Origin of the sequence: Nitrosococcus wardiae (assembly GCF_004421105.1) — a bacterium.
GTDB classification, from domain to species: Bacteria; Pseudomonadota; Gammaproteobacteria; order Nitrosococcales; family Nitrosococcaceae; genus Nitrosococcus; species Nitrosococcus wardiae.
In genome coordinates this window covers 399,127-514,038 of sequence record NZ_CP038033.1, presented here as the reverse complement: position 1 = coordinate 514,038, position 114,912 = coordinate 399,127, and the positions used below count along the sequence as shown (strand labels likewise).

The 114,912-nt window shown below is 51.3% G+C and carries 109 protein-coding genes, 1 other RNA gene and 1 pseudogene (2 of these 111 cut by a window edge); 65 read left to right on the top strand and 46 right to left on the bottom strand.

Going from position 1 to position 114,912, the window contains the following annotated elements:
* From flhB to E3U44_RS02510, 9 genes are all read left to right on the top strand, one after another.
* A protein-coding gene (gene flhB, locus E3U44_RS02550) for a flagellar biosynthesis protein FlhB (protein WP_134356519.1) crosses the window boundary here: on the top strand, positions 1-802 show its 3' portion. The gene continues 332 nt to the left of window position 1, outside the view; only the last 802 of its 1,134 coding nucleotides appear in the window; the start codon falls outside the window, past its left edge; it ends in the stop codon at positions 800-802.
* A gap of 4 nt (positions 803-806) precedes the next feature.
* The gene (flhA, locus tag E3U44_RS02545) at positions 807-2,879 is read left to right on the top strand and encodes a flagellar biosynthesis protein FlhA (protein WP_134356518.1); all 2,073 of its coding nucleotides are present in this window, start codon (positions 807-809) and stop codon (positions 2,877-2,879) included.
* A gap of 22 nt (positions 2,880-2,901) precedes the next feature.
* A complete protein-coding gene (gene flhF / locus E3U44_RS02540) occupies positions 2,902-4,071 on the top strand; it encodes a flagellar biosynthesis GTPase FlhF (RefSeq protein WP_134356517.1) in 1,170 nt (389 codons plus the stop codon).
* Positions 4,058-4,981 (top strand): MinD/ParA family protein, encoded by a 924-nt coding sequence (locus E3U44_RS02535; RefSeq protein ID WP_476703567.1) that lies wholly within the window; start codon positions 4,058-4,060, stop codon positions 4,979-4,981. Before flhF ends, E3U44_RS02535 begins: the two co-directional genes overlap by 14 nt.
* A complete protein-coding gene (locus E3U44_RS02530) occupies positions 4,978-5,703 on the top strand; it encodes an RNA polymerase sigma factor FliA (RefSeq protein WP_134356516.1) in 726 nt (241 codons plus the stop codon). The genes E3U44_RS02535 and E3U44_RS02530 overlap by 4 nt, the downstream gene beginning before the upstream one ends.
* A 188-nt stretch (positions 5,704-5,891) precedes the next feature.
* Positions 5,892-6,632, top strand: a complete 741-nt coding sequence (locus E3U44_RS02525) for a flagellar motor protein (protein WP_134356515.1) — start codon at positions 5,892-5,894, stop codon at positions 6,630-6,632.
* Positions 6,633-6,639: 7 nt separating this feature from the next.
* A complete protein-coding gene (gene motD, locus E3U44_RS02520; protein WP_134356514.1) occupies positions 6,640-7,494 on the top strand; it encodes a flagellar motor protein MotD in 855 nt (284 codons plus the stop codon).
* A 67-nt stretch (positions 7,495-7,561) separates the two neighbouring features.
* Positions 7,562-8,014, top strand: a complete 453-nt coding sequence (locus tag E3U44_RS02515; RefSeq protein WP_134356513.1) for a DUF2802 domain-containing protein — start codon at positions 7,562-7,564, stop codon at positions 8,012-8,014.
* A 47-nt stretch (positions 8,015-8,061) separates the two neighbouring features.
* Positions 8,062-8,796 (top strand): pentapeptide repeat-containing protein, encoded by a 735-nt coding sequence (locus E3U44_RS02510; RefSeq protein WP_134356512.1) that lies wholly within the window; start codon positions 8,062-8,064, stop codon positions 8,794-8,796.
* 11 nt (positions 8,797-8,807) lie between these two features.
* Here E3U44_RS02510 and amrA read toward each other — a convergent pair whose 3' ends face one another.
* Positions 8,808-9,332: an AmmeMemoRadiSam system protein A gene (gene amrA, locus E3U44_RS02505; protein WP_240761700.1), complete on the bottom strand. Its 525-nt coding sequence runs from the start codon at positions 9,330-9,332 to the stop codon at positions 8,808-8,810.
* A 34-nt stretch (positions 9,333-9,366) separates the two neighbouring features.
* The gene (gene amrB / locus E3U44_RS02500; RefSeq protein ID WP_134356510.1) at positions 9,367-10,152 is read right to left on the bottom strand and encodes an AmmeMemoRadiSam system protein B; all 786 of its coding nucleotides are present in this window, start codon (positions 10,150-10,152) and stop codon (positions 9,367-9,369) included.
* A gap of 134 nt (positions 10,153-10,286) precedes the next feature.
* Between amrB and amrS the strand changes: the two genes are divergently transcribed.
* The 3 genes from amrS (at position 10,287) to E3U44_RS02485 (ending at position 16,567) form a co-directional block, all read left to right on the top strand.
* Positions 10,287-11,381 (top strand): AmmeMemoRadiSam system radical SAM enzyme, encoded by a 1,095-nt coding sequence (amrS, locus tag E3U44_RS02495; RefSeq protein WP_134356509.1) that lies wholly within the window; start codon positions 10,287-10,289, stop codon positions 11,379-11,381.
* Positions 11,382-11,793: 412 nt separating this feature from the next.
* Positions 11,794-13,011 carry a TerC/Alx family metal homeostasis membrane protein gene (locus E3U44_RS02490; protein ID WP_134356508.1) on the top strand — a complete coding sequence of 406 codons (1,218 nt, stop codon included), beginning with the start codon at positions 11,794-11,796 and terminating at the stop codon, positions 13,009-13,011.
* Between the two features lie 34 nt (positions 13,012-13,045).
* Positions 13,046-16,567: a mechanosensitive ion channel domain-containing protein gene (locus E3U44_RS02485; protein WP_206054873.1), complete on the top strand. Its 3,522-nt coding sequence runs from the start codon at positions 13,046-13,048 to the stop codon at positions 16,565-16,567.
* A 140-nt stretch (positions 16,568-16,707) separates the two neighbouring features.
* On the opposite strand, the gene E3U44_RS02480 is transcribed toward E3U44_RS02485, so the two are convergent.
* Both E3U44_RS02480 and E3U44_RS02475 read right to left on the bottom strand, forming a co-directional pair.
* Positions 16,708-17,442, bottom strand: a complete 735-nt coding sequence (locus E3U44_RS02480; protein ID WP_134356507.1) for a TerC family protein — start codon at positions 17,440-17,442, stop codon at positions 16,708-16,710.
* A 276-nt stretch (positions 17,443-17,718) separates the two neighbouring features.
* The gene (locus E3U44_RS02475; RefSeq protein WP_134356506.1) at positions 17,719-17,991 is read right to left on the bottom strand and encodes a hypothetical protein; all 273 of its coding nucleotides are present in this window, start codon (positions 17,989-17,991) and stop codon (positions 17,719-17,721) included.
* A gap of 174 nt (positions 17,992-18,165) precedes the next feature.
* Here E3U44_RS02475 and E3U44_RS02470 point away from each other — a divergent pair, with 174 nt between their 5' ends.
* Positions 18,166-18,861 carry a class I SAM-dependent methyltransferase gene (locus tag E3U44_RS02470; RefSeq protein WP_134356505.1) on the top strand — a complete coding sequence of 232 codons (696 nt, stop codon included), beginning with the start codon at positions 18,166-18,168 and terminating at the stop codon, positions 18,859-18,861.
* A gap of 9 nt (positions 18,862-18,870) precedes the next feature.
* Here E3U44_RS02470 and E3U44_RS02465 read toward each other — a convergent pair whose 3' ends face one another.
* Together E3U44_RS02465 and E3U44_RS02460 are read right to left on the bottom strand one after the other, a co-directional pair.
* Positions 18,871-19,860 (bottom strand): polyprenyl synthetase family protein, encoded by a 990-nt coding sequence (locus tag E3U44_RS02465; protein WP_134356504.1) that lies wholly within the window; start codon positions 19,858-19,860, stop codon positions 18,871-18,873.
* 17 nt (positions 19,861-19,877) lie between these two features.
* The gene (locus tag E3U44_RS02460) at positions 19,878-20,606 is read right to left on the bottom strand and encodes a UbiA prenyltransferase family protein (protein ID WP_134356503.1); all 729 of its coding nucleotides are present in this window, start codon (positions 20,604-20,606) and stop codon (positions 19,878-19,880) included.
* A 284-nt stretch (positions 20,607-20,890) separates the two neighbouring features.
* On the opposite strand from E3U44_RS02460, the gene E3U44_RS02455 reads away from it, so the two are divergent.
* Positions 20,891-24,499 carry a DUF1631 family protein gene (locus tag E3U44_RS02455; protein WP_134356502.1) on the top strand — a complete coding sequence of 1,203 codons (3,609 nt, stop codon included), beginning with the start codon at positions 20,891-20,893 and terminating at the stop codon, positions 24,497-24,499.
* 62 nt (positions 24,500-24,561) lie between these two features.
* Here the strand turns inward: E3U44_RS02455 and E3U44_RS02450 are convergent, their stop codons facing one another.
* On the bottom strand, positions 24,562-25,356 hold the full coding sequence (locus tag E3U44_RS02450) for a DUF1499 domain-containing protein (protein WP_134356501.1): 795 nt from the start codon (positions 25,354-25,356) through the stop codon (positions 24,562-24,564).
* Between the two features lie 17 nt (positions 25,357-25,373).
* Between E3U44_RS02450 and E3U44_RS02445 the strand changes: the two genes are divergently transcribed.
* The gene (locus tag E3U44_RS02445) at positions 25,374-26,105 is read left to right on the top strand and encodes a metal-dependent hydrolase (RefSeq protein WP_134356500.1); all 732 of its coding nucleotides are present in this window, start codon (positions 25,374-25,376) and stop codon (positions 26,103-26,105) included.
* On the opposite strand, the gene E3U44_RS02440 is transcribed toward E3U44_RS02445, so the two are convergent.
* On the bottom strand, positions 26,077-26,418 hold the full coding sequence (locus E3U44_RS02440) for a 4a-hydroxytetrahydrobiopterin dehydratase (RefSeq protein ID WP_134356499.1): 342 nt from the start codon (positions 26,416-26,418) through the stop codon (positions 26,077-26,079). The two genes, E3U44_RS02445 and E3U44_RS02440, sit on opposite strands and share 29 nt — an antisense overlap.
* Before the next feature lie 209 nt (positions 26,419-26,627).
* On the opposite strand from E3U44_RS02440, the gene E3U44_RS02435 reads away from it, so the two are divergent.
* Complete coding sequence (locus tag E3U44_RS02435; RefSeq protein ID WP_134356498.1) at positions 26,628-28,661, top strand: monovalent cation:proton antiporter family protein; 2,034 nt, start codon at positions 26,628-26,630, stop codon at positions 28,659-28,661.
* Positions 28,662-28,669: 8 nt separating this feature from the next.
* Here the strand turns inward: E3U44_RS02435 and E3U44_RS02430 are convergent, their stop codons facing one another.
* Complete coding sequence (locus tag E3U44_RS02430; RefSeq protein WP_134356497.1) at positions 28,670-29,314, bottom strand: NfeD family protein; 645 nt, start codon at positions 29,312-29,314, stop codon at positions 28,670-28,672.
* 102 nt (positions 29,315-29,416) lie between these two features.
* Between E3U44_RS02430 and E3U44_RS02425 the strand changes: the two genes are divergently transcribed.
* On the top strand, positions 29,417-30,475 hold the full coding sequence (locus E3U44_RS02425) for a D-alanine--D-alanine ligase family protein (RefSeq protein WP_134356496.1): 1,059 nt from the start codon (positions 29,417-29,419) through the stop codon (positions 30,473-30,475).
* A gap of 199 nt (positions 30,476-30,674) precedes the next feature.
* On the opposite strand, the gene E3U44_RS02420 is transcribed toward E3U44_RS02425, so the two are convergent.
* Positions 30,675-32,708, bottom strand: a complete 2,034-nt coding sequence (locus E3U44_RS02420) for a CocE/NonD family hydrolase (protein WP_134356495.1) — start codon at positions 32,706-32,708, stop codon at positions 30,675-30,677.
* On the bottom strand, positions 32,705-33,649 hold the full coding sequence (locus E3U44_RS02415) for an ATP-grasp domain-containing protein (RefSeq protein WP_134356494.1): 945 nt from the start codon (positions 33,647-33,649) through the stop codon (positions 32,705-32,707). The genes E3U44_RS02420 and E3U44_RS02415 overlap by 4 nt, the downstream gene beginning before the upstream one ends.
* Positions 33,650-33,837: 188 nt before the next feature.
* Between E3U44_RS02415 and E3U44_RS02410 the strand changes: the two genes are divergently transcribed.
* Positions 33,838-35,061 carry a threonine ammonia-lyase gene (locus tag E3U44_RS02410; RefSeq protein ID WP_134356493.1) on the top strand — a complete coding sequence of 408 codons (1,224 nt, stop codon included), beginning with the start codon at positions 33,838-33,840 and terminating at the stop codon, positions 35,059-35,061.
* On the opposite strand, the gene E3U44_RS02405 is transcribed toward E3U44_RS02410, so the two are convergent.
* Both E3U44_RS02405 and sugE read right to left on the bottom strand, forming a co-directional pair.
* The gene (locus E3U44_RS02405) at positions 35,058-35,747 is read right to left on the bottom strand and encodes a type 1 glutamine amidotransferase (RefSeq protein WP_134356492.1); all 690 of its coding nucleotides are present in this window, start codon (positions 35,745-35,747) and stop codon (positions 35,058-35,060) included. The genes E3U44_RS02410 and E3U44_RS02405 overlap by 4 nt on opposite strands.
* Positions 35,748-35,751: 4 nt before the next feature.
* Positions 35,752-36,069 carry a quaternary ammonium compound efflux SMR transporter SugE gene (sugE, locus tag E3U44_RS02400; protein ID WP_134356491.1) on the bottom strand — a complete coding sequence of 106 codons (318 nt, stop codon included), beginning with the start codon at positions 36,067-36,069 and terminating at the stop codon, positions 35,752-35,754.
* A 759-nt stretch (positions 36,070-36,828) separates the two neighbouring features.
* Between sugE and serS the strand changes: the two genes are divergently transcribed.
* From serS to rluB, 6 genes are all read left to right on the top strand, one after another.
* Positions 36,829-38,118 carry a serine--tRNA ligase gene (gene serS, locus E3U44_RS02385; RefSeq protein WP_134356490.1) on the top strand — a complete coding sequence of 430 codons (1,290 nt, stop codon included), beginning with the start codon at positions 36,829-36,831 and terminating at the stop codon, positions 38,116-38,118.
* Positions 38,119-38,185: 67 nt separating this feature from the next.
* Entirely contained in the window at positions 38,186-38,887 is a 702-nt protein-coding gene (locus E3U44_RS02380) for a site-2 protease family protein (protein WP_134356489.1), read from the top strand.
* A 22-nt stretch (positions 38,888-38,909) separates the two neighbouring features.
* Positions 38,910-40,127, top strand: coding sequence for a tryptophan--tRNA ligase (locus tag E3U44_RS02375; protein ID WP_134356488.1), 1,218 nt, complete (start codon positions 38,910-38,912; stop codon positions 40,125-40,127).
* A gap of 140 nt (positions 40,128-40,267) precedes the next feature.
* A complete protein-coding gene (locus tag E3U44_RS02370; protein WP_134356487.1) occupies positions 40,268-41,077 on the top strand; it encodes a segregation and condensation protein A in 810 nt (269 codons plus the stop codon).
* The gene (gene scpB / locus E3U44_RS02365) at positions 41,074-41,742 is read left to right on the top strand and encodes an SMC-Scp complex subunit ScpB (protein ID WP_134356486.1); all 669 of its coding nucleotides are present in this window, start codon (positions 41,074-41,076) and stop codon (positions 41,740-41,742) included. Before E3U44_RS02370 ends, scpB begins: the two co-directional genes overlap by 4 nt.
* A 25-nt stretch (positions 41,743-41,767) precedes the next feature.
* On the top strand, positions 41,768-42,553 hold the full coding sequence (rluB, locus tag E3U44_RS02360; RefSeq protein WP_134356485.1) for a 23S rRNA pseudouridine(2605) synthase RluB: 786 nt from the start codon (positions 41,768-41,770) through the stop codon (positions 42,551-42,553).
* Between the two features lie 21 nt (positions 42,554-42,574).
* Here rluB and hpnD read toward each other — a convergent pair whose 3' ends face one another.
* The 19 genes from hpnD to E3U44_RS02265 form a co-directional block, all read right to left on the bottom strand.
* A complete protein-coding gene (hpnD, locus tag E3U44_RS02355; RefSeq protein WP_134356484.1) occupies positions 42,575-43,438 on the bottom strand; it encodes a presqualene diphosphate synthase HpnD in 864 nt (287 codons plus the stop codon).
* Between the two features lie 27 nt (positions 43,439-43,465).
* Complete coding sequence (locus E3U44_RS02350) at positions 43,466-43,780, bottom strand: (2Fe-2S) ferredoxin domain-containing protein (RefSeq protein ID WP_134356483.1); 315 nt, start codon at positions 43,778-43,780, stop codon at positions 43,466-43,468.
* An 89-nt stretch (positions 43,781-43,869) separates the two neighbouring features.
* Positions 43,870-44,220, bottom strand: a complete 351-nt coding sequence (erpA, locus tag E3U44_RS02345; protein ID WP_134356482.1) for an iron-sulfur cluster insertion protein ErpA — start codon at positions 44,218-44,220, stop codon at positions 43,870-43,872.
* A gap of 61 nt (positions 44,221-44,281) precedes the next feature.
* Positions 44,282-44,731 carry a bactofilin family protein gene (locus E3U44_RS02340; protein WP_240761699.1) on the bottom strand — a complete coding sequence of 150 codons (450 nt, stop codon included), beginning with the start codon at positions 44,729-44,731 and terminating at the stop codon, positions 44,282-44,284.
* Positions 44,732-44,786: 55 nt separating this feature from the next.
* Complete coding sequence (locus E3U44_RS02335; protein ID WP_134356481.1) at positions 44,787-45,518, bottom strand: DUF6776 family protein; 732 nt, start codon at positions 45,516-45,518, stop codon at positions 44,787-44,789.
* A 37-nt stretch (positions 45,519-45,555) separates the two neighbouring features.
* Positions 45,556-46,587: an N-acetyl-gamma-glutamyl-phosphate reductase gene (argC, locus tag E3U44_RS02330; RefSeq protein WP_134356480.1), complete on the bottom strand. Its 1,032-nt coding sequence runs from the start codon at positions 46,585-46,587 to the stop codon at positions 45,556-45,558.
* A 66-nt stretch (positions 46,588-46,653) separates the two neighbouring features.
* Positions 46,654-49,485, bottom strand: coding sequence for a class I adenylate cyclase (locus E3U44_RS02325; RefSeq protein WP_134356479.1), 2,832 nt, complete (start codon positions 49,483-49,485; stop codon positions 46,654-46,656).
* Positions 49,486-49,619: 134 nt separating this feature from the next.
* Complete coding sequence (gene purH / locus E3U44_RS02320) at positions 49,620-51,188, bottom strand: bifunctional phosphoribosylaminoimidazolecarboxamide formyltransferase/IMP cyclohydrolase (RefSeq protein WP_134356478.1); 1,569 nt, start codon at positions 51,186-51,188, stop codon at positions 49,620-49,622.
* Positions 51,189-51,278: 90 nt separating this feature from the next.
* Positions 51,279-51,602 (bottom strand): DNA-binding transcriptional regulator Fis, encoded by a 324-nt coding sequence (gene fis / locus E3U44_RS02315; protein WP_134359635.1) that lies wholly within the window; start codon positions 51,600-51,602, stop codon positions 51,279-51,281.
* A gap of 129 nt (positions 51,603-51,731) precedes the next feature.
* Positions 51,732-52,610, bottom strand: a complete 879-nt coding sequence (gene prmA, locus E3U44_RS02310) for a 50S ribosomal protein L11 methyltransferase (protein WP_134356477.1) — start codon at positions 52,608-52,610, stop codon at positions 51,732-51,734.
* A gap of 17 nt (positions 52,611-52,627) precedes the next feature.
* Positions 52,628-53,968: an acetyl-CoA carboxylase biotin carboxylase subunit gene (gene accC, locus E3U44_RS02305; protein WP_134356476.1), complete on the bottom strand. Its 1,341-nt coding sequence runs from the start codon at positions 53,966-53,968 to the stop codon at positions 52,628-52,630.
* Positions 53,969-53,972: 4 nt separating this feature from the next.
* Entirely contained in the window at positions 53,973-54,419 is a 447-nt protein-coding gene (gene accB, locus E3U44_RS02300) for an acetyl-CoA carboxylase biotin carboxyl carrier protein (RefSeq protein WP_134356475.1), read from the bottom strand.
* Positions 54,420-54,473: 54 nt separating this feature from the next.
* Complete coding sequence (gene aroQ, locus E3U44_RS02295; RefSeq protein ID WP_134356474.1) at positions 54,474-54,917, bottom strand: type II 3-dehydroquinate dehydratase; 444 nt, start codon at positions 54,915-54,917, stop codon at positions 54,474-54,476.
* A gap of 245 nt (positions 54,918-55,162) precedes the next feature.
* Positions 55,163-55,690, bottom strand: a complete 528-nt coding sequence (locus E3U44_RS02290; RefSeq protein ID WP_240761698.1) for a TlpA family protein disulfide reductase — start codon at positions 55,688-55,690, stop codon at positions 55,163-55,165.
* Positions 55,687-57,564, bottom strand: coding sequence for a protein-disulfide reductase DsbD (gene dsbD / locus E3U44_RS02285; RefSeq protein ID WP_134356472.1), 1,878 nt, complete (start codon positions 57,562-57,564; stop codon positions 55,687-55,689). The genes E3U44_RS02290 and dsbD overlap by 4 nt, the downstream gene beginning before the upstream one ends.
* Positions 57,561-57,902 carry a divalent-cation tolerance protein CutA gene (gene cutA, locus E3U44_RS02280; protein WP_134356471.1) on the bottom strand — a complete coding sequence of 114 codons (342 nt, stop codon included), beginning with the start codon at positions 57,900-57,902 and terminating at the stop codon, positions 57,561-57,563. Before cutA ends, dsbD begins: the two co-directional genes overlap by 4 nt.
* A 41-nt stretch (positions 57,903-57,943) precedes the next feature.
* Positions 57,944-58,402 (bottom strand): DUF4389 domain-containing protein, encoded by a 459-nt coding sequence (locus E3U44_RS02275; RefSeq protein ID WP_134356470.1) that lies wholly within the window; start codon positions 58,400-58,402, stop codon positions 57,944-57,946.
* A gap of 113 nt (positions 58,403-58,515) precedes the next feature.
* Positions 58,516-59,283, bottom strand: a complete 768-nt coding sequence (locus tag E3U44_RS02270) for a class I SAM-dependent methyltransferase (RefSeq protein ID WP_166805141.1) — start codon at positions 59,281-59,283, stop codon at positions 58,516-58,518.
* Between the two features lie 102 nt (positions 59,284-59,385).
* The gene (locus tag E3U44_RS02265; RefSeq protein ID WP_134356468.1) at positions 59,386-61,380 is read right to left on the bottom strand and encodes a PQQ-dependent sugar dehydrogenase; all 1,995 of its coding nucleotides are present in this window, start codon (positions 61,378-61,380) and stop codon (positions 59,386-59,388) included.
* A gap of 290 nt (positions 61,381-61,670) precedes the next feature.
* On the opposite strand from E3U44_RS02265, the gene E3U44_RS02260 reads away from it, so the two are divergent.
* From E3U44_RS02260 to E3U44_RS02235, 6 genes and pseudogenes are all read left to right on the top strand, one after another.
* The gene (locus E3U44_RS02260) at positions 61,671-62,972 is read left to right on the top strand and encodes an alginate export family protein (protein WP_134356467.1); all 1,302 of its coding nucleotides are present in this window, start codon (positions 61,671-61,673) and stop codon (positions 62,970-62,972) included.
* A 323-nt stretch (positions 62,973-63,295) separates the two neighbouring features.
* Positions 63,296-64,258, top strand: a complete 963-nt coding sequence (locus tag E3U44_RS02250) for an RNA-guided endonuclease TnpB family protein (protein WP_240761697.1) — start codon at positions 63,296-63,298, stop codon at positions 64,256-64,258.
* A gap of 165 nt (positions 64,259-64,423) precedes the next feature.
* The gene (locus E3U44_RS02245; RefSeq protein ID WP_134356466.1) at positions 64,424-64,849 is read left to right on the top strand and encodes a hypothetical protein; all 426 of its coding nucleotides are present in this window, start codon (positions 64,424-64,426) and stop codon (positions 64,847-64,849) included.
* Between the two features lie 345 nt (positions 64,850-65,194).
* Positions 65,195-65,782 carry a reverse transcriptase domain-containing protein gene (locus E3U44_RS02240; protein WP_166804984.1) on the top strand — a complete coding sequence of 196 codons (588 nt, stop codon included), beginning with the start codon at positions 65,195-65,197 and terminating at the stop codon, positions 65,780-65,782.
* A gap of 242 nt (positions 65,783-66,024) precedes the next feature.
* Positions 66,025-66,252: an HNH endonuclease gene (locus tag E3U44_RS20525; protein ID WP_420812612.1), complete on the top strand. Its 228-nt coding sequence runs from the start codon at positions 66,025-66,027 to the stop codon at positions 66,250-66,252.
* A gap of 74 nt (positions 66,253-66,326) precedes the next feature.
* Positions 66,327-66,545: pseudogene (locus E3U44_RS02235) on the top strand (zinc ribbon domain-containing protein); the annotation flags it as partial.
* Positions 66,546-66,619: 74 nt separating this feature from the next.
* On the opposite strand, the gene E3U44_RS02230 reads toward E3U44_RS02235, so the two are convergent.
* Both E3U44_RS02230 and E3U44_RS02225 read right to left on the bottom strand, forming a co-directional pair.
* Positions 66,620-67,081 carry a pentapeptide repeat-containing protein gene (locus E3U44_RS02230; RefSeq protein WP_134356464.1) on the bottom strand — a complete coding sequence of 154 codons (462 nt, stop codon included), beginning with the start codon at positions 67,079-67,081 and terminating at the stop codon, positions 66,620-66,622.
* A 179-nt stretch (positions 67,082-67,260) separates the two neighbouring features.
* Entirely contained in the window at positions 67,261-67,905 is a 645-nt protein-coding gene (locus E3U44_RS02225; protein WP_134356463.1) for a Crp/Fnr family transcriptional regulator, read from the bottom strand.
* Positions 67,906-68,227: 322 nt separating this feature from the next.
* On the opposite strand from E3U44_RS02225, the gene E3U44_RS02220 reads away from it, so the two are divergent.
* The 13 genes from E3U44_RS02220 to E3U44_RS02170 all read left to right on the top strand — a co-directional run bounded on the left by E3U44_RS02220 (position 68,228) and on the right by E3U44_RS02170 (position 81,067).
* On the top strand, positions 68,228-69,076 hold the full coding sequence (locus E3U44_RS02220) for a TIGR02587 family membrane protein (protein WP_134356462.1): 849 nt from the start codon (positions 68,228-68,230) through the stop codon (positions 69,074-69,076).
* A gap of 17 nt (positions 69,077-69,093) precedes the next feature.
* Positions 69,094-69,504: a hypothetical protein gene (locus E3U44_RS02215; RefSeq protein ID WP_134356461.1), complete on the top strand. Its 411-nt coding sequence runs from the start codon at positions 69,094-69,096 to the stop codon at positions 69,502-69,504.
* A gap of 175 nt (positions 69,505-69,679) precedes the next feature.
* Positions 69,680-70,036 carry a hypothetical protein gene (locus tag E3U44_RS19525; RefSeq protein WP_206054872.1) on the top strand — a complete coding sequence of 119 codons (357 nt, stop codon included), beginning with the start codon at positions 69,680-69,682 and terminating at the stop codon, positions 70,034-70,036.
* A complete protein-coding gene (locus E3U44_RS19520; protein WP_206054871.1) occupies positions 70,029-70,556 on the top strand; it encodes a sterol desaturase family protein in 528 nt (175 codons plus the stop codon). The genes E3U44_RS19525 and E3U44_RS19520 overlap by 8 nt, the downstream gene beginning before the upstream one ends.
* Positions 70,553-70,726, top strand: coding sequence for a hypothetical protein (locus E3U44_RS19175; RefSeq protein WP_166804983.1), 174 nt, complete (start codon positions 70,553-70,555; stop codon positions 70,724-70,726). Before E3U44_RS19520 ends, E3U44_RS19175 begins: the two co-directional genes overlap by 4 nt.
* A gap of 97 nt (positions 70,727-70,823) precedes the next feature.
* Complete coding sequence (locus E3U44_RS02205) at positions 70,824-71,099, top strand: hypothetical protein (RefSeq protein WP_134356460.1); 276 nt, start codon at positions 70,824-70,826, stop codon at positions 71,097-71,099.
* A gap of 499 nt (positions 71,100-71,598) precedes the next feature.
* Positions 71,599-73,653: a SpoIIE family protein phosphatase gene (locus E3U44_RS02200; protein WP_134356459.1), complete on the top strand. Its 2,055-nt coding sequence runs from the start codon at positions 71,599-71,601 to the stop codon at positions 73,651-73,653.
* A 135-nt stretch (positions 73,654-73,788) separates the two neighbouring features.
* Positions 73,789-75,828, top strand: a complete 2,040-nt coding sequence (gene prlC, locus E3U44_RS02195; RefSeq protein ID WP_134356458.1) for an oligopeptidase A — start codon at positions 73,789-73,791, stop codon at positions 75,826-75,828.
* 8 nt (positions 75,829-75,836) lie between these two features.
* Positions 75,837-76,601, top strand: coding sequence for an exodeoxyribonuclease III (gene xth / locus E3U44_RS02190; RefSeq protein ID WP_134359634.1), 765 nt, complete (start codon positions 75,837-75,839; stop codon positions 76,599-76,601).
* Between the two features lie 98 nt (positions 76,602-76,699).
* A complete protein-coding gene (locus E3U44_RS02185; RefSeq protein ID WP_240761696.1) occupies positions 76,700-78,463 on the top strand; it encodes a tetratricopeptide repeat protein in 1,764 nt (587 codons plus the stop codon).
* Between the two features lie 40 nt (positions 78,464-78,503).
* Entirely contained in the window at positions 78,504-79,967 is a 1,464-nt protein-coding gene (gene ubiD / locus E3U44_RS02180) for a 4-hydroxy-3-polyprenylbenzoate decarboxylase (RefSeq protein WP_134356456.1), read from the top strand.
* A 79-nt stretch (positions 79,968-80,046) separates the two neighbouring features.
* Positions 80,047-80,640 (top strand): CDP-alcohol phosphatidyltransferase family protein, encoded by a 594-nt coding sequence (locus E3U44_RS02175; protein ID WP_134356455.1) that lies wholly within the window; start codon positions 80,047-80,049, stop codon positions 80,638-80,640.
* Positions 80,641-80,782: 142 nt separating this feature from the next.
* Positions 80,783-81,067, top strand: a complete 285-nt coding sequence (locus E3U44_RS02170; RefSeq protein ID WP_134356454.1) for a PilZ domain-containing protein — start codon at positions 80,783-80,785, stop codon at positions 81,065-81,067.
* Positions 81,068-81,105: 38 nt separating this feature from the next.
* On the opposite strand, the gene E3U44_RS02165 is transcribed toward E3U44_RS02170, so the two are convergent.
* Positions 81,106-81,348 (bottom strand): hypothetical protein, encoded by a 243-nt coding sequence (locus tag E3U44_RS02165; RefSeq protein WP_134356453.1) that lies wholly within the window; start codon positions 81,346-81,348, stop codon positions 81,106-81,108.
* Positions 81,349-81,656: 308 nt separating this feature from the next.
* Between E3U44_RS02165 and E3U44_RS02155 the strand changes: the two genes are divergently transcribed.
* The gene (locus tag E3U44_RS02155) at positions 81,657-82,121 is read left to right on the top strand and encodes a hypothetical protein (protein ID WP_134356452.1); all 465 of its coding nucleotides are present in this window, start codon (positions 81,657-81,659) and stop codon (positions 82,119-82,121) included.
* Between the two features lie 30 nt (positions 82,122-82,151).
* Here E3U44_RS02155 and E3U44_RS02150 read toward each other — a convergent pair whose 3' ends face one another.
* The 11 genes from E3U44_RS02150 to E3U44_RS02100 form a co-directional block, all read right to left on the bottom strand.
* Positions 82,152-82,913 carry a TIGR01458 family HAD-type hydrolase gene (locus tag E3U44_RS02150; RefSeq protein ID WP_134356451.1) on the bottom strand — a complete coding sequence of 254 codons (762 nt, stop codon included), beginning with the start codon at positions 82,911-82,913 and terminating at the stop codon, positions 82,152-82,154.
* Between the two features lie 184 nt (positions 82,914-83,097).
* Entirely contained in the window at positions 83,098-83,673 is a 576-nt protein-coding gene (locus E3U44_RS02145; protein ID WP_166804982.1) for an ABC-type transport auxiliary lipoprotein family protein, read from the bottom strand.
* Positions 83,674-83,727: 54 nt separating this feature from the next.
* A complete protein-coding gene (locus E3U44_RS02140; RefSeq protein ID WP_134356449.1) occupies positions 83,728-84,732 on the bottom strand; it encodes an MlaD family protein in 1,005 nt (334 codons plus the stop codon).
* Complete coding sequence (locus E3U44_RS02135; protein WP_134356448.1) at positions 84,717-85,502, bottom strand: ABC transporter ATP-binding protein; 786 nt, start codon at positions 85,500-85,502, stop codon at positions 84,717-84,719. The genes E3U44_RS02140 and E3U44_RS02135 overlap by 16 nt, the downstream gene beginning before the upstream one ends.
* Positions 85,503-85,504: 2 nt before the next feature.
* Positions 85,505-86,632 carry an ABC transporter permease gene (locus tag E3U44_RS02130; RefSeq protein WP_240761695.1) on the bottom strand — a complete coding sequence of 376 codons (1,128 nt, stop codon included), beginning with the start codon at positions 86,630-86,632 and terminating at the stop codon, positions 85,505-85,507.
* Between the two features lie 67 nt (positions 86,633-86,699).
* Positions 86,700-87,014, bottom strand: coding sequence for a putative signal transducing protein (locus E3U44_RS02125; RefSeq protein WP_134356446.1), 315 nt, complete (start codon positions 87,012-87,014; stop codon positions 86,700-86,702).
* Positions 87,015-87,083: 69 nt separating this feature from the next.
* Positions 87,084-88,490: an FAD-binding oxidoreductase gene (locus tag E3U44_RS02120; RefSeq protein ID WP_420812601.1), complete on the bottom strand. Its 1,407-nt coding sequence runs from the start codon at positions 88,488-88,490 to the stop codon at positions 87,084-87,086.
* Positions 88,483-89,082, bottom strand: a complete 600-nt coding sequence (dolP, locus tag E3U44_RS02115; protein ID WP_134356445.1) for a division/outer membrane stress-associated lipid-binding lipoprotein — start codon at positions 89,080-89,082, stop codon at positions 88,483-88,485. The genes E3U44_RS02120 and dolP overlap by 8 nt, the downstream gene beginning before the upstream one ends.
* Before the next feature lie 3 nt (positions 89,083-89,085).
* The gene (locus E3U44_RS02110) at positions 89,086-89,676 is read right to left on the bottom strand and encodes a phosphoheptose isomerase (protein WP_134356444.1); all 591 of its coding nucleotides are present in this window, start codon (positions 89,674-89,676) and stop codon (positions 89,086-89,088) included.
* 128 nt (positions 89,677-89,804) lie between these two features.
* Positions 89,805-90,176: a YraN family protein gene (locus tag E3U44_RS02105; RefSeq protein ID WP_134356443.1), complete on the bottom strand. Its 372-nt coding sequence runs from the start codon at positions 90,174-90,176 to the stop codon at positions 89,805-89,807.
* Positions 90,177-90,179: 3 nt separating this feature from the next.
* The gene (locus E3U44_RS02100) at positions 90,180-92,108 is read right to left on the bottom strand and encodes a penicillin-binding protein activator (protein WP_240761694.1); all 1,929 of its coding nucleotides are present in this window, start codon (positions 92,106-92,108) and stop codon (positions 90,180-90,182) included.
* A 50-nt stretch (positions 92,109-92,158) separates the two neighbouring features.
* Here E3U44_RS02100 and rsmI point away from each other — a divergent pair, with 50 nt between their 5' ends.
* The 21 genes from rsmI to lpxC all read left to right on the top strand — a co-directional run.
* Positions 92,159-93,016, top strand: a complete 858-nt coding sequence (rsmI, locus tag E3U44_RS02095) for a 16S rRNA (cytidine(1402)-2'-O)-methyltransferase (protein WP_134356442.1) — start codon at positions 92,159-92,161, stop codon at positions 93,014-93,016.
* 467 nt (positions 93,017-93,483) lie between these two features.
* Complete coding sequence (locus E3U44_RS02085; RefSeq protein WP_134356440.1) at positions 93,484-94,641, top strand: RNA-guided endonuclease InsQ/TnpB family protein; 1,158 nt, start codon at positions 93,484-93,486, stop codon at positions 94,639-94,641.
* A 146-nt stretch (positions 94,642-94,787) separates the two neighbouring features.
* Positions 94,788-95,708: a cation diffusion facilitator family transporter gene (locus E3U44_RS02080; protein WP_240761693.1), complete on the top strand. Its 921-nt coding sequence runs from the start codon at positions 94,788-94,790 to the stop codon at positions 95,706-95,708.
* Between the two features lie 15 nt (positions 95,709-95,723).
* Positions 95,724-96,074, top strand: an RNA gene (gene rnpB / locus E3U44_RS02075) — RNase P RNA component class A.
* Between the two features lie 220 nt (positions 96,075-96,294).
* Positions 96,295-96,744 (top strand): division/cell wall cluster transcriptional repressor MraZ, encoded by a 450-nt coding sequence (mraZ, locus tag E3U44_RS02070; RefSeq protein ID WP_134359630.1) that lies wholly within the window; start codon positions 96,295-96,297, stop codon positions 96,742-96,744.
* A 9-nt stretch (positions 96,745-96,753) separates the two neighbouring features.
* Positions 96,754-97,707 (top strand): 16S rRNA (cytosine(1402)-N(4))-methyltransferase RsmH, encoded by a 954-nt coding sequence (rsmH, locus tag E3U44_RS02065; RefSeq protein WP_134356439.1) that lies wholly within the window; start codon positions 96,754-96,756, stop codon positions 97,705-97,707.
* Between the two features lie 16 nt (positions 97,708-97,723).
* Positions 97,724-97,996, top strand: a complete 273-nt coding sequence (ftsL, locus tag E3U44_RS02060) for a cell division protein FtsL (protein ID WP_134356438.1) — start codon at positions 97,724-97,726, stop codon at positions 97,994-97,996.
* A 3-nt stretch (positions 97,997-97,999) separates the two neighbouring features.
* Entirely contained in the window at positions 98,000-99,703 is a 1,704-nt protein-coding gene (locus tag E3U44_RS02055; protein WP_134356437.1) for a peptidoglycan D,D-transpeptidase FtsI family protein, read from the top strand.
* Between the two features lie 8 nt (positions 99,704-99,711).
* Complete coding sequence (locus E3U44_RS02050) at positions 99,712-101,283, top strand: UDP-N-acetylmuramoyl-L-alanyl-D-glutamate--2,6-diaminopimelate ligase (protein WP_206054870.1); 1,572 nt, start codon at positions 99,712-99,714, stop codon at positions 101,281-101,283.
* Entirely contained in the window at positions 101,283-102,647 is a 1,365-nt protein-coding gene (locus tag E3U44_RS02045) for a UDP-N-acetylmuramoyl-tripeptide--D-alanyl-D-alanine ligase (protein WP_134356436.1), read from the top strand. The genes E3U44_RS02050 and E3U44_RS02045 overlap by 1 nt, the downstream gene beginning before the upstream one ends.
* Positions 102,648-102,651: 4 nt before the next feature.
* Positions 102,652-103,728, top strand: coding sequence for a phospho-N-acetylmuramoyl-pentapeptide-transferase (gene mraY, locus E3U44_RS02040; protein ID WP_134356435.1), 1,077 nt, complete (start codon positions 102,652-102,654; stop codon positions 103,726-103,728).
* 81 nt (positions 103,729-103,809) lie between these two features.
* On the top strand, positions 103,810-105,168 hold the full coding sequence (murD, locus tag E3U44_RS02035) for a UDP-N-acetylmuramoyl-L-alanine--D-glutamate ligase (protein ID WP_134356434.1): 1,359 nt from the start codon (positions 103,810-103,812) through the stop codon (positions 105,166-105,168).
* On the top strand, positions 105,165-106,331 hold the full coding sequence (gene ftsW / locus E3U44_RS02030; protein WP_134356433.1) for a putative lipid II flippase FtsW: 1,167 nt from the start codon (positions 105,165-105,167) through the stop codon (positions 106,329-106,331). The genes murD and ftsW overlap by 4 nt, the downstream gene beginning before the upstream one ends.
* Entirely contained in the window at positions 106,331-107,410 is a 1,080-nt protein-coding gene (gene murG / locus E3U44_RS02025) for an undecaprenyldiphospho-muramoylpentapeptide beta-N-acetylglucosaminyltransferase (RefSeq protein ID WP_134356432.1), read from the top strand. Before ftsW ends, murG begins: the two co-directional genes overlap by 1 nt.
* A 28-nt stretch (positions 107,411-107,438) precedes the next feature.
* The gene (murC, locus tag E3U44_RS02020) at positions 107,439-108,833 is read left to right on the top strand and encodes a UDP-N-acetylmuramate--L-alanine ligase (protein ID WP_134359628.1); all 1,395 of its coding nucleotides are present in this window, start codon (positions 107,439-107,441) and stop codon (positions 108,831-108,833) included.
* The gene (gene murB, locus E3U44_RS02015; RefSeq protein WP_134359627.1) at positions 108,833-109,729 is read left to right on the top strand and encodes a UDP-N-acetylmuramate dehydrogenase; all 897 of its coding nucleotides are present in this window, start codon (positions 108,833-108,835) and stop codon (positions 109,727-109,729) included. The genes murC and murB overlap by 1 nt, the downstream gene beginning before the upstream one ends.
* Positions 109,726-110,676: a D-alanine--D-alanine ligase gene (locus tag E3U44_RS02010; protein WP_134356431.1), complete on the top strand. Its 951-nt coding sequence runs from the start codon at positions 109,726-109,728 to the stop codon at positions 110,674-110,676. The genes murB and E3U44_RS02010 overlap by 4 nt, the downstream gene beginning before the upstream one ends.
* Positions 110,666-111,466 (top strand): cell division protein FtsQ/DivIB, encoded by an 801-nt coding sequence (locus tag E3U44_RS02005; RefSeq protein ID WP_134356430.1) that lies wholly within the window; start codon positions 110,666-110,668, stop codon positions 111,464-111,466. Before E3U44_RS02010 ends, E3U44_RS02005 begins: the two co-directional genes overlap by 11 nt.
* Positions 111,459-112,694 (top strand): cell division protein FtsA, encoded by a 1,236-nt coding sequence (ftsA, locus tag E3U44_RS02000; protein WP_134356429.1) that lies wholly within the window; start codon positions 111,459-111,461, stop codon positions 112,692-112,694. Before E3U44_RS02005 ends, ftsA begins: the two co-directional genes overlap by 8 nt.
* Before the next feature lie 64 nt (positions 112,695-112,758).
* Positions 112,759-113,916 carry a cell division protein FtsZ gene (gene ftsZ, locus E3U44_RS01995; protein WP_134356428.1) on the top strand — a complete coding sequence of 386 codons (1,158 nt, stop codon included), beginning with the start codon at positions 112,759-112,761 and terminating at the stop codon, positions 113,914-113,916.
* Positions 113,917-114,049: 133 nt separating this feature from the next.
* A protein-coding gene (gene lpxC / locus E3U44_RS01990) for a UDP-3-O-acyl-N-acetylglucosamine deacetylase (protein ID WP_134356427.1) crosses the window boundary here: on the top strand, positions 114,050-114,912 show its 5' portion. Its footprint extends 49 nt past the window's final position; the window shows 863 of its 912 coding nt (coding positions 1-863); its start codon is at positions 114,050-114,052; the stop codon falls past the right edge of the window.

Below are 114,912 nucleotides of genomic sequence, written 5' to 3'. Positions count from 1 at the left end.
GGGAGGGTGGAGTTTCAGCCTCCAGGCGCTGGGGTTTAAGTGGGAGAAATTAGATCCTCTTAAGGGCATGAAACGAGTCTTTGGCCCCCAAGGGTGGATGGAGTTACTCAAGGCCTTAGTTAAGTTTTTGCTTTTGGGGGGAGTCGCTTGTGTGCTGTTTTGGTATTTGGGCCCCGATCTCATCGCTTTGGGGCAACAAGGGCTTATCCCCGCTCTATTCCAACTCGCCCACTTGATAGGATGGAGTTTTTTGGCTCTTTCGGCCAGCCTTGGGCTCATCGCCGCTATCGATGCCCCCTTTCAACACTGGCACCATACTCGGCAGCTGAGGATGACTCCTCAAGAGATTAAAGAGGAGCATAAAGAAACCGAGGGTAGCCCTGAACTCAAGGCAAGGATTCGTCGAGTACAGCGGGAAATAGCGGGTCGCCGGATGATGGCAGCGATTCCCCAGGCCAATGTGGTGGTGACCAATCCCACCCATTATGCGGTAGCTTTGGATTACCAGCAGGATAAGGGGGGAGCCCCGCGTGTGGTAGCTAAAGGTGCCGATCAGGTGGCCCTCAAAATTCGGGCCGTGGCAGCAGCCAATAAGGTGCCTATTCTTTCGGCGCCATCCTTAAGCCGCGCTCTTTATTACAGCACTGAATTGAATCAGGAAATTCCAGCCGGACTGTATGTGGCCGTGGCGCAAGTATTGGCCTATGTCTTCCAATTGCGTCGCTACCAGCGACAAGGGGGCGTTAAGCCTACCTTCTTTCCCGATGATCTCCCGATACCTGAAGATTTGAGGAAGGAGTAATGTGATGAATGCTGCAAGCGTGCTGGGACATTTGCGGGAACTAAGCCGTAATGGGCTAGGTGCGCCATTAATACTTCTCCTCATGCTGTCGATGATGGTGTTGCCGTTGCCGGCGGTACTGCTCGATTTACTTTTTACTTTCAATATTTCCCTGGCGCTGGTGGTATTGCTTGCAGGTGTTTACGCTCACCGGCCACTGGATTTTGCTGCTTTTCCCACAGTTTTGCTGCTTGCCACCCTAATGCGGCTGGCTTTGAATGTGGCTTCTACGCGGGCAGTGCTATTGGAGGGCCATACGGGTCCCGCTGCCGCTGGCCAGGTCATCCAGGCTTTTGGCGAGTTTGTGATTGGAGGCAACTATGCGGTGGGCCTGGTGGTGTTTCTGATTTTGGTCATCATCAATTTTGTGGTGGTGACCAAGGGGGCAACCCGCATTTCCGAGGTGAGTGCCCGCTTTACCTTGGATGCCATGCCTGGTAAGCAGATGGCTATTGATGCGGATCTCAATGCCGGTCTGATTGAGCAGGAAGAAGCCCGGCTCCGGCGCCAGGAAATCATGCAGGAAGCTGACTTTTATGGCTCCATGGATGGGGCTAGCAAGTTTGTTCGCGGCGATGCTATTGCAGGGATTTTAATTCTGCTGATCAATGTCATTGGGGGGCTCTCGGTGGGGCTCCTCCAACATGATCTTTCCTTTAGCGAGGCAGCCCGGAACTATACTCTGTTGACCATTGGCGACGGCTTGGTCGCCCAGATTCCTTCCTTGGTGCTCTCTACTGCCGCAGGCATTCTTGTCACCCGGGTTTCCCATGCCCAAGACATGGGTACCCAAATTTTGACCCAATTGTTTGAAAATCCTAAACCCTTGGGCGTTGTTGCCGCCGTCCTCGGGGGCATGGGGCTTATCCCCGGAATGCCTAACCTCGCCTTTTTAGGATTAGCCTCTCTTTGCGGCTTTGCTGCTTGGCATCTCAGCCGGCGGCAGAAAGCTGAGGCGGCACCGTCACCACCGGCGGCGGCTCCCCTAGAAACTCCGGAACTTTCTTGGGAGGATATTCCTCCCGTGGACCCCATCGGCCTGGAGATAGGCTATCGCTTGATTCCCATGGTGGATAAGGCCCAGGGAGGGCAGTTGATGGGACGCATCAAAGGGGTGCGGAAAAAATTGTCCCAGGAATGGGGATTCTTGATCCCAGCCGTTCATATCCGCGATAACTTAAACCTGGCTCCCACGGCTTATCGGATTACCCTTTTTAGTGTCACGGTGGGAGAGGCAGAAATTTTCCCCGAACGGGAGATGGCCATTAATCCCGGTCAGGTTTTCGGTAAAGTGGAAGGAACCCCCACTCAGGATCCTGCATTTGGCTTAGAAGCCCTCTGGATCGAGCCAGCCCAACGGGAGCGAGCTCAAATGCAAGGCTATACGGTGGTCGATGCCGGGACCGTCATTGCCACTCACTTGAGTCAAATCCTCCAAAGCCATGCCCATGAGTTATTGGGGCGGGAGGAAGTGCAGCAGCTCTTGGAGAATCTAGCCAAAGTCGCCCCCAAACTGGCGGAGGGAGTGGTGCCTGACACCTTGCCCCTGGGCGTTGTGCAGAAGGTGTTACAGCAACTATTAGCGGAGGGGGTGCCTATTCGCGATATGCGGACTATCGTCGAAACTTTGGCAGAGCACGCGCTGCGGAGTCAAGACCCCGCCGTATTGACGGCCATGGTTCGTATCGCCCTTGGACGTTCTATTGTTCAGCATATCAATGGTCTAACTAAAGAACTTGAGGTCATTTCTATATCTCCTGAACTGGAACAATTATTGCTACGTTCCTTACAGGCTGCCAGCGAAGGAGGGGGGCTCAATATGGAACCTGGACTAGCGGAAAAATTGCACCGCACTTTGAAGGAAAGTACGCAGCGGCAGGAGGCCGCTGGAAAGCCAGCCATACTATTGGTACAGGGAGCATTAAGGGCTTGGCTTGCACGGTTTGTTCACCACACTATTCCTGAACTTAAGGTGCTGTCCTACAACGAAATACCGGAAGATAAGCAGGTCCGCATCGTGGCCAGTGTGGGTAGTTAGGTGACTTGTTAGGAAGTAGCCGATGAAAATTAGACGGTTTACAGCTCCGGATGTGCGACAAGCTATCCGGCAGGTACGGGAGGCGATGGGGGCAGATGCCGTTATCTTGTCAAATCGTTCAGTGGGTGGAGGCATTGAAATTGTCGCTGCCACGGATTACGAGGATACCGTATTAGAGCAAGCTTCTTGCCAAGAGGCAGAGCCTCTGCCAGAAAGGAGGCCTTCTTCCAACGCCTCTAGGGATGAATCTCAAAAGCCCATTTTGCTTGAGATGCGGCAAGAGGTGAAAAATTTACGCAATCTAGTAGAGGTGCAATTATCGGACCTTGCCTGGGGTGAATTGGGCCGACGCCACCCCCTTAAGGCACAATTGCTCCGCCGGTTAATTGGACTGGATCTTGTTCCCGAACTTTGCCGGCAGCTTGCTGCCCAGGCGAGTAACAGCAATGACCCCCATCAAATTTGGCAGCAGGCGCTGCAGGTGCTGACAGACCTTATCCCCATTGCCGATGATGATACCTTGACCGCTGGTGGGATCGTCGCCCTCATCGGCCCCACGGGGGTGGGGAAAACCACCAGTGTGGCGAAAATTGCGGCGCGCTTTGCGCTTCGCCATGGGATCCATAGTGTGGCTTTGGTGACTACTGACTGTTTCCGTATCGGAGCGCAGGAACAATTGCACACCTATGGCCGCATTCTTGGTGTTCCTGTGAAGGTTGTTCAGGATCGGCAAGCATTGGAGAAAATTTTGGATGGCTTGCTGGATCGGCAGTTAGTGCTCATTGACACAGCAGGCATGAGTCAGCGGGATATGCATCTTACCAAGCAATTTGCCATGCTTGCTGGAGGTGGCCCAAAAATTAGGAATTACTTAGTCCTATCAGCGGCCACTCAATCTTCGGCGTTGGATGAGGTGGTGCAGCAATTTAATCGGGTTGAGCTCTCGGGCTGCATCCTGACTAAAATCGATGAAGCGGCGAGCCTAGGGGGGATTGTCTCCACCGTTATCCGTCGCCAGTTGCCTCTTGCCTATATCAGTGATGGACAGCGAGTACCGGAGGACTTCGGGGCAGCCCGTGCTCAGCACTTAGTCCATCTTCTCACCGAGTATGCCTGTGAGAGGGAAAAAGGGTTGGCTGATGAGGCACTGGCTCAAGCGTTTGGAAGGGCCATAAATTATGCTCATGTCTGAGGCGCGGATTGATCAGGCCAGTGGTTTGCGGCGGATGACTCGTCCTGTCCGGGTAGTGGCGGTGACTGGTGGTAAAGGGGGAGTCGGCAAAACTAATATTTCAGTGAATTTGGCGGTGGCTTTAGCAAGTCAAGGCCAGAGAGTAATGCTGTTAGATGCTGACCTTGGATTAGCTAATATCGATGTGTTGCTAGGATTACAGCCTACTCATAACCTTGCCCATGTCATTAAAGGGGAGCGTTCGCTAGGGGAAATTATTGTCCCTGGACCCGCAGGCATCAAAATCGTACCGGCGTCCTCGGGAGTGCAGGCCATGGCGCGCCTTAGTCCGGCTGAGCATGCAGGTCTTATCAATGCCTTCAGTGAAGTCAGCACGACCCTGGATGTTTTGTTAATTGATACTGCTGCCGGAATTTCTGACAGTGTAATCAGCTTTACCCGGGCAGCTCAGGAGGTACTCGTGGTGGTTTGCGATGAGCCCGCATCGATCACTGATGCTTATGCTTTGATCAAAGTATTAAGTCGGGATCATCACCTGCAACGGTTTCATCTCCTCGCCAATATGTCTCGTAGTATTCAGGAGGGCAGGGAATTGTATGACAAACTTGCCAAAGTCACCAACCAATTTCTGGATGTGACACTGGAATTTTTGGGAGTGGTACCTTACGACGATTATCTCCGTAAGGCAGTAAAGAAACAAAGCGCGGTGGTAGATAGTTACCCCAGAAGTAAATCAGCGATGGCCTTTATGCACTTAGCCCAAAAGGCAGTCCGCTGGCCGGTACGGAGAGAACCAGGCGGTCACCTTGAATTCTTTGTAGAGCGCCTAGTGCAATACAGTCTGTGCTTTGCAGATGGATCAAGCAGGGTCCATGCGGGGACGAATCATAGTAAGGGGGATTTGTTATGAATGGGGTCGTCGCTTATGCTACCCGGACCCAGGAGAAGCCCAGGAGTGACGAATTAGTCATTCAGTATGCGCCATTGGTAAAGCGTATTGCTTATCATTTGTTAACCCGGCTCCCACCTAGCGTTCAGCTGGATGACCTTATTCAGGCGGGCATGATTGGTCTATTGGAAGCAGCCCGCAATTATAATGCTTCCCAGGGTGCAAGTTTTGAAACTTATGCCGGAATCCGCATTCGAGGGGCTATTTTAGATGAGATTCGTCGCAATGATTGGGCCCCTCGTTCGGTCCATCGTAAGGCTCGGCAAGTGGCTGAAGTGATGCGGGAAATTGAGAACCGCGAAGGCCGAGACGCGCGCGATCATGAAGTTGCAAAGGAACTCGGGTTATCGCTTAATGATTATCATCGACTCTTGCAGGATGCAGGCGGTTATCGAGTATTTAGCCTTGATGAATTTAATGAGAGCGAAGAGTCAGATCCTCTGACAACCCCCCTGCAGGGGCCCTTCGACGGATTACAAGATCAGAGCTTCCGAAGTGCGTTAGTCGGTGCTATTGATGGCCTGCCTGAGCGGGAGCGATTAGTGATGTCGCTTTACTATGTTGAAGATTTAAACCTCCGGGAAATCGGCGAAGTATTGGGGGTGAGTGAGTCCCGGGTTAGCCAAATCCATAGTCAGGCTGTATTACGCCTTCGGGCTCACCTTAATGAGTGGTTGGATTGAGTATATAGCTCATGATTTGTGCTCTCTGTAGAGGGTGGAATAATACTTCCATGCCAGCAGCTTTTCCCCTCGTATTTTTTATCCTTTAGGGGGGGTGTGCGTCCTTTGTACCAAAGGCCCCTATAAGGGAGGAGCGGTTGCAGTTAGGAGTGGTCTTACTAGCGCCAGGGGAGCAACGGGTGTAAAGCATGGATATCTTGAGTATCCTTGGCGTGATCATTGGATTTGGGGCCATTCTCGTTGGCCAGTATTTAGAAGGAGGAGAGTTAAGAGCCATTCTCAATCCTGTGGCTTTGCTTATTGTCTTAGGGGGTACCCTGGGAGCGGTGATGTTACAGACTCCCCTCAAACTTTTTTGGCGAGCCTTCCAGATTTCGGGTTGGGTTTTTCGGCCACCTTCCCAGCGGGCAGAAGAACTTGTTGCCAATATCCTTGAATGGAGCAAGATTGCCCGTAAGGAAGGTTTATTAGGGCTAGAGGCTATAGCCGAGACTGAGGCTGATCGTTTTTCCCGTCGAGGTTTGCAATTATTGGTGGATGGAAACGAACCAGAGGATATCCGCAAGATCCTGGAGCTGGATATTGAACTTGCGGAGCAGCGAGATCTCCTGGCCGCCAAGGTTTTTGAGTCTATGGGCGGGTATGCCCCCACTATTGGTATTCTTGGGGCTGTAATGGGATTAATACAGGTCATGGGTAATCTGGCCGACCCCTCCTCCTTAGGTAGTGGCATTGCGGTTGCTTTTGTGGCGACGATCTATGGGGTGGGTCTTGCTAATTTATTTTTTCTCCCCTTTGCTAATAAATTAAAGGTGCTTATCCGAGGACGCTCATATATTAGTGAAATGGTAGTAGAAGGGCTTATTGGTATCGCCGAGGGGGAAAATCCCCGCAATATCGAAATCCATTTACAAAGTTACTTGGATTGAGTGCGTTATGGCCCGCCGACGCTGGCAGGAAGATCAGGAAGATCAGGAAAATCATGAGCGTTGGCTGGTGTCTTATGCGGATTTTATTACTTTATTGTTTGCTTTTTTTGTCGTCATGTATGCTGTCTCCTCTATCAATGAAGGGAAGTACCGGGTGCTCTCAGAAAGTTTGACTGCGATATTTCCTCAAGCCTCTCGCCGGATAGAGCCTCCTATTGAGGTAGGGGAGTTAATCGTTGCCTCGGGTTCTAGTCCTATTGAAATAGAGGCATTACCTGAAATCTCCTCTGTGACCCCGACTTCAGCAATATCGTTTTCTGCAACCTCTGTCCAGGAGGAGAGTTCGGTGATAGCCAGTCTTGGGGTCATTACTAAGGAGATTAGAACTGCCTTGCAGCCTTTAATCGATGAGAACTTGGTTCGCCTACGTCAAGGCCGGGAATGGTTGGAGGTTGAAATCAATGATAGGGTACTTTTTACTAGTGGAAGCGCTAAATTGGAAGCAGAAGCCGTGCCAGAGTTAAAGAAGTTAGCCAAGATCTTGCGCCGCTTTCCCAACCCCATCCAAGTTGAGGGGTTTACCGATAATGTTCCGATCAGCACACCAGTTTTTCCCTCTAACTGGGAATTGTCATCGGCACGGGCAGCGAGCGTCGTGCATCTGCTTGATCGCTTTGGCGTATCCCCCGCACGTATGGCCGCTATCGGTTATGGACAATACCGGCCGGTGGCAGCTAACAGTACAGCAGAGGGAAGGCGCCGGAACCGGCGCGTGGTACTAGTGATACTGGGGCGGCCCTTTAGCCGCCGTACGCTGGAAGCTCAAGGGTCCCCTGTTGGGGAGGGGCAAGCCAAGAACTAAGCGAAGCGGTATCTTTTACTCTTAGTCCTGTGTTCCAGATACCGTTAGTTTTAGAATTGAGGCGGTAATGGAATTGGTCTGGCTGCTTTTTGTGGTGACAGGGGTGCTGATAATCTTAGTGCTCTATTTAAATCTTACTTTGTATCGAGCCAATCGGCAGTTAGAGGAGCAAGTCCAACAGCTGCAGCAGTTACAGAAGGATTTTGGTGTGCTTTGTGCTGGTTCGGCGAGGTTAGGAAACCAAATTTTACAGTTGGAGCGGCGGGTAAAAAAACTTGATGAACGGCAAGATCAAATTGACTTGCATACGCCTGAGAATTGTGCTTATAGCCAGGCGATAAAGATGGTGCGTAACGGTGCTGATATTGACCAATTAATAGCCAGCTGTGGGCTGTCTCGAGACGAAGCGGGGTTGGTCTACTTATTGCATAATACTAATTCGACTGCAAATACCCCATTCGGCCAGGCAGGTACTAACCATGCGGATAACCAAAATAGATTGAACGAATGGCAAGAATAGTGGTATGTATTAGAAAAGCCTACCTTTAGCGATTATCTCTAATTTGGGTGCAAACAAAGCATGATAAAAGCAGGGCCGAAACTTTTCCAGGCCTAAAACAATACGAGGCGGGATACCCTTGGCGTGATCGCCGCTCTGGATTTGATCGCCGCAGGTTCAGGGATCGGCGTTTACTGTCTGAGCAACGCAGTGGAAAGGACCGGCGCTCTCCTGAGCTACCTGAAACCATCAAATACCGCAGAGCACGGACGCAGCTTAGGAGCCAACTAAAAGCGTACCAGGCCAGCTATCCCCTTAAACGTCGTTTTATTGGGGCGATTATCTTGGCAATGGTTGCCCTGTCAGGGGGATTCTTTTTCCTATCCTCTATTTGGCACATGGGAAACTGCGATATGCCTCCTAGACCAGGGGTGGACTGGAGTAATTGCCTGCTTTCGGGAAGAGTTTTGGTAGCGGCCAATCTAAATGGAGCCAATCTCCTCAATTCATCCCTTAAAGGTGCCGATCTGTCCCAAGCTTCGTTAAATTCTGCTGTTTTAACTTATGCCAATTTGGCCTTTGCCAACTTGAGGCATGTGGATCTTTCCGATGCCATGTTACGAAGTGCTAATTTATGCAATGCGGATTTGAGTCATGCTAGGCTAGATTACGCCGATCTTTCCTACGCTGATTTGTCCGGCGCTCATTTAGACGGAGCTTCTTTGCAAGGGGCGAAATTAGATTATGCCATATGGCCTGATCGGCGTGAGTGTGCGCCTAAATCGATCGGCTTTTGTCGATGAGATCGCAAAATTCAAATTTTTTCCACCGTATAGCGGAACACTCGTAAAGAATCCGACCAATACTCTGGTGGTAGGCCCGTCTTCCGTTTGAGTCCCCTGAGAAATAGCTGAGGATCGGGCAATACTTCCCAAACTGCAGGAAGAAAGGTCCCCCGAAGTGTCCCTTCTTCTAGTACTAACCCGTCAACTCCTGGACGTAACTGGAAAATCAGGTCTTGTTCGTTCTCAAAGGTCATCAAAAGTGGGGGAGTTAGGATTGAGACGGCGATAGTCAGCCGCTCAAATTCCCCGGTTGTCAACGAGGGGAATCGAGGGTCACGAAAAGCACTGGCATAAGCATTTTCCGCAACATCTAAGACCAAGGGCCGATAGGCTTCGAGGGTGCCCATACAGCCGCGCAACCGATTTTCCCATGTCAAAGTCACAAAATTAGCGCCGATGCGTTGGATTAGCGGTGGATAGTTATCGAGTTCAATAGGCAAAGGTTCCCCTGTCTCGAGTCCGTGGCGAATAGAGTCACGGGCTATTTCTCCCAATCTCTGCCTTTCTGCTGGTAAAAAAACGGGGGGATTACTGAAAGACATAGGCACCGTAGCCAACGACTTGATCTCGGGAACCTGCGGTATCACCGGAATTGCGGAGGTCAAGGGTGGTCCCGTGAAGGCCGCGTTCCCGTGCCGCCATGAGGAGCCCGCCCATTGGAATGTAACCGCAGGCCTGTTCAGGATGAATCACCTCGGGCTGTAAAACTTCTATTGCTTTGGTGGTAGCCCTATCGAGCTGTTGGGCAGTAGCGTAGTCGTGATAATGGCTTAAATCTGAACTGACGATAATTAAGGTCTCCTTGCTATCCCAAAAGAGATCGAGTACCTCCTTGACCTGTTTGGGGGAGGTCTGCCCTACAACTAGTGGAACCAGGGAAAAATCACCGAGAGTTTCCTGCAAGAAAGGCAGCTGGACTTCCAAGCTATGCTCTAGGGCATGGGACTCATCTAGTATTCTGACCTGAGGGAGGGTTAAGGCCAGTTGTAAATCATTTTCGTTTACGGGAACGATGCCAAGGGGGGTTGCGAAACCCTCTACCTGGCTGGTTGCTATCCCATAAAAGGGAATTCGATGGGAAGGACCTAGAAGAATAACCCGATGAATCCGCTCCTGGACTTTTTGTAGAGTGGCGTAAGCTGATGCCGCTACTGGGCCAGAGTAGCGATAGCCTGCATGGGGTGCAATAATGGCTTTGGGTGGGCTCCCGCCTGTTCCAATCGTCTTGAAAAAGTTCTGTATTTGGGTTTGTAGTGCCACCAAATCGGCAGGATAGAATAGGCCTGCAACAGCCGGTTGCCGTAAGGTCATCATGGTTTATCCTCAAAATGAAATAGGATAGCGGGGAACAAGCCAATAGGGAAACTTTACTGGTGAACACTATCTAACGCATAAAAGCTGAGTATTTCCCATGAGGGCGCCCAAGGAGCTGCCCAGGAGTTATTGCGTTGGTCATTGAAACCTTTTCGGATACGGTTCCCACTCGTTATTGGCATCGCTTGGATGATGGTCGGGTCCAATGTGATTTGTGCCCCCGTTATTGCAAATTACGTGAGGGCCAACAAGGGTTGTGTTTTGTCCGTGCTTGCCAGGACGGTCAAATTGTTTTAACCACTTATGGGCGTTCTAGTGGCTACTGTATCGATCCTATTGAAAAAAAGCCTCTAAATCATTTTTTACCGGGAACACCCATCCTGTCTTTTGGAACAGCGGGTTGTAATTTGGCATGTAAATTCTGTCAAAATTGGGACATCAGCAAGTCGCGAGAATTTGACACTCTTGCTGATCAGGCCAGCCCGGAGGCCATTGCTCGTGCGGCTGGAGAACTCGGGTGCCGTAGTGTGGCATATACTTACAATGACCCTGTTATCTTTATGGAGTATGCTATCGATGTTGCCCAGGCTTGCCGCGAGCGAGGTATTAAATCCGTTGCAGTAACAGCGGGTTATATTTGTGATGAGCCACGGATGGAATTTTACCGTTATATGGATGCCGCCAATGTCGATCTCAAAGCTTTCACTGAAAAATTTTACCGCAAGATCACGGGAGGACATCTACAACCGGTACTGGATACTTTGGCCTATCTAAAATATGAAACCCAAGTTTGGTTTGAGATGACGACTCTTTTAATCCCTGGTGAAAACGATTCCAATCAGGAGTTGGAAGCGATGAGTCAATGGGTTGTGGAGCATTTGGGAAGGGAGGTCCCCTGGCACTTTACTGCTTTCCACCCTGACTGGAAGATGATGGATAAATTATCCACCCCATCTGCCACTTTGATGCGGGCCCGCCAAATTGCAGTTGAAAATGGCATTCGCTATGCTTATGTGGGCAATGTTCATGATCTCAAGGGGGGGAGTACTTATTGCCACCACTGTGGCCATCTGCTGATTGGCCGGGATTGGTATAGCCTATCGGACTGGGGGTTGACCGCCAATGGCTATTGCCAGCGGTGCGACACGCCTTGTGCTGGCGTTTTTGAGTCAGTCCCTGGGACTTGGGGGGCTAGGCGCATGCCAGTACACCTAGGTCGTTTTGCCTGAGAAGCTGCTGAAGAATTCTTTTAGAAGGGTTGCGCGCGGCAAAACTCATCTTTGATTATGGATTTTCCTTTTCATTTTAATGGTCAGCGTCGCTACGTTCTGGGCACCCTATACCTATAAAACTCCCGCTCAGCATTGTTTTATAAGCATTTATTCGCGTGTATTTGCGGCTAAAAGCCGACTCTAGTTTATTTCCCTATATCTGTTTTTCTTTGCCCTTGGCGGCAGGTTCTAGTATCGAGCCTCCGGGGAGGGTGTAGTGAAGTCTACCCACTAAGGTTAATTTTTGACAATACGCTATACAATGGGTCTTTATTGTATCTTCTCTATCAAGAGGTTAAGGGAGTAATTTTGTGCAGTTATTGGTTATAGGTGATTTTTTTCGGTCAGCAGAGCAGGGAGATAATAAGCAATGACGGTCTCTATTTGGATCGGAGTTATCGCGCTTATTATCGGGTTGCTCATATTGGATCTTGCTGTCCTAAATCGTGGGACACGTATGGTTTGTGTCAAAGAGGCTCTGGTTTGGACGATGACCTGGGTAGTATTGGCACTTTGCTTTAATGTTTTTGTGTATTTTCTCTATGAGAATAACTGGCTTGGGTGGAGTGATATTGCCTCCCATGACTTTAGCGGTCAGCAAGCTGCGGTCCAGTTTTTGACAGGTTTCCTGATGGAGAAATCCCTCTCCATAGACAATATTTTTGTCATCGCCATGATATTTTCGTATTTGAAAGTGCCTGTGGTGGAGCAACATCGCCTGTTGCTTTGGGGAGTTTTGGGGGCGATTGGTTTGCGGGTCATCATGGTCACCCTCGGTACCGTGCTGATGGCTCGTTTCCACTGGAGCGTCTACTTGTTTGGGGGACTGCTCATGGCCACGGCGGTAAGGATGATGATGATACGTCAGGATAATATCAACATAGGCCACAATCCATTGTTGCCCCTGGTTAAAAAATTTTATCCTATTACGGCTAACTATAAAGACGGGGATTTCTTTAGCGCCCTAAATGGAAACCGTGCAGTAACACCTTTATTGCTTGCTCTAATTTTAGTGGTAAGCACTAATCTAATGTTCGCGTTAGACTCCATTCCTGCTATTTTAGCCGTCACTCAAGATCCCTTTTTAGTATTCACTTGCAATGTTTTCTCAGTGCTGGGTCTTCGAGCCCTGTACTTTACCATTGCCGGTTATGTGGAAAGATTCCGCTACATTAAGCTGAGTTTAGTTTTTGTCTTGGTTTATTTCGCTGTCAAAATGATGCTGATCCACTCGTATCCCATTCCAAATATTGTTTCCTTAGTGACTATCGGGAGCATTCTCGCCCTGGGAGTTCTCGCTTCATTGTTAATCCCCCCCATGGACGTTAACAGGCGGGCCGAACCGCTATTTAGCGATTTAGTTACTTTAGCGGTTCTTAGCTATCGGCAAGCGCGACGGATTGTGGTGCTCGTTCTTGGTACCTCGGTGCTTTTAGTGGGGATCGCAATGATTGTATTGCCAGGTCCTGCTGTTGTGGTGATCCCGATTGGTTTAGGTATTTTAGCCATTGAATTTGCATGGGCGAGACGGTGGTTACGAAAAATGCGTCAAACAGCTGGAGAGTTTAGGCAACGCATACGAAGTTAATTGGTTTGAAAATCAAAAAGATTAAACAGATATTATGAAGCCAACCCTAATGCTAACTGGTCTCGGTGTTTTTTTGGCCTTAAGGCCATCTCGCGCTTTGAATATTTGCCTCCTGCTGGCCATGGCGGCGATTCTTCCCTCTGTAGGGGCAGATGAGTTTGTTCATTTGAATTCTTCGGTGACTTTGGAGCAAGTCCAGAGCAAAATAAGGGAAATAGAAGAGGCTCAAGGGTTAGAGGAGGCACAGAAAAAGAAGCTACTTGATCTATATCGGTTGGCCAAGGAGCGTTTGCAAGCCGCCAATTCCTATAGGGACAGTGCTAGGGCCTATAAGCAGGCTATTGAGACAGGGCCAACTCAAATAGAGGAGATCAATGAGCATCTCGCCTCTCCCGCTACGGACAAGGCAATGATGGTTCTGGAACAGATTACCGATGGGACCCCTCTTTCTGAGTTGGAACAGCACCTAGCAAAAGAACAGGCCAGACTCGCGGCTTTAGAAAGTACCCTTATTGGGCTAGACAAGCAGTTGCAAGAGCAACAGCATCGTCCTCGGCAGGTACGGGATCAGCTAGCAGAGGCCAAGCAGCGACAAGAGCGAATAGAAAATGACCTTAAAGCATCGCCGCCGCCGACAGAGACACCCCTTATTGCCGAAGCCCGTCAGCTCGCATTGAAGGCTCAGCTAGAGGCATGCCTGAATGAAATCGACATGCTCGAGCAGGAACTATTAAGTCACAATGTCCGGCTCCAGTTATTGAGGATGCAGCGTGATCTGACAGCACAGCAGGTTTCCCAAGCCCAAGCGCGGGTTAAATATCTTCAAGAGCTAATTGATCAGCGGCGTCAAGTCGAAGTGGGAGAGGTCCAGGAAGCTGCTGCCCGTGCTGAACAGGAAGCCGCTGGTAAACATCCTGCCATCCAGGAACTAGCGGAGCAGAATGCTCGCCTGAGCAAAGGGCTTACTTCGCTGGTTGCCCATTTGGGCCGCGTGACGGCTAAACGTGAAGCCGCAGAAGCCCAACTAAAGCAGATAAAGCAGGACTTTAACAGTGCCCAGCAGAGATTAGAAATCGCTGGACTGAATAGAGCACTGCAGCAAATTTTGCGGGATCAGCGCCGTAGTCTGCCCGATCTTAGCCACTATCAGGAGGAAACTGAACAATACCAGGAGGAAATGGCCGAAGTCGGCCTTAATCAACTTCGAGTCGATGAACAACGCCGTCAGTTGAGCAAGCTTAATGAGGCGGTAACCCAGGTGATGGCAGAACAAGTGGAGCCGGGATTGCTCGCCTATCAGCGGGAAGAAATTAAAGCAGAGGTGAGTAATCTGCTGAAAGATAGGAAAAATTTGTTAGATAAGCTGAGCGCAACCCAGACCCAGTACTTACGATTAATAGGGGAATTGGATTTTGTGCAGCGCCAGCTTATGGATACGGTCAAGCAATACTCCACATTCCTAGATGAGCATCTGCTATGGATTCCTAGCGCCTCTCCTTTAGGCTTACAGGTGTGGCAAGATTTGCTTGGAGGCATAGGTTGGTTGCTGTCCCTAGATCATTGGCTGGAGACTGTTCGGGCGCTGGGCGCCATTGCAATGAATGAGCCCCTATGGGTTATTACAGCCCTGTTAATGTTTATGGGGCTGCTGCAAGTTCGCTATAACTTACGCAAGATTTTAGAAGCAACCGCGGAGCGGGTAACCAGGCCCTATGCGGATCGTTTTAGCTTTACCCTCCGGGCTCTGATCGCCACTGTGTTAGCGGCAGCGCCTTGGCCCCTGTTCATAGGATTTACAGGATGGCTTTTACAAACTTTTGAGGAGGTCCCAGATTTCGCAAAAGCGGTAGGTGCAGGGCTAACAGCAATTTCTCTGCCGCTGCTGTTTATGCATGGATTGCAGCTCTTGTGTCGCCCAAATGGCGTTGCTAAAGTCCATTTTAGTTGGCGACAGCGGGTTGTGACACTTTGGCGGCAAAATCTCGCTTGGGCAATTCCCATTGTACTGCCGGCCTTGTTCGTGACTGCAATGGCGGGGGCGGAGGCAAAAGAGAGCTACACTGAAAGTCTTGGTCGAGTAGGGTTTATGGTAAGCATGGCGGCGCTTGCGGTTTTTTCTCAACGGATGTTAAGACCTAAAGGAGGAGTTGCGGAACAGTATTTAGTCGAGCAGCCGAAAAGTTGGTTGTCCCGTTTCCGCTATATTTGGTATCCCGCTATTGTGGCTCTTCCCCTGGCTTTGCTGGGTTTAGCGGCGGCAGGGTATTTCTATACGGCGCTCCATCTTAAAAATGAAATTATTGTCACCTTGCGGCTGATCATCGCCGCCGTTCTGATTCATGATTTAGTCACCCGCTGGCTGGAAGTAACGCAACGCAAACTGGCGCTCCTCAAGATGCGGGAGAGACGAGAAGCTGAGCGGGATGCTGTAAGCCGGGTTGGTGAAGGAATGCCTACCAAGCTGAATATTCACCAGGTGGATATCCAAACGATTGATGCCCAAACCCGCCAATTACTCCATACGGTGATAGGGTTAGCCGTTGTCATTGGCGTCTGGCTTATTTGGGCACCTACTTTTCCCGCTTTGGGCATCCTTAACAATATTACCTTGTGGCACCATACTGCGGTTGTAGAAGGCCAAGAGGTGCAGAAACCTTTTACCTTAGCTAACTTGGCGCTAGCCTTGGCTTTGGCCTTGATAGCCTTTGGTGCCGCAAGAAATCTTCCCGGTGTTTTGGAGATAGTGGTGCTGCGGCGGCTTCCCTTAGAACCAGGCAGTCGTTATGCTATTACGACTTTATCCCGCTATGCCATTGCCATTGCCGGTATTATCTTAGTGGTTGATGCTATTGGGGGAAGTTGGTCCCAGATACAGTGGCTAGTTGCTGCCCTCACTGTGGGATTAGGGTTTGGATTACAGGAAATTTTTGCCAATTTTGTTTCGGGCCTGATTATTTTATTTGAGCGGCCGATCCGGGTTGGCGATGTGGTCACAGTAGGGGATATCTCTGGAACGGTTTCGCGAATTCGAATCCGGGCGACGACGGTGACAGATTTTGATCGCAAAGAATTAATTGTCCCTAATAAGTCCTTTATTACCGATAGGTTAGTCAACTGGACTCTCTCGGATCCGATCACTCGGATCACGATCAAGGTAGGGATTGCTTATGGATCGGATACCACCCTTGCCCACCAGATCATTTTAAAGGAAGTCATTGCCAACCCATTGGTGTTGGAAGAACCTCAACCTAGCGTTTATTTTGTGGGTTTTGGGGAGAGTTCACTAGAGTTTGTTGTCTGGGCCTTTGTGAGGGAGTTGGGTAACCGCTTTCCTTTGATGCACGAGTTGAATACGGCCATCAATCGCGCTCTGCGCGAGCAGGGGATTGAAATACCATTTCCCCAACGGGATATTCATGTCCGGTCCATGACCATGGCAGAATGGAGCGAATTAAGTCATTCAAGAGCAAGCCAATCGCCTATAGCCAAAGAGATTCCCCCAAATTCCCGGGAACAGGAACAATGGTCAGGCGCTATAGGTAAATCTTCTTCTTAAGGCATCCTCCGAATGTCCCGATTCGCTCCCGGCGAATCGGGGCGGGGACTTCCCTGTCCCCTGGCTCCACGCCACCGGCTTGCTCCAGGAATATCAAAACTTTTACTGAAATCCTTAAAAGGGCAGTATTCTATATTTCTTCAAAGGGGTTTATGGAGTTTGACTGGAGTTCTTGCTTTTTTTCGGAGACGCAGGTTGAGCATTTCCACCGTAACGGAAAAGGCCATAGAAAAGTAAATATATCCCTTCGGAATATGGAGATCGAAGCCTTCAGCAATTAGAGTCACCCCTACTAATACCAAAAAGCTTAAGGCAAGCATTTTTACGGTAGGATGAGCATCCACAAATTCCCCAATAGATTTTGCGGCAATCATCATGATAAGAACTGCAATGACGATGGCAATGACCATCACGGGAATCTGGTTTACCATGCCGATGGCAGTGATCACCGAATCAAGGGAGAATACAATATCTAGAATTGCGATTTGAGCAAGTATTGCCCCAAAGCTGACCACTTGCAATCCTTGAGTATGTTCTTCTGCTCCTTCGAGGCTGTTATGAATTTCCAAGGTGCTTTTTGCCAACAAAAAGAGTCCACCGCCGATAAGAATAATATCCCGTCCTGATATCTCTTCTCCCAGTAGAGAGAAGAGAGGAGTCGTCAAACGCATTACCCAAGCTAGCGATAGTAGTAAAACAATACGCATACCCATCGCCAACGACAGGCCCATTATTCTTGCTTTATGTCGTTGTTGGTCAGGTAATCGAGAGACAAGGATAGAAATAAAAATGATATTGTCTATACCAAGAACAATCTCAAGCGAGGTAAGCGTCGCCAGGGCTATCCACGCTTGAGGTTCGGCAATCCACTCCATAATAGTTTTACCGTTATTGTGTGTTTATGATGAGTTTTTCTGGAATATCTCGTCTGGCAGCAATCGCAAGAAAACCATAATGCCCAAAAATAGTAAAAGTCCTTGTTTGATGTTCAAAGTTTTTGAGAAAAACTGCAAAAAAAATTACCTATGGAATTTTTGCTTATGAAACTTTAGACGTTATTGTTCTATCAATGGGGCTGCTGTTGGCGGTTCTAGCCCGAATGCATCACTCCACATTCGAGCTAGAAAACCTTTCCTGGATAGATGAAGTCTTTACTCCAAGTCCTTTTTAATGCGCTTGTATCCGTTTTCAATTTCTTCGGCGATTGACCTTAAGGAATTGAAAATGTTCTTGGAACTTTCTAGGGTATCATCACGGACCGCATCCAGCTTAGGTTTTACTTCGTGATCCCACCTTTTTTCTATTTCTTCCCATTCTTCTTGAGCCTCAAGTTTTGCTAGATGCATTTGCACACGCAACTCATCACGTTGTTGCTTTAAACTATCTAGTAATTCTTCAAGGGCATCTTTATCATCTCTCATCATATTTTCCTCTATGCTTAGTAATGGAATTCTGACATTTAAGCTCTTTTCTATCAAGAAGGGAAATCGTCTCTGTTGTTACTAATCATAGTGTATAAGGGGGGGGGCAGATCCAAGTGAGGTCAGTAGATTGCCTGTTGCAATCGCTGGAGGTGATACATTCTCAGGAATAACTCGATGAAACAACCTGATCCAAAATTGATGTTGGTCCAGCGGTTTTTTGCTGGGACTGGCAAGAGCTATGATTTTATGGTCAATGGGGCGACCTTGGGAATTGATCGTCTCTGGAAACGCAAGATGGTGAATATGATGCCGCCGAATCCCAGGCGCATCTTAGACTTTGCTTGTGGGACAGGGATTTCCACCTTGGCTATTGCTAACCGCTATCCTGACTGCCAGGTGGTTGGCGTAGAATTGCGGGAAGAATACCTGGAGGTTGCACGTTACAAGGTTCAGAAATTAGGGGTCAATAACATTGAGCTGGTATTAAGCCGGGCAGAAGATTATCGCTCAAAGGAGCCTTTTGATTGCATTAGTTCCTCCTACTTGGCTAAATATGCTGATTTGAAGCTTCTTACCCATAGCAGCAAGACCATGCTGAAAGAGGGGGGGCTACTCTTAATGCATGACTTTACTTTTCCTCCCAAACCTTACCTTGTCCAAATCTGGCGTTTTTACTTTAAGATGCTTCAGACTATTGGCACCTTTTTTTTCCCCTCCTGGAGAGAAATCTATTATGGGCTGCCCCAGTTGATTGAGGAGAGTCCTTGGCTGTCAGAGCTGAAAGAATCGCTCCAGCAAGAGGGGTTCCGCCATATTCAAATGGAATATTTGACTCTTTATGGTTCAGCCATTGTTTCAGCCCGGAAATAGACAAACCACTCATAAAATCTGATACGCGGTCCCGGGAGGGAGGGTGGAGCAATACATCATAGTGGCGATTTTGGCCGGTGCCTTGCTTAGCATCTTTGTATAGGGGTTATCGGGAAGGTACTCAATATAAGATTCTGCTTGCTTTAAGCGTAGACTGATCTCCTGTTCCATGCAGTTGATGAAGTCTTCCCCAATGCGCTGACACCACTCATGGAGGGCCCTTTGCTGGTGGGAGGCGTGGTGGGGTAAAGCTAGCCCCATTCTATGACAGAAGTAATTGAGTGCAGGGAGTAGCGGAGAGAGTTTTTTGAACCCTTCCTGGGGATGCTCCCATAATGTGATAAAGTCTTGAAGGTCATCGGCAATTTGATAGGCTTCCCCCGTCCGGGTGCCAAAAGCGTAGGCCAAAGTTGAGATTTCTTGGGAGGCACCCGTGGCAATGGCGCCTAATTGGCATGCTGCACCGAAAAGGGCCCCCGTTTTGAGATAGATAATGCGATCATAAATGCCTGCTTCGAACAGGTTAGCTCCCCCCCCATCCGTCTGCCAAGAAAGCTCTTGGTAGGCACCATTAGCTACCGTAGCAATGGCACGTGCTACGATGGCCCCATCCTCGTTACCTAATTCCGCCATGCTCTGGATTGCGGTTGCAAACATGACATCTCCCAAAAGCACCGCCCTTCGCGGCCCTTCCACGGTCCAGGTCGCAGGACGCTGGCGGCGGGTGACGTCCTCATCTACGTAATCGTCATGGATAAGCGAGGCTGCTTGAATGCATTCGATGGCTATCGCTCTTGGCAAGGCATCTTCGGTCTTGCCTCCTAGGGCATTGTTGATAAGACAAACCAAGCAGCCTCGAATGTGTTTGCCGTCCCTGATAATTTGTTGAACGGTCTCTATCTGTAGAGGGGGAAGGGTAGAAAAAAGTATGGGTATTTGGCAGCGTAGCTCTTGATCAAGCCGGCTACGGGTCTCTCTCCAATAGCTGGGAAAATTCATCCAATTATTCCTTTTTCTTAGGCCCACCCGCGCCAGATGGCCATGCCAACGCCAAGCAAGATAACCCCTAGGCTGATACTTTTTAATATGCTTTCTAAGGTGTGAGCTTGAGCCCAATCTTTCTCACCTCTATCCAAGGTGTGAGCCCGTTTGAGCGCTTTATAGGGACGAGAGGCCTTAATTTCCACCAGGCTTAAAAAGCCCATGGCAGCGCCTACTAGCAGAGCCGCCAGGGATAGTTGGTTGGTCTGCAGAATATAGCCCCCCAGGGCGGGTAGCGTTCCCCAGGACAAGGCAAACCAGCCATCGGTATGAAACCGTCCCTTGAACCACTCTAGATTGTAGGCAAGAACAAAAAAACCTTCGGGGATAGCAATGAGCCAGAGTAGAGGGGTATGGATCAGCATATAGTAAATGCCAATCCCATAGGCGGCGATGAGAGAGAAAGTGGCGAGGGCACGAAGCTGGTTCACTGAAAAGACATGGCCCCAGGGTTTGATGTTCTTGCTGCCTAGGGCGTCCAGGGCATGGGCGCCAATGCCTAAAGCGAGAAAGTAAATGAGTAGGATAGCAGCCACCCGGTCCCAGTATATCGTCGGGGCGAGCATGGAGCCAATCACCGTATAAGCAAGAACCATGCTGGTGTATGGCAGAAACAACAGCCCTATCAGGACTCGGAACTTCAATGGGCCAAAGGAAGGAACAAACCACTCATTGGTGCGGTTGTCGCTATTCGCCTGAGCCATTTTGTTCTCCTTTTATTGGGGGCTGAATGCAGCAGGCTTGCTTAAATAATAAATATAGACAGTCAATTACCGACCACCAAGTCCTAAGTGTTTTTATAGGGAAGGTGTGCGAAACCCACAAGCCTAGCAAACCCATTGAGATGAGGCAGACTATTGGAGGTGATAAAAATCGGGTGAACTCCGGATATCGGCTCATTAAAGGAGTGGCTAGCTACGGTCGATATCCCTAGGGTATTTTAGAGTGCCTTCCTTTAGCCATAGGTATTTAAATTAAGTTAAAAAGTATGTATACACCGCAGGGGAGTAAGTTAAATCGCCGGGCCTTTCCGCGCCAGCCCATACAAATAGATGCCTATCTCAGCAGTGCACGATTTGTGCGGTGTGATGTGGAAATCCGAGATTTTTGTCTGGGCGGTTTTTTCCTCGTGCCTAGAGATCCTCAAGCCACTTATATCCAGCTACGAGAACATACGGGTGAAATAATCACCGTTCATTTTTCTTGTTCAATTTCTGTGGGCAATAAGGATTTTTCCCTCAACATGCGTATAGTCCGGGTCTCTGAAGGGGGAATTGGGGCAGCCTTTTCTGAAACGGGACCTGCGGTGCTGCAAGCCCTTCATTACCTTACCGCCCAATCGCGGCGAACACCCCCTCAACCCAAATTGGGGCCAAAACAAACCCGTTCCTCCAGTGAGAAAAAAAACAGGCAAGGGAATAATGCTCTTGTAGAAGCTTGTCGGAAGCAAATGGCAGATTATTTCCCTATAATTTTAAAGGATTTTTTTGAGCAACTGGATGAAACCCTATTTCTTTGTGCCAGGGATGCAGAAAATAATTTGGAGCAGACTTTCTATCTTGAGGCGATTGAAGAAATAAAAGGCCATCGCCAGCAGGTGGAGGAAAAATGGCAAAAAACCCTCTTAGCCCAGCTAGATGATTTAGGCGCTACTGCAAGGGACGCTTTATCTGCGCAGGAAAATCAGGCCGAATCCTCCAAGCTTGCCGTTGTCGATAAGGAGGAATTTGAAGATTGGTTGGCGATTGCTGAAGCCGTATCGAAAATGGAGGCTTGTTATGCTGATCTGTTGTTCGAGATTGAAAAGCGCTTTGCTCGTCTCATGGGGATTTCCGTTGATAAAGAGAACAACCCTGTAGGCCCAAGGGCTATTTGCCGTGCATTGCAAGGTGCAATCCGAAGCTTAGAAATAGGGCATTATATCAAGCAGTGTATCTACAAGGTATTTAAGAAGGCTGCTGAGGATAAATTGGGTGTGCTATATAATAATTTAAATGGGCTGTTAAAGGCGGAAGGTATTCTGCCATCACTAGAGCGGAAATTTACTATCCCTCAGGGCCAGAGCGCTCAAAATAGAGCATCATCATTTAGCGAACAGCCAGTTACACCTCAGGGAGATCCTTCTTCTCCGCCTAGTGGACAGAAAACTCCATCCAGGGGCAGAATTACCCCCGAGGCACCTCCATCCCCGGCTCAAAAACCAGTGCCCCAGGAAGCTTTTAGCCTTGATCGTTCCCAGGACCCTGCCCCTACTCTTGCTGCCGCCGAGGCTTACAGGGTGACTCGAGAATTACTTGGATTGTATAAACTGCATGGACAACGCAGAGGAGGCTATACTCCTGCCGGATTATTGAAAAGGGAAGAGGATTTGCTTGAGGTGCTTGCGAATTTTAGCCCTGATCACAAGGCAAATACTGGTAATGAGGATAGGGTTACTGATTGGCTAGCACAGCTATCATCAAAGATAACCCATCAGGAACGTACTGTTCGCAATGAGCCTCCCAGCAGTGAGGCCCACGATCTCATAGAAATTGTGGGTAATCTGCTGGTCTCTATTCTTGAAGACAAAGCCTTGCCGGAGAATGCCAGGACCTGGATTAGGCAGTTGGAAATCCCCCTATTGCGGCTGGCCATCCTGGACAAAGCCTTTTTAGATGAAGGAAATCATCCTGCACGGCAGATTCTTAATCTGCTGGCGCAGCTTGAAATCCCTCCTAACAAGGAGCGTGATGAAGTTGATGCCCAATTTGAGGCCAAAATCGATCATCTTGTGAATTATATTGCCCACGATTTTGAGCATAATGTTGACATTTTTTATAAAGTTTTAGAGGAGCTTAAACGGCTCTTTGGGCAGCGTACCCAGTCCATTTCCAGTAATATCGCTCAGGTCGTTCAAAGCTACCAGGCTCAGCAACAGTTAAAAAAACACAGACGGATGATCGCTGAAACACAACCGGAGGTAAAGGCAGAGATAACCCGTGGTAAAGTTTTGGGCCCTCAAGCCCCTACCATGGAAGGCAGAGATGAGGATTCCCAAAGTTGGGTGAATCGCGCCAAGCGGTTGCCCTTAAATTCTTGGGTACAGTTTACCGATCGCCAAGGTCGCCCACGACGCTTGCAGTTGGTATGGGTGGCTGAAGATTTTACTACCTTTGTTTTTGTGGATACGAAAGGTAAGAAAGCGGCCACCCTGAGTCTTAATGAAGTTGCGATGCAGCTTCGCCGCGGAACAGCGACCCTACTGGAAGATGCTAATGTGCCTCTTTTAGATCGGGCGCAGTATGCGGTTCTCCAAAAATTCCATAATCATATTGCCTATGAAGCGACCCATGATCCTCTCACCGGGTTGATTAACCGCAAAGAATTCGAAAAACGAGTCAATCATGCCTTAGCTCGGGCAAAGCACGAGCATCACCAGCATGTTTTACTCTACTTGGATCTAGATCAGTTGAAAATTATTAATAGCACCTGTGGTTATGAGGCAGGGGATGCGTTATTGAAAGAAATTGCCCAGTTGCTGGCACAATTTGTGGCGGATCGAGGCATTCTGGCTCGTTTAGGAGATAACGAATTTGGGGTGTTGTTAATCCAATGTTCCCTAGGCGAAGGCTACAAGGTTGCAGAGAAACAGCGAATTGCCATTGAAAACTATCAGCTAGCTTGGAATAACAAACGCCTTTCCGTGGGTGTCAGTATTGGTTTGGTGGCGGTCTCCGATCAGAATCGGGATGCCGCCATTTTGTTGCAACGGGTAGAGACCGCTTGTACGAAAGCAAAGGAGGCGGGAAGAAACCGGATTCGCGTTTGCGAGCTTGATGATGCAGAGTTTGTCCGTCGCCATAGCATGGTGGAGTGGGTTGCAAGAATTGGTGAAGTATTGGAAGATAACCGCTTACAGTTATGGTGTCAGCGGATTACACCTATTGCGAGTCATTCAGAAATGGAACCGCATTATGAGATCTTACTGCGCTTCCGGGGCCAAAATGGGCAATGGATTGCTGCCGGTGAATTTATTCAGACGGCAGAGTTCTATCATCGAATGGCGACTATCGATCGGTGGGTGGTTCAATCTGTACTCCAATGGATGGCTGATCACGGGGAGAGGCTAGAGCAGCTGGGGGGGGTGGCCATCAATCTCTCGGGGCAATCCCTAAGTGATGAGAAGTTAGCAGAATTTGTCAAGCGTGAATTTCATAGAACAGGTGCTCCCCCCCACAGAGTCTGCTTTGAGGCCACAGAAACTGCTGGTGTGGCAAGCCTCTCTAGCTCCGCTCGATTTATTCAGGAAATGAAAGCCCTCGGCTGCCATTTCTCGCTAGATGATTTTGGCAGTGGCTTGTCCTCCTATTCCTATCTGAAAAACCTCCCAGTGGATTATCTTAAGATCGATGGGACATTTGTGAAAGATATAGCCACTAACCCTAGTGATTATGCAGTTGTCAAATCTATTAATGAAATTGGTCACTTCATGGGTAAGAAGGTCATTGCTGAGTATGTGGAAAACAAGGCTGTTTTGGCAAAACTCCAAGAAATTGGAGTTGATTTCGCTCAGGGATACGGCATAGAGCCTCCCCAACTTCTCAGAGCAATGGAATAACCGGCCAAACCGTTGCTCTATTTAAACGGTAAGTGCTATAAATTTTAGCCGGTTCTTTTTTGTCATTTTATTGCTGCACGCTCTTTTAGTGTCGTTAAGAAAGCGCGAATTCGACGTGCATTGGTGCCTACATCACTGCGGCCTACCCGGGAAACGGAGCGCACATCAATTTTAGAACCCTGGTCAAGTGGCGTAATGCGAACGACGATGTCATCGATAAAGCCAAACCAGAATGTTGTATCGGTAGCTTCGAGGCGGATACTGCCCCCTTTCGTTTTCTGGGATTCGACTCCTATTACCTTCCACCCTAAGCTATGGGCAACAGCTAATGCCTTATCAAGTGCGGCTTGACTATTGAGTGGTAGGCGAAGAGGTTTAATTTCTGGATAGGCTTCTTGTTGCTGGGCAGCAATATTAATGCCCCCGTAATGAGAGGGGTTAGGAGCATCGGCACGGAGGGGAAGAAGCACTGAAAAAGCGGGCGGATTCTGGGTGTCAGTGGTGATATCGTGGATGGGGGGCACCGAGCGTGCAATGAACAGCCAGTAGAGGGGAATGGAGAGCACTACCAAGCTGAGTGTAAGCCCTAGCAAAGCCGGCCAAAATCCCCTCCGCTGTCGTCCTGGTCGGGTACGGAAAGCGCCCCACAAGGAGAAGACAATACCGGTTAGCGCACCGAGAGCTGTCCAACGCAGGACTGAGAAGCCAGTCGCAAAGTGCCACCAGCCTAGACGATGCCCGAATCCTGATAAGGCTGCTGCTAATGCGCTTAGAATAGCAATCGTAATCCCCAAAAAAGCAATCCGGTCCAGGGGATGTGGCGAGGAATGTTGATTTTTAACGGTATCTTTTTTCATTTTAATCATGATTCGCGATGGCAGACTTTAATACCCATATGATTGGTGCGGCGGCAGTAAGCGGCATCGGGGCTACTGTGCTTATGATGACACATACTTTCCCGGCACAGATACTGATGACCTATTTTGTCTTAGGTGTGGTTGGAGGGATGCTTCCTGACATTGATTCTGATAGTTCCATACCCGTTCGCTGGACATTTAATGTGCTTGGGGTCATAACTGGTTTTTTCTTGGTTTTATACTTGGGGGCCCATTACTCTCTTATAGAATTAGTTCTTTTATGGGGTGCTTCTTTTATTATTATCCGCTACGGGATATTTTCCCTGTTTACTCAGTTGACTGTTCACCGAGGTCTTATTCATTCTATTCCTGCGGCTTTGTTTTTTTCGTTAGGAACCGTGGTGCTTGCGGTGCAGGCACTTGAGGTACCGGTGCTCAATGCTTGGCTCTGTGGCACGTTTGTGTTTTTAGGTTTTCTGACTCACTTAGTCTTGGATGAGCTATACAGTGTAGATCTGATGGGGGTAAGCGTGAAGCGCTCTTTTGGTACCGCGCTGAACTTGGGCAGTTTCCGCGCCCCCTTAAAGACCGGGTTGCTCTATTTGCTAACAGGGGCTTTGTTTTATTTAGCCCCCCCTATAGATGATTTTTTAGCTTTTATCTTCAATTCTCGTGTACAGCAGTTATTCGTTGAGCGGCTGTTTCCCGTAGAGGGGTGGTTTAATACTGCAGCAATTGATCTGTTTTAGCTGCCATAATGAAATCATTTTTATGAAGCCCTTTAATTTTATGGGACCACCAGCTCACAGTCACTTGTCCATACTCCGTTAAAATAGCAGGGTGATGTCCTACCTTTTCTGCTAGGGCTCCAATTTTATTGGTAAAGTCCAGTGCTTCAGCAAAATTGCTAAATTTAAAAATCCGTTGCAGGCGACGGATATTATTTTCTTCAATAACTTTCCACTCAGGCACTTGCGGATGAAGTTCCCGGATTTCTGCTTCTGTCACCTGGGGCGCCCCTGCATCACAGGCCTCGCATTGCATCGTGGATAAATCTTCCATTCTGACACCTTAAATAGTTGTTAATGAGTTATATTTATAACACGTTATGAGCCATTTGCGTTAGCTTGCTGACTTAGCCCTATAAAAGATCACCAATTCCTTTTGGGCAAAAGTATAGCCGACAAATTACAATGGGGAGAATGGGTTGAAAAAGACGGAAATAAACCCATAGGCCGTCGGTCTAATATTTTGGGTTCCTTGGGCAATAGTTGGGCGGCGGTTTTGTCATTGCTTTGGGCCACTTAAATTTCTTATCACCTCTAGCGAGCAAACCGGCAAGACAATTGCTAATCGATAATATCTTAATTCTTCTGGGCACTGCTCTTGTGGTCGTTGGGTTGATCCAGCGGGCTCGCTTATCCCCTATCGTCGGCTATTTACTAGTGGGAGTCATTGTCGGGCCCCATGCACTGGGATGGGTGCAAGACCTAGAAGCGATACATCGATTGGGAGAACTAGGGGTGATTTTTTTAATGTTCACTATTGGCCTGGAGTTCTCCCTCCCTCGCTTATTGGCAGACAAAACTACGGTATTGGGTCTGGGAGGGATGCAATTGGGGCTGACGACCCTGGTAATAGGGGTGGCGGCTGGTGTCTTTGGCCTCCAGCCGGCGGCGGCATTTGCCGTGGGAGTAGCGCTTGCAATGTCTTCGACCGCTATCGTATGCCGGCAACTGGTTGAACAAACAGAAATCCACACTCGGCTGGGCCATACGGCAGTGGGCATTTTGTTGTTTCAAGATCTGGCCGCAATCGTCCTGTTGTTGATTTTGCCGATATTGGCGGAAGGAACCCCCTGGCTGCGTTTTTCGGACATGGTGGCGGTCTTGGCCCAGGGGGCTGGCGTATTTTTTATTTTGCTCTTTTTAGGGCGTTGGGGTGTACGGCCATTTTTTCGTTATATTGCCTCGCTCCATTCTCCAGAGCTGTTCATGTTGGCCGTGCTCCTGGTGAGCCTGGGGGCGGCTTGGTTTGGACAAGAGGCAGGGTTATCCCTAATGCTGGGAGGATTCATGGCGGGAATGGTATTAGGGGAGACGGAATTCAGGCATCAGGTTGAAGCGGATATTCGCCCCTTCCAAGACGTCTTATTGGGCTTATTTTTTATTACCATGGGCATGCTCGTGGATCTGAAAGTTCTAGTCCAGGTTTGGCCAGCAGCGGTCTTGTTGGCTACCGGCCTGATATTGGTAAAGGGGGGGGTGATTGCGGGGCTGGCCAAAGCAAGCCATTTACCTGCCAGTACGGCATTACGGGTAGGTATCGTCCTTGCACAAGGGGGGGAATTTAGCCTCGTCATCCTGTTTCTAGCCCTGGATGTGGGATTATTGGGGGGGGCTGTTGGGCAAGTGATATTGAGCGCTGTGCTGTTGAGCATGACCGTAGCGCCGGTGTTGATCCGATTTAATACGACGCTAGCTGAATACTTTTTTGCCGGCAGTCTCCAGCGAATGCGCACCGGTATTGCACAACAAGTGGCGGAAACGGCGAAGGGTTTAGAATCCCATATTATCCTCTGCGGTTACGGCCGTGTGGGTCAGAATATTGGGCGATTTCTGGCCGAAGAGAATTTTCCCTATATCGCCGTGGACTTGGATCCTTATCGAGTACGGGCTGCCGCTGAGGCAGGCGAGCCGGTCAGCTATGGCGATGTGACTCGTGAACATATACTGCATGCCGCGGGGCTAGAGCGGGCCCAGGCTGTGGTTGTCACCTTTAATGATACGCGCTCGGCGCTGAAGGCTCTAGGTCATATCCATGCTTCCCGGCCGGATATCTCTATTTTAGTGCGAACTATAGACGATACCCATTTAGAAGAACTTTTGAATGCTGGCGCTACAGAAGTGATCCCCGATGCTTTGGAAGCTAGTCTGACCCTAGCCGCTCATATTTTGCTGTTGCTTGGCGTTCCGATTAGAAGAGTACTCAGACGTAGCACCGAGGTTCGGTCCGACCGCTATAGTTTATTGCGGACTTTTTTTCATGGCCGCCGCTCTCCCCGTCGGCGCGAGCGGTTGCAAGTTTTTCGAGTCCCCCAAGGGGGATATGCCGTAGGGCGTACATTACAGGAACTCGCCCTGGGTCGCCATGGGGTTACCGTGACTGCCGTGCGTCGCCAGGGGATTAGAAAGGCTAATCCGACGCCGGAAATGCGTATTGAAGCTGAAGATGCCTTAATCTTGCATGGTTCCCCCGAGGCACTCCAACGCGCCGATCGGCGTTTGCTGACTGGAAAACCTTGAAAGTAACGCTATTGGGGGAGACTGTCTACATAGAGGGTGAGGCCCTCCCGGGAAATCACTTCCACATATGCTCCGGCTTCGATATTTTCGCCATTTAGAGAGACTGCATTCCATAACTCCCCATTGATCATAATTTTGCCTTTGGGGGTGAGGGGTTGGACCGCCTTTCCCCTTTGATAGAGCAGTCCTTCTCCTCCGAGCCAAGAGCGGCTATCGTATTGGTAATATAGCGTTCCATTATGGCGCTCATAGCGAATAATATTGCCTCCCAAGACCAGAGCTGCGGTAGTGCCGAAACTCCCCATGAAGATGCTCCACCAATGCCCGGAAAAGAGATCCAAGAGAAAACCTGCCAGTGCTAAAAGAGCCAGGGCAATAAGAAGATAAAGACTCCAAGTGGCAGCAGCTAATAGTAGCTCGAATAGAGACAAATAATGGACAAAGATCCGATTCCGTCCAAAGCGCCGATCTTGGCGTGTGATCCGATGGAATAAACGCCGCCAATAAAACCCTCCGTGGATAGTCCCCCCCAAAATACCCAGGACAAGGGCGTCTAAATGGGTAGGAATATTCCTCCACCGGAGCCATAATAGGCTACTGCATATTGCACCTAAAAGAATGACATTCCCTATTACACGGGCTTGCTTAACCATGATGGGAAGACCTTGAGAGATAATAATGGCTGGAGTTTGTTGCTAAACGAAGTAATCCTAGAACCGGTTAGGGTCGCACGATTAACTATTTAAGGAACCCAAATGTCTGCAATTAGGGATAATTTTTGTCCCCCTAGGGAGTTGCCTTTTCCTCATATCACGGTCATTTTAGGTGATCCACGCTTGCCGGATGAGTCCAAAATCGGTAGCTGCTTTAGTGCCGAGGATATAGAAGCGGTGGACAGAGTTAAAGAGGCCTTGGGAGAATTGCAAGGTTACCGGTTTACCTACCTGGATAACCATTCGACGTTGATGACTAATCTCATCGCCGATCCCCCGGATTTTGTCCTCAATTTTTGTGATACGGGCTATAAAAACCAAGCTCGCCAGGAACTCCACCTCCCGGCACTGCTGGAAATACTTGGAATTCCCTATAGCGGTGCAGGACCCACTTGTCTTGGGATGTGCTATGACAAGTCCCTGGTGCGGTCGGTGGCGAGAACCCATGGTATTCCTGTGCCTGCCGAAACTTTTGTTGGTTGCAATGACCCCTACGAAGCAGTATCCCAAAATTTTCCTGTTTTAATCAAACCTAACCGGGCAGATGGCAGTTTGGGGATCACCGAGGCCTCCCTGGTCCACGACGAACAGCAAGCCCGTGCCTATCTCAACAAGCTCGCCATAGAATTTCCCAACTGGGATCGGCTGATCCAAGAATTTTTGCCCGGCGAGGAATACAGCGTTGGCATACTGGGTAACCCAGCCTCTGGTTTTATGATATTGCCTATCCTGGTGGTGGACTATAGTAAGCTGGTGGCCAGCCGCTTGCCTCCTATCCTGGCCTATGCTTCTAAAATCGATCCTCAATCACCTTACTGGACCGATATTAAATATCGCGAGGCCTCCCTAGAGGAGGATCTGCGCCAGCGTTTGGTGGGTTATTGCCTGTTTTTATTCGAGCGGCTAGGCTGCCGGGATTATGCCCGGTTCGATTTCCGCACCGATGTCCAGGGTGAAATTAAATTGTTAGAGGTCAATCCTAATCCTGCCTGGTGTTGGGATGGCAAGTTGAATTTGATGGCGGGATTTGCCGGATACCATTATGCCGAGCTATTGGAAAGAATCCTCCATGCTGCCCAAGTTCGATATAAGTACCTATGAATAAAATATGAGGTGTTTTAGGAGCGAGCCGGAGGTGTTCCCCAAACCCGTTTTTCCTCCCTGAAAAAAGGGTTGGCGGGGACTTCCCTGTCCCCTGGCTCCACGCCACCGGCTCGCTCCCGGAATACTGCAAAACTTTTACTGAGATACTTAGATAAAGGCAGGTATCCACCAAACCAGCTAGGGGGTAATCCTTAGCTTAAACCCGATCCCGGGGGATGGTCTCCTCCCAGCGGCGAGAGAAAACCAATGTTTTTCCTTCATAGGCCTCTAGGTCCGCGTAGAGGTGAAAGCTATCTTGGTCTGAGGACAGGCAGGTTCGGGCTTTAATGCGGATTTCCCAATCACCGCGGCGGAGTAAGGCATTTTGCTCGTTTTCCGCACGGGCTGACAGGGGATCGGTCTCGCCGATGCGAAAACGTTTTAGAATCGTATGGCCAAGGTCTAAGTCAATGGCGTGGAGGTGGGCGACTGCCGCCCCATCGAAATCACCGCCGTCACTGAAAATGGTATACAAGGTTTCATTGGTGGAAAGATCCCGCTCAATAGTGCGCTGAAATTTTGCCGGCCGCAAGGTGAGGTGCGCGGGGGCCGGCGCCTTTTCTGGTTTTTCAAAAGGGCGGAGCGATGGGTCTTGGGGGTCGGGGGGGCGCACCGGTAAGTCCAGGTAACTATGGCCCGTGAATAGGGTCAGATGAACCGGCTCCGGCGAGGGCCATGCCACCGGCCAGTAGCTGGTAGATACCGCCAGCCGGAGGGTATGACCTGGAGGGAAAGCATGGGCGATATCATTGAGTTGGACTTGGACGGTATAGCGCTTGCCTGGCTTTAAAGGTTCAGGAGCCTCATGGCTGTGGCGATGGGTGAGATTGAGCAGACCATAAGTTACGCGGGTTGAAGCACCATCGGGAGCAATATCATTCAGGCGTACGGCGATGAGGGCGCCGGGTTGATCTAGGGCAAGCTCCAAGGTGACTAGGGGGGCTCCCAGAATTTCCAGGCGCTGGTCCAGAGGGGTAGAATCAAAGGTCAGGGATTTGCCATCATCTTCACGCTGGTCGGTAGGCATTTCGCCATCCGCACCGAAGCCACACCAGTCGCCGGCAGTGAGGCCGGTGGTCTGGGGTGATTGGAAAACCAGTTGGGTTTCGGCAACCCCTTCCTCCACTAGGCGGTTGGGGGTCAACATCAGTCGTAAGGGTGTAATCCGCGGGGAAGGCCAAAGCTTTTCTGCAACCCAGCGGCCGGGACGTTCTTCATAAAAGGGTTGGGGGGGCACGCTTTCCTGCATCCACACCCGGTATAGGGGCTCCTCCATGATTCCCTGATCAATGCCTTTGAGCCAATGGTCCCACCACCGTAGGGCTTCTTGTAAGAAGCCGATAGTGGGTCCAGGTGCGCCTTCATGGGGAAAACTGTGGGTCCAGGGGCCGATTAATCCCTTACGGGGTACTGACAATTCTTTTAGCAGCCGGGGGATGGCATTGGAATAGGCATCGGCCCAGCCGCCAATAGCGTATACAGGGCAATGGATACGGCTATAGTCCTCGCACACCGAGCCGTGTTGCCAATATCTGTCCCGTCGTGGGTGGAGTAGCCAAACTTCGGGGAACAAAACGGCATGATGTAACCGCTCCATCCACATTTCGCGCCAACGCTCACCCACCAGTTCCGGATCTGGGGGATAAGCATTAAAGGTCAATAACACTGAACCCCAAGTCAGGTTTTCGTTTAGCAAGCAGCCGCCCATGTAGTGGGCGTCATCGGCATAGCGGTCATCGGTGGAACAGAGGGTAATGATCGCCTTAAGCTCTGGGGGCTGTAAAGCCGCAACCTGCAAGGAGTTGAATCCTCCCCAGGAAATGCCCATCATGCCAATGGCACCGGAACACCAAGGTTGGGAGGCGATCCAGCGGATAACCTCGATGGCATCATCTTGTTCTTGTTGGAGATACTCGTCTAATAGCAAGCCGTCTGAGTCCCCAGAGCCGCGAACATCGACCCGTACCGCGGCATAACCGTGGCCAGCAAAGTAATGGTGCATGGGTTCGTCGCGGGGACGGGTAAAATCCCGTTTACGATAGGGGATATACTCGAAAATGGCTGGTACGGGAGATTGGGTGGCGTCCTCGGGTAGCCAGATTCGGGCGGCTAGGCGGCAACCGTCGGACATGGGGATCCAACAGTTTTCGATTTCCCGCACCCGATGGGGGAATGAGGTGACGACTTTCATAATTGCTCTATGCTTATCCTGTCCGCGCGGATCTCTTGGGTTGACCAGAAGGCTAGAGCCAATCGTTCCCGGGCGGCGAGACCGGCTTCTAGGTCCCAGCAGTTCACGATAGCCAACCGAAAGCCACCGGGGGGCATGGCGTGGACTTCCGGAGGTTTATCCGGTAGGAAGGTGATTTGGAGGCTGGAAATCCCGGGTTCGGTCAAAATTTCATCCACAGTCTTATGGTTGAGTTGGGGGTAGTGTAGTCCATGGGCGCCAAACAACACGACACTGTAGCCTGTGCGGCGCTGCTCATCCCGATAGTGCCAGCGGTGGTGGGTATAAAGCTCCACAATGGCGTCCAACCAGCCTGGGCCATAGAGATCGGGCCATTGATCGGCAAATCGCAGATGCGCCTCAATGATCTTGCCACCGATAGTTTCCAGGTTGAGGGCTCCCGTGTAATCTTTTAGATGCTGGCGTAGCCACTGCCCACAATAATCTTCAATGACGGGGCGGGGCTCGGCAAGGATCGTCCAATAATCAAAAATGCCGCCCTCCAGCGCTTTACCGATGGTATGACGCCACCATTTAGGTTCCCCCTTCACCACGATCACGTCAGTGCTCACATGCTCACCTTCCAATAGGGGCATCCACATGTGTCCTGGCGCCTGTTCACGCTCGTATTGTTCGGCAGACTCAATGATTTTGCTACCACTTCCCATGCCGCGGAGGTTATAAATTGGCTTGCTAAACACCGGAAAGGAGGGCGGCAGGATGTCGTGGGGAGCATACTCCAAGTCCTGGCTCTCGCAAATTGACATTTTGTTATAAATCCAGCGGTATTGGGGATAAAGCTGCCATGCCAATTCATCGTCTGTGGGAATGAACAAGTCTTTGGGGCAGGGAACGTTCTCGAAATACTGAGCGCGCCAGGGATCTTTTTCTACAATCGGCATATGTCAATCCTAATAGCCAGGGTAACAATAGTCCCCTAATATTATCGTAGCAATGGCAGCACCACCTTAGTGGGAAAGCTGGTCAGCGGCTAGAAGGTCAGTATTCATCATATCTTTCCTGTACTTCTTAGCGGCAACTGCCGTTTCTAGGATTATGTTGACGTGTTGATTTTGTGGGAAGTTCAATTGTGACAGTGACTTTACAAGATATCCGTGAGGCAGCGGATTTAATCACCGATAGTCTTGAGGTGACTCCTTGCGCCCACTCCTGTACCCTCTCTGAGATTACCGGCGCAGAGGTATTTCTAAAATTTGAAAACCTTCACTTTACAGGTGCCTTTAAGGAACGGGGAGCTCTGGTCAAATTGCTGTCATTGACCCCCGAAGAGCGCAAAGGGGGGGTAATTGCCATGTCCGCGGGGAATCATGCCCAGGCGGTCGCCTACCATGCTCAACGTTTAGGTATCCCAGCAACCATTGTGATGCCCCGTTTTACGCCTAATGTGAAAGTGGAACACACCCGTGCCTTTGGGGCTGAAGTTATTCTCTATGGCTCCGGCTTGAGTGAAGCCAGTACCTATGCCTTGAAGCTGGCGAGAGAACAGGATCTGACGCTGGTACATCCTTACGATGATGAAAAAATCATCGCGGGTCAGGGGACTATTGCCCTGGAAATACTTGATTCTTGTCCTAATTTAGAAGTGTTGCTCGTTCCTGTGGGAGGAGGGGGCTTAATCTCTGGTGTGGCCATTGCTGCCAAGGGGTTAAGGCCCGAGATGGAAGTGGTGGGTGTAGAAGCGGCACGTTTCCCCTCTATGTTTCAAGCCACCCAGGGAATGCCCGTTAAATGTGGCCAGGACACGATTGCAGAAGGAATCGCGGTGAAGCAACCGGGGCAGATAACCCTCGCCGCTGTCACCCAGTGGGTGGATGAGATCCTGTTGGTAGATGAACAGGCCATAGAAGCGGCAGTGCTGATGTTGCTTGAAATAGAAAAGACCGTGGTTGAAGGGGCAGGTGCGGTAGGATTGGCGGCACTGGTTCATCATCGTGATCGATTTAAGGGGCGCCAGGTAGGGCTTATCCTGTCCGGTGGCAATATTGATTTGCTTGTCCTTTCCTCCATTATCCAGCGGGGTCTAGTTCGCTCTGGCCGTTTAGTTCGAATTCGGGTTTCGGTGCCTGACCAACCGGGCGCTCTGGGAGAAATCGTTCAATTATTGGGCAGTGCAGAGGCCAATATTGTAGAGATTCGTCATCAACGGGCATTCACCAATCTATCCTTACCGTTAGCGGAAGTCGAATTTATCGTCCATACGCGAGGGTTGGAACATGTTTACCAGATAAAAAAGGCAATGGATAAGGCAGAGTACCAGGTCTATTTGCCAGATAGTGACAAGATCAGTGACTAACCCGGAAGCCTGTTTAAAATACCTTCCATAGCCTCATTAATTTTTTTGAAGTTTTCTTCCTGGGATAACATCTCTTCCGGTTTCTGGATATATTTGCCGCCGGTAAGTTCATGTTCACAGTGAGCAATGATTTGTCGCACGTTTTCTGGCCTGACTTCAAGGTGAAATTGCAAAGCCAGTACTTTGTCATTGTAAATGAAGGCTTGATTATGACATGCTTTGCTTTGGGCCAATCGGCTAGCACCGAGCGGTAATTCAAAGGTATCCCCATGCCAGTGAAAGACATTGAGTTTTTGAGGCAAGAAGTTAAATAGAGGCGAAGCCTTAGCTTCCGCTGTGAATTGGATAGGAAACCATCCAATTTCTTTATAGGGATTTGGAAATACTTTCGCGCCTAATACTGCCGCAATCAATTGGGCACCTAAACAAATACCAATCACAACTTTTTCTGCTTTGATAGCTTGCTCGATAAATTTTTTTTCTTGTAGCAACCAAGGATATTTATCTTCTTCGTCAATGTTCATTGGGCCACCCATGACCACTAGCCAATCAATTGATCCTATTTCAGGCAGCGGGTCGCCACGATGAAATTGGGTGGCTGACAGGGGATGGCCATTGGCTTTTGCCCACTTTTCAATATTGGCAGGAGTCTCAAAGGGTACGTGTTGAAGATAATGGATTTTCATTTTATTAAGGTGATGTTAATTTCAGCCCCATAATGCCGATCACAATCAGTGCGATACACCCTAGGCGGGGCAGGGCAGCCGACTCAGAGAAGAGAATAATGCCTAGAATAGTTGTGCCTGCTACCCCAATTCCTGTCCAGATAGCGTATCCTGTGCCTATAGGAATAATTTTTAGTGCCTGGGAAAGAAAATAGAAACTGGCAATCATCGCCGCAACAGTAAAAATGCTTGGCCAGAGCCTCGTAAATCCCTCGGTATATTTTAGCCCGATAGCCCAAATAATCTCTAATAAACCCGCGACTACGAGATTAACCCATGCCATTTAGCTTCCCTTTTATATTTTTAATCTTCTTGCCATCCAAAATCTGGGTTGCCAGTAGATATTGTCGAGTTTGGAGATTATTACTCCTTTTTTTGTGGAGACATGTATCTAGGTATTCAATTAGAGGTAGGCAAAATATCAATCAACGATAACCATGATATTTTTGGCATGCTGCTTTAATCACGATTACCTTTGATTTATTTTAGTTAAATTTTCCCTATTTTATACTCTCGGCTAATTTGTGCGCTACTCGCTAGGCTAAAGCTTTCTAACGATTTGCCGCGCCCTTCATGATCCCAACGCCAAACTGTGAGAGGGTAATGAAACCACAAGCGAATTGCCCGATGGCGATAAACCCCTTGGCGGGACTGGTACTCTTTTAGGGCGGTACTTGCAAGAGAGGTGAAGCAGGGGTAGCCCGAAGAGGGTAGCACTTGATTTATATTCCAATCCCCAGCCATCCCATGGGTCTTGTGCTGGGAAGGGTGCGCCGCACTGGGGACAGGAGAAGGCTTGCTCTGAAATGGGGTGTTGGCATTCTCGACAGGGTTTCATCTTTCTGCTTTAACAAAAAGGCGTTTTAAAAGAGGGCCTTACTAAAGAGAGTTTCTATCTTCTAAATGTTATTATTATCGGTAACAGCCAGTTATCTTGAAAATGGTGGTAGAGTTCTTTTATTGAAAACTCTTTCCCACATTATCCAGCCGGGCCATGTGGTTTATTGGCCCGCATGTATTATTGTGAAAGACAGACAGCAATATGCTTGATCCGAAATTACTTAGAAATGCCTTAGCAGAGACCGCCCGCCTATTAGCGCGGCGGGGATTTGAGTTGGATGTGACCGCTTTTGCTGCGCTAGAAGCCGAGCGCAAAGAGATTCAGGTCCGCACCCAAGAACTCCAGGCTGAACGAAACGCCCGCTCCAAAGCCATTGGTAAAGCCAAGGCGCAAGGGGAAGATGCTGCTCCCTTGTTGGCGGAGGTGGCCGAACTGGGGGATCGGCTCAAGGCTGCTGAGGCTCGTTTGGGGGAGATCCAGAGTCAAATCGATGAGATTCTGATGGGAATTCCCAACCTGCCTGATGCCAGTACGCCGGAGGGTCGAGACGAGAGGGACAATGTGGAAGTGCGGCATTGGGGGGAACCGCCTGCCTTAGGGTTTGCCCCCAAAGATCATGTGGACTTGGGGGGGGTGCTGGGGATGGACTTTGAAACCGCGGCAAAACTTAGCGGTGCTCGTTTTGTAACTCTTTCAGGTCGTTTAGCCCGTTTGCACCGGGCGCTTATCCAGTTTATGCTCGATGTACACACCGGCGAGCACGGCTATACTGAGGTCTATGTTCCTTATCTAGTGAATCGCCAATCTTTGGAAGGAACGGGGCAATTACCCAAGTTTGAGGAAGATCTATTTGCTATCCGTGATACCGGCTATTACCTCATTCCCACTGCTGAAGTCCCAGTGACTAATCTCGTCCGGACGGAGATTTTGCCTGCTGAGCGCTTACCCCTCAAGTATGTGGCCCATACCCCCTGCTTTCGTAGTGAAGCCGGATCCTATGGCAAGGATACCCGGGGGATGATCCGCCAGCATCAGTTTGAGAAGGTGGAGTTGGTGCAGATTGTGCCGCCGAAAGATTCCCCTCAGGCCCATGAAGATCTGACCGGCCATGCGGAGGTTATTCTGCAGCGGCTAGGGTTACCCTACCGGGTTATGAATCTCTGCACAGGTGATCTTGGTTTTGCCAGCAGCAAAACCTATGACTTGGAAGTGTGGTTGCCAGGACAGCAGGCCTATCGGGAGATCTCCTCTTGCAGCAATTTCTTGGATTTTCAGGCGCGTCGGCTTCAGGCCCGTTGGCGTGATCCGGAAACCCCAAAACCCGCATGGCTGCATACCCTCAACGGTTCTGGGCTAGCGGTGGGTCGGGCCTTGGTTGCAGTCATGGAAAATTATCAGCAGGCCGATGGCAGTATCCGCGTGCCGGAGGTATTGCACCCTTATATGGGCGGCGTTTCGGTTATCCAGCCCCCCTCAGAAGCGACCCGATGAGGGCCCAGCTCATTGCTTTTATTCTTGAAGCGCCTGATGTTATCTCAATTGTAGGTATAATGGGGTTATGGAAGAGTTATCAGTAGTACAGCGCATTGCCATTTGGGTGTTGCCTATACTGTTCGCCATTACTGTCCATGAGGTGGCTCACGGCTGGATGGCGCTTCGGTTTGGTGATCACACCGCCCAGATGATGGGACGGTTAACGCTTAACCCTATCCATCATATTGATCCTATTGGTACCTTGCTGGTCCCGGGCATTTTGCTCATGCTCGGTGGCGTGGTCTTTGGCTGGGCTAAGCCAGTGCCTGTGTCCTGGGATAAGCTCCGCAATCCTCAGCGAGATATGGCCATTGTGGCTTTGGCAGGGCCCATGGCTAACCTTGTTATGGCGATTCTCTGGGCGATTATCTCGCGCATTGGGATTGCTCTAGCACTAGATTTTCCCATGATTGGCCTGCCTCTAGCCTATATGGGCATTGCCGGAATGTTTATTAATGCCATTCTAATGATGTTGAACCTCATACCCCTGCCCCCTCTTGATGGGGGCAGGGTGTTGGTTGGGGTTCTCCCTGGACCTCTTGCCTATAAGGTAAGCCGGGTTGAGCCTTACGGCTTTTTTATCCTCCTCGGCCTGCTGTTTACCGGTGCCTTATGGTATGTTCTGTGGCCTTTAGTCGATGGGCTTTTAACCGGATTGGTGTATTTTGTGGGGGTACCAAAGCGGGAATTCTTTGGTGGATTATTAACTCTGATGGGAGCCCACTAAGGGTAAGAGGAAGAGAAAGAGGATGGCTTTGAGTTCCTTACAGTCCCAGCGCGTGCTTTCAGGGATGCGTCCAACCGGGCAGCTGCATCTTGGTCATTATCATGGCGTATTAAAAAATTGGGCCCAATTGCAGCACGAATATAATTGCTTCTTTTTCGTGGCTGATTGGCATGCTTTGACCACGGAGTACGAAAATCCCCAGGTGATTACGGAGAGCGTCTGGGATATGGTCATTGATTGGTTGGCTGCAGGCATTGAGCCTTCGGCAGCGACTTTGTTTATCCAGTCGAAGGTGCCGGAGCATGCAGAACTGCATCTGCTGCTCTCCATGGTGACCCCCTTGGGGTGGTTGGAACGGGTGCCGACTTACAAGGATCAGCAGGAAAAATTGAAAGAGAAGGATTTAGCGACCTATGGTTTTCTAGGCTACCCCCTGTTGCAAAGCGCCGATATCCTCATTTATAGGGCAACCAAGGTGCCGGTAGGGGAAGATCAAGTTCCCCATGTGGAGATTACCCGGGAAATTGCCCGGCGTTTTAATCATCTCTACGGCCGTGAGCCCGGCTTTGAGGAGTTAGTGGAAGCGGCTATTAAAAAAATGGGCAAGAAAAACGCCCAGCTCTATCGGGAGCTGCGCCGACGTTTCCAGGAACAGGGAGATGTGGAAGCTTTGGAGAAGGCCCGTGCTTTCCTGGAAAATCAGCAAAATCTTACCCTCGGTGATCGGGAACGCCTCTTTGGCTATCTGGAAGGGATAGGTAAAGCTATTCTGCCGGAACCGCAAGCTCTATTGACTCCAGCCGCTCGCATGCCGGGGCTTGATGGGCAGAAAATGTCTAAGTCCTATGGCAATACGATTGCCTTGCGTGAGCCGCCGGAGCAGGTGGAGCATAAGCTGCGAACCATGCCTACGGATCCGGCCCGGGTGCGACGCTCGGATCCCGGCGATCCGGACAAGTGCCCTGTCTGGCAATTCCATCTGGTGTATTCTAATGAGGAAGTCAAAGAGTGGGTCCAAAAAGGCTGCAGGACAGCAGGCATTGGTTGCTTGGATTGCAAACAACCCATTGTTGAGGCCATTCAGTCTGAACTAAAGCCCATTCGGGAGCGGGCGCAAGAGTATGCCCGTCATCCTGAGGAGGTCCAGCGGATTATCAATGAGGGTAATGAAGTGGCCCGGGAGGTAGCTCGAGAAACGATGGAGGAGGTGCGTCAAGCAATGGGGTTATCTTATCGGTAAGTAGCCCTGTCGGAAGTTAACAACACGTTATGCGACCCTCGCGCTCCGTGTGCCGCTACGCTTTGTATCATCTCTGGAGGGGGCGTTCACCATCCATGGAGAACTTCTAGGTTAACTGGAAAGTTGCTGGAATCGGAGTTATGGGAGAAACATCGGAGCAAACGCCGCCTTCAGTAGCCCCGGCGCTTGCTGTCGTTCAAGGGCGGCCCATTACCGAGTTGCCCCACGATCTCTATATCCCGCCTGATGCTTTGGAAGTCTTTCTGGAGTCTTTTGAAGGACCGCTGGACTTGTTGCTCTATCTGATCCGGCGGCAAAATCTGGACATCCTGGATATCCCTCTCGCGGCGATTACCCGCCAGTATATGGAGTATATTGAGATTCTGCGTGAGCTACGTCTAGAATTAGCCGCAGAGTACTTGGTCATGTCAGCTTGGCTTGCTGAAATCAAATCGAGGATGTTATTGCCCCGTCCCCAGGAGACCGCTGAAGAAGAGGGGGATCCCCGAGCGGAATTAGTTCGTCGCCTCCAAGAGTATGAGCGTTATAAGAAGGCGGCTGAAGATTTAGATTCACTGCCTCGAGTGGGCCGGGATATCTTTGAGACTGGAGTCCACCTTCCACCTGAGGAGGTGGTCAAACCTCAGCCCAAACTTGAGTTAGTCGATCTCTTGTTTGCCCTTAAGGGGGTATTGGCTCGGGCAGAAATGTTCAGCCACCATCATGTGACTCAAGAAGCTTTATCGGTACGGGAGCGTATGGGGGAAGTGCTAAGCCAGGTGAGTGCGGATAGTTTTTGCGAATTTACCGCTTTATTTCGTCTAGAAGAGGGGCGTTTGGGGGTAGTGGTCACTTTTCTAGCTATCCTGGAGCTGATGAAGGAGTCCCTGCTGGAAGTCGTTCAGGCTGAGGCTTATGGTCCGCTACATGTGAGGGCAGTGGCGGCATGAGTGAGTTATGTTCCCTAAAAAATATTATTGAAGCTTCGTTGTTGGCGGCGGATCGGCCCCTGTCGGTGGAACAGTTGGGTAAGCTGTTTGATGAAAGGAGGCCGCCATCTCGCGACCAGATAGGCAAGGTGCTTGAGGAACTTACAGCAGAGTGGGAAGGCCGGGGGATTGAGTTGAAGGCGCTCCATAGCGGTTATCGCTTCCAGATTCGACAGGAATTAGCCCCTTGGATTTCTCGCCTCTGGGAAGAGCGGCCCTCCCGCTATTCTCGGGCCTTCTTAGAGACTTTAGCTCTTATTGCTTACCGTCAGCCGATTACCCGCGCGGAAATCGAAGAGATTCGTGGCGTTTCCGTCAGCAGTTCTATTATGAAAACCTTGCAGGAGCGGGAGTGGGTGAGGGTTCTTGGGCACCGGGAAGTCCCTGGACGGCCTGCTTTATATGGTACCACCCGCAAATTCTTGGACCAATTTAACCTTAGGAGCTTGAATGAATTGCCGCCTCTGGCGGAAATAAAAACTTTGGGTGAACCTCAAATAGAGCTCACTTTGGTTGAAGGTGGCTTAGGGAAGGAGGGTGCGGTCCGGGAACAGGAGCCACCACCCTCTAAGGAAGCTTCTGCTGAGCCTGTATCCACTTCTGATGAAGCGCTGCGTAGGCAGTAGTTTTCAGAAAGAAAGGTATTTATCCATGGCAGAACGCCTGCAAAAGGTATTGGCGCGGGGCGGACTAGGTTCTCGCCGGGAGATTGAAGAATGGATCAAAGCAGGCCGGGTTCGCGTCAATGGTGTTCCAGCCCAGCTTGGGGATAAGGTGTCGGTCAGGGATCAGGTGACTATCGATGGTCGACCCATATCGCCCAAGCGGTTGCAACCCCCTTCTTCTCAAGTCATTGTTTATCATAAGCCCACCGGTGAGGTCTGTAGCCGCAAGGATCCGGAGGGGCGCCCTAATGTTTTCCAGTCCTTACCGCGCCCTCAGCAGGGCCGCTGGATTAGTATTGGACGCTTGGATATCAATACCTCCGGTCTCCTGTTGCTCACTACCGATGGTGACCTGGCGAACCGTTTGATGCATCCTTCCACGCAAATAGAGCGGGAATATGCAGTTCGGGTTTTAGGGACTGTGGCGGGGGCCGTTATTGAGCGACTACAAGCAGGGGTGCAATTAGAAGATGGTCTGGCCCGTTTTGAACAAATACTCGATGCTGGCGGCGAGGGTACCAATCACTGGTATCATGTCATCCTCCGGGAAGGACGCAATCGAGAAGTTCGGCGTCTTTGGGAATCTCAAGGGGTTCGAGTCAGTCGGTTAATGCGCATCCGTTTCGGTCCCATCCGCTTACCTCCTGGATTACGGGGAGGGCGCTGGCGTTTTCTAGAGCCACCAGAACTCAATGCCTTATTAGAGGCGGCGGGAATGGAGCGCCTCGTTGTTACCAAGTCTCGACCGGGCAGAGGCCGAGGACAACGCTGATTTTCCCTCGGTGGAGGGGGATTATTGGCACCGGGGAGCGAGGCCTCGTCGGGCGCGGTGCGAGGTGCGCCAGGCGATCCAAAGCTTACGCAAGGGGGTTAGAGAGGTTCGCTGCTGGAGGACCGGGTAGCCCTCTTCTTCGATGGCATTCAGAGTACTCAAACCCAGTGCTATTTGGGTGAGTCCGGCCCGCTGTGAATAGTAATCATGTTTGCCAAGTTCAATTAAGGCGCTACAAAAGTATTGGCGGGCCCGGGTTGTGTGCTGGGCGAGGAGAGTGACCATTCCTTTGGAATGGTCACCTCCAGAGAAGATAGCTTCCACTGGGACCCTAAAGCGGGTGAATTCTTCCCGGGGGAGGTAAATACGGCCCCGAGCAGCATCTTGGCGTATATTGCGCAGAATATAGGTCAACTGTAAGGCAATTCCTAAATTTTCAGCATATTTTCGAGTTTTTGGGTCCTGGTAGCCATAGATCTCGGTTGCCATCGAACTGATGCTCCCAGCAACTTGGTAGCAATAGGAGGTCAGGCTCTGAAAAGAGGGATACGTCCATTGCCCTAAATCACTGCCAACGCCCTCAATTACCTTTAGAAAGGAGGGTTGAGGGAGGTGATAGCTTTGGATGGGAGCAGCGAGGGACTGGGTGACGGGATGCCGGGGATGACCGGTAAATAATCGAGTAATTTCCTCTTGCCACCACTGGAGCTTAGCTTGGGCAACGCCTAAATCGGAGCACTCGGCTACAATGCCGACGATCTCTTTTTGGTAGGCATAGAGCGCGGTGGCCGCGTGCCGTTGAGGTTCGGGCAGAAAGAGGAGACTATAGTAAAGACTCGTCCCTGGTCGGGTTGCCTTGTTTTGGCAATAGGTTTCCGGATCCATAATAACTTTTTCCCAGGGGAATTTCTCTTAAATCCGCAGACGCTCAACGGGGTGACCCTTAATCAGATGTTCGTTGATAATTTCATCAATGTCTTCACGATTGGCATAGGTATACCAAGTTCCTTCAGGGTAGATCACAATAGTGGGTCCCTGGGCGCATCGGTTAAGGCATCCGGCAGTGTTAATGCGTACTTGACGCTGCTTGGCCAACCCTAGGGCTTTTACTCTCTCTTTAGCATAGTTTCGAAGTGCTAAAGCATTATGATTCTGACAACAGGGGCGGCCATTATCCCGCTGGTTAGTACAAAAAAATACGTGATAATGATAGTAAGATTCATTCATAGGTGGTGTTTCTGAAGCCCGGCTGGAAGTACCAAAACGCCCGCAGCAAGCGGGCGCGCTGCAATAAAACCAAAAGAGTAGAGGGATTTTTAAACTGAGAATGAAGAACCACAGCCACACGTGGTCGCGGCGTTGGGATTACGAATCACAAATTGGGCTCCTTCCAAGCCCTCAGTGTAGTCGATTTCCGCTCCTACCAAGTACTGATAACTTGTGGGATCAATGAGTAGGGTGACCCCACCATTTTCCACCTGCGTATCACCTTCATGGCAGGTTTCATCAAAGGTAAATCCATATTGGAAGCCAGAGCACCCGCCACCGCTAATGAATACCCGCAGCATCAGCTTATGGTTACCTTCCTCCTCGATAAGCTCTTTGACTTTGCTAGCGGCAGCATCGGTAAATATTAACGGACTTGGCATGGCGTTAGTCGTGCTCATGGTCGCATGATCTCCAAAATTTAAAGATTAACTCTCTATTATCTAAAACCTACTGAAACAGTCAAGTATGACTTTCTTTAAGACCATGTACGGGGGGGGGAGTTTCTATATCCGGTCCAGCTGCTAGTTTTAGGTTAGGAATCTGCTTTTCTTCCATATGGATCAGACTTCCGTTGATTTTTGCGCCTACCGCCATTTCAATAAAGTGATAATACACATCTCCATGAATCCGTGCTTGGTGTGCGAGATCAATGCGCTCGCTGGCGTGGACATCGCCCGTAACTGAACCACTAAGAATGATATAGGGAACTTTAACTTGGCCTTCAATAGCTCCATCCTGACTGATCGTCAATAGGGAATCTTCATCTTCAGCGATGACATCTCCTTTTATATACCCCTCCACGCGTAGCCCTCCGCTAAAGGTGATATTGCCTTCAAGCCGGGTATACTCTCCAATTAAGGTATCGAGTTGAATTCTGCGCTTAGATTTTTTCTGAAATTTAAACATCATAAGCTCTCCTGACGAGGGGTGGTCAATTTGGATTGTGGGTCTTGAAGTATAGTTGCTAGCCTCCTACTGATCTCCACTCAAAGGTCCGTTCCACTAGTTTGGAAGGATTATCCTCGGGGAGTAAGGCAATCTTAACCTGAGTCGGTTTAAAATTTCTTGGCAGCAATAACTCTCCTTCTAGGATTTGAAAATATTTGAACCTAAATGTAACGGGGTTACCCTTAGAAAGGGTATCGAGTCCGAATCGGGCTGATTTTCCCTCTAATATACCCTGAATGACCAAATGGACTTGGCCTTGGGCCAAGCGGTCCACTTTGCGACCTTGAGTAAGCACCAGACGGTAGTGGAGCAACCGTTCTGTTGCTGTCTTACTAAAAGTAAGATCCTGGATATGGAGACCTTGTTCCTCAAGGGACTTCACCAGCCCTTTATAAGTCGCCAGTTGACGTTTGAGTCCCAGAATCTCCTCTTGTAAGTTCACTAAATTGGCACTGAGATCGGCACGCGCATGCTGCTCCACTTCCAGCTCCCGTTGGATCTGGGCTAGCCGTTCTCGCAGGTGGATATTTTCCTGCTGTAGATGGGAAAGTCGTTCCTGAGAATTCAGTGCCGATGGAGAGGGAGTATTAGGAGTATTATTGGACGTTTGTTCTAACAAGGGAGGGAGGTGGGAGGGAAGCAGCCAACCCGCAATCCCACTTACAGTTATTAAGGCGATGCTAAAGAGCCACCCACGCCAAGGGCGATGTTCCCTAATAACCATACGGGGATCAGTACGTTTTGCCATCTATGCCTAGAAACTCTTGATTAGGTAGAAACTAAGATCAAGGGATGACGGCAATGCTAGTCAATCCGCAGGTTTCTTCTTGGCCAAACATAAGGTTCATATTTTGGACAGCCTGACCGGAGGCGCCCTTCACCAGGTTATCGGTCACTGAAAGCACGATGACTGTATTGCCCGCTGATGGACGATGGACAGCAAGGCGACACATATTGCTGCCTCGGACGCTGCGTGTTTCTGGTTGGCTCCCTGGCGGCAATACATCGACGAAGGGAGCCGTGGCATACCGTTGTTCATAAACGGCTTGAAGATCGGTTTCTTGTTGGAGCTGAGCGTAGAGGGTGGCGTGAATTCCCCGAATCATGGGAATGAGATGGGGGACAAAAGTTAAGCCTACAGGAGTTTGGCTGACCTGATGAAGTCCTTGAATAATTTCAGGGAGATGCCGATGTCCACTTACGCCGTAGGCTTTAAAGTTTTCACTCGCCTCGCAAAGAAGGGTCCCCAGAGACGCTTTGCGGCCAGCCCCGCTCACACCCGACTTTGCATCAGCGATAAGCCGGCCCGGGTCCACTAGTTGTTGCTCTAATAGGGGCAGAAATCCTAGTTGGACTGCTGTAGGGTAGCACCCTGGGCAGGCGACCAGACGCGCCTGGCGGATTGCCTCTCGATTGATCTCCGGTAGACCATAGACCGCTTCAGCTAATAAATTAGGAGCTGCGTGGGGGCGCCCATACCAGCGTTCCCATACTACTGGATCAGAAAGGCGAAAATCAGCGGATAGATCAATCACTCGGGTATCTCGCGCTAGTAGTGCGGGTACCATGTCCATAGCTACCCCATGGGGAGTAGCAAAAAAGACCACATCACACTCATCAGCTAAGTGGGTGGGTTCAGGTTCGGTAAAATGAAGCTCCAAATGGCCCCGAAGGTTTGGAAACAGTTCGCTCACTGCAGTGCCGACCTCTGTGCGAGAGGTGATGGCGGCGATTTCAACATTTGGGTGGTTAATAAGCAGGCGTAGCAACTCTACTCCTGTGTACCCTGTTCCACCCACGATACCCGCTCTAATCATAGTTTTTGTCCTTCATTGAAAAATGGTTAAATAATAATAAAAGCTGAGTGGGGGGGAGCGGAAGTCTTAATCAGCGGTGACTTCGGTAAGCGCTTGATTGAGTTGATCTTCAATAACACGCTTATAGTTAAGAAGATGCACGGTTTGGAGAGAACCCAGGGATTCGCGATCGAGCAAGGCAGGTGAGAGATCGAGATCGGTGATATAGATAGGATACGGTTCATGGTTTGTTCGTTGCTGGAGTATGTGGCGGGCCACCTCTTGGTAGAGATCGGCGCCATATTCAAAAGCAGAAAACTCTCGGTTATCACAAAAAACGGTGAAAACCTTATTATTATCCAGTACATCGCCTAGCACTTGGACCTGGAAATAGGTACTGGCTTGAGGAAGAGGGGCGGGCTGTATGCGTTCGATTATCCAAGGTCCGTAGCTACTTTGACATAGCCGATAATAGATTGTTTTATCCACAACTGTATTGTGATATCCCGGTGAAAGCATTAAATTGAGGCGTTCGACAATAGCATCAAGAAAGCGTGAATAGTGATCCAACAGTGTTTTCGCGTCGGTCTCAGGATAGATTTGGTGAAATAACGAGCCACGCTCGTCTAAGATAAAAAGTTCAATCCTTTTGGATTGAGCGCGGTAGAAGCACTGTACCTGTCTTGGCAGATTAGCTTCAAACAAGCGATGCAACAAGGCACAATGAGAAAGGCGTCGGTCCAAGAATACGGGCGTAAAAATGGGTTGAGGACGCCCTAGGGCTTTTAGCAGTGCTTCCATGCTAGGCAGTTTTTCAGTATACAAATTATCGTTTTCGAACCACAAGATAAAGTAATATTGCCCTATCCCCAATACATACCGCGTATGGGGAGGATAATTTTGATAATAGCAGGCCACGATATCCTGGAACAGGATCTCGATCCGTTCGGCGATGTGCCGCCCATGGCTTGTGGAGTAGCAGCCGGCAATGAGCGGTGGCGGTGGTTGGCCTTCTGCTAAAGGGGCCCACCGGAAGTACTCACTGAGACACTCTAAGATACCTTGGTTCCCCCTATAGGGGATGACTAGGACTTCTTTCCAGCTTGACAACAACACCATCTCAAGAGAAAGGACGAAATTTTCCCTAACTCCTCCATAACTCAATGGATCGGCACGGGTACTGGTAAGGTGTATTCCTTGGCGGGTGCGATGGGCCATGGGATCAATGCCCACGTTGATAAAAACCACCGCCCGCTCAATGAGCGGAGGAGTAGCATAGTTATCTAATGTTTGTCCATGGAGACAAGAGTGGGGAAATAGCTTTTGTAGCTGCGCTTGCAAAGTTTGCAGCTCAAGGGGCTTAGGCATGCCGTTCTTAGAGTAGGCTGCAAGGTGAGTTCCATGATTGATGAGGCCATTGAAATGGGCCCAGACCAGAAGTTCTATGACATTGTGGCCATGTTTGAGGGCGGTGCTATGGTTTCCGGAGGTAAGACGTCCCCGGTATAAAATCCATCCTGCAGGACAGTTGGGCTGCTCTAATTGATAAAATGACAGCCATTCTTCCCTAAGATTGGTGGAGATTTCTAGGTTGGTATATTCAATTTTCCCAGTTTTACGCCCGAAAGCGGCATATAGTTTGCGTCCCAAGATATGCAAATCCTGCTGGGTCTGGGGGGTTTGCCTCGTTTGAGCGCCGACATAATGGGACAAACGGCGATAACTATAAGTTAACTGATCCACTAACCGTTGTCGTTCTTTTATGACTTGGGGGATCTTCCATTCTGAACGGCTGTCTAATTGAAGTAGTCGGGTCTGGCCCCAACCCCATGAAGCGCTCAACGCTTGTAGGAGTTGTCGGCGCCAGGCGGGACGGTCAGATCGCCCGGGTCGGCTGAGGGGTTCATTGGCTTTAAAGTAGAAGCAGCACCGTGCCAATTCAAGGCGTTCAGTTTCCCCTCGATGCTGCAGATAGATTTCCACTTTTTGCAACATCATGACATAGGGATCCAGCTCATTGAGGTTGGTTTTGCCAGCATAGACTGCCCGTTTATAATGCCGGCAAAGCAGGTCGATATGGGGGTACTCGGAAGCATAGCATTCCATCAGCAGTAATTTGAGCAATGACTTGTAGGGCGAATCGATGGCTTTATTGAACTGCCAGAGGGCAGCACTGGAAAACTCTGCTGCAGGTAGCTGGGGGATACCACCAAAATTCAGGTAATCATTGGTCCGGAGCAAGTGTTTGCGCGAGAGTTTTTGCACTAAGTCCTCATAATAGGGCTCGCATTCGGGAGGAATAAGCCACCACAAAGGCGAGCGCCCAGCAACTAACAGCCCAGTCCGATAAAATTCATCCAGTAATAGATAACGTTGGGCAGAGCCACTGCTGATTCTCGATAGGGATTCAAAACGTCCTTCCCGGATCTCTTCTTCATCAATCAGGAAAAAGTGTACTTCCATTCCAAGCTCTGCTGCCCAGGCCTCAATGAGGGTAGATTTGACTTGCAGGCTTTCTCTATCAGTTTGCGGTAATCCGGGGCGGCAACAAACCCAGATATCGAAATCACTTTGCTTGGATTGGGCTACTGTGCCACTACTTCCCATAAGGAAAAGCCCATAAATCGGATGGATGGAGGGGACCCACTTTTTGTAGGCGAAGCCCTTGCTGATGCATTGTCCGGCCTTAATGGCCGTTGCTGTGGGGGAGTAGTTAGAAACTCCACAGGGGATGCTGGTACCTGAGAAACCAGGCAAGAGAGGATGGTTAGTATGGAATAACAGCGGCAATACATCGAGGAAAACCCGTTGTCGCGGCCATAACGATTCGCGGACGCGCCCAAGGCGATGGCGATTGAGGAGGAAGAAGCGTTGCCGAATGTCCTTATGGAGTAGGATAGCAGGTACTGTGGCGAGCATAGTACAGGGTACTGGGGCCTTGGCTAGAGGAGATAAGCGTTTGGGCTATCACGGCCGGGGCTATAACTCTTGGGGAACCCCTAGAACTCTTTATCCCTCCAGGATTGTAGACTGGTGACCATTTGGGTTAGGGCTTAGTGGCGGAAATGGCGCATTCCAGTAAAGATCATTGCCATATTCTGTTCGTTGGCAGCAGCGATCACTTCCTCATCGCGTTTGGAACCGCCTGGCTGGATAACAGCACTGATGCCCTCTTTAGCAGCCGCGTCCAAGCCGTCCCGGAAGGGAAAAAAGGCATCTGAAGCCAGAACTGCGTCTTGGATCGAGAACCCGGCCTCCTTCGCTTTAAGTCCTGCAATTTGGCTACTCATCACCCGGCTGGTTTGTCCAGCGCCAATTCCCACTGTTTGTTCGCCCTTGGCATAGACAATCCCATTGGATTTGACAAATTTCACCACACGCCAGGCAAATAGGAGATCCTTGAGTTCCTGAGAAGTCGGTGATCGTTCCGTCACGGTACGAAGTGCTTCCAAAGGCACTGTATTGATATCCTGATCCTGGAGCAATAGACCGCCAGCAACCCGCTTGTAATCCAATCCAGCCGTTGCCTGCAGTGGCCATTCACCACAGGCCATTACCCGGACATTGGGCTTAGTAGCGAGGATCTTCTGGGCTGCGGCTTCCACTGCGGGAGCAATAATCACTTCAACAAATTGGCGTTCAATGATGGTTTGTGCAGTGGCGGCATCCAGCGGCCGGTTAAAAGCGATAATGCCGCCAAACGCAGAACTAGGATCAGCACTATAGGCCCGTTCGTAGGCTGTTTGCGGGTCTTCTCCGGTGGCTACTCCACAGGGGTTAGCATGTTTTACAATGACACAGGTAGGGGTCTCATGAAAAGCTTTCACACATTCTAAAGCAGCATCTGTATCAGCAATATTATTAAAGGAAAGGGCTTTTCCTTGTAGTTGTTGGGCAGCGGCAATAGTGCCTTCTGGGGGAGCATGTTCCACATAGAAGGCTGCCCGCTGATGAGGATTTTCTCCGTAGCGCATTTCTTGCTTTTTGGCAAATTGGATACTGTAGCTGTGGGGAAACACACTCTTTTCACCTTCCGGGTTAAGTGTTCCCAGGTAATTAGCTATAGCAGCATCGTAGCGGGCGCTGTGTTCGAAGCTTTTTACTGCCAATTTGAAGCGGGCAGAGGGTGAGACAGCACCGTCGTTGGCCGCTATTTCGGTGAGGACTTGCTCATAGTCGGCTGGATCAACGATGACGGTGACTGCGGCATAGTTTTTGGCCGCGGCCCGAAGCAGGGTTGGTCCACCGATATCGATGTTCTCAATGGCGGTAGCTAAGTCGCAATCTGGTTTTGCCACCGTTTGCTCGAAGGGATAAAGATTGACGACCACCAGGTCAATGGGGTTGATGCCATGCTCAGCCATGGTGGCGGTGTCAATTTCCCTTCGCCCTAGGATGCCCCCATGGATCTTGGGATGGAGGGTTTTGATGCGTCCTCCCATCATCTCTGGGAAACCGGTATAAGTAGAGACTTCTATGACTCTAATGCCGTGCTTTTGGAGTAGTTGGGCGGTACCACCACTAGATAAGATTTCGACACCCTGTGTCTGGAGCTGCTGTGCAAACGCCACTATTCCGGTTTTGTCGGAGACGCTGATAAGTGCGCGGGCTATCGGTTTCATAGATTTCCTTAGTGATGTTCTGGCCTAGGACTTCCAAGCCAGGGAAGTTGTGATTCACTTCAAATCCTAAAAGATCGGCCCGGGATTGTATCAATTAATGGCATTGATACCGTATTGCTTTAGTTTTTTGCGAAGGGTGCCGCGGTTCATCCCCAAGAATTTAGCAGCTTTCGTCTGATTGCCACCAGTACGCTTCAACGTTGCTTCCAGCAATGGAGGCTCAATCTCCCTCATCACAATTTCATAGAGATCGGCAGGGTCGTGCCCATTGAGACGATCGAAATATTCGTCGAGTGCATGCCGGAGGCATTCTCTAATGGGTGAATCACGATGCTCCTCGCTGATGGTTAGCTTGCAGGGTTCTGTTTGTGTAGGCTCGTCGGTCATGCGGCCACCACTCTCGGCTTGTAACATCAACTATCAAAATTTCCTGTGCTTCGGCGAGCTGTTGCTCGCGAGTTCAATTCCAGATACCAGAAGGGATTACCTGAGGGGCAATCATCATACCCCTGACTGCAAGTTGGATAAAGGTCTAAGCTTATTTTAGTGACGGTAGCCAGTCAGCAAGGCCCAATTCTCTCTGATCACAGGAACATCGAAAGTGAACCAGGGGTGGTAGGCCTGAATGAGTTGTTGGACTTGATCCGAAGTAATGCCTGACAAAGCGAGACGGGCCCCCGGATGAACTAATTTAGCGAAGCACGAGGCTAATTCCTGCAAAGGACCAGCCAGGATATTCGCTACCAAGAGGTCAGCTTGGGTTTCTGCAAGTTCAGAGGGCGATAGGACTTGAAGCTGAGAGGCCACCCCATTACAGGCCGCATTTGCTTGGGTGGCCAGTAGGGCTTGGGAATCATAGTCGACCGCAAAAGCTGCCGCCGCCCCCAGCTTAAGGGCTGCTATTGCCAGAATGCCGGAGCCGCAACCGTAGTCGATAATCTGGGCTTGACTGAGATTGGCGTTGGCAAGCCACTCTAGGCATAACGCTGTGGTGGGGTGGGTGCCCGTACCAAAGGCCAGGCCAGGATCAAGCAAGACATTTACCGCTGTGGGATCAGGGGGAGGGAGCCAACTGGGGCAAATCCAAAGTCGCGAGCCAAACTGCAGCGGCTTAAAGTGGGTCATCCAGGCCCGTTCCCAATCCTGGTCTGCTAGGATTTCCCAATAATGGGCAGGAAACGTTCCTGGGGCCCAATCCCGTCTCAATATCTCCAGCAGAGTGTCTAGATCAGTGCCCACAGGGAAGAGAGCACTCACGCGGGTTTGCGTCCACAAGGGGGTATCTCCTGGTGGTGGCTCAAGAAGAGGCTGGTCGGCGGCATCTAGTAGAGTTACCGCCGCGGCGCCTATCTCGCTTAATTGGTTTGATAAGTGCTCGACCTTGTCGGCATTGATCTCGAAGTAAAGCTGAATCCAAGCCATCAAATATCTGCAGGAGATTATAGCCCGAGCATTCGTTCTAAATAGTGGATATTCGTGCCCCCAGCCCGAAAGTGAGCGTTCCTCAGGATATCTTGGTGGAGGGGAGCATTGCTCTTAATGCCTTCGATGACCAGTTCAGTGAGGGCTGTTTGCATGCGTGCAATGGCGGATTCGCGAGTTTCCCCATGGGCGATGATTTTGCCAATCAAAGAATCGTAGTGGGGCGGGACCGTATAGCCCGTGTACAGGTGGGAGTCGACCCTTATTCCCGGGCCGCCGGGCGCATGGTACATGGCAACTGTCCCAGGACTGGGCATGAAATTGCGTGGATCCTCTGCATTGACCCGGCACTCAATGGCATGGCCTCGGATTTCAATATCTTCCTGGCGATAGCTGAGTTTCTCTCCGGCAGCAATACGGAATTGCTCTTTGACAATATCGATGCCCGTGATCATTTCGGTCACCGGGTGTTCTACTTGGACTCGGGTATTCATCTCAATGAAATAAAACTCGCCATCTTGATAGAGAAATTCGAATGTGCCGGCTCCTCGATAACCGATTTTGCGGCAGGCTTCGGCGCAGATTTCACCCATACGCTGTCGTTGCTCATCCGTGATGCCGGGGGCAGGTGCCTCCTCAATGACCTTTTGGTGGCGGCGTTGCATAGAACAGTCCCGCTCACCAAGGTGGATAGCCTGACCATAGGTATCAGCCAGAACCTGGAATTCCACATGGCGAGGGTTTTCCAAATATTTTTCCATGTAAACCATCTCATTGCCAAAGGCAGCGCCGGCTTCCGTCCGAGTGAGGGAAATAGCCGTTAGCAGGTGCGCTTCAGAATGCACCACCCGCATACCCCGGCCACCACCGCCGCCTGCAGCCTTGATCATGACCGGATAGCCAATTTCTCTGGCAATCGCTAGATTTTCCTCGTTATCTTCCCCAAGTGGCCCTCCAGAGCCAGGCACACAAGGAACACCAGAGGACTTCATGGCTTTAATGGCGGAGACTTTATCGCCCATCAGGCGGATAGTTTCGGCGCGTGGGCCGATGAAGACAAAGCCGCTTTGCTCAACTCGTTCGGCAAAATCAGCATTTTCAGCCAGAAAGCCATAACCGGGATGGATAGCAATGGCATCGGTAATTTCGGCAACGCTGATCACGGCGGGGATATTTAGGTAACTTTGAAATGATGCCGCGGGTCCGATACAGACGGTCTCATCTGCAAGCAAAACATGCTTGAGTTCGCGATCCACCTCGGAGTGGATAGCCACTGTCCGGATGCCTAATTCCCGGCAAGCCCGTAGAATACGCAGGGCAATCTCGCCCCGGTTTGCGATAACAACCTTATCCAGCATGGAATTACTTTATGACAAATAAGGGCTGACCGTACTCCACCGGTTGTCCATTCTCAACGAGGATGGCAGCAATGGTTCCCGCTTGATCAGCCTCGATTTGATTGAACATTTTCATGGCTTCGATGATGCAGAGCACATCCCCCATCGCAACCTGATGTCCAATCTCTACAAATGGCTTTGTCCCTGGTGTTGGGGATTGGTAAAAAGTACCCACCATCGGTGACTTGACGATATGGCCAGAAGGAATTTCTTCTTCCTTTTTGGGGAGGGCCTCTTTGGGGGGCGGAGGCTCAGGAGGAATCGCGGTTGGTGCTACTGGAGTTGGGGGGAGGGCCGGAGATTGACTATGGCGACAAATACGGACAGATTCCTCTCCTTCATGGATTTCGAGCTCATCAATATCAGAGGCTTCGAGCAATTCAATCAACTTCTTGATCTTTCGTATGTCCATAAATGTCTCGTCTAAATCAGCAAAAACACCGTTAATCAGCAAAAATACTGGGCTTTAAGGAGGTAAGAACCGCGCGAGTGCCGCTTGCAAAGCCAATTCATAGCCTATAGGTCCCAACCCACTGATAACTCCTTCGGCAATATCAGAGAAATAGGAATAACGGCGGAATGCTTCTCGACCATGGATATTCGATAAGTGCACCTCAATAAAAGGTATGGCTACAGCGGTTAAGACATCCCGCAAGGCGATGCTGGTATGGGTAAACGCTGCCGGGTTAATAATAATAAAATGGATATCCTCATGGATGGTCGCCTGAATGCGCTCGATGAGAGCATATTCTGCATTGGCTTGGAAGCAGGTTAAGCGATGACCCGCCTGGACCGCCTGTTGTTCCAGGCGGGCATTTATGGCTTCCAAAGTAGTGGAGCCATAGTGTTTTGGTTCCCGAGTACCCAGTAAATTAAGATTAGGGCCGTGGATGACCAGTAGGTTTGCCATAATTTGGAGAGGATTGGATTAACAAGGTCGGCGGCATACTGTTCCTTAGGCAGATTATTAATTTGCCGCGAATTGTGCACTTTTTGTTGTTAAATGTCTAGATATTGGCGATTTGGGACCCAATAACGGAGATGGTACCGCTATTCCCCTTATGCCTGACAACTCACCGATAGGCGCAATTAAAAACCAAGCTAGAAATCCTGGTAGGTCGAGTATTGTACCTCGCTGGGAGCAATATTTCTCGGCTATAGCAGTGGCAAGATAAAGTTTTTTGTGGTCTCTTTGTCTAAGGCTCCTGCATGGGTATGAGTGATTTGGCCCGCGCGGTTAACAAAGGCGGTATAGGGGACTACTCCTAAATCGTTACCATAATCCGTAGCTATTACGGAGCCTTTTTCCTCGCTCACGAGGACTGGGTAGTTAATGCCATGCTCCTCGATAAATGCTTTGACTTTATCCGGGGTGTCAATAGCGACTCCAATGAACTGGAGTCCCTTTTCCCCCAGTGACTTTTGCAATTCAATGAATTCAGGAATTTCTTTTAGGCACGGCGGACACCAGGTCGCCCAAAAGTTTATCACCAGCACCTTGCCGTCCCACTCCCGGATATCGTGTTCCATCCCGTTAACATCTGGGAGTTGGAATACCGGTCGGAGTGGCCCCGTGGTAGGGTAATCGTTTTGCTGTGCTTGGTATAGGGCGTAACCCCCGATACTGGCTAGCAAGGCAGCGGCAAGTATTAAAGGCCAGCGGATAATTTTGCTCAAGATCATGCCCCCTTTGGTGTTTGCTGTGCCAGCAGAGCGTTGACTTGCTGCAGGTGTTTTAGGAATTCTTTCGGTGAAGCTTCGCCGATGAGCCGTACTCTCTTAAGCTCCGTGCCATCCGGCCCAAAAAAGAGCACTGAGGGAGGACCATAAAGAGAAAATTGGTTAAGCAATGCCTTATCTTTTTCGTCGTAAGCGGTCACATCGGTTTGCAATAATACGGTATTGCGGAGTGCATTCCTCACCGTGGGATCGCTGAAAGTGGTAGCTTCCATCCGCTTGCAATCTACACACCAGTCAGCGTAAAAGTCTAGCATAACTAAGCGATCTCCCGCCTCCTGGAGAGCAAGTTGCAGACCCTCAGGTCCTTTTATAGAGCGGAAATTTAGACTCTCCGTGTTTGGCGCATCGGTCGATTGGGCCACCATCAATCCCCGTAAGGGTTGCCACTCGGTGCCACTACCACTGGCCGCGCCTACAATGAGTAGGATTCCATAAACTAAGGAGATCAGCCCGGTTCCCTTCCATAGCTTGCTCCAGCCTGTACTATCGGCTCCTAGCGTCTCCAGCGCGCCGAGATAGACGGCAGAGATAATAAATAGAGCCCCCCAAAGGAGCATAATGACGGGGTGGGGAAGAATGCGCGAGAGCAGCCAGATGGCAACGGCAAGCAATAAGACTCCAAAGAGATACTTAACCGGTTGCATCCAGCCACCGGTACGCGGTAACAGCTTGCCTGCTGACGTGCCAAAAACTAGCAAGGGAGTGCCCATGCCCATACTCAAGGCAAAGAGAGCAGATCCTCCTAATAGGGCATCCCCGCTTTCTCCGATATAGATCAAAGCGCCGGCCAAAGGGGGGGCAACACAAGGGCCGACAATAAGGGCCGAAAATAAGCCCATGAGCCCTGCTCCTAAGAGGGTGCCCCCTTGCTGTTTCTGGCTGATATGAAACAGCCGATTCTGGAAGCGTGTAGGTAGCTGGAAGTGGTATAAATCAAACATGGAAAGGGCCAGCAGTACGAAGACCAAGCTGGCGCCCACCAGGATACCGGGATGCTGAAAAGTGGCCTGCAGGTTTTCTCCTACGAGTCCGGCGATAATGCCCGCCACGGTATAAGTTAATGCCATGGCAAGGACATACATGAGGGACAGCATAAAACTGCGCCGGGTGGTGATGTTTTTGCCTTGACCGACAATGATCCCTGACAAAATAGGAATCATGGGAAAAACGCAGGGGGTGAAAGCTAACAATAGTCCAAAGCCAAAAAAGGCTGCCAGGGTAAGCCAATTCTGGTCATTAAATAGGGCCTGGACGATGCGGTCTTGGGCAGGAAGGGAAATACCTGGGGTTTCCCCTGGTGCCGACCCTGGGCCTGTTTCTATGGGATTCACTCCGTCGGCGGAGGGTGGAGGCAATTCCAGGCTAATTTTCTGGGTCGTGGGAGGGTAGCAAATGCCGTGAATTTCGGAACATCCTTGCAAGGATGCTTCCAAAATCACTGTTTCGGCTGCTGTGTCTTGGCGGTTTAGCCTGATGGGAATTTGGACCTCGGTTTGGCCCTCATAAACCTCTGTGGAACCGAAAAATTGATCCTCTTTGGCCTTGCCGGGTGGCAGCTTCACCGTGGAGACAGTCACTCCCGGCGGTTCGAGGATCTGAAAGGTGAACTTGTCCCGGTACAGGTAGTAGCCTTCGACGATATTCACCCGCGCCATTAGGGTGTTACCGTCTTCCACTGCGGCGTCATAGATAAAAGCCTGGTCAACCTTCAGCAGAGGGGGCTTCTCGGTTTCTCCGAACCCCAACCGGTCTAGCAGACCGGCAGAAGCTGAAGTACCGGTAAGCAGCATTAAAGCGAAAGCAAAGAATGTTCTCATGATTGCTGGTGTAATTCTTCGTCTATCCAACGCAAATAGCCATCCAGGCCGTTGCCGATAGTGACAGCAATGATTTCGGGAAGTTCATAGGGATGCTGTTCTCTGATAATCTGCTCTACTGCTGGATAATGATCGGCGCGGGACTTAATCAATAGCAAGCATTCACTGTCAGTTTCGATTTTTCCCTGCCAACGGTACACTGAAGTCAATCCCGGGACAATATTCGCGCAAGCGGCATGGTGGTTTTCTACCAATAAAGTCGCGAGCCTTTTGGCCACCTCTTGGTCGGGGCAAGTACAGAAAATGAGTTGGTAAGGGTGATCACCAGGATTAAACATAATGCATGTTTTTTCAATAGGGATGAGAAATTAAAGGGACTCTATTCTGCTTGAGAGGATTCTTCGCTGCTAGAGGTTGGGTTTATTTTGGCGGCTTCGGGTGCCGATTGGACCGTTCCTGTCGCAGGATCAGCTGATGACGAAGGAGCGTTTCCCGTAGCAGGTTCTCCAGGTTTGGAGGTAAGAGGGCGTCCCAGTCCTGTCGGCATGCTTTCTGGTTTGGGCCAGTCGGAGAAGGGAAACGGCCGCTCCTCGGTATTATAGGTCAAATAGAGCAACAGATGGTAGATATAGGCTGAGGCTTGTCTGCCAAATGTGACTGCCCGCTCATTGCTACCCCCGGTGAACAGATTATAAAAAATGAGAAATATAATGGCTGCCCATACTGCAAACTCGGCCAAGGTATAGGCAACGGCAAATAGCATCATAAATAGGAGACGTTTCCAAAAAGTCGGGTTTTTTAAGTTTTGAGCAACATTAGTCGCTTCTTGATTAGTCATAAGCAAACTCCATCGATATCTTTCTTTAAGATTCTTTCAACCACTATTATAGCAACAGTTTCTTCTTATCTATATTTGTAAAAGTTAGCAAATCAAGCGATTAGATTATAAATTCAAGGGGTTTTTGAGCGTTTACGGGTGAGGTAGACGTCAAACCGGGTGTTTTTGCTCTCAATAGCAAAGTCTGGTTTTAATCCTGCCACGGGAGAGGCTAGGCGAGGACGCTTGACAACGACCCGCTGCCGCGCACATTTCAGTGCGCCTTCAAGGAGTAAGAAGACATTCTCACTTTTGCCCACCAGGGCGCGCAGCAGGCGCATTTCTTTTTTTACCAAGGCGCTTTTAGTACGTTCAGGGTACATGGGATCGAGGTAGACCACCTCAGGAAGATCCTGGGCGCTGAGTTTGGCCATCCAATCTATGGCGTTCGCTTGAATTGATGTCATTCGGGTTGCTACCGGAGCGGTTTCAGGTGCTTGGCGTGCGCGCTCCAGACCATCGTCTAGCAACGCTCTTACAATGGGTGATTGTTCTACTAAGAGCACTTGGCAACCTAATGAAGCGAGCACAAAGGCATCCCGGCCTAGGCCGGCGGTAGCATCTAGTACATCAGGGCAGGCCCCTCCCTTAAGGCCGATAGCTCGGGCCAGCGGTTGTTGACGTCCTTCGCCTCGGCGGCGACGGTAACCCATGGCCCCTTTGACAAAGTCTATAAAGAGGGGGGATCCCAGCTCAGGGTGGCGTATTTCTAGTCGTTGGGCATTTAGGACCAGCGCTATGGTGGACCGGTCAAGGGGAGGGTTAAGCAGGGGAAGACTCAGTTGGTGAGCTAATTGGCGGGCAGCATCTACCTGCTCTGGGTCCTCGGAGGCAATGCCGATAGGGAGGCTGGCAATACCCCCCCCCTCCGTATTAGAGGTTGTCAGCACGTGCTATCCAGTGGTGTCAGGATTTTGCGACCCCAGGGAAACTAAGCGGGGATATCATTGGGGTAATGGCAGCCATATCAGCCGTCCAGCCTTCATATCGGGCACTAATAGATGGTTCCCATCCGGGGCTAGACCAATATCCGCAGCAGCTTGGAATTGATCCCTAAGTAAGCGGGGAGCGGCTGTAGGCGAGTCCAGTATATATACTTTGCCGTTTTTATAATCACTCACATAGAGTCGTCCTTGGGTATCTTGGACCAGGCCATCGCCGCCACCAAAACCGCCGTTGATGCGTTCCATAGTCCCCGTCTTAAGCGCTATTCGGTAAAGTTCGCCGGTCATAAAATCCACCATTAAGAGATGATTTTTGTCATCCATTAAGAGACCATTGGGGCTTTTAATTTCGGCCGCTGATTCACCGTCCGCTAGTAGATCTACCTGGCCACTTGGGGAAATCTTAAAAATGGCGCCGCCTTGGCCTTTGAGATCCCCGCTGTCAGAAACATACAGAGTGCCATCGGACCCAAATTCTAGGTCATTAAGAAAACGGGGTGGACGGGGGAAAGCTGAAGCGGTGACAAACTCCTTGCTTACTCCATCTGGGCCAATCCGGACAATACGGGTTCGATCAGTGACATAAATCTGATTGTCCCATACCGCCAACCCCTTAGGGTCGTTCAAACCTTTCGCAAAAACTTGGGGTTCCCCATCGCTGCCAATGACCATAATGACACCGTCCCCATCCACATCAAACTCACCAATTTGGGAAACATAGACTCGCTCATCTGGGCCGGTTAAGGCGGATTCGGGGTTGACCAAATGGGTGATTGTGCTATAGATGGGGTTTTCGCCGCGGTAGCGGACTCGATAGATCATACCGCCCCGGTCATCGGAAATATAAAGAGCCCCTTCAGGCCCCTGAATGACATCTACCGGCCGACCCCAGGCCCTCTGAGTGGGTTCTAACCAGCCGGTGATAAAGTCTGTCGCCCGTACGGGTTTGCCATCTTCAAAGTGAATCCGGATGACTTTATAGCCGGCGTAGCTTTGATTGCGGTTCCACGAGCCATGGAGAGCAACAAAGGCATCATGCCGATATTCAGTGGGAAATTGATCCCCAGTGTAAAAAGTAATCCCTAGGGGGGCAGCATGGGCGGGCAACGTCAGGACCGGAGGTTCAGTACCCTGGCAGAAATCAGATTCAGGAGCGGGAAAATTGGGATCGGGGACCCGATTGCCCCAACAGTATGGCCACCCATAATGGGCGCCTTTCTTTACTAAATTAATTTCTTCAGGAGGAAGATCATCACGGGGGGGACCGCCGGCGGTAGCTGTGCGATTATCCGCGCCATTGTTGGTGGCATAGAGGGCGCCCGTTTCCGGGTGCCAAGCAAAGCCTTCGGCATTTCGTAGGCCGGTAGCATAGACGCCCTCGGGAAGATCGTCAGCGCCCGCGGGACGGCCATCAGGATAAAAGCGGAGGATACTCCCCTGCCGTGGGTCTTTCTCCACGCAGATATTGCATGAGGATCCGGCGGTGACATAAAGCAGTCCATCTGGTCCCACTTTGAGGGTCTTCATTGGATGCCTTCCCCCACCTGGAAGCCCGCTGACAACCGTTTCCATGCGGGTTGCAGGGCAGGCCTTGTCCTCCTGCTGCAAACGAATGATGCTATCTTGATTGGCGACCAATAGGTCTCCTTCTAAAAAAGCCAAGCCTTGAGGTCCATTCAATCCATCGGCAACAAGACAAAGCGTGTTCTCCTCTTGGGCACCCTTCTTGGGCAGCATGACAACTTTATTATGGGTCAATCCCAGAGAAACGTAGAGGTTGCCTTCCTCATCAAAGACCATAAAACGAGGACCGCGATAGAACTCAGCGCCAGCTGGCGCTAGGCCACGGGTATAAACCTCCACTTCGAACCCTGGGGGCGCCTTGAGCTTGGTCACAGGATCTGCCGGAATTGGGGCGACAGGCGCCAGGCCTGCAACACACACAGGGCCATTAAGTAGAAAAAATAGGGTCAAGACCAAATAGCGGATAGGCATAGATCACTCCTGATGATGGTGATAACTATACACCTTAAATTTAAAAATCTTCGTCACTGTGGCGCTAATTGCAGAAGGCTAATTCAATTAACTACCCCCCTTAGTCTCTAGATTAGCACCATGGCCCTTGGGGATATGTTGATTCCAAGGGATGCGAGGGGCAGACTCTAGTGTTTATTCTTGTTAGGCCAAACACAGCTTCAGATTAGACAAAATAAGTAAATATACCCATTAATTCAACATTGTTTTATTTCTATTTCCTGGAAAACTTTTCAATAACGAATAGAAAAATGAAGCTACTGAAAAATTTATATTCATACTCTTTTATTCAAGCTTTGATGTTTATTGTCGCCACGGCAAGTTTCATTAGCCCTACTCCAGTCTATGGGGAAGATAGCCTATGGCAAGCCCTTATTGGGGGTAAGCCTACTCTCTATCTCCGTTACCGTTTCGAGCATGTGGATGATGAAACTAAAAATAAAGACGCCAATGCCAATACACTGCGGACGGCCTTGGGGTACCGTACGGGATTGTTCTATGATTTTGGTGCTTATCTTGAACTTGAAGATGTCAGGCATTTAGGGGGGGATGACTTCTTGGACGGTGTCAACGGTAAAACCCAATTCCCCGCAGTGATTGATCCTGAAGATACCGAAATTAACCAAGCCTACCTCAGTTATCAGGGGCTCGATAAAACCGTCTTCAGGGCAGGCCGCCAGATCATTACCTACCGCAAGGCACCTCTGCACCGTTTTATTGGCACTGTTTTATGGCGGCAGAATTGGCAGACTTTTGATGCTTTTTCAGTGGCGAATCAATCTCTGCCCGAGACGACTTTAAGTTACGCTTTCATCTGGAACAGCAACCGAATCTTCGGCGAAGACAATCCTCTCCGAGGCGACATTGAAATGAATACCCATCTTTTTAATGCCCAATATAGGGGGTTGGCTAACACTAAGCTGGAGGCTTATGGTTATCTAATCGGTAACCAAAATGAAGATAAACCAGGAGTAGATTTTGATGAACTCGATTCCACCAAAACCTTTGGCGCTCGAATCTATGGTACGCCGTCGGTGATGGAGGATGTTCGAGTTCTGTATCAAGCTGAGTACGCTAACCAGAGTGACTTTGCCGATGGTCTAGAGACCAATGATGCCGATTATCTCCACTTGCAGTTAGGTGGCAGTTATAAAATGCTGACAGCCAAAGTCGATTACGAACGGTTAAGCGGGGATGGCACTTACGGTTTTCAGACGCAGCTGGCTACTGGCCATGCTTTTCAAGGATGGGCGGATAAATTTGTGAAGACCCCACGTGACGGTATTCGGGATCTCTATTTTACTGTGAGTGCTACTGTCTTTGGCGCCAAATTGATGGCGGTCTATCATGAATTTTGGTCAGATCATCTTGATTATGACTACGGCAGTGAGATTGATTTGCTGGCAACGTATACTTTTAGGAAACACTATACGGTGGGCCTGAAATATGCAGATTACATGGCAGATAATAATGCTCAGAATACCCTCCGTAATGGGGGCAGCCTAGATAAAGACATCTCTAAATTTTGGGCCTTCGTGCAATTACAATTTTAATGGTGAGGGAATTTAGGCTGCTCTCTTTAAACAAAGAACCCCGCCTCAGCGGGGTTCTTTGAAGGAGCACAAGGAAGTGCGACGACCTCCCAGCGAGGGTGCGAAGCGTAGCGGCGCATCGAGCGCGAGGGCTGTATTACTTGCGTTTCGCCATGAATTCGCGTTTCACGGCTTCCCAAAGAAGCGTCTCTATTAGATTGGATAGGGGCCGATTCTGTTGCTTTGCCATTTCTACTAACTTGGCCCTTAGTTCTGGGTCGATTCTCATATTGACGGTTTCTTTCGCCATTGTCGCCTCGCGTGGTTTGTGTTACTATGCAGTTATGGTAACACAACGCGCCTATAAATTCAGGTTTTATCCTACGCCCACGCAAAAGCGGCAATTGACGATTGAATTTGGTCATACCCGCTTTGTATGGAATTGGGCGTTGGAGACCCGAACGAAGGCGTATAAAGAGCATGGCGAGTCGCTGAATAACCTCAACCTCAGTCGCCAATTGACGGAACTTAAAAAGACGGAGTGTTCGTGGCTGAGCGAAGCGACTGCCGGTTGCCATATCCAGAAATTGAGGGACCAGGACACGGCGTTTAAGCATTTCTTTGCCGGTCGGACCAAGTATCCCCGCTTTAAGACGCGCCACCAAGCTCAGTCGGTGCGCTATCAGTTGGACCAACGCCATGTAGAAAAGAATTTCAACGCCAAAAGCCAGCGGTTGAAACTGCCCAAACTTGGTGCGCTGAAGCTGAAATGGTCCCGGCGTATAGGCGGCATCCCCAAAATGGTGACGGTCAGTAAAGACCCGGCTGGCCGTTATTTCGCCAGCATGGCCTGCGAGGTGGAGATTGCCGCGCTGCCTACCCGCAAGAACGCCGTTGGCGTGGATGTGGGGATTAAGGAGGTGGTCATCACTTCCGAGGGGTATAAATCGGGCGCACCTAAGTACACCTATCACTCTGCCCGTCAATTGAGGATGGCGCAGCGTCGATTGAGCAAAAAGAAGAAAGGGTCCAATCGTCGCCGAAAACAACAGCAACGCGTGGCGCGTATCCATGCCCGGATAGCGGATAGCCGCCGGGATTTTCTGCACCAGCAATCCTCGAAGTTGATTAACGAGAACCCAGTGATTTGCCTGGAGGATTTGAATATCAAAGGGATGTTGAGAAATAGTCGCCTGAGTAAAGCCGTTGCGGATTGTGGTCTGTATGAGCTTCGCCGGCAAATGGAGTACAAGGCCCAATGGTATGGCCGGGAAGTGTTGATCGTGCGCCGTGGTGGCGCAATTTAAGGAGCGATGCCAATGCATTAGGATAGCTGGGAAAATCCCTGCACACCAGGCTTACCGGTGGGAGGCAACCCCTCCCTGAAACCCCGAAAGGGGAACGGGACCATAGCATGCCGGGAAAAGGCCCAAATAACTGAAGTCACTGTAAGTTAAGAGGGTCAGTGCAAGATGAGTATGGTGAAAGCTACACTGCCTGAACTCCAGTTCTCAGGGCTTTATCCTCGGTGGCAACGTAGCAGTGTCTGGCGCGTTGCACCGCGGCTGAAGGGAAGGGTGCGATCAGACCTTCCCGGCCCAGCCAACGCGGCCTGCCTCCCGTCGGGAGGATTAAAGGAACGAACGGAGCATCTCACCTCATCGTATCTCCTAAATGGCGTAAACACGGGATCGCCTGCCCGGATGAGCCTGGCTCAATCCGAATGGCGACAGAGTCACCCTAGTAGCCAAACGCCTGGAGTAATATCCAGGACAGCAGCCATAAGGCTGACGGGGACGGGTGAAACCGAACCGGCAACGGAACGGGGAATCTTCGATAACCGGGTGAAGGGTGACAGAACCTGCGGTATTCAATCACTAACGGAGTGGACGTGCTGATGCTATCCATGACTCTAGAAAAGCGAATGAATGCCATTCCAAACCTGTCCACACAGGGGAAAAGGATTAACGGACTGTTTCGGCTCCTATGCGAAATGCCGCTATGGGAACGCGCCTACGAAAACGTTGCCTCCAATGCGGGGGCAACAACTCGGGGCGTCATCCAGGACACCCTGCACGGTTTTTCACTGGGCACGGTGGAACGGATCATTGCACAGTTGCGAAACGGGACGTCTGTCTTCAATCCTGTCAGACGGGTACACATCCCGAAAGCCAACGGGAAAACCAGACCGCTGGGAATCCCGACGGCGGCAGAATCCGCCCTATGTGTCCCTGCGTCAGAAAATGTACCAACTCAGAAAGAAAGCCGACAAGCTGGCTGAGGAAGGGAAACCGGACGAAGCCCGCCGGTGTGTGGAGGAAGTCAAAGCCCTCCAGCGCCAACGCTCGGAACTCCCCTACGGTGACCCACTGGACCCCAATTATCGGCGACTGAACTATGTGCGGTATGCCGATGACTTTCTGGTGGGCATCATCGGAGCAAAGGCGGATGCTGAACAGGTAATGCAACGGATCAAGACATTCCTTGACCGGGAGTTGAAACTGGAAGCATCGCCGGAGAAAAGCACACTGAGCAAGGCCACGAACGGAACGCGGTTTCTTGGCTACGAAGTCCGCACCAGCGGCACCGCCACCAAGGAACACAGGGTTAATCTGAACGGGCAGAGAGTGAAAAGCCGGATCACCTCCGATGCGGTACGGCTCAACGTCCCGAAGGACAGACTGTTTACGTTCGCGGACAGGTGCGGATATGGAAACCTCGACACCCTCAAAGCGAAGCATCGGAAGTACCTGATCGATAGCTCGGACTTCGAGATGGTACTGGCCTACAATGCGGAAATGCGGGGGCTACAAGCTTGCGCCACTCGTTAAATACCAACTGAGAAAACTGCTCCTGTTAGGGACCACCAGCTTACTCAAGACCTTGGCGATTAAGCACAAGTCGTCCGTACAAAAACAGGCTAATAGACTGAGAATCGCACCGGGAAAATTAGTTGTCCAAGCAATGGTAAACGGGACCGTGCGGCGACTGGAAGTCTTTAACATTAAGGACGTACAGACGTTGCCCCGCTTCACCAAGGGCCCTCCAGCTCACCGCTACGAGGTCTGATGTCATTGATCGGCTGAAAGCGCAACAGTGCGAACGCTGCGGTAACACCAGCGAGCCCTGCGAGGTCCACCACGTTCGGCACCTTAAGGACCGACAAGGAACCCCGCTATGGCAGCAAGTAAAGGCGGCCAGACTGCGGAAACGCATCGTGCTCTGCCACACTTGCCCTGCACAGACACACGCCCAAAGCCAGCGGACAACACGGAACACGCAGGTTCGGAGAGCCGGATGATGGGAAACTATCACGTCCGGTTCGGAGGGAGGGGGAGCCGTATTCCCACGCGGATGCGAGCCCCCCTACCCTATGTGGACCGATGGGCGCCCACCAGTAAAACGTGCTCTGAGTGCGGGACTATTCAAGAGTCCATGCCGCTCAAAATCCGTGAGTGGGAATGCCCGGACTGTGGAACGGAACACGATAGGGATATCAATGCAGCCATCAATGTTTTGATGTTGGGTACGGCGGGGAGCGCCGGAACCGATAAAGCGCGTGGAGCGGTAAAGACCCCACGGGCCGTGGCCTAGCCACCGCCCAAGGACCGCGAGGAAACGCGAATTCTCCAGGCTGACAAGGTGAGGAGGGACCGAACCGCAGTCAGTCATGGCGAAACTCCAAGGGCGTTATTGAGATTAGCATTGTCTAGGTTGGCACCGCGGAGGTTGGTCTGATAAAGGTTCGCATAGGATAAGTCGGTCCATTCTAGGTTGGCAGCGGATAGATCGGCGCCCTGAAGATCAGCCGCCTGTAATTTACAACTGTTGAGATCCGCTCCCCGAAGCCTAGCATTGGTCAGGTTCGCTTCTTTTAGGCTGGCAAGAATGAGGGTGCATCCTTGAAGGTCAGCATTTTCTAGGTTGGCCCCCTCTAGGCAGGCCAAGGTAAGATTGGCTCGCTGGAGATTAACGCCTTTCAGATTAGCCCCCCGAAGGATAACCCCATCAAGGTGGGCTTGTTGACCTTCTTTTCCCTCTGATCGTAGCCACTGTTGATGGGCGGCAAGGATATTCTTGAATTCATTCTCATGCAGATGGAGGGACTCTTCGTTAGATGATGTCAGCATTGTCCTGGTGTTTGACAGTTTTAGGTTGGAAATCAATAGGGTTTTATAATGCTCATCTCGGAGAGATTAAGTGCTTTCTATTTTAATAGAATTAATTTTTCTTCCAAGTCGGCGGGTAAGCCATGCAATATTTTTCCCGATGCTGTTCTTGCTTGCCTAGCCCTGGGTGATGGTAAAGATTACCAGGCAGACGGTAAGTTTCGGGGGATAACAATGGTTTTGGGGGTGACTTCAATATAACCTCCAGTGGCAAGATCTCCCATGATCCGGCTAACCATTTCCCGGGAAGCCCCTACTCTTTGGGCAATTTCCTGATGGGTGGGGCGCTCTTCGATGACAAGTTTACCTTCTTTTTCGATGGCAAGGTCTAGAAGGGTGCGGGCAACCCGGCCATAGACATCCAGTAATGCTAAGTTCCTAACACTGTCGGTGAGAGAGCGAATTCGGTGGGTTAAAGTACAAAGGAGCTTGAGCGCGAAATCAGGGTGTTCTTTAAGGCAGCGGCTAAATACCGCTTTTGAGACCACCGATAGGCGGGATTTTTCAAGGGTCATTACAGAAGCTGAGCGAGGTCTCTCATCAAGCAGCGCTAATTCGCCAAAGTATTCTCCCTCTTTCTGGGTCCGGAGAATGGCTTCCTTGCCATTTTCATCACTGACATAAACCTTTACCTTACCGTTCAGGATGATATAAAGCGAGTCGCTGAGATCTCCTTCGTGAATCAAAATTGTATGCTTTGGGTAACTTCTTGTGACTCCGCAACTGCAAAGCAACTCCAGGTCTTCTGGAGAAAATTCTAAGGAGGATAATGTATTTAAGGGCATTGAATGTCATCCTAATAGGGGTGTCCCTCTCGCCATAGTTCAAGGGGAAATATTCCTTATAATTAGATTACTGTACAAAATTATAAGCAATGATCCGGACTTTTGGGGAAAGTCGTAGTATGACTTCCTTGTTCCTCCATATTCATTAATATTGTGAGTATGTTGTGGGAAGTAGTGATAGGATTTTTATCCTCAGTAGGTCAAAAGTTTAAACAATCAACAAAATCCCAAAATGAGGCCACGCAGTGCACGACAGCGCTGCCGAGCAGCTAGTTCATGCAATCTGGCCTTTTTTACGTCCGTAGGTTAAGCGAAAGAAAGCATGCCAAAAAGCGGATATAATCAACGGCGCGGCCACACCCGTGAAAGGGCGTTTTGGGTTGGAATTGCGCGTGCTTTTGCCGGCGCCGTTATCTTTTCCCTGCCCATGCTGATGACCATGGAGATGTGGTATCTTGGCTTCTACATAAGCCCTTTGCGGCTTGCAGTGCTAACAGCCATAAATGCGCTGCTGCTTGTTGGCCTGGCGCGCTACTGGGGGTTCAAGCGCAGTATCGGATGGTTTGATACGATTATCGACGCCTTTGTTGGCTACGCCATTGGGTTTGTCGCAGGTGCGTTTTTTCTTCCCCTCTTCGGCGTGGTCGAAATCGGTATGAGTATGGATGAAATCATCGGCAAGATCTCGCTGCAAGCCGTTCCAGCCAGCATCGGTGCGCTACTTGCGCGCAGTCAGCTTGGAAAAGGAGAAGTGTGGGAGGATAATATACCGCCCACGTTACACTATCTGCGCGAGTTGTTCATCATGTTGGTAGGGGCCATTTTTCTTTCTTTCAATTTGGCGCCCACCGAAGAAATAGTGCTGATCTCCTACAAGATCACGCCTCCGATTGCGCTGCTGCTGGTTGTGGTCTCCATCATTACCATGCATGCTTTTGTGTATGGGGTGGGGTTCCGCGGTCAGGAGGAAATACTAGAAGAGGCAGGTTTCTTTAGAGCCTTTCTGTATTTTTCTGTGGCCGGATACGCTCTAGTGCTGCTTGGTAGTCTTTACACCCTGTGGACTTTCGGCCGACTGGACGGTGGCTCGTTGTATAACATGGTGCTTTCAATGACCGTACTAGGACTGCCCGGTGCGATTGGCGCGGCGGCCGCACGGCTGATTCTGTAACCCAATGAAGGCACAATATGCAGAAACAGCAGAATTACACCAAAGGAAAAACGCCGTTACCCGAAAAGATGATTGGAGGTGCCGGTCTATTGCTGCTAATCATGGTGATTGGATATCTCATCGACTTGGCGCTTCAGCCTGGCGGTCCGCCGGAACTGCGAATCAGGCAGCTGTTCACCATCGTGCAGGATAATGCGTACCTTGTGGAAATCGAGGTATATAATGCAGGCAGGGAAACTGCTAAAGACGCTATCATTGAAGGTCAGCTACTGCCTTCCGGCGTTTCCACCGGCACGCCGGTGGAAACCAGTGAGACCACCTTCGATTACGTGCCTCCTAGCTCGAGTCGCAGGGGCGGGTTAATCTTTCATCACAGTCCTGCTGATTATAAACTACTGCTGCGGGCCAAAAGCTATATTCGGCTGTAAGATATTGTTTACGCTACCTTGCCAGGGTAGGTAAATAACCAGGGCTTGTGGAACTCCGATCTCCCTGGGGGGTCTTATCGGTATTCCTTAACAGAGCTTATCCTTACATTCCTAAGCGTGCCAATCTCTAGGCATTGCGGGTCGTAAGGCTGCTGTCAGCGCGAGGAGGTGGACAGTGACGGCCTCAGCGACTTCCCTAAAGCCGGTAAATACCCCCATTGAGGGCGGCGAGCCCTTGACAACTCTGTTTTCTTCATTTGGCATCGAAGATGTTCTGATGATGGCAGTCTTTGGTGTATTTTTTTTACTCTTGATAATGGAAATCTTGCATCCCTATAGGCGATTTACGAAAAAAATAACCAGGGATTCTTTGGCGACAAATACTACCGTATTTCTGTTCAACGATGTGATTTTAACCCTCGTCTCCATATCATCATTATTTTTGATTGCACAACAATATTCACACCTAGGCCTGTTAAGTGGTCTCGATAACGGTGTTTTTAAATGGGTGGTGTCTTTACCTATTGTTTGATCTTGCACTCTATGGATGGCATGTTGCCAGCCATCGTTTTGAGTTTTTATGGCGATTCCACAAAATTCACCATAGTGATAAAAGCCTTAATGTCAGCACCGGGTTTCGTTTCCATGTGTTTGATCTATGTTTAGAAGTAATTTACAAGTGTCTTTTTGTCGTAGTGGTAGGAGTTAATGCTTATGTGGTCCTAGTTTGTGATCTCAGTAAAACGCTCTTTGTTCTATTTCATCATAGCAATCTATCGTTTAAAGGCGAAAAGTGGCTGTCAAAAATTATTATTGTGCCCACTCTTCATCGGGTTCATCACTCAACTTTGAGAAGCGAGCACGACAGTAATTATGGTATCGTTTTATCTATATGGGATCGTTTGTTTGGTACCCGTAAGGAGTTAGTTCCAAAGAAAATTGGATTGGAGTTAGTCCAAGCGGATAACTTAGTCCAACTCTTTTGCCTTGCTTTTCTTACAGAGCGCCGCATAGCAAGGATTTTCCATATGGTTCCAAAAGGTAAGCGTTGACTACACATACTATTCATCTAGAGGGAACGATGTTGGGGTCGACGCGACCAGACCGTCGGCGGCAAGGGTGGACCGGGACCGTGGGCCCGCTGGACCTACGCAGACTGGTGAACGCCAGGCAGGAAAGCCTGGCGTGGCAAGCCGGCGTTGAGCTTCCAGGGATGGATTGAGAGTGGGTCGGGTCACGTTGACCCCAAACGCCTCAGTCTCATTTAAACGGGAAATGCTATAACTGTTGTAAATAGGATAAGACCTCGGAGCAACTAGATGGTTTTAAGCACTATCGATTTTGTCAAAGCTCGGGATACAGTAGCCGAATTGTTGGATGAGTTGGCATTAGAGGCCTATTTATTCGAGGTGGAACCACGGAATAGCCACTGGGAAGTCAAAGTGGAATGTGCCATTAAAGAAGGTTGGGAAATGGTAACCCTCTCTATTCCTAAAGAAGTGCTGTTGGCTAGCGCTGATGATAAGGTTATTCGTCAGCAAGTACTGGAGGAGTGGCAAGTGAGATTGGCTGCTTGTAAGATTCAGGCTTCCTAGTGCCGTGATCTTTTTCCTTGGTGATGTGCGCCCTTCCTGGCGCATCAATTACTGCACTCAATCCACACTCTACCCCTAATTATGAAAAGTAGGGTTGCTCAGTACTATCCAGGGTCTTGAAAGGCCAAGATTTTCCCTTGACTCCTCTTTTCAACCAGGGGCAGCCTGGTTCCTCCCTTGCCTTGCTCAGACTCCCATAAGGAGTTACCCTTTACCCGTTTTGTCTATTTTCCTTATCTTAAGGTCAGGCATTCGGGTGCCTATTAATGAGGTCTTAGGGCATAAATACGGCGAATTTACCATTTACTAGTATTTAAGTAAGTCTTCTAGGCTATTTTGAGCAAGTCGTTTTCCGTAGGGCAATCTTTTGGGGTGCGAGCACGGAGGGCAACAGAGTCGCCGACCTTATACCCGTATTCGGTTTTTCCCCAGAGGTAGGCGAACCGGATGCCACTGTCGCTTCCGCGTCGGTTGAGCAATTCGAGCGGTGTCTATTGGAATGAATGAACGAGAAGTTGATCCTATCCGTACCGAATCGGATGCAGAGCATAAGTTGGCGAGAGGAAGGCCTACTGAGCAGGCGTTGCGCCAGCGGTTTGCCAATCTGGAAGAGCGCCTAGCCCAGCAATCGGCCAAACTAGAGGCCATTAAGGCGGCTCTTAAGGAAAGTGAAGAGCGCTTTAATCAGATCGCCGCCATGACAGGGGAATGGATTTGGGAGCAGGATGCCGAGGGGCGCTATACTTATTGTAGCGCCAGTGTCAATGTCATCTTGGGTTATCCGTGGCGGGAGTTGATTGGGCGGTTTTACGGCGAATTCGTGCCCTCGGAAGATCAGCAGGCGCTACGTTTGAAATTGCGCAAAGGTGCCGAGACGGAAGAAGGTTTCCAGCATCTCATTCGTCGTTATCAGCACCGGAATGGGCATCTTATTTTCACCGAGTCAACGGCTGTACCCATTTTTGATGACCAACACCAATTGCTCAAATGGCGCGGTATTGATCGAGATATTACTGCGACTCGGCAGGCTGACGAACTGGTATTCAAACTTTCCCGAGCACTAGAGCAAAGCCCTAACGCCATCTTGATTAGTGATCTTGATGGCAATATCGAATACGTGAATCCTGCCTTTACGCGGTTGACCGGTTATAAGCCTGAGGAAGTGATTGGCAAAAACCCCCGCCTTTTGCAATCTGGAAAGACCTCCCTTGAGCAATATCGACGGCTTTGGGACACCATTACTGCTGGTCGTGAATGGCGGGATGAAATCCAGGATAGAAAAAAAAATGGGGAGCTTTATTGGGCTTTGGAGAGCATTGCGCCGATCCGAAATGCCGCAAGCAACCCTACCCATTTCTTGGCTATCCAGCAAGACATTACTGAGCGGAAACGGGTCGAGGCTGCCTTGCGGGAGAGTGAGGCCCAGACCCGGCTGATTATCCAGAACGCTTTGGATGCCATTATCCTGATGGATGCCGATGAGTTAATCACCGATTGGAATCCCCAGGCTGAAAAAATATTTGGCTGGAATCGCAACGAAGTGCTGGGGTCGTCGTTGGCGGACACCATCATTCCTCCCCGTTATCGGCAAGCCCATCGGCAGGGGCTGCAGCGGTTTCTAAAGACAGGGGAGGGGCCGGTGCTGAGCAAGCGGCTTGAATTAAGCGCATTACACCGGGATGGCAATGAATTCCCGGTTGAGCTTACCGTGTCACCTCTAAAGGTAGGGGAGAGCTATGTATTCAGCGGCTTCCTGCGTGATCTTACTCAGCGCAAAGAAGCGGAGGAGGCCATTCGGCGGGCACGCGTCAAGCTGGCAGTCTCCCGTAATGAAATGCGGATTGCTCAGCAGATTCAAGAATCATTATTCCCTCCCGCCCCCTTGATATTGCCGACAGTGGAAATTAGAGGCTATTGCCTCCCTGCCACTCATGTGGGTGGGGATTACTTTGATTACTTTCAGTGGCAGGATGAGGCTGTCGATATTGTCATTGCGGATGTTTCGGGGCATTCCGTGGGGCCGGCCTTACTGATGGCGGAGACACGTAGCGCTCTAAAAGCGCAATTTCATTTGCATAGAACAGTAGCGGATACTCTGTCGGGGCTCAATGAGGCCCTCTATGAAGATTTGGACCGCTCTGATCATTTCATCACCATGGGTTATCTGCGCTACGATACGGCGACAGGTCAGTTAGCCTATGCCAATGCGGGCCATATTCCGCCCTTGCTATTTCGCCAAGGACAGCCTTGTCGGCAACTGGATGCGGATGGGCTGGTGCTTGGTGTAAAACTAGACGTGATTTTCGAGGAACGTTTAGTGAATTTGCAGCGGGGGGATATGATTTTCCTTTACACCGATGGCATCATCGAAACCGAAAATCAAAAAGGCGAATGTTTCGGGATTGATCGCCTTTGTGATTTGCTCAATCAGCATCATCAAATGGGATCGGAACCTCAGGAGATTATCACCACCATTATTGAGCGGTTGCAGGCTTTTTGTCACAGAAAAACCTTTGAGGACGATGTCACCATGGTGGTGGTGAAAATATTGTAGGCAGTCATTCTTACCAGGGTCTCCGTTTGGTAAGATTTAGAAAATAAGTACCTATGAATAAAACATGAGGTGTTTTAGGAGTACTTCAAAACTTTTACTGAGATACTTAAATTTAGCTTTTATATTGGGATTAAAATGAGTAATCCACTCCTTGAATTTACAGGCCGACCTCCATTTTCGAAGATTCAGCCTGCCCATGTGGAACCTGCGATTGACAGTTTGCTGGCAGAGGGGCGGGCTTTAGTTGAGCAGCTACTTGCTAGCCATACCGAGTATACCTGGACTACTTTAGTCCAGCCATTGGAAGAAATGCAGGAGCGCCTTGACCGCGTTTGGTCTCCCGTTTCCCATATGAATGCCGTGGTCAATAGTGATGAGCTGCGGCGGGCCTACAATGCTTGTTTGCCTAAACTCAGTGATTTTACTACCGAACTGGGGCAAAATGAGGAGCTGTATCAGGCTTTTCAGACTATCGCGGAAGGAGGCGAGTATCCGAAACTGGATACTTCCCAGAAAAAGATTATTGCCAATGCCTTGCGTGATTTTCGGCTCTCGGGAGTGACCCTGCCACCGGAAAAAAAGGCTCGCTTCAAAACCATCCAGCAGCGGTTAGCCAGTTTGACCGCCAAATTTGAGGAAAACCTGCTGGATGCGACCCAGGCTTGGCGTAAACACCTTACGGATGAAGCAGCACTAGCAGGATTACCCGAGGGAGCACGGGCCCAATCGCGCCAGGCGGCGGAATATGCCGGTTTAGAGGGTTGGTTGTTGACCTTGGAAGCGCCCTCCTATATTGCCGTCACGACCTATGCCGACGATCGGGATCTGCGGGAAGAAATATACACTGCTTTTGTCACTCGAGCTTCGGATCAGGGTCCTCATGGGGGACGCTGGGATAATACTCAAGTGATGGAAGAAATCTTGGCCTTGCGTCATGAAGCGGCGCAACTGCTGGGTTTTGCCAATCATGCCGAGCGCTCCCTAGCCACCAAAATGGCCGGAAGTCCTCAACAAGTATTAGATTTTCTCACCGATTTGGCTGCTCGCTCCAAGGGGGTGGCTGAACGTGATTTTGCTGAGATCAAATCCTTTGCCCAGGAACAGTATGGTGTCGAGGATCTCCAGGTTTGGGATGTGGCTTATTATGGAGAAAAATTGCGGCAGCACAAGTACGCCATTTCTCAGGAGGAATTGAAGCCTTATTTCCCCGCCCAGAAGGTGTTGGAAGGGCTATTTACCATCGTGCACCGACTCTATGGCCTAGAGATACAGGAACGAGAAGATGTGGATACTTGGCATCCTGAGGTGCGTTTTTTTGATATTTTCGATGACCATGGCGAACTGCGTGGGCAGTTCTATCTAGACCTCTATGCCCGCAGCAACAAGCGGGGGGGAGCATGGATGGACGATTGCTTGTCCCGCAAACGCCAGGGAAGCCAATTACAAATTCCAGTGGCCTACCTCACCTGTAATTTGACTCCACCGGTGGGCGATAAACCGGCCCTATTCACCCACAGTGAAGTGATCACTCTGTTTCACGAGTTTGGCCATGGACTGCATCACCTGCTCACCAAGGTTGATTATCCCAGTGTGGCAGGGATTAGCGGTGTGCCTTGGGATGCAGTGGAATTGCCTAGCCAGTTCATGGAAAATTGGTGTTGGCAACGAGAGGCGCTAGATTTCATTGCCCGTCATTTTGAAACCAACGAGCCCCTTCCTGAAGAATTATTTGAGCGCATGTTGGCGGCTAAAAATTTCCTTTCAGGGATGATGATGGTGCGCCAGTTAGAGTTTGCCTTGTTTGATTTTCGTTTGCACTTAGAATATGAGCCTGCTAGGGGTGCTCGCATTGATGCGTTGCTGCAAGAGGTACGGGAGCAAGTTGCCGTTGTCCAACCCCCTTCCTTTAACCGTTTTGCCCATAGCTTTAGTCATATCTTCGCGGGTGGCTATGCCGCGGGTTACTATAGCTATAAGTGGGCTGAGGTTCTCTCGGCAGATGCCTTTTCCCGCTTCGAGGAAGAGGGAATTTTTAACCAGCAAGCAGGGCGGGCTTTCATGGCGAGCATCTTAGAGCAAGGGGGGACCCGTGAGCCCTTGGAGTTGTTTGTTGAATTTCGGGGCCGCGAGCCAACCATCGATGCTTTGCTTCGCCATAGCGGTATTGCTGCCTGATGCCTAAGCTGAAAATTGCCACTTGGAATGTCAACTCCCTGCGGGTGCGGCTGCCCCAGGTGGTGGATTGGCTAGAGGTTCACCAGCCAGATATCTTGGCGCTGCAGGAAACAAAACTCAGTGATGAGGAGTTTCCCCAGGAGGCATTTGGGGATAGGGGTTATCGGGCAGTGTATTCTGGCCAGAAAACCTATAATGGAGTTGCTATCCTTTGCCGCCAAGAACCCCAGGATATCGTGACCGACCTCCCTAACTTGGAAGATCCCCAGCGGCGTATTCTGGGGATTCGTTTGGGTGATATTTGCCTGCTGAATCTCTATGTCCCCAACGGCAGTGAAGTGGGATCAGAAAAATATGTCTATAAGTTAGACTGGTTGGCGCGGGTAAAAGACTATTTACAGGAGGCTTTGGCTGAGTATCCTAAGTTTATTGTCTTGGGTGATTTTAATGTGGCCCCAGGGGACGGGGATGTCCATAATCCTGAAATTTGGCACGAGACAATCCTATGTAGTACTCCAGAGCGGGAGGCGCTAAAAAAAATCCTCGATTTAGGGTTTCACGATAGCTTTCGTTTGTTTGGGCAGGAAGGGCAATCCTTTAGTTGGTGGGATTATCGAGGAGGGGCTTTCCGACGTAACTGGGGGCTGCGCATTGATCTAATTTTAATTAGCAAAGCTTTAGTGCCAAAGTGTACAGGGTGCGCTATTGATAAAGAACCCCGTTGTTTACAGCGTCCCTCTGATCATGCCCCTGTCATTGCAACTTTTGCTTAGCGCAACCAGCGCGGTTTCATCTTTAAAAGCCTCTTAGTTATCTTCCCTCTGTGGGTGCTCAAAATCAAAGCGAACTAGGCGCAGAGTTAAAAACCTGGGTGAATCGCCTTTGCCAAAGAAACTTTGGCGGGGCTGGCGAGCTGCTTTGCGAAGCGGCGGAAAGGAAGGCGAAACAACTCGATAAAGTACGCAAGGAACTGGAACAACTTACGGAAGAAGCCGTGAGTAGTTTTCGGCTTGCGGGAGATGCCCACAGCAACAATTATGCTTTTGACCAGGCCTTGGAAGTATATGAGCGGGCATTGGAATATGTATCGAGAGAGCTTACTCCCCATTTATGGGCAGTTGTGGTGACCCAAGTGGGAAAAGCATACTATGAGCTGGGTATTCGAATTGAAGGAGTAGCGCTGCACCATCATTTATCGGCTGCAGTGGAAAGCTACCGGCGGGCATTGGAGGTTCAGACTCAGGGGCATTTGCCCCAGGATTGGGCGCGAACCCAGACCCATTTGGGGACGGCTTTGCGGGAGCAAGGGATCCGGCTAGGGAGGGCGGTGGGGCAGCGGCTGCTAGCGGAGGCAATGGCGGCCTATCGGCGGGCATTGGAGGTTCAGACTCAGGGGCATCTGCCCCAGGATTGGGCCTGGACCCAGACCCATTTGGGGACGGCTTTGCGGGAGCAAGGGGTTTGGCTGGGGAGAGAGGCGGGACAGCGGCTGCTAGCGGAGGCGGTGGCGGCCTATCGGCGGGCATTGGAGGTTCAGACTCAGGGGCATTTGCCCCAGGATTGGGCCTGGACCCAGACCCATTTGGGGACGGCTTTGCGGGAGCAAGGGGTCCGGCTGGAGGGAGAGGCGGGACAGCGGCTGCTAGCGGAGGCGGTGGCGGCCTATCGGCGGGCATTGGAGGTTCAGACTCAGGGGCATTTGCCCCAGGATTGGGCGCGAACCCAGACCCATTTGGGGACGGCTTTGCGGGAGCAAGGGATCCGGCTGGGGGGAGAAGCGGGGCAGCGGCTGCTGGAGGAGGCCATAGCGGCCTACCGGCAGGCATTGGAGGTTCAGACTCAGGGGCATCTGCCCCAGGATTGGGCCTGGACCCAGACCCATTTGGGGACGGCTTTACGGGAGCAAGGGGCCCGGATAGAGGGCAAGGCTGGGCGGCAGCTACTGGAAGAGGCAATCGCTTCTTACCAAGGAGCGTTAGCGGTGCAGACAGCTGAGACTCTTCCCGGGTATTGGACCCAAACTCAATATCATTTAGCCCAGACTTATTTAGCGCTTGAAGCCTGGTCTGAGGCAGCGGCAAGCTTTGTTCAGTTGCTCCAGGTATTTCCCGGTAATGGGGAGGCCTACTACGCGGCCAGTGTGCTCTACCACGAGAAATTGTTTGCTTTTGAAAAGGCTTTTTCCCTTAGCCAGCAATGGCTCTATTCTCATCCTGAAGACCTGGAGGCCCACAGCCAACTCGCGGAACAGTGTTTCACTACCGGTCGTTTTGCCGAGGCCCTTGAGCATTTTGCCAGGCTTTTGGCAAACCCTGAACTTGATCCCCAAATCAAGATTCCGTTGCAGGCTTTTGAGGTTGCGGCACTATTGGGTTTGAATCAAAAGGCGGTGGTTCCACAAAAATTTAAGGATCTATGTGTGGCTATTGCCCACCAGCCTGAAGATTTTTCCCTGGAGTGGACATTTGGAGGTAGCAAATATTTTATCACCCAGGCTGAACAGCTACGGCCTTACCGGGCTTGGCTTTTAGAACTTTTCGCCGCCTTAGAAGAGAAGAACCGAGACGCTATCTTAAGTTGCTTTGGAGAGGATGTAGAGCAGGTTTCAGGTACAGCCCAAAGCCAGCCCTCCTAGGTGATGACCATTTGTCAATTCCCGAGTAGACTCCGCTTCCATGAAATACAAAGACCTGCGTGATTTTATTGCCAAGTTAGAAGCAGAAGGGGAACTGAAGCGGATTGCCGTGGAGGTCGATCCTCACCTGGAGATGACCGAGATCTGCCATCGGGTCCTACATGCTGGGGGGCCGGCCTTGCTATTCGAACGCCCCAAGGGCGTCTCGATGCCGGTGCTTGGCAATTTATTTGGGACCTCGCGGCGGGTGGCCCTGGGCATGGGGGAGGACTCAGTGGCCGCCTTGCGGGAAGTGGGCAAACTCCTTGCTTTTCTTAAGGAGCCCGATCCGCCCCGGGGTATGAAGGAAGCCTGGCGGACTCTACCGATTTTTAAAAAAGTACTGGATATGGCGCCTAAAATCGTGCGTTCTGCCCCTTGCCAAGAGGTAGTCCTTGAAGGTGCTCAGGTGGATTTGGGTCAACTGCCTATCCAGACCTGTTGGCCAGGTGACGCCGCCCCTTTAATTACCTGGGGATTGGTGGTGACTAAAGGGCCCTATAAAGAACGGCAGAATATGGGCATCTATCGCCAGCAGGTCTTAGGTCCTAATCGGGTCATCATGCGCTGGCTGGCTCACCGTGGCGGGGCACTGGATTTTCAAGCATGGCAACAGGCCCGTCCCGGTGAACCTTTTCCGATAGCGGTCGCTTTAGGGGCAGACCCGGCGACTATCCTAGGAGCCGTAACTCCGGTCCCGGATACCTTGTCGGAATACGCCTTTGCAGGATTGTTGCGGGGATCAAGAACCGAACTGACCCGTTGTCTGGGGAGTGAGTTGCAGGTTCCCGCGAGTGCTGAGATTGTGTTAGAAGGGTATTTAAAGCCAGGTGATGAGGCCGATGAAGGTCCATTTGGCGATCATACCGGCTACTACAACGAGGTAGAACGCTTTCCCGTATTTACCATTGAGCGCCTTACCCACCGGCGCCATCCTATTTACCATAGTACCTATACGGGGCGCCCGCCCGATGAGCCTGCTATTTTGGGGGTGGCCTTAAATGAGGTATTTACCCCTATTTTGCAGAAGCAATTCCCGGAGATTGTGGATTTTTATTTGCCCCCCGAAGGTTGTTCTTACCGGCTGGCCGTGGTGACCATGAAGAAGCAATATCCTGGGCATGCGAAGCGAGTTATGTTGGGAGTTTGGTCTTTCCTGCGCCAATTTATGTATACCAAATTTGTGATTGTTACAGACGAGGATATCAACGCCAGGGATTGGAAAGATGTGATCTGGGCTATGACGACCCGCATGGATCCAGCACGAGATTGTGTAATGATTGAAAATACGCCCATTGATTATCTGGATTTTGCCTCCCCCGTTTCGGGCCTTGGTTCCAAGATCGGCTTTGATGCCACCCATAAATGGAAAGGTGAGACTCAGCGTGAATGGGGCCAACCTATTGTCATGGATGAAGCAGTTAAGCAGCGGATTGACGAGATGTGGGATCGCTTAGGCCTCTGACACTTTCCGCTCTTCGGGCGAGGATTCTTGAATCGCTCCAAGAACTTCCTGTTGTTTACAAAATGATCTAAGAAACGTTATGACCAATACTCCGTGGGATGCCCGCCTTGCCGCCTTAATCGTTCGGCCACTTTGTAACAGTTGGGTAACACCTAACCATTTGACAACCTTGCGGTTGGTGACAGGGCTTGGGGCGGCGTTATGTTTTGGGAGCGGTGAATGGCTCAACCTAGCTGCCTGGTTGTGGGTGATGTCTACCTTTCTCGATCATACCGACGGTGAATTGGCGCGCATGAGTGGTAAGCAATCCCGAGGGGGTCATTTCTATGATCTGGCGACAGATGCAGTCGCCACCGTTGGCCTATTCATTGGTATTGGTTGGGGCCTCACCAGTTCCCACTTGGGGGAATGGACTCTCTTGATGGGTGGGGTAGCAGGGATTGCTATTGCTATCATTTTTCATTTTCGTAACGAAATTGAGCAGAGATCCGGCAAGATAGCGACGAAACAACCCAGTTTTGCAGGTTTTGAGCCTGAAGATACCTTATATTTGCTACCGCTGATTATGTGGTTAGATGGTTTAATTCTATTTCTCCTAGCAGCGACCCTGATTACGCCCATCATTGCTATTTTGGTAGGGTGGCAATACTTTGCCCAGCCCAATAAGAATTAGTTTAGGCATGAATTATGCTGGATAGTTTTATTGGAATGACAATCACTATAATAAATTGCAAAGCGTCAGTGGCTTTGGGTTGAATTGCGGTAGGTTGATTGTTGGTGCTAAGTGCTTATTGTTCTGGGGGTAAAATCGAATAATGTCATGCTTTCTTAGCAAGAGAATAGAACGTCGCCGAAATCCAAGGAAGCAGGCTGCGGTTAGAGTTTATTTATCCTGGTCAGGACAGCAGCCATGCCGTTGCCGGGTAACGAATCTTAGTGTGACGGGAGCATTTGTCGAAGTCGGACCGTTACGAATTCCTGAAGACGGGATTATCAAATTAGTTTTTGTGCTCCCAGCAGAATCCTTAATTAAGACGCACCATCTATCCGCTATTGTGGTGCACCGCTCTCAAGAGGGAATCGGATTGATGTTTCGGTAATGATTCCTCGTCCCATCTCTGAGGGAGGAGGTTCTGATTTAGAGTCCGGTATAGATAGATTGTCCGTCAACCTCCTTGAGGGTATCCAGACGGATAATTTCGCCTGAACCTAGCACAGCAAACTCCTCTTTATGCTTGGTGTAAATATCAGCGATAGTATCAAATGTTTCAATGAGCTTGCCATCAGCGGTTTGGTAAACAATCCGGCACTGTTTGCGAAGCGTGGCGAGAGCTTCAAGGTGATCATGAAAATTACAGTTTATGGGGACATAATCAGTCATGTTTATACACCCTCGTAATAGAAGTTCTTTTGGAGGCTTTTTCGCTAGGCGTGCATGCCATAATACCTGCAGGGGTGGAATTGCGACGCAGCAGTGCTAGAGAATATTGATAGCACTGTTCTAGAAGATCTTCTGTCCTGCGATGCTCCGGGTTTAAAGGTGGCATCCTGTCTTCGCTCCTTATTTTTTCCTTATAGGCGCTTTCGTGAATCTGCCGAGAAGTTAGGCGCGGGGAATCTAGAATTTGGCTTAGCGAAAGCTATACTTTTGTATTTTAAAAAGTAAGGATTTTCAAGGGGAAAATGACCATGAAGCGACTAGCCTTCTATGCCGTGGGGTTTGCCTGCCTCGCCTTGGGGATAGCTACCCCGGGCTGGGCTGAGGAGACTCGTTGTCTCTCTATTAGCGGGGCGATTGCCGGGAGCATCGTTGGACCCACTTCTGTGCTGGGCACAGTCACCGGCTCCCTTCAAGGAGCCACCCAGGCGACCATTACTAAGCAGGAAAAGGGCGAAGACAGAGTAGATTTGGAGCTAAAACATATTTTTGTGACGAAAAGCCGCGATACTCTCCAGACCAGGGATAAAGCCCTGTGGATCCCTATCCCTGGCAGGACTGGAGTGTACCATATGAGTACCCAATACAAGGTGACCGGGGGCACGGGAAGGTTTGCTGAGGCGACGGGGACCTTTAAGAACCACGGAGAGGCGGATACCCATCGGGGTCTAGTGACTCTGGCTTATAGTGGTCAAATCTGTGGTGTTGCGCCATAGGGATTGAGGGAAAGTCGAGCCGTGGGTTTTTTATGAAGAATTCAAAACCCAGTCTACGGCTTCCTCAATATTATTTTGGAGAACGGTGCCAGGCGGCTGGATAGTGGCCTCGTCGCCAGGATGGTACTTGCCGGTTTTCACCAGTACGCCCTGGAGGCCTGCTTTCAGCGCCCCTTCCACATCGGCTTTGGCATCATCACCGACCATGATTACTTCTTGGGGAAGACAATTGAGGCTGTCTACTGCACTGTGAAAGAATTCTTTTGCCGGTTTGCCTAAGATGATCCCTTGAGTATTGGCGGCATATTCTAGGGCCTTAAGGAAGGGACCTGCATCTAAGCTTAACCCCTCGGCTTCTTGGAAATAACGGTTATTTCCCACTGCCAGCAGGGGGGCTCCGGTAAGCAGCACCCGAAAAGCTTCATTCAGTCGCGGATAAGTAAAGGCATGACCGGCATCTCCGAGCACTACGGCGTTGGGTTCGGTTTGGGAAAAACCGGCAAATTCAGGCGTTAAGTCAGGATGAACCACCAAGTAGGGGCGGAGTTGATGAGTTTCTAAATAACGGCGAATTGCCAATGGTGCGGTGAAAATTTCATTGATTGAAATGTCAAACCCCATACCGCTCAATTTAGTGTAGATGGTGCCTCCCGTACTGCGGGAAGTGTTGGTAAGATAGCGCACCGGTAACCCCGCCTCCCTCAGTCGCGCCAACGCCTTGAGTGCTCCAGGTACTATCTGTTGACCCACATAAAGGACACCGCTTAAATCAAGCAGAACGCCTTTAATCATTGCATGCCCTCATACTTAGCCTGGATTTTTCACCACCAAGACACAAAGGACACGAAGGTGAAAGAATCTCAGTCAGTTGGGAGAGACTAATGGAGATATTAATCTCTAATGAAGTAAATTGTTCTAATGCATCTAAGTTTATGATTTCTTTGGAACTTTGTGGTGATCTCATGAATTATCCGGGTTAGCGCTTCAAATAGGCCTGAGTACAAAAAGCCACCAACTCCCCAAGAATGCGCTCTAAAGCGCGGTTCAGGGCGATGACTCCGCCGTAGGGTCCCTCTTCAGGTGCAGGCTCCTGGGCCTTAAAAATCCGACTAGCAATTTCCTCACCCCTGGCAAGGTCAATGAGTCGGGCACGAAGGATCAGGTGACTTTGGCTAGGTTGGTCTGAGAAATCTTGTACCAGACGGAGGATTTCTGTATCTAATCTTAGTTCAGCCAGTATCCGCGTGTCACCGGGGGCAACACTTTGAAAAAGCCCGCTAGCTTCTAAGGCATTGACAAGAATCGGTTTTAACATGCGTCCAGGGGTGTCAACCCACTGGTTGCGACTAAAGTAATCTAGCTCATAGGGTTTGCGGGTATAGGCGATCTGAGGGGTGCCATAGCCGGCTGCCGCCTGGGGCGTGGAAACTAACAAGGTTAATCGAGTGGGAGAAGCAGCTGTTTGAGGGGGAAGTTGGGGCGCTAAGATGTAAGTCCGAACGGGGCCGGACTGCTCTGGGGACAGGGTACAGCTAGAAAGGATGATGATCATGATTAAGCACAACCCTCGGTAGGGTAGTTGGCATTTTGATGGGGAGAGCATGGGTTATTCTCCCGGTCCAAGGTGATTAGGAGGTGAACCAAATAATAGGGTGCGAGGATTTTGTTCCACCTGTTGGCTAAAGCGTTCCAGATTGCGGGTGACACGCTCAAAGTCATTAAGCAGTTGATTGATGCGGGGCAAAGTACTTTGAGTGAATAGTCGAAATCCTTGCTCTCCGTCCCGGAGCAAGGTTTCCAAGCCCTTGGCTGTCCTCTCGATGGGACGTAAACTGCGCGAGGCTTGTTCTACCAGAATAGGAAGCTGCTTGCTGGCCTTTGCCCCTGCTTCCAGAATGGTCACTAAATCTTCAATTGCGGTTTCTAACTGAGATCCGTGTCCCGCAAGGCGTGCCGTGAGGTACTCGGTATTGTGGAGTGTTTTTCTCAGTGCCTGTTGGTTTTCTTGGTTAGTCGCTAAATCCGCTAAGGCTTTGCTGAGACGTTCAGCATTGCTTAAGGTTTCAGCAAGGGCTTGCTGGTTTTGCTCGATGAGTACGGTGTTAACGCTTTGGGCGATACGGCTCAGATCGCCGGCCACCCCCGTCAGTTCGGTCAATAATTTGGTGAGTGCCGTATCTAGTCGCATGAGAAGAGAAGGTCCCGTCTGGATCACAGGATAAGGTTGGTCCTTTTCCGCCTGGAGGGTAGGGGAGTCTTGAGTTCCCCCTGTTAGCTCCACATAGGCGATACCCGTGAGGCCATTGGAGGCCAGGATAGCGATGGTGTCTTCTTTGATGGGAGTGTCTTGCTCGATAGCTAGGGTTAGGCGGACTCGTTCAGGATTTTGTTTATCCAATTCAATGGCCTCAACCCGTCCAACGTCTACCCCTCGGTATTTCACCGCAGCATTCATGTTAAGCCCGGCCACCGATTCCCGCATATAAGCCAGGTAGGTTTGATAATTTTTGGTTACCGGGGCTGCGCTGAGCCAGAAAATTATAGCCGTCAGGGCAATTGCCAGCAGAATGGTAAAGAGGCCAACCAACATGTAATTTACTTTCGTGTCCATGCACTCTCCTGGGCGGTACGACCCCGAGGCCCTCTAAAGTAGGCCTGGAGCAAGTGATGTTCCGAGCGGGCCAGTGCTGCCACAGTATCTAGGCCTAGAAGCGTTTTCTCTCCTAGAAATGCTGCTCGGTCGGTGATCCGCCATAAAGAATCCAGATCATGGGTAACGAGAACCACGGTGAGATTAAGGGAATCCCGCAGATCAAGGATGAGTTTATCTAAGGCCGCAGCGCTTACCGGATCTAAGCCAGCGCTGGGTTCATCCAAAAATAACAGTTCTGGATCTAACGCCAGTGCCCGTGCCACGGCCGCTCGCTTAATCATACCGCCAGAAAGTTCTCGGGGATATTGAGTCGCCGCTTCTAGGGGCAGGCCTACTAACTTAATTTTATGCAATGCCAGTTCGGTAATGAGTTGTGAGGAGAGCGGAGTATGTTCTTTTAGAGGAAGCGCAACATTTTCCAATACGGTTAAGGAGCTGAAGAGGGCTCCTTGTTGAAACATCATTCCGAAACGGGCCTGAAGGTGTGCCGCGCAGGTCTCATCCAGCCTTCCCAACTCTTCCCCAAAGATCCGGATAGAGCCTGCCGAGGGCGAGGTTAGCATGATAATTTCCCTAAGCAGAGTAGATTTGCCGGAACCGCTTCCCCCGACAATGGCAAAGATCTCGCCCCGGTAGACCTCCAAACTAATCTCCTTATGAATCAGTGCTGTGCCAAAACGGGTTTCCAAATTTTGGATTTGAATGACGGGTTCTTGGGTCCTGGGCATTATTAGATTCCAAGCCAGCTAAAAAGGATGGAAAATGCAGCATCGGCAATAATCACCAGAAAGATGGCTTGGACCACACTGGTAGTTGTATGCCGGCCTACGCTTTCGGCGCCCCCGCCCACCCGGAAGCCTTGATAGCATCCCACGGTGGCGATAATGACGGCAAAAACAGGAGCTTTCCCCACGCCGATTACAAAGGAAGAGAGGGGGACCACCTCCGGGATACGTTGAGCGAACTCCTGGAATTCCACCTCCAACAGGGCCTGGGACATTACCATGCCACCGAAAATGCCCACCATATCAGCGAATACGGTCAATAGGGGCAGGGCCAATACCAGTGCAAAGATCTTGGGTAAGACCAATTGCTCCATGGGAGGGATACCCAGGGTGCGCAGAGCATCAATTTCTTCGGTGACCTGCATGGTCCCGATTTGGGCGGTGAAAGCCGAGCCGGTCCGCCCGGCAATAATGATAGCGGCCATCAGGGGGGCGAGTTCCCGCACCATCGTGAGGGTGACCAACTCCACAATAAAAATATTGGCACCATAAGTGCGGAGTTGGATACCCCCTTGGTAGGCAAGGACGACGCCAACCAGAAAAATCAAAAGACCCACAATAGGGAGTGCATTGATTCCCGCAGTTTGCAGATTACTCAGGAAGGGGCGCCAGCGAATCCGGGAAGGGTGGGTCATGCTGCGGAGGAAATAGAGGAGGGTTTCCCCAATAAACGCTAAAAATGATAAGGCTTCTTCCACATGGGCCCAGGTTAAGCGGCCTATTCTCTCCAGTATGCCAGGTGGGGAGGCGGTGGTGAGCCGTTGGCTAGTGCTGCTGACTTGAATGAGTCGCAACAGTTTCTGCTGTTCCTGTCCCAGTCCTTTGCAGGGAATAGGCCGGGTTTGTTGCTCGAGATCGGCAATGAGACGCTGTAATAACCAAGCGCCGCCCGTATCCATCTGGGTGATGCCACTCGCATCTACCGCTTGCACAGGAGGGTGCGGTTGGGAGAGAGGTAGGGTTTGCTCTAGCTGACTGATGCCATAGAGGGTCCAAGCGCCCAAACAATGTAAGGTGGAGGTGGCTGAATCATATTCGAGGCGGGCAGGGTTGGCAGCCGTTTCAGGTTTCATGGTGAAATTGCCCATTATAAAGTCATGGGATTGGCACCAAAGGGCTATACTCTCTAGTCTGCAATGCTTAGAGAATGTTCTCGTTAGCCCGATATTCGCCACAATTCCAGCATCGGTCAAACTGCCCTTCCAGTGATTCGTTACAACGGGGACAAGTCCACAGTTGCTGATCGTCCTCAGCCCCATTTAAAAGCCGGGAGGCCTCCCTGTAGTGTTTCTCCTCGGTCAGCCAAAGTTCTGGCCAACATTCTGTAGGGGGCAGCTCCCCGGCTGCACCGCTAAGGTTTTCATTTTTGATGACACAACCGATGCCGTGGGACTCCAACAAATTTTGGAAATGTCTCACTAGCAAAAGATTCGGTGCGCTATAAATCAGTTTCAATGCTCCATCCTTAGCTTTCAGGTTAATCGAACATCAATAGGCCAGGATATGGATGCCAATCATTAAAACCTAAGTCAATGAGTTTAAGGGGAGCGTCTTTTGCGGGTTGAGTATCCCGCGGGGATCGAATTGGGCCTTAAGGCGTCCCATCAGGTTGAGGGTAGTGGCATCGATCTCTCGAGCCACGAAATCCCGCTTTTCCAACCCTACCCCGTGTTCCCCAGAAAGGGAACCATTGAGACTTAAAACCAGCTCAAACACCTGTTCTAGACATTTTCCTGCCCGCTCCATTTCGAGAGGATCATCAGGATTAATCAATAGATTAACATGAATATTACCGTTACCCGCATGGCCAAAATTGACAATCGTGATGGCAAATTCTCTGGCTAGGCGTTCGAGGCCCCCAATCAGTGCAGGCAGATGGGAGACGGGGACCACCACATCTTCATTGATCTTTTTGGGCGCTAAGGTCCGTAGAGCAGGCGAAAGAGCTTTGCGGGCGGACCATAACTGGGCAGCCTCTTGGGGAGTGTGGGCGGCAACTATCTCTAAAAGTCCAGCATTGTCAGCCGCTTGCTTGATTTGAGTGATGGCCTCTTCCATTGCTGCAGCGGGACCATCCACTTCAATCATGAGCAGCGCGCCTGTCCCCGTAGGTAAAATTACGCCGCCTTGCGCTTGGGCTAAGGTTACTGCTTGGCGGTCCATGAATTCCAGTGCACAAGGGGTGAGAGGCTGGCTCATCAGCGTTGCCACAGCCTGTCCTGCGCTTTCCGTATCTCGGTAGGTGGCGCGAAGGGTTCGCTTCGCTTCGGCTAGGGGCGTTAATTTGAGTGTTGCCTCAGTAATAATGGCAAGGGTGCCCTCAGAGCCGATCAGAAGGCGAGTGAGATCGTAGCCGACGACTCCTTTAGTGGTATAGCTGCCGCAGCGAATCTCTTCTCCGGCACCGGTAACAGCTCGAAGGCCAAGCACATTTTCCCGGGGGGTCCCATATTTTACCGCCCGTGGACCTGCAGAGTTATAAGCCAGATTGCCGCCTACGGTACAGAAAGCCGCACTGGTCGGATCAGGAGGCCAGAAAAATCCCCGTTGCTCGGCTGCTATTTGGACCTCTTGGTTGGTAACGCCCGGTTCCACGATCATCGCGCGGTTAACGGGGTCGATGAGGCGAATGCAGCTCATGCGCTCTAAGGAAAGGACTAGACCGCCACTGATTGGAACTGTTGCTCCCGTAGTTCCAGTGCCCCGCCCGCGGGGAATGAGGGGGACGTGGACATGGTTGCATAGGCAGATAATGTCGCGGATTTCCTCATGAGTAAGGGCAAAAACTACCCATTGGGGTAGGGCATGCCGGCGACTATTGTCATAGCCATAGGGCCAACAGTCAGCCGGATCGAAGCGAACCCGCTGTTCTCCTACAATCTGAATAAGATTTGTCAGGAATTCCTGGGTAGTGACAGAAGGGCTATTCAAGATCAGTTTCGGGTAAATACTCAAAAATTTTGACGACCCGTTGCACCCCTTGGGTATGGCGGGCTATGGTAGTGGCTAACTCAGCTTCCCGAGCGGTGACGAGTCCCATCAGGTAAACCGTACCCCGCTCGGTGACTACTTTGACTCGAGTAGGATTAACGCCTTTCTCAGCGGCTATTTTGGTTTTGACTTTGGTGGTGATCCAGGAGTCGTTGGAACGGGACACTAGGGAACTGGGGGCCAGAATGTCCAATTCATTATAGATTTGCTTAATATTAGGAATGGGTTGGATAAGTTCTGTAGCTCTTTTTTTGAGCTCCTGGTTAGGGGTTTCGCCCGTTAATAATACCATTCCATTATAACTGGTGACATTGATATGAGCACTGTCATGGAGGACTTCGTCGTTTCGCAGGGTTGCGCTGGCCTTAAGCTCAATGCTTTGATCATCAATGACAGTACCAAAAGTGCGGCGGTCATAGGCGGTGGAAATACCAGTTGCTGCCCCAGCAACGACCCCGGTAGCGACAACAGCAGCACAACCTTGGAAAAGGACTGCGAAACAAAAGAGCACAATAGTGAGAGAGGATTTCATGAATTATTTCTCCGGCCACAAACCATGGTCAAGTAAGTCGCATAGGCAGTGAAGCACGAGCAGATGTACCTCCTGGATGCGGGCGGTATTGCGGGCGGGTACGCGGATTTCCACATCCTGGGCCGTCAGTAAAGGCGCAATTTTACCGCCATCGCCCCCCGTCAAGGCAATGATCTTCATCTCCTGGGTATGAGCCGCTTCGACTGCACGAACCACATTGGTGGAGTGACCACTGGTGCTTATTGCCAGCAGGAGGTCCCCTTTATTGCCTAAGGCTTCGACCTGACGAGAAAAAACAATATCATAATGATAATCATTAGCAATAGAAGTAATGGCGGAAGTATCGGTGGTCAAAGCGATGGCGGGCAAGCCGGGGCGTTCCCGCTCAAAGCGGTTGATGAGTTCTGAGGCAAAGTGCTGAGCATCCGCAGCGCTACCGCCATTACCACAGCTTAAGATTTTATGGCGGTGCTGGAGGCTGTCCAGCAGATGTTGACTAGCGCGCTCGATACAGGGAGCCAGGGAACTCATGGCTGATAATTTAAGTTGGGCGCTGTTGAAGAAATGTTGTTCAATGCGTTCTCGGGCGTTCATTATGGTTTTGGCAGAAATTGTTGGGTGTTGTGGGCTAGTCTGGGGGCACAAGCATATTTTTCGTCCATAAAATTAAAGGAGTAGTTAATCATCCCTCATTCTGCGGTGCCTGCCTTGAATTTTTCTGATTACTCTAATCGAAAGGCATCCTGCAACCAAACAATGTCATTATTCCCCTGCTGGGGAGTGATGCCGACGACATCAAAGCGACAGGGCTTACTGTGGGTTCCTCCGGCTTGTTGCAAATAGTGTTGTGCGGCTGCAATGAGGCGAGCCTGTTTGGTGGGAGTAATACTGTCTATGGCACTCCCAAAGCGTCCCTTGCGGCGGCAGCGTACCTCAATGAAGACCAGATGCTCTCCGTCTTCCATGACCAGATCGATCTCGCCAAGACGGCAGCGATAATTGCGTTGGGTCAGGCGCAGGCCCTGAGCTTGAAGATAATGGCAGGCTAACTGTTCTGCCTGCTGTCCCTGATTATGGCGAAAGCTTCGGGTCATGGTTTAAGGGGCTGGCTTAATTGTAGGTTGGGGCCGTCCTTTTTTAAACTGAGCCCAATTCAACTCACGCCGCAAGCGCTGCTCAGCGTCCATACGCAATCTACCCGTCGCCCCCTCAAAGGTCATATCCTGAACCTGATGGAGAGCATTTAAATGAGGGATGATTCGGTAAGCATCGGAACCCAAGGCGTAGAGACGCTTCAACCGCTCGAAGTTCTCTGGATAAACAGCGGCCAGGCTTTGATAACTAGGATCATCTTCCATGCTATCATTGAGCACCCAGGGAATGTCACTGAATATCACGTTGTCTAAGTCGAGATCCCGTTCTGGATCCGGGTAGCCGGTATAGATATGGGAAGAACTGTAGACAGGCAAATCCTCTGCCCGGTAGAACTGAAGTTGAGGAATTAAGAGGCGTGCCTGCCGCGGGAAGGCGGCAAGGAAGACAAAATCAGCGTCATGGCGCCGCTGGGGTTCGAATGTCAGTTGACGGTTAAGCCACTCTCGAAGTTCCCGATGGCGGGATTGACTTTCATCAATGTTGAGCAAACGTTGAATCAGAAAGGAGTAGTCTTTCTTTTCAGGATCATAAGGTTGAACCTCCAATAATGAACCTCCCAGCTCTTCCCAACGTTCAGTAAAAACTTCTCTTACCCGCTGACCCCACTCGGTATCTGGAATGAGGGCCAGGGCATTGTGGTGACCGTCGCGCCAGGCCCGCTCAGCGACCCCTTGGGCTTCATCTTCTGGAGACAAGGCCAATTGATACAGGCTTTCTACGGGGTTATGGGATTTTTCTAAGTAATTAAGAGCCAGCGTGGGGAGTGGCAGAGCTCCGACTTCGGCAAGCTGCGCCAGTGATTGTTTCGTTAGTGGCCCTACTACAAAGTCGGCGCCTTCGGCTTGGGCTTGCTGATAAACTTTATAGGCATTGCTGACGCTGCGCTTGGGGTCGACTTTGACCCCATAAAAGCGAATGATGGGAGTCCAATCGCTGTTATCACTGTAGTAGGCGGCAAAAAAGCCGTCTCGTATTGCTGCGGCAGAAGCCGCAAACCGCCCTTTGATGGGGAGCAGTAGGGCAATGGTGGTAGGTTGGTAAGGCGCAGTAGGAAGGGTGGACATTTCGGCCTGAAGCAATGCCAAGGAAGCAGGATGTCCAGGGTAGCGTTCCCGCCAGCGATCAAGGGCTTGCTGTAAGCCAAGGGGATTCAATTGGTAGCGCTGAAAAAGTTGGGCAAGCTCCAGCCAACCACGGAGCGCATTGGAGAGGGATTCTTTGCGCAAGCGCTTCAAGGTGTCAGGAGAGAGGTCCATCAGGGTGCGCCAAAGGGCGCGCTGATTCTCCTGCAGGGCCTGGGCATCGGATAGTAGGGGTTCTAGTTGGACCCGCTCACGGGCAGCGGCAAGGGGATTGTCTGCAAGCTCATAGGCCTCTGCCCAGAGCCGGTGAATGGTGGCCTGCTGTTCTAGGCTGGGCTCCAGGGCTTGGATGCCTTTTAGGAGAGACAAGGCCCGTTTTGTTTCCCGTTTTGCTATGGCTAGTTGAGCAGCCAGAAGGCGGTAGCGAAGCTTCAATGCCGGTTCCAAGCTCTGGGGTACGATGTCTTCAAGAAGTTCTTGCGCCTCTTGCCATTGATTACCTTGGAGGAGGGCGGCAGCGGCACGTAATTGATAATCTTGGCGTTGCGGCGGCGGGGCTTCAGCCGCTAGCCTGATGTACTCTGCGGCTGCAGCAAGGTAGCGTCCTTCGGCTGCCAGCGCTTCGGCTTGGGCAAGCGCCGAGAGTTTCTCTGGGGGAGGCTTGGAAGGGAGTGCGCAGGCGCTAAGCCCCAGGATGATGGCAAGCCCCATTAACGGAAGATAATGACCTGTGCTTCGTAGAAAAATCACCATAGAAGTAATGAAATACATTCCAATCAATGCGCTCAAAATGAATAATATTAACCGCTACCTGTAGCGTAGGCTAGAGAGAGCACATCATGATGGCCGATAAACGGGGTACTTTGTATGTGGTAGCAACACCTATTGGTAATTTGGGAGATCTAAGCCCCCGGGCTCAGGAGATCTTGCAGGATGTGGATTTGATTGCTGCCGAGGATACCCGCCATAGTGCGGGATTATTGCGCCATTTTGGGATTACCACAGCAATGATTTCGTTGCACGAGTATAATGAACGGCAGCAGGCTGAACTCTTGATTACCCGTTGCCAGGAGGGGCTTTCGGTGGCGCTTATCAGTGATGCGGGGACTCCGCTGATTAGTGATCCCGGTTATCGAGTCGTTCGGCAGGCACGGCAAGTAGGGATATCCGTGGTGCCTGTGCCTGGCCCTTGTGCTTTGGTGGCTGCTTTGTCTGTGGCCGGATTACCCTCTGATCGCTTTGTATTCGAGGGCTTTTTGCCGGCTAAAAGTGGTGCTCGACAGAATCGATTAGAGCAACTCGCGGATGAAACTCGCACGCTGATCTTTTATGAAGCGCCTCATCGTTTGTCGCAAACTCTCCAAGCGATGGTGGAAGCATTTGGCCAAGACAGAGAGGCCGTGGTCGCCCGAGAATTGACCAAGCGCTATGAGACGGTCCATGGGGACTCCCTTTCTGCCCTTCTCACCTGGGCAAAGCAGGCGCCAGAGGCGGGCCGGGGGGAACTGGTGTTGTTAGTACATGGGGCGAAAAAAAAACAAGATGCTCCCCGGCAAGAGGCCTTAAAGGTATTGCTGCCCCTAGTGGCCGCTTTACCTTTGAAGCAAGCGGTGGCCCTCGCTACTGAAATTACCGGATTTAAGAAAAACCACCTTTATCAGCTAGCGCTGGAGTTGCGTGCCACTCAGGAGGATTAAGTGATTTCGGCGTGGCGATCAATAGGCGTGGAGGGGCAGCGGCCGGGATTTTCTCCAGTAGTTCTTTGGGTTGGCTATTTGAGTCTGGTTTTAGGGTCGCTTACCTTGGCCGCAACTTATGAACTCCAAAGTAGGCTCCTTAATCGAGAAATTGCTACAGGGTTGGCTTTGATTGCTTTATGCTGTTTCGTAATATTGTGCTTTGAAGGAGCACAAGGAAGTGCGACGACCTCCCAGCGAGGGTGCGAAGCGTAGCGGCGCATCGAGCGCGAGGGCTGTATTACTTGCGTTTCGCCATGAATTCGCGTTTCACGGCTTCCCAAAGAAGCGTCTCTATTAGATTGGATAGGGGCCGATTCTGTTGCTTTGCCATTTCTACTAACTTGGCCCTTAGTTCTGGGTCGATTCTCATATTGACGGTTTCTTTCGCCATTGTCGCCTCGCGTGGTTTGTGTTACTATGCAGTTATGGTAACACAACGCGCCTATAAATTCAGGTTTTATCCTACGCCCACGCAAAAGCGGCAATTGACGATTGAATTTGGTCATACCCGCTTTGTATGGAATTGGGCGTTGGAGACCCGAACGAAGGCGTATAAAGAGCATGGCGAGTCGCTGAATAACCTCAACCTCAGTCGCCAATTGACGGAACTTAAAAAGACGGAGTGTTCGTGGCTGAGCGAAGCGACTGCCGGTTGCCATATCCAGAAATTGAGGGACCAGGACACGGCGTTTAAGCATTTCTTTGCCGGTCGGACCAAGTATCCCCGCTTTAAGACGCGCCACCAAGCTCAGTCGGTGCGCTATCAGTTGGACCAACGCCATGTAGAAAAGAATTTCAACGCCAAAAGCCAGCGGTTGAAACTGCCCAAACTTGGTGCGCTGAAGCTGAAATGGTCCCGGCGTATAGGCGGCATCCCCAAAATGGTGACGGTCAGTAAAGACCCGGCTGGCCGTTATTTCGCCAGCATGGCCTGCGAGGTGGAGATTGCCGCGCTGCCTACCCGCAAGAACGCCGTTGGCGTGGATGTGGGGATTAAGGAGGTGGTCATCACTTCCGAGGGGTATAAATCGGGCGCACCTAAGTACACCTATCACTCTGCCCGTCAATTGAGGATGGCGCAGCGTCGATTGAGCAAAAAGAAGAAAGGGTCCAATCGTCGCCGAAAACAACAGCAACGCGTGGCGCGTATCCATGCCCGGATAGCGGATAGCCGCCGGGATTTTCTGCACCAGCAATCCTCGAAGCTGATTAACGAGAACCCAGTGATTTGCCTGGAGGATTTGAACATCAAAGGGATGTTGAGAAATAGTCGCCTGAGTAAAGCCGTTGCGGATTGTGGTCTGTATGAGCTTCGCCGGCAAATGGAGTACAAGGCCCAATGGTATGGCCGGGAAGTGTTGATCGTGGACCGCTGGGCACCGACTAGCAAAGCGTGCTCTGAGTGCGGGACTATTCACGAGTCCATGCCGCTCAAAGTTCGCGAGTGGGTTTGCCCTGATTGCACTACCCGCCACGATAGGGACATCAACGCGGCTATCAATGTTTTGAATTTTGGTACGGCGGGGAGTGCCGGAACCGATAAAGCGCGTGGAGCGGTAAAGACCCCAAGGGCCGTGGCCTAGCCACCGTCTGAGGACTGCTGAGAAACGCGAATTTGTCAGACTGACGAGGTGAGGAGGGACCGAGCCGCAGTCAGTCATGGCGAAACTCCAAGTTGCAAATGACAATAAGATTTCAAACTGAACATCCACTAGAAAAGCCAATCCCTATGGGAGAGACCGTTCCACCTTATGACAGTGCCCGGATGATGCGGCAGGTTACCTATGCCGCGGTATCGGTGGCACTGATTCTTGTTGTGATTAAGTTAGGAGCCTATTGGGTGACAGGTTCCGTCGCCATGCTCTCCACTTTGATTGATTCTGTGCTAGATGTAGCGGCCTCATTTATCAACTTACTGGCGGTGCGTACAGCGCTAACGCCTGCTGATCGGGAACATCGTTTCGGTCATGGTAAGGCTGAACCCTTGGCCGGGTTAGGTCAGGCAGCCTTTATCACGGGATCTGCTCTTTTTCTAGCTGTAGAATCCATCAGGTTGCTATGGGCGCCGCAGCCGGTGGCAAACGGTGCCCTGGGTATAGGCGTAATGGGGGCGTCCATCCTCCTGACGCTTGCTTTAGTCTATTATCAGCGTATCGTAATACGTAAGACGGGTTCTCTGGCTATCAGTGCCGATTCGCTCCATTACACAGGGGATGTGTTCGTCAACCTAGGAGTCATCGTGGCCCTCGGGTTAAGCACCTTCTGGGGCTGGTCTCTCGCGGATCCATTATTTGCGTTGGTTATTGCGGCCTATATTCTGCGGAATGCCTGGCAAATTATTTTCCATTCCCTGAATCAGCTCATGGACCGGGAGCTCCCGGAAGAAGAACGAGCGCAGATTGCCCAACTCGCCTTATCCCATCCTGAAGTACTCGACTTCCATGATCTCCGGACCCGGGCTGCTGGCCAGGATGTGTTCATTCAATTTCATCTAGGGGTCGATGGCCGGCTAAGCTTGCAGCGGGCTCACCAGATCGGAAAGGAGGTGGAGGCGAAGGTACTTAACAGCTTTCCTCAAGCAGAGATTATTATTCACCATGACCCCATGGACAAAAACGAAGAGGATTCGGGAGGCAGGATTAATTTTTGAGTATAATTATGAATTAGAGACGACTAGACAGCCGCGTTATCTCTTGGGATAGCGAGGAAAGTCCGGGCTCCACAGGGCAGGGTGCCAGGTAACGCCTGGGAGGCGTGAGCCTACGGAAAGTGCCGCAGAAAACATACCGCCTAAGTGCCTGCGGGTGCCGGTAAGGGTGAAAAGGTGCGGTAAGAGCGCACCGCGCGGGTGGCAACATTCCGCGGCAGGGTAAACCCCACTCGGAGCAAGGCCAAATAGGGGAACCAAGGTGTGGCCCGCACCGTTCCCGGGTAGGCCGCTTGAGATGTACGGTAACGTGCATCCTAGATGAATGGCTGTCCATGACAGAACCCGGCTTATCGGTCGTCTCAACCCTTTCGCATTCTTTCCTATTTGTTTGTTATCTAGCTTCAGCCTCTTTCCTAGCATTCCTGCTTAATCTTTTGATTTAAAAAGATTTGTTAATCTGTACGGAGAAAACTTAAAGGAAACTCTTAAGTCTCTGTTGACACCCTGTGGCGTGCACCCCTACTATGTTGCTGGGTGGGATGAAGTGGGCCAAAGTGGGGTGAGTGGCCCGTTCAAGGGGCAGGCATTGTTTCGAGGGATAACAACACTCAACCTGGATGCCAAAGGCCGGTTGTCCATACCAGCTAAATATCGCCGGCGGCTAGGCACCTATTGCGATGGTAAAGTTGTCGTGACGGTTGATTTACTGGATCCCTGTTTGCAGTTATATCCCCTACCCGAGTGGGAAGCTGTAGAGCAGAAACTGATTGCCCTGCCTTCCCACAACCGTCAGGCCCGGTATATCAAACGTCAACTTATCGGTCACTCGGTGGAGTGTGAGCTCGATAGCCATGGTCGCATTCTGTTGCCGTCAGAGTTAAGGGTACGTGCCGACCTCAAGAAGAATATTACCCTAGTAGGACAGGGGAATAAGTTCGAACTTTGGGATAGCAAGGTTTGGGAGCAGCAGATGACAGAAGAGGAGACGTTGGCAGGGGAAGAGTTAGCCCGGGAACTTGCTTTACTAGCACTTTGAGGCAAGAAAATGGCCCCTATAGATGAAGAGGAAACCTTAGCCCACCAGCCCGTGCTGTTGCGGGAGGCTATCCAAGCTTTGGCCATCCGCAGAGATGGTCTGTATGTGGACGCGACTTTCGGCCGTGGTGGACATGCCCAAGCGATCTTGGATGCATTATCCAGCGAGGGGCGTCTGTTGGGTGTGGATAAGGACCCCGAGGCGATTGCCGCAGGCCGTGCTTTAGCCCAGCAGGATAGGCGTTTTTCTATTGTTCAGGCTTCCATTGGGGAATTGGCACGAGTGGTGGCAGAACAGGGTTGGCTGAAAAGGGTAAACGGGGTGTTGTTTGATCTCGGTGTTTCCTCTCCACAGCTTGAAAGTGCCAAGCGAGGGTTTAGTTTTCTGCAGGATGGACCTTTGGATATGCGCATGAATCCGTCGGTAGGACAAAGTGCAGGTGAATGGCTGGCTAATGCGACTGAAAAAGAGATCGCGGCGGTTCTCAAAACTTATGGAGAGGAGCGTTTTTGCCGACGCATTGCCCGAGCTATTGTTCAAGCCCGAGAAATCAACCCCTTGACTCGAACGAGACAACTGGCTGAGGTCGTGGCCAAGGCCAATCCAAGTTGGGAGCCTGGTAGGCATCCTGCTACCCGGTCTTTCCAAGCGATACGCATTTTTATTAACAACGAGCTGGAGGAGTTGCGCGCTGCGCTTGAGCAGGCGGTGGCAGTCCTGGCAGTAAAGGGCCGTTTGGTAGTGATTGGTTTCCATTCTTTGGAAGATCGAATGGTCAAACGTTTCTTTAGGCAAAAGTCTCGAGGAGAGAATTTACCTCCAGATTTGCCGGTCATGCAGGACCATTTTCAGGCCAGTTTGCAAGTGCTGGGTAAGCTGATTTGGCCGACTCCCGAAGAAGTTTCTCAAAATCCGCGGGCCCGCAGCGCGCGACTACGGGTGGCGGAGAGATCGGCCCATTAGCAGAGGGCATGTTTTAATGACATCGCTGCAGTGGCTGCTAGTGGGGGGATTAATTGTGTTGGTCTTAGGCTCGGGAGTGTCTGTTGTTTATGTCAAACACGAAAACCGCAAATTGTTTATGGAATTACAAGGCCTCTATAAAGCAAGGGACCGATTGGATGATGAGTGGGGACGTTTGCTTCTGGAACAAAGCACCTTAGTGGGGCAAGGACGGGTAGAACGCTTGGCTCGGGAACGGCTTGAGATGGTGGTGCCGGGCCCGACTGAAGTCGTGATTGTCAAACTATAAACGATGAGCCGAAGGCGCGATAAAGGTTACCCCGCTCGCTTGTGGGTGGTAGGCCTTGTTTTTGCTGTGGCTACAGTAGGACTTGCCTGGCGCCTGGTTGAGTTGCAAGTGCTTGACCGTGATTTCCTGCGAGGAGAGGGTGAGGCCCGCCACCTTCGAGTTGTGGAAGTGCCTGCCCATCGGGGCATGATTACCGATCGCCACGGCGAACCCTTAGCCGTGAGTACGCCCGTAGCTTCAGTATGGTTCAATCCCCCACTGCTGCGTGAAGCTAGAGAGCAGCGGCCGGCCTTGGCGAAAGCGGTAGGTGTTTCTACGGCTTACCTGGGTCGTCGAATAAAAGAAGGGGATGGGCGGGAATTTGTTTACCTGAAGCGTTGGGTTGAGCCGGATGTGGCCCGCCAAGTACAAGCCCTGGATATACCTGGCGTTAATCTCCAATCTGAATATCGGCGTTATTATCCTGCCGGGTCTGTGGCGGCCCATGTGGTGGGGTTTACAAATATCGATGATCGGGGGCAAGAAGGTCTAGAGCTGGCTTTTGACAAGACCCTGCAAGGGGTTCCCGGGAAAAAGCGGGTTATTCGAGACAGCCGTGGGCGGGTCGTAGAGGATGTGGAAAATCTGAGAGTACCTCGACCGGGGCAGGATTTACGCTTAAGCATTGACTTGCGGCTCCAGTATTTGGCCTATCGGGAGCTCAAAGCAGCAGTTCGGGCACACAATGCTCGCGCTGGCTCATTGGTGATTTTGGATGTGGGCACCGGTGAAGTTTTGGCGATGGTCAACCGGCCTTCTTATAACCCTAATGATCGTTCTCAGTTGAAGAGCCATTTGTATCGTAATCGGGCGGTAACCGATTTGTTTGAGCCTGGCTCCACCATCAAGCCTTTTACGATAGGGGTAGCGCTAGAGTCCGGAAAATATTATCCCCATACTCCTATCGATACCACTCCCGGTTACTTCCGTGTAGGGCGCCATGTTATCCGTGATATTCGCAACTATGGTCGGGTGGATGTCAGTACCGTTATTAAGAAATCAAGCAACGTGGGTGCAAGCAAAATTGCCCTGAGCCTCGACTCTCAGCGACTCTGGCAGGGCTTTGCCCAAGCGGGGCTGGGGGCTTCAACAGCGAGTGGCTTTCCCGGTGAAGCAGAAGGTCACTTGCCTGATCCCTTTTCTTTTCGCCAAATAGAACAAGCCACATTGGCCTTTGGCTATGGTCTTTCATTAACCACATTACAGCTAGCTCGGGCCTATGCTGCTCTAGGAACAGGGGGGGAACTGAAGCCAGTCAGTTTTCTTTATCAGGAGCAGGCCGTCAGCGGACGTCAGGTGTGGTCCGAGAGTACGGTGTCTGCCCTGCTATCTATGCTAGAGGAAGTGGTCAGCGAGGGGGGGACGGGAGAAAAAGCCCATGTTCCCAGCTACCGGGTGGCGGGTAAAACGGGAACGGTGAAGAAAGCGATTCGAGGAGGGTATGCCGATGAGCGGTATGTTTCATTGTTTGCCGGCCTTATCCCCGCAAGCCGGCCACGGCTAGCAGCTGTGGTGCTTATCGATGAACCCCAGGGGAAAATTTACTATGGGGGACAAGTCGCGGCGCCTGTTTTCTCTCGAGTGATGATAGGGGCGATGCGGTTACTGAATATTGCGCCAGACAACTTGCATCCGCTGCGTTTAGCTGAGCGGGAGAATACGGGATAAGGGCAAGGATGAAGACAGCGGAGGAAATGGCGACAGAAGGACAGGGGACGATAATGACGGAGCCCGTGGATCGGAGCTGTTGGTTAAGCGCTTTGCTGGCGGAGTTGGTGTCTGTCGGAGTAGCGCAGGACCGGCGGATCAACCGCTTGTCTCTAGATAGCCGCCGAGTCGGTCCAGGAGCGCTATTTCTGGCTTGCCGAGGAATGCGGCAGTCGGGCCACGACTATATCGGCGCCGCTGTGGGTCAGGGCGCTGTGGCGGTAGTTTACGATCCGATCATTCCCCTTTCTCCCCTTATTCATGCCGGGCTGCAAGCCCAAAAGGTACCTCTAATTGCCTTGCCTGATTTGGGCGCTAGGGTGGGGGTGATTGCCGCTCGGTTTTACCTCCAGCCGTCGCAAAAGCTCTGTGTCATCGGGGTGACGGGCACCAACGGTAAGACTTCCGTTAGCCATTTTTTAGCCCAGGCCCTCCATCAGCAGGAGACTCCTTGCGGGCTAATGGGGACCCTCGGTAGGGGCTTGATCGGGACCCTCCAGCCTAGCCCACTGACTACTCCAGATGCCGTCACCGTGCAGGAACAATTGGCGGCAACGAGGGCTGCCGGAGGCCGTTATGCGGTGATGGAGGTTTCCTCCCACGCCCTGGAGCAAGGGCGGATCAATGGGGTGGTTTTTAATACCGCTATCTTTACCAACTTAAGCCGTGAGCATCTCGATTATCACGGCGATATGAGCCGCTATAGGGCTGCCAAGTTTCGCCTCTTTGGGCAGCCTGGATTACGCCACGCCGTCATCAATGTTGATGATGCCACAGGGAAGGGGTTTTTAGCCCATCTTCCTGCCGAGGTCGCCGTTATCAGCTATGGATTGACTAATCCTCAGGCCAGCCTTCGGGCCAATGAGTTCCATTGTGATCGCCGCGGCATCGTCATGAACATTCAAGGGCCCTGGGGGGAAGGCGAATTGGTTTGCCCCTTACTAGGCCGCTTCAATGCTTATAACCTGCTTGCTACCCTGGGTGGCTTATTGACTACGGGGATGCCGTTTGCTGAGGCGCTGCGGCGCCTTTCTCAGGTTCGGGCAGTTGCGGGACGCATGGAACCCATGGGGGGGGTGGAAGGGGAACCTTTACTGGTTGTGGATTATGCCCATACCCCGGATGCCCTCGAGCAGGCTTTGCGCTCTTTGCGGGCCCACTTAGAGCCGGGGGCACGGTTATGGTGTGTCTTCGGTTGCGGGGGGAATCGGGATCGCGGTAAACGTCCCTTGATGGGGGCAGTGGCTGAACGTTGGGCTGATTTTGTGATGCTGACTGACGACAATCCCCGAGATGAGGACCCCTGCCAAATCATTACCGAGATTCTCTCTGGTGTGGAGATGCCGGATAGGGTTTATCAGCTCAGGGACCGGGCTGAGGCAATCATCCGTGCCGTGCAATTGGCAGGACCTAAAGACATTGTGCTTATTGCGGGAAAAGGGCACGAAGAATATCAGCAAGTCAGTGCCGAGCAGCGGCCCTTTAGTGACCGAAAGCAAGCACAGCAGGCATTGCAGCAGCGGAGAGGGGGGCTGCGCTGATGGGGCGAGGGTTTGCCATGGGCCTAGCAGAGCTTACCCCGGTAGTCCAGGGACGGCTGCAGGGGGGGGATGTGGTGGCCCAGGGGGTCAGTACCGATACTCGCTCCATGACAGCGGGGGCCTTGTTTGTGGCGTTAAAGGGGCAGCATTTTGACGGCCATGCTTTTGTTGCCCAAGCGCGAGAGAAGGGTGCCAGTGCTGCTTTGTTGGAACAAACCATAGAAGATTCCCTGCCCCAGGTTGAGGTTGCGGATGCTCGGACCGCCCTAGGTCAGTTGGCCACCTACTGGCGCCAACGTTTTGAGTATCCCATAGTCGCGGTGACCGGCAGTAACGGCAAAACGACGGTAAAGGAAATGACAGCCTCAGTCCTGGGTGAAGCGGGCTCTGTATTGGCCACCCAAGGCAATTTAAACAATGACATCGGTGTTCCCCTGACTTTATTAGGGCTCGATTCAGGTCATCGTTTTGCGGTCATCGAAATGGGAGCTAACCGGCCTAGCGAGATTGGCTATCTGAGTCGGTTGGTGCGCCCCCAGGTGGCCCTGATCACTAATGCAGGGCCGGCCCATTTAGATGGGTTTGGTGATCTTCAGGGGGTGGTTCGAGCTAAGGGGGAGATTTTCCAGGGGGTTCATCCGGGGGGCGTGGCTGTACTTAACGCCGATGATCCTCATTTTTGCTACTGGCAAAGCTTGGCAAGCGAGTTGCAGGTGATAGGGTTTGGATTGACCCGCTCAGCGGAAGTGACGGCGCATCATCTAGTGCTCCACTCTGAGGGCAGTCGCTTCACCCTGGTAACCCCGGTAGGTAAGACCCAAGTTCAGTTACCTCTGCCCGGACGGCACAATGTCCTCAATGCCCTCGCTGCCAGCGCCGTTGCTATTGCCCTGGGATTGGATCGGGAGCAGATTAGCGCGGCATTGGCGGCTTTGCCCTCGATCCCCGGGCGATTGCAGATCCGTCGCGGGGCCAGGGGAATGCGCCTACTCGATGATACTTACAATGCCAATCCAGCCTCCCTTAAAGCGGCACTGGAGCTATTGGCTGAATTTCCTGGGGAGCGTTTCCTGGTGCTGGGAGATTTTGCTGAGCTAGGGGAGGAAGCTGCTCCATTGCACCGGATGATGGGAAAACAAGCTCGAGCAGCGGGTGTGAATCGACTTTACACCCTGGGCCATTTGAGTGCTTTGGCGGCGGAAGCTTTTGGCAGGGAGGCGCAGCATTTTTTCGAGCAACAGTCATTGTTAGCGGCTTTGCGAGAGGAGCAACGCCCGAATGTGACTGTACTGGTAAAGGGGTCTCGATGTATGCGCATGGAACAAATAGTCGCGGCCTTGGGTAGCGACAGGGATAACGGTTAGAGCGATGCTGTTGTATTTGACTGACTATCTCGCCCGCTTCGATAGCGGCTTCTACGTGTTTCAATACTTGACCCTGCGGGCCATCCTGGGGGTGCTAACGGCTCTGATCATCTCTTTTGTCGTCGGTCCGGCCATGATCCGGCGCCTGAAATTTGTGGGCCAGCCCGTGCGCGCCAATGGGCCGGTCACCCATCTTTGTAAGGCGGGGACGCCAACCATGGGGGGGGCTCTTATCCTGGCCGCTATTGCCGCGACCACGCTACTGTGGGCAGACCTGAGTAACCGCTACGTGTGGGTGGTGTTAGTCGTGACCCTCCTGTTTGGAGGGGTGGGCTTTGTAGATGACTACAAGAAGCTGATTTCCCAGAATTCACGGGGATTGTCGGGCTGGCACAAGTATTTTTGGCAGTCTGTGATCGCCTTGGGAGTCGCCCTATTTTTATATTTTACTGCCCAGGTGTCGGCCGAAACCGAGCTGATTGTTCCCTTCTTTAAGAACATCGCGGTGGATTTGGGTGGCTATTATGTCTTGCTGACCTACTTGGTGGTGGTAGGCAGCAGTAATGCAGTCAATCTTACTGATGGGTTAGATGGATTGGCGGTGTTGCCTACTGTATTGGTGGGGGGAGCCTTGGGAATTTTTGCTTACGCGACGGGGCATAGTGGGTTTGCTCACTATTTGGCCATTCCCTACATTCCTGGGGTAGGGGAATTAGTCGTGTTTTGCGGTGCCCTGGTGGGCGCAGGATTGGGGTTTCTTTGGTTCAATGCCTACCCAGCCCAGGTCTTTATGGGGGATATGGGCGCGCTAGCTTTAGGCGCCGCTTTAGGCATATTGGCAGTGCTGGTACGGCAGGAACTCGTGCTTTTTATCATGGGGGGGGTGTTTGTGGTGGAGACGGTGTCTGTCATCTTGCAGGTGGTTTCTTACAAGCTGACAGGGCGGCGTATTTTCCGCATGGCGCCTTTACATCACCATTTTGAAATTAAGGGCTGGCCAGAGCCTCGGGTGATTGTTCGGTTTTGGATTATTACCGTCATTTTAGTGTTAATTGGTTTAGCCACCCTGAAGATTCGTTAGCTGATTGATTAATTGGAGAGTGCTAAGTAATTAAGAAGAGGGTTAATCCCGAAAATTTTTTTTCGTTTATATGACGATGAAATGCTGAATGAGCCCATACCTCCCTGGACGGTAGCAAGTGCGGTGATCGTCGGCCTCGGTAAAACGGGGTTATCTTGCGCTCGGTTCTTAGCGAACCGCGGCCTTTCCGTGACTGTGATGGACAGTCGCGAGGCGCCGCCGGGGCTTGCTGCGCTGCGGGAACAGGTTCCGGAAGCAGCGGTTCGGTTGGGTGATTTTGAGGCTGCCCTGATGCAGCAAGCCGAACGGTTAGTGATAAGCCCCGGGGTGGCTCTTAGTGAGCCTGCAATTCAAGCTGCCCAAGCGAGAGGAATACCGGTGCTGGGGGATATTGAATTGTTTGCCTACTGGGCGCAGGCGCCGGTGGTCGCGATTACAGGCTCCAATGGCAAAAGTACGGTAACCGTGCTCGTTGAGGCGATGGCGCACCAGGCTGGGAAAAAGGTTCTTTCAGGCGGCAACCTGGGACTCCCTGCCTTGGAATTATTGGAGAAGCCGGTGCCGGATCTCTATGTTTTGGAGTTGTCCAGTTTTCAATTGGAGACAACCTTTACGCTAAATGCCGCCGCTGCCTGCATACTCAATATCAGTCCTGATCATATGGATCGGTATTCCCATCTTGAGGCCTATGTCCAGGCTAAAGCGCGCGTCTATCACGGTACCGGGACCATGGTAATTAATGCCGATGATGTCCAGGTAGCAGGTTTGGCCCAGCCGGAGCGGCACTGCCTTCGATTTACCTTGGGGGTGCCTGCTGCTGATGAATATGGGCTGCGGGAGCGGGTTGGTGAAACCTGGTTGGCCCGGGGTCATGAATTATTACTGCCCGCACGGCAGTTACCCTTAGTGGGACGCCATAACGTAGCGAATGCCCTGGCGGCTTTGGCCCTAGGGGAGGCAGCAGGATTGCCGCGGGCTGCAATGCTGTCGGCTTTGCGAGAGTTCCGGGGTTTGCCTCATCGTTGTGAATGGGTTGCACAGGCAAAGGGGGTGAGCTGGTACAACGACTCCAAGGGAACTAACGTGGGGGCCACGGTGGCCGCAATTGAAGGACTTCCCTGCCAAGGTAAATTAGTACTCATTGCGGGCGGCGTTGGCAAGGGCGCGGATTTTTCTACTTTATGGGCACCTTTATCTAGGCGGGCAAGGGCTGTCGTCTTAATGGGCCAAGATGCCCCCCGGTTGGAGGCAGCGCTTGCCAATAGTGTCCCCCTCTATCGAGCTAGGAATATGAGCGAGGCGGTAAATAAAGCGAATACTCTAGCTCAGCCGGGGGATAGTGTGCTGTTGTCCCCTGCGTGCGCCAGTTTTGACATGTATTCCGGTTTTGAAGCCCGTGGCCAGGCCTTTATAGAAGCCGTTCAGGAGCTCTTGTCATGAGCCGGTTCTTCTCTGCCCGGCAGGCGGTTGGCGGTAGCGCGCCACAACCTGATTTCTATCTACTAGGGGCCGCGGTGGCTTTGATGGGACTCGGCTGGGTGATGGTGGGATCGGCTTCTGTGGCCATCGCCGATAGCCGCTTTGGACAGCCGACCTACTATCTTTGGCGCCAGGGGTTGTTTCTATTGTTGGGATTAGCAACAGCTTTTGGAGTCTGGCGGATACGGTTGGCATTTTGGGAGAAGCTAGGCCCGGTACTGCTGCTGCTGGGGTTGGGATTGTTGCTATTGACATTAATCCCGGGCATTGGGGTAGAAGTCAATGGCAGTCGTCGATGGCTGGCTCTCGGGCCTATCAGCTTGCAGCCTTCGGAGTTGGTGAAACTGTTTATGGTGATTTACCTCTCCGGTTACTTAGTGCGCCGTAGTACCGAGGTGCGTACCACTATCAGGGGATTTCTTTTCCCGGTTGGAGTATTTGCCATGGCCGGGCTGTTGCTGCTGCTAGAGCCAGATTTTGGCGCGGTAGTGGTTTTATTTGCCACCTTGTTAGGGATGTTGTTCTTGGGAGGCGCTCGCCTTTGGCATTTTCTATTGCTCGCCGCCGTAGGGGGGACGAGTCTCGCGGCCTTGGCTTGGTATTCCCCTTATCGGATGCAGCGGCTCACTTCCTTCCTCGATCCCTGGGCCGATCCTCTCAACAGTGGCTACCAGTTGACTCAGGCCTTAATTGCCTTTGGTCGGGGCGAATGGTTAGGCGTTGGCTTAGGCAACAGTATTCAAAAGTTGTTCTATTTACCCGAAGCCCATACCGACTTCCTTTATGCGGTCTTGGCTGAGGAATTAGGGTTGGTGGGGAGTTTGGCCGTAATTGCTCTATTTGCTGTATTCATCTATCGGGTTTTGCTCATTGGCCGTGCCGCGGAACGAGCCGGCCGTGCTTTTGGCGCCCATCTGGCCTATGGTCTGGGGATTTGGATAGGGCTACAGGCTTTTATCAATTTGGGGGTCAATATGGGAGTGTTGCCCACCAAAGGGTTGACTCTGCCCCTGATGAGCGCAGGGGGGAGTAGCAGTATTGTCACCTGTGTTGCAGTGGCCCTTATCCTGCGGGTGGATTTGGAGACTCGTTTCCCTAAAGTCGCCCGGAGGAGCATTAAGTGATGGTGACGCGGGTACTTATCATGGCTGGCGGCACAGGGGGACATGTGTTTCCCGCCTTGGCAGTGGCGGATACCCTCCGGGCAGGGGGGGTAGAGGTAGTCTGGATGGGGACACATCAGGGGTTAGAAGCCAAGTTGGTGCCCAGGGCAGGCTATTCCATGGAGTGGATTTCAATCGGTGGTTTGCGTGGCAAGGGCTTAGTCAATTGGTTAAGGGCACCGTTCAAATTGTTGCTTGCCTTATCCCAAGCTTTGCGTGCCCTGTATCGCTGGCAGCCCGCAGTGGTATTGGGGCTAGGGGGGTTTGCTTCTGGGCCAGGCGGTTTGGGCGCCTGGTTACTGCGGCGGCCTTTGCTGATTCATGAGCAAAATGCCATTGCAGGTACGACCAACCGGTTGTTGGCTCATTTAGCCTGTCGGGTGATGGAAGCCTTTCCTGGAACTTTTCCCGCGGCTATGAAAGCCGAGTGGACCGGCAATCCAGTCCGGGAAGCAATTGAAGCACTTCCCGAGCCGCAAAGCCGTTTCCAGAATCGAAAAGGCCGTTTTCGCCTACTGGTTCTGGGAGGATCCCAGGGGGCACGGGTATTCAATGAAATGCTTCCCGAGGCACTGGCCCTGCTCACCCCCGAGGCGCGCCCCGAGGTCTGGCATCAGTGTGGCCCCCGACAGTGGGAAGGGACTGTTGCCGCTTACCAAGCGGTAGGAGTGGAGTCCCGACTGGTGCCTTTCATTGATGAAATGGCGGAGGCGTATGCTTGGGCTGATCTGGTCCTGGGCCGTGCCGGGGCCCTGACGATAGCAGAGCTGATGGCAGCGGGGGTTGCTTCCCTATTGGTGCCGTTCCCTTTTGCTATTGATGACCATCAGCGTGTCAATGCAGGCTATTTGGTGGAGGCGGGAGCGGCCCGATTGTTGCCAGAAAAAGAAGTGACCCCGCAACGGTTGGCCAGAGAAATTGAACGCCTAGGGGCAGATCGGTTTGCCCTCATGACCATGGCTCAAATCGCCCGCCAGCTTCATCGGGTGGGCGCGGCCCAACGTGTCGCCGAGCGTTGCTTGGAGGTGGCCAGTGGTTGAACCTCAAGTGACTCCCATTCCACCTATGATGCGCCGGATTCGGCGGATTCATTTTGTCGGTATCGGCGGAGTGGGGATGGGGGGGATTGCTGAAGTTCTACTCAATTTGGGCTATCAGGTTTCCGGCTCGGATCTGCGTCAGAATCAGCTGACTCAACGGCTGGTAAGTTTGGGTGCCCAGGTTAGGATTGGCCATGATCCCCACTATATTAAGGAGTGCGATGTGGTTGTGGTCTCAAGCGCCGTCAGTGAGGATAACCCAGAGGTAAGCGCTGCTCGCCGTCGGCTCATTCCCGTGGTGCCAAGGGCAGAAATGCTGGCAGAGCTGATGCGCTTCCGCTATGGCATCGCAGTGGCGGGGACCCATGGCAAAACTACCACCACCAGCCTGGTTGCTGGAATCCTTGGAGAAGGGGGCTTTGACCCCACCTTTATCATCGGCGGCCGGGTTAACAACATCGGTGCCAATGGCCGCCTGGGGAGTGGTGAGTATTTAGTGGCTGAAGCAGATGAGAGTGATGCCTCCTTTTTGCACCTACAGCCCTTGTTGGCGGTAGTCACCAACGTGGATGCCGATCATATGGGGACCTACGGGGGAGACTTTACTGCGCTGAAAGCCGCTTTCCTGGAATTTTTGCATCACCTGCCTTTCTATGGCTTGGCCGTGGTCTGCCTGAATGATCCTGTATTACGGGAGTTATTACCGGACATCGGACGCCCCGTATTAACTTACGGGACTTGTGAAGACGCTGATTACCGGCTACGGGAATTGAAACAGGCTCAAGGTCGGACTCAATTCCGGGTGGCTTGCCCCGGCAATAATAACTGGATGACGGTGGTGTTGAATTTGCCCGGTGCCCACAATGCTCTAAATGCATTAGCAGCTATGGTGGTAGCCCATGAACTTGGGGTCGAGGACGCCGCCATCCACAGGGCTCTGGAAGGTTTTTCTGGCATCGGGCGGCGGTTCCAATGTTATGGGGAGATCGCCACTCCACGGGGAGGGGTACTTCTGGTGGATGATTATGGACACCATCCTCGGGAGCTCACCGCCACGCTGGAGGCTATCCATGCAGGTTGGCCTGGCCGACGGGTCGTGGTGGTGTTTCAGCCCCATCGCTATAGCCGGACTCGAGACTTATTTGAAGATTTTATTGAGGCCCTCTCCCAAGCGGGTGTACTGCTTTTGCTTGAAGTTTATCCTGCCGGAGAAGAACCCATTGCGGGGGCTGACAGCCGCACCCTAGGGCAGGCCATTCGAGCCAATGGGCAAGTGGACCCTATTTGGGTGGGGAATATAGCAACCATTGAGGAGGCGTTGTTAGGGGTTTTGCAGGAAGGAGATGTGCTATTAACTTTAGGCGCTGGTGATATCGGTGCCCTCGCCAGGCGCTTATCCGTCTCCCTGGGAGGGAGCCAATGATGGTGGCGGTAAGCGCTGCTTCCCTTCGAGGCCAATTGCAGCAGCAGGTATCTATGGGAGGGTATACCTCTTGGCGCGTAGGTGGACCCGCGCGATGCCTGTATCGCCCTGTGGATGTGGATGATCTGATGGTCTTTCTGGGTGCCCTGCCAGAGGATGAGCCGTTATTCTGGCTCGGCCTGGGGAGTAATTTACTGGTTCGGGATGGCGGGATCGGGGGTACGGTCATTGCCGTTGCCGGTGCTTTGAATAGGATTGAGCGGCGCAGTGCCACGACAGTATGGGTTGAGGCGGGGGTGCCCTGTGCCAAACTGGCTAAGTTCTGTGCCCGTGAAGGATTGCAAGGGGTGGAGTTCATGGCAGGCATTCCGGGAACGGTAGGGGGGGCATTAGCGATGAACGCAGGTGCCTTTGGCAGCGAAACTTGGGAGCGGGTGACGGCGGTAGAGACCGTCGCTGTAGGCGGGGGGCGTCACCGGCGATGGCCGCAGGAATATCAGATCGGATACCGGGAAGTTTATCGGCCAGAGGGGGAATGGTTTGTCGCCGCTGAGTTGCGCCTGACGCAGGGAGATAGTCAGACGGCACAGCAGCAGATTCGGCACCTACTGCGGCATCGCAACAGCTGTCAGCCCACTCAGCAGCCCAGCGCGGGATCAGTTTTCCGTAATCCTCCGAATGATAAGGCGGGACGATTGATTGAGGCCTGCGGGCTCAAAGGGGTTGCTGTAGGCGGGGCTCAGGTCTCGGAAAAGCATGCCAACTTCATCGTGAACACAGGTGATGCCTCCGCTGCTGATATTGAGCGTTTAATTCAACTAGTGACTGAGACGGTGGCCCGGCAAAAGGAAGTGACCTTGGTGCCGGAAGTCCACATTGTGGGAGAGCTAGCGTGACAGGGAGAGTGGCTACTAAAAACTGGGGTAAGGTTGCGGTGCTGATGGGGGGGCGTTCCGCAGAGCGGGAGATTTCTCTCCAGAGTGGAACGGCCGTCCTGCAAGCCCTCCTGAGGCAGGGAATTGACGCCCAGGGAATTGATGTGGGTGAAAGGGTGTTAGAGCAATTATCAGGAGGACAGTTTGAGCGGGTCTTTATTGCTCTTCATGGCCGCGGCGGGGAAGACGGAGTTATTCAAGGCGCTTTGGAGCTCTTAGGTTTGCCTTATACCGGTAGTGGAGTACTTGGTTCTGCTCTTGCCATGGATAAGCTGCGCAGTAAGCAACTTTGGCGGGGGATGGGGTTGCCTACTGCGGACTTTTCCGTGCTAAACGAGGGAACCGATTTAGCGTTGGTGGTGGCCAACTTGGGGCTGCCGCTGATGGTTAAACCGGCCCGGGAAGGGTCCAGTCTAGGCATGAGGAAGGTGGATAGTATCGAAACGCTGCGAGCGGCCTATAGGGAAGCGGTGGCCTTCGATGGAACCGTGATTGCTGAGCAGTGGCTTCCGAGAGCAGAGTACACGGCCGCTATCCTGGCAGGACGAGCTTTGCCCCTTATTCGTTTGGAAACACCCCGTACTTTTTATGATTTCGAAGCGAAATACCTCACTGATACTACTCGTTATTTGTGTCCGTGCGGATTACCTGAGGAGCAGGCGCAGCGCCTCCAGGCATTGGCCCTACAGGCCTTTCAAGCTCTAGGGGCGAGTGGCTGGGGGCGAGTCGATTTTAGGTGCGATGAACAGGATCGCCCCTGTTTACTTGAGATTAACACGGTACCTGGGATGACTGCCCATAGTTTAGTGCCCATGGCCGCTCAAGCGGCAGGTATTGAGTTTGACCAACTGGTCCTACAGATATTGGAGAGTAGCCTGGAACGGAGCATGCCCCAAAATGGCAGTTAGAAGAAGAAAACCTCGCCGGACACGGCAGGGAGCGAGTCGCCCTCAACCGGCCCCGGCGCTACCTTTGCGGGCGATGGGCCAAAGCTTATTGGTGCTGTTCTTCGTTGGGGCAGCCGCCTGGGGGATGAGTCGTCTTGCCGATCCCCAGACTTTGCCCCTGCGCAAGGTCAGCATTGAGGGGCAGTTTAAGCAGGTGACTCAAAAAAAATTACATGAGGCGGTAGCCGCTCACGTGAGTGGCGGTTTTTTTAGTGTGAATTTGGAGACTATACAAGCGGCAGTAGAGGAGCTGCCTTGGGTGGCCCGGGCCGGGGTGCGTCGGGTTTGGCCTGATAGCTTGAGGATTGAAGTCAAGGAGCAAGTGCCGTTGGCATACTGGGGTGAGGAGGCTTTGGTGAATGTTGAGGGTGAGATTTTTGCCCCTCCACGGGAGAGTTTCCCTAAAGATTTACCAAAATTACAAGGGCCTTCCGGTAGTGAACGATTACTGGTCAGTCGTTTGGGAGAGATACAGGCACAACTGAGCTCCCTCGAGTTGCGGGTGGCCCAGCTCACCATGGGTGAACGGCGGGACTGGCATATCGTTTTCGAAGACGGGGTGGAGCTAATCTTGGGACGGGCACACAGCAAGCAGCGCCTGACCCGGTTTCAGCAGATTTATGCCCGCCTATTGCAGTTACATCGAGAGGATATAAGGCGAGTGGATATGCGCTATACGAATGGGTTTGCAGTGACCTGGCGCGATGGTACAGCGCCAGCATGGGTTCGTGAGGCAGCATTTGATGTCTAAGCGTGGAGATAAAAACTTAATTGTTGGCCTGGATATCGGCACCTCTAAAGTGGCCGCTATCGTGGCCGAGGCTCACCCCGAAGGTGAGATCGAAGTGGTGGGAATTGGTTCTCACCCCTCCCGAGGATTAAAAAAAGGGGTAGTGGTGAATATTGATTCCACAGTTCAGTCTATTCAACGAGCGGTGGAAGAAGCGGAGCTGATGGCAGGTTGCCAGATTCACTCCGTCTTTACCGGTATTGCCGGCAGCCACATCCGCAGCCTCAATTCCCATGGAATCGTGGCCATCCATGATAAGGAGGTGACTGCGGAAGATGTGGAACGGGTGATTGATGCGGCTAGAGCGGTGGCTATTCCTGCTGACCAGAAGATCCTCCATGTGTTGCCCCAAGAATTCATTATTGATAGCCAAGAAGGGATCCGGGATCCGGTCGGCATGTCCGGTGTTCGCCTGGAGGCCAAAGTGCATTTGGTGGCCGGCGCGGTGAGTGCAGCCCAGAATATTATTAAGTGTGTACGCCGGTGTGGGTTGGAGGCGGATGACATTATTTTGCAACAGTTAGCTTCTAGTTATTCGGTACTTACCGATGATGAGAAGGAACTGGGCGTGTGTTTAGTGGATATTGGGGGAGGGACTACGGATATTGCGGTTTTTGTCGGTGGGGCTATTCGTCATACAGCGGTGATCCCGATTGCTGGTGATCAAGTCACGAATGATATTGCCGTGGCTTTGCGTACGCCGACCCAGCACGCCGATGATATTAAGCTGAGATATGCCTGTGCCCTCACTCAATTGACCCACTCCGATGAGAGCATCGAGGTTCCCAGCGTCGGCGACCGGCCGCCACGGCGATTATCACGCCAGACATTAGCCGGCGTGGTCGAACCTCGTTATAGGGAACTGCTGGAACTCGTTTTGGAGGAGCTACAGCGTAGTGGATATGAGGAACTGTTGGGAGCCGGCGTAGTGTTGACGGGAGGGAGCGCCAAAATGGAAGGGGCAACGGAGTTAGCGGAGGAGGTTTTTCATACCCCGGTACGGCTCGGTATGCCACAGCATGTGACTGGATTAGCGGATGTGGTGAGGAACCCCGTTCATGCCACTGGCGTGGGGCTTTTACTTTTCGGGCATTACCATCGCTACACGCCGGGCCTAGGAAATCGACCCTTGGAAAGCGTTCGGGGGGTATGGAACCGGATGCAGGGCTGGTTTCAGGGGAATTTTTAAAAAAACACTAGAACTTAGAGCTGCTTACTAATCGCAGAAACTCAGATAATGAGGAGAATATACCATGTTTGAATTGATGGATTCATATACTCAGAGTGCGGTGATCAAGGTCATTGGTGTCGGCGGAGGGGGTGGCAATGCTATTCGCCATATGGTAGATGCCAAGATAGAAGGGGTTGATTTCATTGTTGCCAATACAGACGCCCAAGCCTTAAAGGATTGCGCCGCCCATACTGTGCTGCAACTGGGCAACAATATTACTAAGGGTCTAGGGGCGGGAGCAGATCCAGAAATTGGTCGCCAAGCTGCCCTAGAGGATCGGGAGCGGATTATGGAAGTGGTCAGCGGCGCGGATATGGTTTTTATCACCGCTGGTATGGGGGGAGGCACCGGGACTGGCGGGGTTCCTGTGGTGGCTCAGGTGACTAAAGAATTGGGGGTTCTGACAGTCGCCGTGGTGACTCGACCTTTTTCCTTTGAGGGGCGTAAGCGCGCAGCCATCGCGGATCAAGGCATTAAGGAATTGACCCAGTATGTTGATTCCTTGATCACCATACCCAATGAGAAACTGATGCCGGTACTGGGCAAAAGTATCAGTCTGTTAAATGCGTTTAAGGCAGCCAATGATGTATTGCTCGGTGCCGTGCAAGGGATTGCCGAGCTCATTACCCGACCTGGCCTTATTAACGTCGATTTTGCTGATGTTCGCACGGTCATGTCTGAAATGGGAATGGCCATGATGGGCTCGGGCAATGCCACGGGAGAGGAACGGGCGCGTTTGGCAGCTGAAGCAGCGGTTGCTAGCCCTTTGCTGGAAGATATCAGTTTGAAGGGGGCCCGTGGAGTGCTGGTTAATATTACGGGTGGACCGAGCATGTCCATTGGCGAGTTTGAGGAGGTAGGTAGCACAGTTAAAGAATATGCTGCCGAAAATGCTACCGTCGTGGTAGGTACTGTCATTGATCCGGATCTGGAAAATGAACTGCGGGTAACTGTCGTGGCTACAGGATTAGGGCAGCCAGAGACACAAGCGAAAGCGCCAGTAAGCCTGGTGCAAACTTCCTCCCAGCAGCCTGAACTTGAAGAACCTATTGATTATCATATGTTGGATAAGCCTACGGTGATCCGCCATGGCTCGTCGCGGGATCGCATGGTGGTGGGCAGTGACACCAGTATGGATTACTTGGATGTTCCGGCATTTTTACGCCGACAGGCTGATTGATGGAGCAACCAAGTTTAAGTTTGAGAGGGGACATTGCCACTACAGGCCCGCGTGGGCATGGGGCCTTTGCCACCTCCCCGGCAAGTGCTTGACCCAAGAATAACGGGTTATCGGCTAAAGGAAATGATCTACCATGATAAGACAACGCACGCTTAAAAATGTCATCCGCGCTACCGGGGTAGGATTACATACTGGGAATACTGTTTATCTCACGCTAAGGCCAGCCGCGGCGGATACCGGTATTGTCTTCCGTCGAATCGATTTAAATCCTCCCGTTGAGATAGAGGCTCGGGCGGAGAATGTTGGGGATACTACCCTTTCTTCCACCCTCCTCAAGGGGGGGGTACGGATTGCTACCGTGGAACACCTACTATCGGCCTTTGCTGGTCTTGGGATCGATAATGCTTATGTGGATCTTAGTGCTTCTGAAGTACCTATTATGGATGGGAGTGCGGGTCCATTTGTGTTTTTAATACAATCCGCAGGGATAGCCACCCAAGGGGCACCTAAGCGTTTTATCCGGATCAAGAAAACACTCGTTATGGAAGAAGAGGATAAGTGGGCCCGTTTTGATCCTTTTGATGGTTTTAAAGTCTCTTTTGTGATTGATTTCGACCACCCAGCATTTAAGGGCCGCCCCCAAGGGGTTGAGGTGGACTTTTCTTCGACTTCTTTTGTGAAGGAAGTGAGTCGTGCCCGGACCTTTGGTTTTATGAAAGATATCGAGCGCTTACGAGAGGCTAATCTGGCGTTAGGGGGCAGCCTGAACAATGCTGTGGTGGTTGATGATTATCGAGTGATTAACGAAGATGGTTTGCGTTATGAGGACGAATTTGCTCGTCATAAAATTTTAGATGCCATCGGTGATCTGTATCTTCTTGGCCATACGTTGATTGGGGCTTTTAGTGGTTATAAATCGGGCCACGCCTTAAATAACAAGCTACTTTGCGCTTTAATGGCAGACCAATCCGCTTGGGAGGTAGTCACCTTTGAAGA

Coding starts and splice junctions, on each gene's coding strand:
- flhA (WP_134356518.1), top strand. CDS start 807: ATGAATGCTGCAAGCGTGCTGGGACATTTGCGGGAACTAAGCCGTAAT.
- flhF (WP_134356517.1), top strand. CDS start 2,902: ATGAAAATTAGACGGTTTACAGCTCCGGATGTGCGACAAGCTATCCGG.
- E3U44_RS02535 (WP_476703567.1), top strand. CDS start 4,058: ATGCTCATGTCTGAGGCGCGGATTGATCAGGCCAGTGGTTTGCGGCGG.
- E3U44_RS02530 (WP_134356516.1), top strand. CDS start 4,978: ATGAATGGGGTCGTCGCTTATGCTACCCGGACCCAGGAGAAGCCCAGG.
- E3U44_RS02525 (WP_134356515.1), top strand. CDS start 5,892: ATGGATATCTTGAGTATCCTTGGCGTGATCATTGGATTTGGGGCCATT.
- motD (WP_134356514.1), top strand. CDS start 6,640: ATGGCCCGCCGACGCTGGCAGGAAGATCAGGAAGATCAGGAAAATCAT.
- E3U44_RS02515 (WP_134356513.1), top strand. CDS start 7,562: ATGGAATTGGTCTGGCTGCTTTTTGTGGTGACAGGGGTGCTGATAATC.
- amrB (WP_134356510.1), bottom strand. CDS start 10,152: ATGATGACCTTACGGCAACCGGCTGTTGCAGGCCTATTCTATCCTGCC.
- E3U44_RS02490 (WP_134356508.1), top strand. CDS start 11,794: ATGACGGTCTCTATTTGGATCGGAGTTATCGCGCTTATTATCGGGTTG.
- E3U44_RS02485 (WP_206054873.1), top strand. CDS start 13,046: ATGAAGCCAACCCTAATGCTAACTGGTCTCGGTGTTTTTTTGGCCTTA.
- E3U44_RS02480 (WP_134356507.1), bottom strand. CDS start 17,442: ATGGAGTGGATTGCCGAACCTCAAGCGTGGATAGCCCTGGCGACGCTT.
- E3U44_RS02475 (WP_134356506.1), bottom strand. CDS start 17,991: ATGATGAGAGATGATAAAGATGCCCTTGAAGAATTACTAGATAGTTTA.
- E3U44_RS02470 (WP_134356505.1), top strand. CDS start 18,166: ATGAAACAACCTGATCCAAAATTGATGTTGGTCCAGCGGTTTTTTGCT.
- E3U44_RS02465 (WP_134356504.1), bottom strand. CDS start 19,860: ATGAATTTTCCCAGCTATTGGAGAGAGACCCGTAGCCGGCTTGATCAA.
- E3U44_RS02460 (WP_134356503.1), bottom strand. CDS start 20,606: ATGGCTCAGGCGAATAGCGACAACCGCACCAATGAGTGGTTTGTTCCT.
- E3U44_RS02455 (WP_134356502.1), top strand. CDS start 20,891: ATGTATACACCGCAGGGGAGTAAGTTAAATCGCCGGGCCTTTCCGCGC.
- E3U44_RS02450 (WP_134356501.1), bottom strand. CDS start 25,356: ATGAAAAAAGATACCGTTAAAAATCAACATTCCTCGCCACATCCCCTG.
- E3U44_RS02445 (WP_134356500.1), top strand. CDS start 25,374: ATGGCAGACTTTAATACCCATATGATTGGTGCGGCGGCAGTAAGCGGC.
- E3U44_RS02440 (WP_134356499.1), bottom strand. CDS start 26,418: ATGGAAGATTTATCCACGATGCAATGCGAGGCCTGTGATGCAGGGGCG.
- E3U44_RS02430 (WP_134356497.1), bottom strand. CDS start 29,314: ATGGTTAAGCAAGCCCGTGTAATAGGGAATGTCATTCTTTTAGGTGCA.
- E3U44_RS02425 (WP_134356496.1), top strand. CDS start 29,417: ATGTCTGCAATTAGGGATAATTTTTGTCCCCCTAGGGAGTTGCCTTTT.
- E3U44_RS02420 (WP_134356495.1), bottom strand. CDS start 32,708: ATGAAAGTCGTCACCTCATTCCCCCATCGGGTGCGGGAAATCGAAAAC.
- E3U44_RS02415 (WP_134356494.1), bottom strand. CDS start 33,649: ATGCCGATTGTAGAAAAAGATCCCTGGCGCGCTCAGTATTTCGAGAAC.
- E3U44_RS02405 (WP_134356492.1), bottom strand. CDS start 35,747: ATGAAAATCCATTATCTTCAACACGTACCCTTTGAGACTCCTGCCAAT.
- sugE (WP_134356491.1), bottom strand. CDS start 36,069: ATGGCATGGGTTAATCTCGTAGTCGCGGGTTTATTAGAGATTATTTGG.
- serS (WP_134356490.1), top strand. CDS start 36,829: ATGCTTGATCCGAAATTACTTAGAAATGCCTTAGCAGAGACCGCCCGC.
- E3U44_RS02380 (WP_134356489.1), top strand. CDS start 38,186: ATGGAAGAGTTATCAGTAGTACAGCGCATTGCCATTTGGGTGTTGCCT.
- E3U44_RS02375 (WP_134356488.1), top strand. CDS start 38,910: ATGGCTTTGAGTTCCTTACAGTCCCAGCGCGTGCTTTCAGGGATGCGT.
- E3U44_RS02370 (WP_134356487.1), top strand. CDS start 40,268: ATGGGAGAAACATCGGAGCAAACGCCGCCTTCAGTAGCCCCGGCGCTT.
- scpB (WP_134356486.1), top strand. CDS start 41,074: ATGAGTGAGTTATGTTCCCTAAAAAATATTATTGAAGCTTCGTTGTTG.
- rluB (WP_134356485.1), top strand. CDS start 41,768: ATGGCAGAACGCCTGCAAAAGGTATTGGCGCGGGGCGGACTAGGTTCT.
- hpnD (WP_134356484.1), bottom strand. CDS start 43,438: ATGGATCCGGAAACCTATTGCCAAAACAAGGCAACCCGACCAGGGACG.
- E3U44_RS02350 (WP_134356483.1), bottom strand. CDS start 43,780: ATGAATGAATCTTACTATCATTATCACGTATTTTTTTGTACTAACCAG.
- erpA (WP_134356482.1), bottom strand. CDS start 44,220: ATGAGCACGACTAACGCCATGCCAAGTCCGTTAATATTTACCGATGCT.
- E3U44_RS02340 (WP_240761699.1), bottom strand. CDS start 44,731: ATGATGTTTAAATTTCAGAAAAAATCTAAGCGCAGAATTCAACTCGAT.
- E3U44_RS02335 (WP_134356481.1), bottom strand. CDS start 45,518: ATGGCAAAACGTACTGATCCCCGTATGGTTATTAGGGAACATCGCCCT.
- argC (WP_134356480.1), bottom strand. CDS start 46,587: ATGATTAGAGCGGGTATCGTGGGTGGAACAGGGTACACAGGAGTAGAG.
- E3U44_RS02325 (WP_134356479.1), bottom strand. CDS start 49,485: ATGCTCGCCACAGTACCTGCTATCCTACTCCATAAGGACATTCGGCAA.
- purH (WP_134356478.1), bottom strand. CDS start 51,188: ATGAAACCGATAGCCCGCGCACTTATCAGCGTCTCCGACAAAACCGGA.
- fis (WP_134359635.1), bottom strand. CDS start 51,602: ATGTTACAAGCCGAGAGTGGTGGCCGCATGACCGACGAGCCTACACAA.
- prmA (WP_134356477.1), bottom strand. CDS start 52,610: ATGGCTTGGATTCAGCTTTACTTCGAGATCAATGCCGACAAGGTCGAG.
- accC (WP_134356476.1), bottom strand. CDS start 53,968: ATGCTGGATAAGGTTGTTATCGCAAACCGGGGCGAGATTGCCCTGCGT.
- accB (WP_134356475.1), bottom strand. CDS start 54,419: ATGGACATACGAAAGATCAAGAAGTTGATTGAATTGCTCGAAGCCTCT.
- aroQ (WP_134356474.1), bottom strand. CDS start 54,917: ATGGCAAACCTACTGGTCATCCACGGCCCTAATCTTAATTTACTGGGT.
- E3U44_RS02290 (WP_240761698.1), bottom strand. CDS start 55,690: ATGATCTTGAGCAAAATTATCCGCTGGCCTTTAATACTTGCCGCTGCC.
- dsbD (WP_134356472.1), bottom strand. CDS start 57,564: ATGAGAACATTCTTTGCTTTCGCTTTAATGCTGCTTACCGGTACTTCA.
- cutA (WP_134356471.1), bottom strand. CDS start 57,902: ATGTTTAATCCTGGTGATCACCCTTACCAACTCATTTTCTGTACTTGC.
- E3U44_RS02275 (WP_134356470.1), bottom strand. CDS start 58,402: ATGACTAATCAAGAAGCGACTAATGTTGCTCAAAACTTAAAAAACCCG.
- E3U44_RS02265 (WP_134356468.1), bottom strand. CDS start 61,380: ATGCCTATCCGCTATTTGGTCTTGACCCTATTTTTTCTACTTAATGGC.
- E3U44_RS02260 (WP_134356467.1), top strand. CDS start 61,671: ATGAAGCTACTGAAAAATTTATATTCATACTCTTTTATTCAAGCTTTG.
- E3U44_RS02250 (WP_240761697.1), top strand. CDS start 63,296: ATGGTAACACAACGCGCCTATAAATTCAGGTTTTATCCTACGCCCACG.
- E3U44_RS02245 (WP_134356466.1), top strand. CDS start 64,424: ATGAGTATGGTGAAAGCTACACTGCCTGAACTCCAGTTCTCAGGGCTT.
- E3U44_RS02240 (WP_166804984.1), top strand. CDS start 65,195: ATGTACCAACTCAGAAAGAAAGCCGACAAGCTGGCTGAGGAAGGGAAA.
- E3U44_RS02230 (WP_134356464.1), bottom strand. CDS start 67,081: ATGCTGACATCATCTAACGAAGAGTCCCTCCATCTGCATGAGAATGAA.
- E3U44_RS02225 (WP_134356463.1), bottom strand. CDS start 67,905: ATGCCCTTAAATACATTATCCTCCTTAGAATTTTCTCCAGAAGACCTG.
- E3U44_RS02220 (WP_134356462.1), top strand. CDS start 68,228: ATGCCAAAAAGCGGATATAATCAACGGCGCGGCCACACCCGTGAAAGG.
- E3U44_RS02215 (WP_134356461.1), top strand. CDS start 69,094: ATGCAGAAACAGCAGAATTACACCAAAGGAAAAACGCCGTTACCCGAA.
- E3U44_RS02205 (WP_134356460.1), top strand. CDS start 70,824: ATGGTTTTAAGCACTATCGATTTTGTCAAAGCTCGGGATACAGTAGCC.
- E3U44_RS02200 (WP_134356459.1), top strand. CDS start 71,599: ATGAATGAACGAGAAGTTGATCCTATCCGTACCGAATCGGATGCAGAG.
- prlC (WP_134356458.1), top strand. CDS start 73,789: ATGAGTAATCCACTCCTTGAATTTACAGGCCGACCTCCATTTTCGAAG.
- ubiD (WP_134356456.1), top strand. CDS start 78,504: ATGAAATACAAAGACCTGCGTGATTTTATTGCCAAGTTAGAAGCAGAA.
- E3U44_RS02175 (WP_134356455.1), top strand. CDS start 80,047: ATGACCAATACTCCGTGGGATGCCCGCCTTGCCGCCTTAATCGTTCGG.
- E3U44_RS02170 (WP_134356454.1), top strand. CDS start 80,783: ATGTCATGCTTTCTTAGCAAGAGAATAGAACGTCGCCGAAATCCAAGG.
- E3U44_RS02165 (WP_134356453.1), bottom strand. CDS start 81,348: ATGACTGATTATGTCCCCATAAACTGTAATTTTCATGATCACCTTGAA.
- E3U44_RS02155 (WP_134356452.1), top strand. CDS start 81,657: ATGAAGCGACTAGCCTTCTATGCCGTGGGGTTTGCCTGCCTCGCCTTG.
- E3U44_RS02150 (WP_134356451.1), bottom strand. CDS start 82,913: ATGATTAAAGGCGTTCTGCTTGATTTAAGCGGTGTCCTTTATGTGGGT.
- E3U44_RS02145 (WP_166804982.1), bottom strand. CDS start 83,673: ATGATCATCATCCTTTCTAGCTGTACCCTGTCCCCAGAGCAGTCCGGC.
- E3U44_RS02140 (WP_134356449.1), bottom strand. CDS start 84,732: ATGGACACGAAAGTAAATTACATGTTGGTTGGCCTCTTTACCATTCTG.
- E3U44_RS02135 (WP_134356448.1), bottom strand. CDS start 85,502: ATGCCCAGGACCCAAGAACCCGTCATTCAAATCCAAAATTTGGAAACC.
- E3U44_RS02130 (WP_240761695.1), bottom strand. CDS start 86,632: ATGAAACCTGAAACGGCTGCCAACCCTGCCCGCCTCGAATATGATTCA.
- dolP (WP_134356445.1), bottom strand. CDS start 89,082: ATGAAATCCTCTCTCACTATTGTGCTCTTTTGTTTCGCAGTCCTTTTC.
- E3U44_RS02110 (WP_134356444.1), bottom strand. CDS start 89,676: ATGAACGCCCGAGAACGCATTGAACAACATTTCTTCAACAGCGCCCAA.
- E3U44_RS02105 (WP_134356443.1), bottom strand. CDS start 90,176: ATGACCCGAAGCTTTCGCCATAATCAGGGACAGCAGGCAGAACAGTTA.
- rsmI (WP_134356442.1), top strand. CDS start 92,159: ATGATGGCCGATAAACGGGGTACTTTGTATGTGGTAGCAACACCTATT.
- E3U44_RS02085 (WP_134356440.1), top strand. CDS start 93,484: ATGGTAACACAACGCGCCTATAAATTCAGGTTTTATCCTACGCCCACG.
- E3U44_RS02080 (WP_240761693.1), top strand. CDS start 94,788: ATGGGAGAGACCGTTCCACCTTATGACAGTGCCCGGATGATGCGGCAG.
- rsmH (WP_134356439.1), top strand. CDS start 96,754: ATGGCCCCTATAGATGAAGAGGAAACCTTAGCCCACCAGCCCGTGCTG.
- ftsL (WP_134356438.1), top strand. CDS start 97,724: ATGACATCGCTGCAGTGGCTGCTAGTGGGGGGATTAATTGTGTTGGTC.
- E3U44_RS02055 (WP_134356437.1), top strand. CDS start 98,000: ATGAGCCGAAGGCGCGATAAAGGTTACCCCGCTCGCTTGTGGGTGGTA.
- E3U44_RS02050 (WP_206054870.1), top strand. CDS start 99,712: ATGAAGACAGCGGAGGAAATGGCGACAGAAGGACAGGGGACGATAATG.
- E3U44_RS02045 (WP_134356436.1), top strand. CDS start 101,283: ATGGGGCGAGGGTTTGCCATGGGCCTAGCAGAGCTTACCCCGGTAGTC.
- mraY (WP_134356435.1), top strand. CDS start 102,652: ATGCTGTTGTATTTGACTGACTATCTCGCCCGCTTCGATAGCGGCTTC.
- murD (WP_134356434.1), top strand. CDS start 103,810: ATGCTGAATGAGCCCATACCTCCCTGGACGGTAGCAAGTGCGGTGATC.
- ftsW (WP_134356433.1), top strand. CDS start 105,165: ATGAGCCGGTTCTTCTCTGCCCGGCAGGCGGTTGGCGGTAGCGCGCCA.
- murG (WP_134356432.1), top strand. CDS start 106,331: ATGGTGACGCGGGTACTTATCATGGCTGGCGGCACAGGGGGACATGTG.
- murC (WP_134359628.1), top strand. CDS start 107,439: ATGCGCCGGATTCGGCGGATTCATTTTGTCGGTATCGGCGGAGTGGGG.
- murB (WP_134359627.1), top strand. CDS start 108,833: ATGGTGGCGGTAAGCGCTGCTTCCCTTCGAGGCCAATTGCAGCAGCAG.
- E3U44_RS02005 (WP_134356430.1), top strand. CDS start 110,666: ATGGCAGTTAGAAGAAGAAAACCTCGCCGGACACGGCAGGGAGCGAGT.
- ftsA (WP_134356429.1), top strand. CDS start 111,459: ATGTCTAAGCGTGGAGATAAAAACTTAATTGTTGGCCTGGATATCGGC.
- ftsZ (WP_134356428.1), top strand. CDS start 112,759: ATGTTTGAATTGATGGATTCATATACTCAGAGTGCGGTGATCAAGGTC.